The 98055-nt window shown below is 70.3% G+C and carries 92 protein-coding genes, 1 pseudogene and 1 riboswitch; of the genes and pseudogenes, 48 read left to right on the top strand and 45 right to left on the bottom strand.

Translation table 11 applies throughout. From position 1 onward, the window contains the following. Positions 1-122 precede the first annotated feature (122 nt). On the top strand, positions 123-1136 hold the full coding sequence (locus ACFXMF_RS09505; RefSeq protein WP_379992843.1) for a DUF916 domain-containing protein: 1014 nt from the start codon (positions 123-125) through the stop codon (positions 1134-1136). 43 nt (positions 1137-1179) lie between these two features. Continuing rightward, a complete protein-coding gene (locus tag ACFXMF_RS09500; RefSeq protein ID WP_379992844.1) occupies positions 1180-2349 on the top strand; it encodes an LPXTG cell wall anchor domain-containing protein in 1170 nt (389 codons plus the stop codon). A gap of 43 nt (positions 2350-2392) precedes the next feature. On the opposite strand, the gene ACFXMF_RS09495 is transcribed toward ACFXMF_RS09500, so the two are convergent. After that, complete coding sequence (locus ACFXMF_RS09495; RefSeq protein WP_360316403.1) at positions 2393-3859, bottom strand: trehalose-6-phosphate synthase; 1467 nt, start codon at positions 3857-3859, stop codon at positions 2393-2395. A 205-nt stretch (positions 3860-4064) separates the two neighbouring features. Here ACFXMF_RS09495 and ACFXMF_RS09490 point away from each other — a divergent pair, with 205 nt between their 5' ends. Then, positions 4065-4469, top strand: coding sequence for a peptidase inhibitor family I36 protein (locus ACFXMF_RS09490; RefSeq protein ID WP_379992408.1), 405 nt, complete (start codon positions 4065-4067; stop codon positions 4467-4469). Then, on the top strand, positions 4454-5395 hold the full coding sequence (locus tag ACFXMF_RS09485) for a hypothetical protein (RefSeq protein ID WP_360316408.1): 942 nt from the start codon (positions 4454-4456) through the stop codon (positions 5393-5395). Before ACFXMF_RS09490 ends, ACFXMF_RS09485 begins: the two co-directional genes overlap by 16 nt. Before the next feature lie 31 nt (positions 5396-5426). Here ACFXMF_RS09485 and ACFXMF_RS09480 read toward each other — a convergent pair whose 3' ends face one another. Continuing rightward, a complete protein-coding gene (locus ACFXMF_RS09480; RefSeq protein ID WP_360316411.1) occupies positions 5427-6404 on the bottom strand; it encodes a glucosyl-3-phosphoglycerate synthase in 978 nt (325 codons plus the stop codon). A gap of 192 nt (positions 6405-6596) precedes the next feature. Then, a riboswitch (SAM riboswitch) is annotated at positions 6597-6748 on the top strand. A 16-nt stretch (positions 6749-6764) separates the two neighbouring features. On the opposite strand from ACFXMF_RS09480, the gene thrC reads away from it, so the two are divergent. From thrC to ACFXMF_RS09445, 7 genes and pseudogenes are all read left to right on the top strand, one after another. Next, the gene (gene thrC, locus ACFXMF_RS09475) at positions 6765-8039 is read left to right on the top strand and encodes a threonine synthase (RefSeq protein WP_360316414.1); all 1275 of its coding nucleotides are present in this window, start codon (positions 6765-6767) and stop codon (positions 8037-8039) included. Further along, the gene (locus tag ACFXMF_RS09470) at positions 8036-8314 is read left to right on the top strand and encodes a MoaD/ThiS family protein (protein ID WP_360316416.1); all 279 of its coding nucleotides are present in this window, start codon (positions 8036-8038) and stop codon (positions 8312-8314) included. Before thrC ends, ACFXMF_RS09470 begins: the two co-directional genes overlap by 4 nt. Positions 8315-8735: 421 nt before the next feature. After that, positions 8736-8939: a cold-shock protein gene (locus tag ACFXMF_RS09465; RefSeq protein WP_020557826.1), complete on the top strand. Its 204-nt coding sequence runs from the start codon at positions 8736-8738 to the stop codon at positions 8937-8939. A gap of 519 nt (positions 8940-9458) precedes the next feature. Beyond that, on the top strand, positions 9459-11084 hold the full coding sequence (gene groL, locus ACFXMF_RS09460) for a chaperonin GroEL (RefSeq protein ID WP_020557825.1): 1626 nt from the start codon (positions 9459-9461) through the stop codon (positions 11082-11084). A gap of 87 nt (positions 11085-11171) precedes the next feature. Continuing rightward, on the top strand, positions 11172-11594 hold the full coding sequence (locus ACFXMF_RS09455) for a hypothetical protein (RefSeq protein ID WP_379991089.1): 423 nt from the start codon (positions 11172-11174) through the stop codon (positions 11592-11594). 284 nt (positions 11595-11878) lie between these two features. Further along, positions 11879-13384 carry a hypothetical protein gene (locus ACFXMF_RS09450; RefSeq protein WP_379991090.1) on the top strand — a complete coding sequence of 502 codons (1506 nt, stop codon included), beginning with the start codon at positions 11879-11881 and terminating at the stop codon, positions 13382-13384. Continuing rightward, positions 13381-14085: pseudogene (locus ACFXMF_RS09445) on the top strand (ARPP-1 family domain-containing protein); the annotation flags it as partial. The gene ACFXMF_RS09450 and the pseudogene ACFXMF_RS09445, both read left to right, overlap by 4 nt. 266 nt (positions 14086-14351) lie before the next feature. Here the strand turns inward: ACFXMF_RS09445 and ACFXMF_RS09440 are convergent. Beyond that, the gene (locus ACFXMF_RS09440; protein WP_360316424.1) at positions 14352-14735 is read right to left on the bottom strand and encodes a hypothetical protein; all 384 of its coding nucleotides are present in this window, start codon (positions 14733-14735) and stop codon (positions 14352-14354) included. Between the two features lie 45 nt (positions 14736-14780). Between ACFXMF_RS09440 and ACFXMF_RS09435 the strand changes: the two genes are divergently transcribed. Continuing rightward, on the top strand, positions 14781-15050 hold the full coding sequence (locus ACFXMF_RS09435) for a DUF4031 domain-containing protein (protein WP_379991091.1): 270 nt from the start codon (positions 14781-14783) through the stop codon (positions 15048-15050). A gap of 16 nt (positions 15051-15066) precedes the next feature. On the opposite strand, the gene ACFXMF_RS09430 is transcribed toward ACFXMF_RS09435, so the two are convergent. Both ACFXMF_RS09430 and ACFXMF_RS09425 read right to left on the bottom strand, forming a co-directional pair. Continuing rightward, on the bottom strand, positions 15067-15783 hold the full coding sequence (locus tag ACFXMF_RS09430; RefSeq protein WP_360316428.1) for a metal-dependent phosphohydrolase: 717 nt from the start codon (positions 15781-15783) through the stop codon (positions 15067-15069). A gap of 71 nt (positions 15784-15854) precedes the next feature. Next, the gene (locus tag ACFXMF_RS09425; protein WP_379991092.1) at positions 15855-17969 is read right to left on the bottom strand and encodes a HelD family protein; all 2115 of its coding nucleotides are present in this window, start codon (positions 17967-17969) and stop codon (positions 15855-15857) included. A 419-nt stretch (positions 17970-18388) separates the two neighbouring features. On the opposite strand from ACFXMF_RS09425, the gene ACFXMF_RS09420 reads away from it, so the two are divergent. Next, positions 18389-19720, top strand: a complete 1332-nt coding sequence (locus ACFXMF_RS09420; protein ID WP_360316432.1) for a M14 family metallocarboxypeptidase — start codon at positions 18389-18391, stop codon at positions 19718-19720. Here the strand turns inward: ACFXMF_RS09420 and otsB are convergent. From otsB to ACFXMF_RS09405, 3 genes are read right to left on the bottom strand one after another with little or no spacing between them, the layout of a single operon-like run. Continuing rightward, the gene (otsB, locus tag ACFXMF_RS09415) at positions 19717-20574 is read right to left on the bottom strand and encodes a trehalose-phosphatase (protein WP_379991093.1); all 858 of its coding nucleotides are present in this window, start codon (positions 20572-20574) and stop codon (positions 19717-19719) included. The genes ACFXMF_RS09420 and otsB overlap by 4 nt on opposite strands. 10 nt (positions 20575-20584) lie before the next feature. Beyond that, positions 20585-21274, bottom strand: a complete 690-nt coding sequence (locus ACFXMF_RS09410; protein ID WP_360316436.1) for a LytR C-terminal domain-containing protein — start codon at positions 21272-21274, stop codon at positions 20585-20587. Between the two features lie 12 nt (positions 21275-21286). Further along, complete coding sequence (locus ACFXMF_RS09405) at positions 21287-21622, bottom strand: DUF3263 domain-containing protein (protein ID WP_360316438.1); 336 nt, start codon at positions 21620-21622, stop codon at positions 21287-21289. A 158-nt stretch (positions 21623-21780) separates the two neighbouring features. Here ACFXMF_RS09405 and ACFXMF_RS09400 point away from each other — a divergent pair, with 158 nt between their 5' ends. Continuing rightward, the gene (locus ACFXMF_RS09400; protein ID WP_360316440.1) at positions 21781-22125 is read left to right on the top strand and encodes a cupin domain-containing protein; all 345 of its coding nucleotides are present in this window, start codon (positions 21781-21783) and stop codon (positions 22123-22125) included. Positions 22126-22209: 84 nt separating this feature from the next. Here ACFXMF_RS09400 and ACFXMF_RS09395 read toward each other — a convergent pair whose 3' ends face one another. The 4 genes from ACFXMF_RS09395 to ACFXMF_RS09380 all read right to left on the bottom strand — a co-directional run bounded on the left by ACFXMF_RS09395 (position 22210) and on the right by ACFXMF_RS09380 (position 26619). Further along, positions 22210-23142, bottom strand: coding sequence for a carbohydrate ABC transporter permease (locus ACFXMF_RS09395; protein ID WP_379991094.1), 933 nt, complete (start codon positions 23140-23142; stop codon positions 22210-22212). Next, entirely contained in the window at positions 23139-24050 is a 912-nt protein-coding gene (locus tag ACFXMF_RS09390; RefSeq protein WP_360316444.1) for a sugar ABC transporter permease, read from the bottom strand. Before ACFXMF_RS09390 ends, ACFXMF_RS09395 begins: the two co-directional genes overlap by 4 nt. A 44-nt stretch (positions 24051-24094) precedes the next feature. Then, on the bottom strand, positions 24095-25417 hold the full coding sequence (locus ACFXMF_RS09385; protein WP_360316446.1) for an extracellular solute-binding protein: 1323 nt from the start codon (positions 25415-25417) through the stop codon (positions 24095-24097). Positions 25418-25827: 410 nt separating this feature from the next. Then, positions 25828-26619 (bottom strand): DeoR/GlpR family DNA-binding transcription regulator, encoded by a 792-nt coding sequence (locus ACFXMF_RS09380; protein ID WP_360316448.1) that lies wholly within the window; start codon positions 26617-26619, stop codon positions 25828-25830. A gap of 236 nt (positions 26620-26855) precedes the next feature. On the opposite strand from ACFXMF_RS09380, the gene ACFXMF_RS09375 reads away from it, so the two are divergent. Together ACFXMF_RS09375 and nagA are read left to right on the top strand one after the other, a co-directional pair. Next, the gene (locus ACFXMF_RS09375) at positions 26856-27821 is read left to right on the top strand and encodes an ROK family protein (protein ID WP_360316450.1); all 966 of its coding nucleotides are present in this window, start codon (positions 26856-26858) and stop codon (positions 27819-27821) included. Beyond that, positions 27818-28960 carry an N-acetylglucosamine-6-phosphate deacetylase gene (nagA, locus tag ACFXMF_RS09370; protein ID WP_360316452.1) on the top strand — a complete coding sequence of 381 codons (1143 nt, stop codon included), beginning with the start codon at positions 27818-27820 and terminating at the stop codon, positions 28958-28960. Before ACFXMF_RS09375 ends, nagA begins: the two co-directional genes overlap by 4 nt. A gap of 51 nt (positions 28961-29011) precedes the next feature. Here the strand turns inward: nagA and ACFXMF_RS09365 are convergent, their stop codons facing one another. Together ACFXMF_RS09365 and ACFXMF_RS09360 are read right to left on the bottom strand one after the other, a co-directional pair. Beyond that, positions 29012-30115 (bottom strand): ADP-ribosylglycohydrolase family protein, encoded by a 1104-nt coding sequence (locus ACFXMF_RS09365; RefSeq protein WP_360316454.1) that lies wholly within the window; start codon positions 30113-30115, stop codon positions 29012-29014. Positions 30116-30251: 136 nt separating this feature from the next. Next, positions 30252-32849: a bifunctional FO biosynthesis protein CofGH gene (locus ACFXMF_RS09360; RefSeq protein WP_360316456.1), complete on the bottom strand. Its 2598-nt coding sequence runs from the start codon at positions 32847-32849 to the stop codon at positions 30252-30254. Between the two features lie 409 nt (positions 32850-33258). On the opposite strand from ACFXMF_RS09360, the gene ACFXMF_RS09355 reads away from it, so the two are divergent. Next, entirely contained in the window at positions 33259-33852 is a 594-nt protein-coding gene (locus ACFXMF_RS09355) for a Uma2 family endonuclease (RefSeq protein WP_379990317.1), read from the top strand. 82 nt (positions 33853-33934) lie between these two features. Here ACFXMF_RS09355 and ACFXMF_RS09350 read toward each other — a convergent pair whose 3' ends face one another. Beyond that, positions 33935-35659 (bottom strand): D-aminoacylase, encoded by a 1725-nt coding sequence (locus ACFXMF_RS09350; protein ID WP_360316460.1) that lies wholly within the window; start codon positions 35657-35659, stop codon positions 33935-33937. Positions 35660-36171: 512 nt separating this feature from the next. Here ACFXMF_RS09350 and ACFXMF_RS09345 point away from each other — a divergent pair. Then, on the top strand, positions 36172-36411 hold the full coding sequence (locus tag ACFXMF_RS09345) for a hypothetical protein (protein ID WP_379990316.1): 240 nt from the start codon (positions 36172-36174) through the stop codon (positions 36409-36411). A 33-nt stretch (positions 36412-36444) separates the two neighbouring features. Here ACFXMF_RS09345 and ACFXMF_RS09340 read toward each other — a convergent pair whose 3' ends face one another. Together ACFXMF_RS09340 and ACFXMF_RS09335 are read right to left on the bottom strand one after the other, a co-directional pair. After that, on the bottom strand, positions 36445-37233 hold the full coding sequence (locus ACFXMF_RS09340; protein ID WP_360316464.1) for a glucose 1-dehydrogenase: 789 nt from the start codon (positions 37231-37233) through the stop codon (positions 36445-36447). Between the two features lie 183 nt (positions 37234-37416). After that, entirely contained in the window at positions 37417-38364 is a 948-nt protein-coding gene (locus ACFXMF_RS09335) for a TIGR03619 family F420-dependent LLM class oxidoreductase (RefSeq protein ID WP_360316466.1), read from the bottom strand. Between the two features lie 117 nt (positions 38365-38481). On the opposite strand from ACFXMF_RS09335, the gene ACFXMF_RS09330 reads away from it, so the two are divergent. After that, complete coding sequence (locus tag ACFXMF_RS09330; RefSeq protein WP_379990315.1) at positions 38482-39321, top strand: enoyl-CoA hydratase/isomerase family protein; 840 nt, start codon at positions 38482-38484, stop codon at positions 39319-39321. A 216-nt stretch (positions 39322-39537) separates the two neighbouring features. On the opposite strand, the gene ACFXMF_RS09325 is transcribed toward ACFXMF_RS09330, so the two are convergent. Then, complete coding sequence (locus ACFXMF_RS09325) at positions 39538-41169, bottom strand: FadD3 family acyl-CoA ligase (RefSeq protein WP_379990314.1); 1632 nt, start codon at positions 41167-41169, stop codon at positions 39538-39540. 135 nt (positions 41170-41304) lie between these two features. Between ACFXMF_RS09325 and ACFXMF_RS09320 the strand changes: the two genes are divergently transcribed. The 4 genes from ACFXMF_RS09320 (at position 41305) to ACFXMF_RS09305 (ending at position 43518) form a co-directional block, all read left to right on the top strand. Further along, positions 41305-42081, top strand: a complete 777-nt coding sequence (locus tag ACFXMF_RS09320) for an enoyl-CoA hydratase/isomerase family protein (protein ID WP_379990313.1) — start codon at positions 41305-41307, stop codon at positions 42079-42081. Between the two features lie 148 nt (positions 42082-42229). Continuing rightward, the gene (locus tag ACFXMF_RS09315) at positions 42230-43078 is read left to right on the top strand and encodes a hypothetical protein (RefSeq protein ID WP_379990312.1); all 849 of its coding nucleotides are present in this window, start codon (positions 42230-42232) and stop codon (positions 43076-43078) included. A 26-nt stretch (positions 43079-43104) separates the two neighbouring features. Further along, the gene (locus ACFXMF_RS09310; protein WP_379990311.1) at positions 43105-43287 is read left to right on the top strand and encodes a Scr1 family TA system antitoxin-like transcriptional regulator; all 183 of its coding nucleotides are present in this window, start codon (positions 43105-43107) and stop codon (positions 43285-43287) included. A 12-nt stretch (positions 43288-43299) separates the two neighbouring features. Then, positions 43300-43518 carry a DUF397 domain-containing protein gene (locus ACFXMF_RS09305; RefSeq protein WP_379990310.1) on the top strand — a complete coding sequence of 73 codons (219 nt, stop codon included), beginning with the start codon at positions 43300-43302 and terminating at the stop codon, positions 43516-43518. Between the two features lie 154 nt (positions 43519-43672). Here the strand turns inward: ACFXMF_RS09305 and ACFXMF_RS09300 are convergent, their stop codons facing one another. Continuing rightward, positions 43673-44701: an acyl-CoA dehydrogenase family protein gene (locus tag ACFXMF_RS09300; RefSeq protein WP_379990309.1), complete on the bottom strand. Its 1029-nt coding sequence runs from the start codon at positions 44699-44701 to the stop codon at positions 43673-43675. Positions 44702-44714: 13 nt separating this feature from the next. Further along, on the bottom strand, positions 44715-45857 hold the full coding sequence (locus ACFXMF_RS09295) for an acyl-CoA dehydrogenase family protein (RefSeq protein WP_360316477.1): 1143 nt from the start codon (positions 45855-45857) through the stop codon (positions 44715-44717). A 190-nt stretch (positions 45858-46047) separates the two neighbouring features. Here ACFXMF_RS09295 and ACFXMF_RS09290 point away from each other — a divergent pair, with 190 nt between their 5' ends. Beyond that, the gene (locus ACFXMF_RS09290; RefSeq protein ID WP_360316480.1) at positions 46048-47214 is read left to right on the top strand and encodes an acetyl-CoA C-acetyltransferase; all 1167 of its coding nucleotides are present in this window, start codon (positions 46048-46050) and stop codon (positions 47212-47214) included. 76 nt (positions 47215-47290) lie between these two features. Here ACFXMF_RS09290 and ACFXMF_RS09285 read toward each other — a convergent pair whose 3' ends face one another. The 5 genes from ACFXMF_RS09285 to ACFXMF_RS09265 form a co-directional block, all read right to left on the bottom strand. After that, positions 47291-49492 (bottom strand): MMPL family transporter, encoded by a 2202-nt coding sequence (locus tag ACFXMF_RS09285; RefSeq protein WP_379992277.1) that lies wholly within the window; start codon positions 49490-49492, stop codon positions 47291-47293. Positions 49493-49703: 211 nt separating this feature from the next. Next, positions 49704-50798, bottom strand: coding sequence for a nitronate monooxygenase (locus tag ACFXMF_RS09280; protein ID WP_360316484.1), 1095 nt, complete (start codon positions 50796-50798; stop codon positions 49704-49706). After that, a complete protein-coding gene (locus ACFXMF_RS09275; protein WP_379992276.1) occupies positions 50795-51568 on the bottom strand; it encodes a CoA-transferase subunit beta in 774 nt (257 codons plus the stop codon). Before ACFXMF_RS09275 ends, ACFXMF_RS09280 begins: the two co-directional genes overlap by 4 nt. Next, entirely contained in the window at positions 51565-52434 is an 870-nt protein-coding gene (locus ACFXMF_RS09270; RefSeq protein ID WP_360316490.1) for a CoA-transferase, read from the bottom strand. The genes ACFXMF_RS09275 and ACFXMF_RS09270 overlap by 4 nt, the downstream gene beginning before the upstream one ends. A gap of 36 nt (positions 52435-52470) precedes the next feature. Beyond that, entirely contained in the window at positions 52471-53229 is a 759-nt protein-coding gene (locus ACFXMF_RS09265; RefSeq protein ID WP_360316492.1) for an enoyl-CoA hydratase family protein, read from the bottom strand. 215 nt (positions 53230-53444) lie between these two features. Between ACFXMF_RS09265 and ACFXMF_RS09260 the strand changes: the two genes are divergently transcribed. Together ACFXMF_RS09260 and ACFXMF_RS09255 are read left to right on the top strand one after the other, a co-directional pair. Beyond that, entirely contained in the window at positions 53445-54248 is an 804-nt protein-coding gene (locus ACFXMF_RS09260; protein ID WP_379992275.1) for an SDR family oxidoreductase, read from the top strand. A 4-nt stretch (positions 54249-54252) separates the two neighbouring features. Then, positions 54253-54903 (top strand): TetR/AcrR family transcriptional regulator, encoded by a 651-nt coding sequence (locus tag ACFXMF_RS09255; protein WP_360316497.1) that lies wholly within the window; start codon positions 54253-54255, stop codon positions 54901-54903. 70 nt (positions 54904-54973) lie between these two features. Here the strand turns inward: ACFXMF_RS09255 and ACFXMF_RS09250 are convergent, their stop codons facing one another. Beyond that, the gene (locus tag ACFXMF_RS09250; RefSeq protein WP_379992573.1) at positions 54974-56128 is read right to left on the bottom strand and encodes an acyl-CoA dehydrogenase family protein; all 1155 of its coding nucleotides are present in this window, start codon (positions 56126-56128) and stop codon (positions 54974-54976) included. A 215-nt stretch (positions 56129-56343) separates the two neighbouring features. Between ACFXMF_RS09250 and ACFXMF_RS09245 the strand changes: the two genes are divergently transcribed. The 4 genes from ACFXMF_RS09245 (at position 56344) to ACFXMF_RS09230 (ending at position 62037) form a co-directional block, all read left to right on the top strand. After that, positions 56344-57861, top strand: coding sequence for a class I adenylate-forming enzyme family protein (locus ACFXMF_RS09245; protein WP_379992574.1), 1518 nt, complete (start codon positions 56344-56346; stop codon positions 57859-57861). Between the two features lie 210 nt (positions 57862-58071). Beyond that, complete coding sequence (locus tag ACFXMF_RS09240) at positions 58072-60267, top strand: acetate--CoA ligase family protein (protein ID WP_360316513.1); 2196 nt, start codon at positions 58072-58074, stop codon at positions 60265-60267. 160 nt (positions 60268-60427) lie between these two features. After that, complete coding sequence (locus ACFXMF_RS09235; protein WP_360322837.1) at positions 60428-61288, top strand: enoyl-CoA hydratase-related protein; 861 nt, start codon at positions 60428-60430, stop codon at positions 61286-61288. Between the two features lie 194 nt (positions 61289-61482). Further along, positions 61483-62037, top strand: a complete 555-nt coding sequence (locus ACFXMF_RS09230; RefSeq protein ID WP_360322835.1) for a flavin reductase family protein — start codon at positions 61483-61485, stop codon at positions 62035-62037. Positions 62038-62124: 87 nt separating this feature from the next. Here the strand turns inward: ACFXMF_RS09230 and ACFXMF_RS09225 are convergent, their stop codons facing one another. The 3 genes from ACFXMF_RS09225 to ACFXMF_RS09215 all read right to left on the bottom strand — a co-directional run bounded on the left by ACFXMF_RS09225 (position 62125) and on the right by ACFXMF_RS09215 (position 66415). Continuing rightward, positions 62125-63786: a cation acetate symporter gene (locus tag ACFXMF_RS09225; RefSeq protein ID WP_360322843.1), complete on the bottom strand. Its 1662-nt coding sequence runs from the start codon at positions 63784-63786 to the stop codon at positions 62125-62127. A 53-nt stretch (positions 63787-63839) separates the two neighbouring features. Then, positions 63840-64268: a DUF485 domain-containing protein gene (locus tag ACFXMF_RS09220; protein ID WP_360322833.1), complete on the bottom strand. Its 429-nt coding sequence runs from the start codon at positions 64266-64268 to the stop codon at positions 63840-63842. Between the two features lie 1253 nt (positions 64269-65521). Then, positions 65522-66415 (bottom strand): NADP-dependent oxidoreductase, encoded by an 894-nt coding sequence (locus ACFXMF_RS09215; protein WP_379990173.1) that lies wholly within the window; start codon positions 66413-66415, stop codon positions 65522-65524. Positions 66416-66485: 70 nt separating this feature from the next. Between ACFXMF_RS09215 and ACFXMF_RS09210 the strand changes: the two genes are divergently transcribed. Then, the gene (locus ACFXMF_RS09210; protein ID WP_360322830.1) at positions 66486-67118 is read left to right on the top strand and encodes a helix-turn-helix domain-containing protein; all 633 of its coding nucleotides are present in this window, start codon (positions 66486-66488) and stop codon (positions 67116-67118) included. Positions 67119-67154: 36 nt separating this feature from the next. Here ACFXMF_RS09210 and ACFXMF_RS09205 read toward each other — a convergent pair whose 3' ends face one another. Beyond that, the gene (locus tag ACFXMF_RS09205; RefSeq protein ID WP_379990174.1) at positions 67155-67568 is read right to left on the bottom strand and encodes an ATP-binding protein; all 414 of its coding nucleotides are present in this window, start codon (positions 67566-67568) and stop codon (positions 67155-67157) included. Between the two features lie 292 nt (positions 67569-67860). Between ACFXMF_RS09205 and ACFXMF_RS09200 the strand changes: the two genes are divergently transcribed. Together ACFXMF_RS09200 and ACFXMF_RS09195 are read left to right on the top strand one after the other, a co-directional pair. Then, positions 67861-68712, top strand: a complete 852-nt coding sequence (locus ACFXMF_RS09200) for a helix-turn-helix domain-containing protein (protein WP_379990177.1) — start codon at positions 67861-67863, stop codon at positions 68710-68712. Positions 68713-68722: 10 nt separating this feature from the next. Then, positions 68723-68914 carry a hypothetical protein gene (locus ACFXMF_RS09195; protein ID WP_379990175.1) on the top strand — a complete coding sequence of 64 codons (192 nt, stop codon included), beginning with the start codon at positions 68723-68725 and terminating at the stop codon, positions 68912-68914. Between the two features lie 747 nt (positions 68915-69661). Here ACFXMF_RS09195 and ACFXMF_RS09190 read toward each other — a convergent pair. From ACFXMF_RS09190 to ACFXMF_RS09170, 5 genes are all read right to left on the bottom strand, one after another. Further along, positions 69662-70729, bottom strand: a complete 1068-nt coding sequence (locus tag ACFXMF_RS09190) for a Zn-dependent alcohol dehydrogenase (protein WP_360322824.1) — start codon at positions 70727-70729, stop codon at positions 69662-69664. Positions 70730-70970: 241 nt separating this feature from the next. Beyond that, positions 70971-72374, bottom strand: coding sequence for a hypothetical protein (locus ACFXMF_RS09185; RefSeq protein WP_379990176.1), 1404 nt, complete (start codon positions 72372-72374; stop codon positions 70971-70973). Between the two features lie 30 nt (positions 72375-72404). Then, the gene (locus tag ACFXMF_RS09180; RefSeq protein ID WP_360322820.1) at positions 72405-72737 is read right to left on the bottom strand and encodes a helix-turn-helix transcriptional regulator; all 333 of its coding nucleotides are present in this window, start codon (positions 72735-72737) and stop codon (positions 72405-72407) included. Further along, on the bottom strand, positions 72734-73120 hold the full coding sequence (locus ACFXMF_RS09175) for a type II toxin-antitoxin system RelE/ParE family toxin (protein WP_360322818.1): 387 nt from the start codon (positions 73118-73120) through the stop codon (positions 72734-72736). The genes ACFXMF_RS09180 and ACFXMF_RS09175 overlap by 4 nt, the downstream gene beginning before the upstream one ends. Before the next feature lie 332 nt (positions 73121-73452). Continuing rightward, entirely contained in the window at positions 73453-74379 is a 927-nt protein-coding gene (locus ACFXMF_RS09170) for a cyclase family protein (RefSeq protein WP_360322816.1), read from the bottom strand. Positions 74380-74723: 344 nt separating this feature from the next. On the opposite strand from ACFXMF_RS09170, the gene ACFXMF_RS09165 reads away from it, so the two are divergent. From ACFXMF_RS09165 to ACFXMF_RS09155, 3 genes are all read left to right on the top strand, one after another. Then, positions 74724-75650 (top strand): SDR family oxidoreductase, encoded by a 927-nt coding sequence (locus ACFXMF_RS09165; RefSeq protein WP_360322814.1) that lies wholly within the window; start codon positions 74724-74726, stop codon positions 75648-75650. 123 nt (positions 75651-75773) lie between these two features. Beyond that, positions 75774-76958 (top strand): acyl-CoA dehydrogenase family protein, encoded by a 1185-nt coding sequence (locus ACFXMF_RS09160; RefSeq protein WP_360322812.1) that lies wholly within the window; start codon positions 75774-75776, stop codon positions 76956-76958. Beyond that, positions 76955-77740, top strand: a complete 786-nt coding sequence (locus tag ACFXMF_RS09155; protein WP_360322810.1) for an SDR family oxidoreductase — start codon at positions 76955-76957, stop codon at positions 77738-77740. The genes ACFXMF_RS09160 and ACFXMF_RS09155 overlap by 4 nt, the downstream gene beginning before the upstream one ends. Before the next feature lie 16 nt (positions 77741-77756). Here ACFXMF_RS09155 and ACFXMF_RS09150 read toward each other — a convergent pair whose 3' ends face one another. Next, the gene (locus ACFXMF_RS09150) at positions 77757-78059 is read right to left on the bottom strand and encodes a hypothetical protein (RefSeq protein ID WP_360322808.1); all 303 of its coding nucleotides are present in this window, start codon (positions 78057-78059) and stop codon (positions 77757-77759) included. Positions 78060-78335: 276 nt separating this feature from the next. On the opposite strand from ACFXMF_RS09150, the gene ACFXMF_RS09145 reads away from it, so the two are divergent. From ACFXMF_RS09145 to ACFXMF_RS09120, 6 genes are all read left to right on the top strand, one after another. Next, complete coding sequence (locus ACFXMF_RS09145; RefSeq protein ID WP_360322806.1) at positions 78336-79517, top strand: acyl-CoA dehydrogenase family protein; 1182 nt, start codon at positions 78336-78338, stop codon at positions 79515-79517. 13 nt (positions 79518-79530) lie between these two features. After that, on the top strand, positions 79531-80697 hold the full coding sequence (locus tag ACFXMF_RS09140; protein ID WP_360322804.1) for a CaiB/BaiF CoA-transferase family protein: 1167 nt from the start codon (positions 79531-79533) through the stop codon (positions 80695-80697). Next, positions 80694-81221, top strand: a complete 528-nt coding sequence (locus ACFXMF_RS09135) for a MaoC family dehydratase N-terminal domain-containing protein (protein ID WP_360322802.1) — start codon at positions 80694-80696, stop codon at positions 81219-81221. Before ACFXMF_RS09140 ends, ACFXMF_RS09135 begins: the two co-directional genes overlap by 4 nt. Continuing rightward, the gene (locus ACFXMF_RS09130; protein ID WP_020549685.1) at positions 81218-81691 is read left to right on the top strand and encodes a MaoC/PaaZ C-terminal domain-containing protein; all 474 of its coding nucleotides are present in this window, start codon (positions 81218-81220) and stop codon (positions 81689-81691) included. The genes ACFXMF_RS09135 and ACFXMF_RS09130 overlap by 4 nt, the downstream gene beginning before the upstream one ends. Before the next feature lie 12 nt (positions 81692-81703). Further along, on the top strand, positions 81704-82843 hold the full coding sequence (locus ACFXMF_RS09125) for an acyl-CoA dehydrogenase family protein (protein ID WP_360322800.1): 1140 nt from the start codon (positions 81704-81706) through the stop codon (positions 82841-82843). 884 nt (positions 82844-83727) lie between these two features. Continuing rightward, a complete protein-coding gene (locus tag ACFXMF_RS09120; protein ID WP_379989867.1) occupies positions 83728-84822 on the top strand; it encodes a protein kinase family protein in 1095 nt (364 codons plus the stop codon). 178 nt (positions 84823-85000) lie between these two features. Here the strand turns inward: ACFXMF_RS09120 and ACFXMF_RS09115 are convergent, their stop codons facing one another. The 3 genes from ACFXMF_RS09115 to ACFXMF_RS09105 all read right to left on the bottom strand — a co-directional run bounded on the left by ACFXMF_RS09115 (position 85001) and on the right by ACFXMF_RS09105 (position 86465). Next, positions 85001-85174, bottom strand: a complete 174-nt coding sequence (locus ACFXMF_RS09115; protein ID WP_360322798.1) for a DUF397 domain-containing protein — start codon at positions 85172-85174, stop codon at positions 85001-85003. A gap of 254 nt (positions 85175-85428) precedes the next feature. Beyond that, positions 85429-85626, bottom strand: a complete 198-nt coding sequence (locus tag ACFXMF_RS09110; protein ID WP_360322796.1) for a DUF397 domain-containing protein — start codon at positions 85624-85626, stop codon at positions 85429-85431. Then, on the bottom strand, positions 85608-86465 hold the full coding sequence (locus tag ACFXMF_RS09105) for a helix-turn-helix domain-containing protein (RefSeq protein ID WP_379989850.1): 858 nt from the start codon (positions 86463-86465) through the stop codon (positions 85608-85610). Before ACFXMF_RS09105 ends, ACFXMF_RS09110 begins: the two co-directional genes overlap by 19 nt. Positions 86466-86762: 297 nt before the next feature. Here ACFXMF_RS09105 and ACFXMF_RS09100 point away from each other — a divergent pair, with 297 nt between their 5' ends. Then, entirely contained in the window at positions 86763-87218 is a 456-nt protein-coding gene (locus ACFXMF_RS09100; RefSeq protein ID WP_379989851.1) for an ATP-binding protein, read from the top strand. A 791-nt stretch (positions 87219-88009) separates the two neighbouring features. Here ACFXMF_RS09100 and ACFXMF_RS09095 read toward each other — a convergent pair. Continuing rightward, a complete protein-coding gene (locus ACFXMF_RS09095) occupies positions 88010-88393 on the bottom strand; it encodes a hypothetical protein (RefSeq protein WP_360322788.1) in 384 nt (127 codons plus the stop codon). Positions 88394-89141: 748 nt separating this feature from the next. Here ACFXMF_RS09095 and ACFXMF_RS09090 point away from each other — a divergent pair. Together ACFXMF_RS09090 and ACFXMF_RS09085 are read left to right on the top strand one after the other, a co-directional pair. Beyond that, complete coding sequence (locus ACFXMF_RS09090) at positions 89142-89735, top strand: hypothetical protein (RefSeq protein ID WP_379989852.1); 594 nt, start codon at positions 89142-89144, stop codon at positions 89733-89735. After that, on the top strand, positions 89732-90478 hold the full coding sequence (locus ACFXMF_RS09085) for a hypothetical protein (protein WP_379989853.1): 747 nt from the start codon (positions 89732-89734) through the stop codon (positions 90476-90478). Before ACFXMF_RS09090 ends, ACFXMF_RS09085 begins: the two co-directional genes overlap by 4 nt. A 4-nt stretch (positions 90479-90482) precedes the next feature. Here ACFXMF_RS09085 and ACFXMF_RS09080 read toward each other — a convergent pair whose 3' ends face one another. Further along, positions 90483-90839, bottom strand: coding sequence for a winged helix-turn-helix transcriptional regulator (locus tag ACFXMF_RS09080; RefSeq protein WP_379989854.1), 357 nt, complete (start codon positions 90837-90839; stop codon positions 90483-90485). Between the two features lie 155 nt (positions 90840-90994). Here ACFXMF_RS09080 and ACFXMF_RS09075 point away from each other — a divergent pair, with 155 nt between their 5' ends. Continuing rightward, positions 90995-91663 (top strand): NADPH-dependent F420 reductase, encoded by a 669-nt coding sequence (locus ACFXMF_RS09075; protein WP_379989855.1) that lies wholly within the window; start codon positions 90995-90997, stop codon positions 91661-91663. A gap of 68 nt (positions 91664-91731) precedes the next feature. Here ACFXMF_RS09075 and ACFXMF_RS09070 read toward each other — a convergent pair whose 3' ends face one another. Continuing rightward, the gene (locus ACFXMF_RS09070) at positions 91732-92382 is read right to left on the bottom strand and encodes an HD domain-containing protein (protein WP_379989856.1); all 651 of its coding nucleotides are present in this window, start codon (positions 92380-92382) and stop codon (positions 91732-91734) included. A gap of 70 nt (positions 92383-92452) precedes the next feature. Between ACFXMF_RS09070 and ACFXMF_RS09065 the strand changes: the two genes are divergently transcribed. After that, entirely contained in the window at positions 92453-93436 is a 984-nt protein-coding gene (locus ACFXMF_RS09065) for a GlxA family transcriptional regulator (RefSeq protein ID WP_379989857.1), read from the top strand. Positions 93437-93550: 114 nt separating this feature from the next. Here the strand turns inward: ACFXMF_RS09065 and ACFXMF_RS09060 are convergent, their stop codons facing one another. The 3 genes from ACFXMF_RS09060 to ACFXMF_RS09050 all read right to left on the bottom strand — a co-directional run bounded on the left by ACFXMF_RS09060 (position 93551) and on the right by ACFXMF_RS09050 (position 95737). After that, positions 93551-94174: a histidine phosphatase family protein gene (locus ACFXMF_RS09060; RefSeq protein WP_360322772.1), complete on the bottom strand. Its 624-nt coding sequence runs from the start codon at positions 94172-94174 to the stop codon at positions 93551-93553. Between the two features lie 134 nt (positions 94175-94308). Beyond that, positions 94309-94917 (bottom strand): TetR family transcriptional regulator, encoded by a 609-nt coding sequence (locus ACFXMF_RS09055; RefSeq protein WP_360322771.1) that lies wholly within the window; start codon positions 94915-94917, stop codon positions 94309-94311. Between the two features lie 109 nt (positions 94918-95026). Further along, positions 95027-95737: a DUF4232 domain-containing protein gene (locus tag ACFXMF_RS09050; protein WP_379989858.1), complete on the bottom strand. Its 711-nt coding sequence runs from the start codon at positions 95735-95737 to the stop codon at positions 95027-95029. A 799-nt stretch (positions 95738-96536) separates the two neighbouring features. On the opposite strand from ACFXMF_RS09050, the gene ACFXMF_RS09045 reads away from it, so the two are divergent. Then, on the top strand, positions 96537-97451 hold the full coding sequence (locus tag ACFXMF_RS09045) for an MBL fold metallo-hydrolase (protein ID WP_360322768.1): 915 nt from the start codon (positions 96537-96539) through the stop codon (positions 97449-97451). Positions 97452-98055 lie beyond the last annotated feature (604 nt).

Raw genomic sequence — 98055 nt, 5'->3', positions numbered from 1 at the left:
GCCCTGGGCCACCAGGTCGGCGTCCGACTTCGACTTCGTCGCCGGGATGAGCATGTGCACCGTGGTGAGGAAGTTGTCGCGAGCCGGCGCCAAAGGCGCCCAACAAAGGAGCCACCCCCCCCATGCGCCCCGCCGCCCGCCCATTGCCCACCCTCCTGGCCCTCCTGGCCCTCCTGCTCCCCCTCCTGGCCTCCGCCACCCCCGCCCAAGCCGCCGACGAGTTCACCTGGGGCGTGCAACCGGCAGGCGGGCGCGACCACTTCGTCCTGACCGCCGCTCCGGGCCGGACCCTGGTCGACGTGGTCGGCGTGTCCAACTTCGGCGACAAGCCGCTGACGCTGCGCGTGTACGCGACCGACGCCGTGCTCGCCGCCGACGGCGGAATGACCCTGCTGACCGCCGCCGAACGGCCGAAGGACGTCGGCGCGTGGATCGGCTTCGACGCCGAGTCGTACACGGTCGAGCCGGGCAAGCGCGCGGACATCCCGTTCCGGCTGACCGTCCCGGCGGACGCGAGCCCCGGTGACCACACCGGCGCCATCGTCGCCTCGATCAAGGCCGAGGCGACCGGTCCCGGGCAACAGCGGTTCGACGTGGACCGGCGTGTCGGTGCCCGGATCTACCTGCGGGTGGACGGCCCCGCCGTGCCGCGACTGGCGATCGAGGACCTGCGGCTGTCGTACGACAACCCGATCGCGATGTTCGGCGGCGCCGAGGCGGTCGTGCGCTACCGGGTGCGCAACACCGGCAACGTCCGCACCACGGCGGGGGTCGAGACCACCGTCTCCGGGCTCGGTGGTTGGCGACTGGGCGGCCCCGCCCGAGCCGCCCTGCCCGAGTTGTTGCCGGGAGCCACGCACGAGGTGGTCCAGCGCTTCGACGGTGTCTTCCCGGCCGGTCGACTCACCGCGGACGTCAAGGTCACCGGCAACCCGGCGACCGTGACTACGAAGTCGACGAGCGTATGGGCACCGCCGTGGTTGCTGCTGGGCGCGATCACGCTGCTGCTCGGCGCGCTGATCGCCTACGGCGTGACGGTGCTCCGTCGCCGCCGGCGCGTCGCCACCGAAAAGGAGGCCGCCCTCGCGAAGGACGCCGCCTCCCCCACCGAAGTCACCGCCGACCCGACCGGCTGAGCACCCGCCGTCGCGTCGCCGCCCCGATCCACCAGGAGCCGACATGCACACCTCCCACCGCCTTCGTCGCGCCGCAGGCTCGGCCGCCGTGCTCGGCCTGGCCGCCGCCGGCGTGCTCGGCGCCGCCGCCGGCGCCTCGGCCGCACCCGCCGACACCCGCGCCGAGAGCCCGGCCACGCCCACCGCGACCGCCTCGCGCAACACCGCGCTGGCCCCGGCCGGCGACGAGATCACCGTCGTCGGGCGCGGCTTCACCCCCGGCGCCCGGGTCACCGTCGCGCTGTACGCCGGCGACACCGTCGACCGGGCGGGCAGCCGCACGCTCGCCGCCGACGGGCAGGGCGTCGTCGCGACGCCGCTGCGGGTGGGCACCGGATTCGCCCCGGACGCACCCGCGTTCGAGGTCCGGGTCGGCGTCGACGGCGGGCCGACCGCCAAGGTCGCGGTGACCTTCGTCGCACCGGCACCGGGCGGCACTCCCCGATCGTTGCGCGCCGCCGCACCGGCGGCCTCGGCCCAACTCGGGCAGGCCGCCCCGCAGGCGGCGGCCGGCGGCGCCAAGCTGACCGTCACGCCGAGCACCGGCCTCGATCCGGCCGGCGCGTCGATCACGGTCTCCGGCTCCGGCTACGCGGCCGGCAGCGGCAACGGGATCTACGTGGTGTTCGGCCCCAAGGAGGCCGACTGGACCACCAACGCGGGCAACTACGGCGCGTCGAAGTGGCTCAAGGCGTTCGGTCCGGGCGGGATCAACCCGGACGGCACGTTCTCCGCCACCCTCACCGACGTCAAGGCCACGTACAAGAACGGCGCGGGCAAGGACGTCGACTGCCTCAAGACCGAGTGCTACGTGCTGACCATGGCCGCGCACGGCTCGCCCGACCGCAGCCAGGACGCGTTCGTCAAGGTCTCCTTCAAGGGCGGCTCGGGCACGACCGGATCGGGCACGACCGGCGGGTCCGCCGGCACCACCGGCGGCACCTCGGGCGCCGGCACGACCGGCGCGGCGACCACCGGCGGCGGCTCGACCGGCGGCACCGCCGCGGGCACGAGCGGCACGAGCGGCGGCACCGCGGGCAAGTCCGGCGGCGGCAGCCTGCCGCTGACCGGACCGGCCGGCCTGGTCGGCGCGAGTGTCCTCGGCGTCACCCTGGTCGGCGCCGGCACGGCCGCCGTACTGACCACGCGCCGCCGCCGCAACAACACGCCCTAGGCAGTCGCCCGCGCCCGCCGGCTCGACCGACGGGCGCGGGCGACTACTTGCCCAGCGCGTCCAGTTGCTCCAGGAACCACTGTTGCGGGTTCAGCGCGACCGCTGCGGCGGCCAGCCGCCTGGTGCGCCGCAGCCGCTCGGCGGAGTCCATCGTGAGCGCGGTGTGCAGCGCCTCGGTGGTCTGCGACACGTCGAACGGGTTGATCACGATCGAGTCCGCGCCCAGTTCCTCGAACGCGCCGGCCTCGCGCGAGAGCACCAGCGCACAACCCCCGTGCGCCTCGTCCAGCAGCGAGACCACCGGAATCTCCTTGGCGACCAGGTTCATCCCGTCCCGGATCGGGTTCACCAACGCGACGTCGGCCAGCCGGTACGCCGCCAGCGAGCGCGGGAAGTCGTCGTTGACGTGCAGGATCAGCGGCTGCCAGTCGCCGGTCCCGAACTCGTCGTCGATCTCCTTGGCCACCCGCTGCACCGCCGCCGTGTACTCGCGGTACTCCGGCAGGTCGTGCCGGGAGGGATAGGCGAACGCGACGTGCACCACCCGACCGAGCCATTCCGGTCGGGTGCGCAGCAGTTCGCGATAGGCCAGCAGGCCCCGGACGATGTTCTTGGACAGTTCGGTCCGGTCCACCCGGACGATCACCCGCCGATCGCCGACCACCTCGCGCAGTCCGGCGAGCCGGGTGTCCACGTCGGCACGCGACGCCCGCTCGCGCAGGAACTCGCCGTCCGCACCCAGGCCGTGCACGCCGATCTCGGTCACCCGGCCGGCGTGCGTGACGGTCATCGCGTCCCGGTCCACCACCGCGCCGAGCACGTCCGCGCAACAGTCCAGGAACGCGAGCGCCCAGCGCCGGGTCTGGAAGCCCGCGTGGTCGGCGCCGAGCACGCCCTCCAGGACGAACCGCGCGATGTCGTCGGGCAGCAGGCGGAAGTAGTCCGGCGGTGCCCACGGGGTGTGCGCGAAGTGCCCGATCCGCAGATCCGGGCGCAGTCGGCGCAGCAGCACCGGCACCAGGGTCAGGTGGTAGTCCTGCACGACCACCTTGGCGCCCTCGGCGGCCTCGTCGGCCAGCGCCTGCGCGAACGCCTGGTTGTATGCCTCGTAGGAGACCCACTCCTTGCGAAAGCGCGCGTCGAAGACCGGCTTGGACGGGGTGTCGTAGAGCAGGTGGTGGACGAACCACAACGTCGAATTCGCTATGGCGTTGTACGCCCGGGCGAAGGTGCCCGGGTCGATGTCGAGCATCCGCACCGCCAGGCCGCCGGTGTCGTGACCGGCGAGATCCAGCCGGCCCGAGGGCGCCGCCCGGGTCGCGGTCCGGTCCGCCTCGCCGAGCGCCGAACACACCCATACGGCGCCGGTCCCCTGCCCGGCGGTGGACAGCCCGGACACCAGTCCGCCGCCGCCTCTGCTCACCGAGAGCGTGCCGTCGTCCTCCAGTGAGAAGGACACGGGACCACGATTGGACGCGACCAGGACACCGGCGGGAGGGGGAGCACTCATGCCCCGACCCTAGCCACGCATCCCGGTGCGCAAACCCGGCCCGATCGTGCCCCCGACTCGAACGGTGTGGCGAGTATCACGTGTCCATGTCATTACCGGGAGTAGCGAGGGTGTGCTTTCTCTTGACTCGTCGGGCCGATCCCACTCGCATGCGACGGGCCCGGCACCTCGGGCATGCGGGCAACGGGGCAAGGGGGAATCGGATATGCGCAGCAATCGTGGGCTCGGTGCGGGCGCCGTGGCCGCCGCACTGGTCCTCGCGGCCGGCGCCACGCCGGCGGTCGCCGAAGGGGACGGCGCGTGCAACGACGGGGACGCGTGTCTGTACTACAACTCGAACACCAAGGGCGCGCGTTTCGACCATCGGTACAACCTGTCGAACTACGCCGGTTACACGTTCATGCGCTCCCCGGACGGCGGCAGCGGCACGGGGGTGCCGGTGAAGAACCACGCCGCGTCGGTGTGGAACAACGACCCGACGCACGTGCTGCGGATCTACTACGGCAGCAACTATCAAGGTCCGATGCAGGAGATCGGCCCGAAGTCGACGGCCAATCTCGACCCGGCGCTGAAGAACAACAACGCGTCGGGCAGTTGGACCGCGCAGTAGGGCGCCCGCGCCACGCGCCGGCCACGATCGCGCTGCTGTGCCTCGCGCTGGCCGGCTGCACCGGGGCCGGCGACCGCGCCGACCACCCACCCGCGGCCGACCGCGCGTCGGGCGCCCCGCCGCCGGCGGCGACCCCGGTGACCGGCGACGTGAGCGGGCTCGACCTGCCGATCGCGGCCTACCTGCCGACCCCGGAGCAGCGTGCCCGGCGGGCCTCGGCCGAGCTGGTGCTGATCCGGGACTGCCTGGCCCCGCTGGGCCTGACCTACCAGGCGCCGCCGGCCGCGGCCGGTGGGCCGGTGTCGAAGTCGCGCACCGAGCGCCGGTACGGCGTGGGCGACGCGGTCGAGGTGGGCACCTGGGGCTTTCGGCCGCCGGGTGCCGTCGCCGGCGGTACGGACAAGCCGAGCGGGCCGGCGCCGAGCCGGGAGCTGGCGGTGGCGCTGTACGGCGAGGCGGGCGCGGACGGGGTGCCGCCGGATCCGACCGAGGGCCGCGATCGGCCGGGGCCGGGCTGCCTGGGCCGGGCGCGGTTCGCGCTGGGCGTGGATCCGGCGCTGGAGCGCGCGGCGCTGCCGGGTCGACTCGACGTGGAGTCGTTCGAGCGATCGCGGGCCGATCCCCGGGTGCTTCGGGTGTTGGCGCAGTGGTCGACCTGCATGCGCGCGAAGGGGTTCGACTACCCGGACCCGTTGGCGGCGGGCGGTGATCCGGCGTGGGACACGCCCACACCGAGCGCGCGCGAGATCGCCGCGGCGAGGGCGACGGTGGCCTGCAAGACGCAGTACGACGTGGCGGGCACCTGGTACGCGGTCGACGTGGCCTATCAGCGGCAGGCGATCGAGCGTGAGGCGGTGGCGCTGGCCCGGGTGCGGGCGAACGAGGAGGAGTGCGCCCGCCGGGTCGGCGCGGTGCTGGGCGACTAGGGCCTGTCCGGCGGCCGGCCGGAAATCGCCCTCAGCGGTCGACCAGGCGGGTCCGCGCGCGGTACTCGGGCACGGTCGTCATCGGCGGCCGTTCCCGGGCCGCGACGTCGTGGGTACGCAGCCGGAAACCCTCCTCGTCCCGCTCGAACTGGGTCAGCGCGGTGCTCAGCTCGTCCGGGTGCGCGCCCGTGGGGCCGCGGCGCAGTCGACGCTCGACGGCCTGGAGTATCTCCGCCGCCATCCGGCCGAGCCCGGCCTCGTCCTGGTGGCTGTGTCGGCGCACGCCCACATCCACTTGGGCCATCGCGTCCAGGCCGACCAGGCGCAGGGTGTCCACGAGCATCGCGGTCTCGATGCCGTAGCCGCACGGGAAGGGCAACTGTTCCAGGAGCGAGCGCCGGGCCGCGTATTCGCCGCCGAGCGGCTGGACGAAACCGGCGAGTTCCGGCCAATGCAGATTCAGCAGCGGGCGTGCGACCAATTCGGTGACCCGGCCGCCGCCCGCGGGCACGATCGTGTCGCCGATCTCCAGCGGCCGGTCGTACATGGCCTTGACCAGTTGCACCGAGGGGTCGGTCAGCAGCGGGCCCAGGATCCCGGTGACGAAGTCCGCCGAGAAGTCCTTCAGATCGGCGTCCACGAACGCCACGATGTCGCCGTCGGTGACCAGGAGCGAGCGCCACAACACCTCGCCCTTGCCGCGCACGGTCGCCAGCGTGGGCAGGATGTCGTCGCGGTGCACGACCCGGGCGCCCGCGTCGGCGGCGACCCTGCCGGTGTCGTCGGTGGATCCGGAGTCGACCACCACCAGCTCGTCCACCAGCGGCGATCGCTCGATCAGCTCGGTCCGGATCACCTTGACGATGTCCCCGACGGTCGCCGCCTCGTTCAACGCGGGCAGGACGACGCTGACCCGGGTGTCGCGTTTGGCGTCAAGAAGCTTGTCGACGGGCCAGTCGGCGGCGACGGAGGACCGTCGTCGAAGCCAGGCGCTCACCTCGGGCTGCACGTTCGAATTCCCCTGTCGTCGCCGGTGCTCCGGCCTCGGTCGCGGCCACCCTTTATCGTCTCGCGAGGTGGACCGGATGATCGACGCGGCACCGGTTCGGTTACAGTCGTCGTCACCGGATACGACGATCGCACGTCGAGCCGGACAAACGCGGACCGGCCACCTTGCGAAGGGTGTGTCCACCGCCATAGCAGCTCATCCAGAGGGGCAGAGGGAACGGCCCGTTGAAGCCCCGGCAACCATCCGATCGTCATTCCTCGTGACGCGCTTTCGGCGCGAGCGAGCGCCGGCGGTCGGACAGGTGCCAAGTCCGGCCCGTGGGACCCCACGGGTAAAGATGAGGACAGAAAGGCCCTCGCCATGGCGACACCCACCGCCACCCGCTCCACCAGCGCCACCTCCACCCCCTTCGGTCCGGCCGTCGCGCTGTCGTGTCGCGAGTGCGGCGAACGCACCGAACTCGGCCCGAAGTACGCCTGCGAGTCCTGTTTCGGCCCGCTCGAGGTCGCCTACGACTTCGGCACCGTGACGCGCGAGCAGATCGAGGCCGGCCCGCAGAACATCTGGCGTTACGCGCCGCTCCTGCCGGTCTCGGCCGACGTCGCCTCCCGCCCCAATCTGAACCCCGGTTTCACCAAGCTCGTCCGGGCCGAGAACCTGGGCCGCGAGCTGGGCATCGCGAAGCTCCACGTCAAGGACGACTCGGGCAACCCGACGCACTCCTTCAAGGACCGCGTGGTCGCGATCGCCGTCGAGGCCGCCCGCACCTTCGGTTTCACCACCCTCTCCTGCTCCTCCACCGGCAACCTGGCCGGCGCGGTGGGTGCCGCCGCCGCTCGGGCGGGCCTGCGGAGCTGCGTGTTCATCCCGGCCGACCTGGAGGCCGGCAAGGTCGTCACGGCGGCCGTCTACGGCGGCGAGCTGGTCGCCATCGAAGGCACCTACGACGAGGTCAACCGGTTCTGTTCGGAGCTGATCGGCGACCCGGCCGGTGAGGACTGGGGCTTCGTCAACGTGAACCTGCGGCCGTACTACGGCGAGGGTTCCAAGACGCTCGCCTACGAGATCGCCGAACAGCTCGGCTGGCGACTGCCCGAGCAGATCGTGATCCCGATCGCGTCCGGTTCGCAGCTCACCAAGATCGACAAGGGCTTCCGCGAGCTGATCGCGCTCGGCCTGGTCGAGGACGCGCCGTACAAGATCTTCGGCGCGCAGGCGACCGGGTGCTCCCCGGTGGCCGCCGCGTGGAAGTCCGGCCACGACGTGATCCGCCCGGTGCGGCCGGACACGATCGCCAAGTCGCTCGCGATCGGCAACCCGGCCGACGGCCCCTACGTGCTGGACGTGTGCAAGCGCACCGGCGGCGCGGTGGAGGACGTGACCGACGCCGAGGTGGTCGAGGCGATGAAGCTGCTGGCGCGCACCGAGGGCATCTTCGGCGAGACGGCGGGCGGCGTGACCGTCGGTTGCCTGCGCAAGCTGCTCGCGTCCGGCGCGCTGGACCCGGACGCCGAGACGGTCGTGCTCAACACGGGCGACGGCCTCAAGACGTTGGACGCGGTCACGCCGACCACCGGCGCCACCGCGACCATTCGACCCACTCTGGATTCCTTCCGAAAGGCCGGCCTGGCATGAGCGTCTCCGTTCGCATCCCGACGATCCTGCGCACCTACACGGGCGGGGCGGCCGAGGTGTCCGCCGAGGGGACGACCCTCGCCGAGGTTCTGGGTGCCTTGGAAAAGGACCACGCCGGAATTCGCGCGCGCATCCTCGACGACGAGGGCAAGCTGCGTCGCTTTGTGAATCTGTACGTGGACGACGAGGATGTGCGCTTCGCGGACGGGCTTGCCACGGCGATCCCCGACAAGGGCACCGTTTCGATCATCCCGGCGGTCGCCGGCGGTTGCTGACGCGATAGGCCGACGGTCCCGATCTTCATCGAGTCGGGCCCGAAACGGAACCGAGAAATCCGCCGTCCGGGGCTCCGGGCGGCGGATTTCTTGGTCTCCTCGAAGTTGTGCGTTACACGTGTTTAAACAGGTCCATTTCCGCGCTTTGGCGGCGACGCGTCGGTAAACCCGTGGTCGGGATCACATCCGTTTTGTGCAGAAAGTCGCTTTCCTGATGAATTGAAATACGGCCTTCATGACAATTCGCGAGGAATGCGAGTTTTATTCACTCGGGAATTGTCGTCCGATTGACCTGTTGCTCCGGGCATCCGTCCGGATACATTCAGCCGCGGTCGTAGCGGAAGGCCGGGTCCTTCTGGATACGAACCCGGAGCTGCGACGTGCAGTATCCGTGAAAGGGCCAGTAACAGGGGAGTTAGGAATGGCTCAGGGCGCCGTCAAGTGGTTCAACGCGGAGAAGGGGTACGGCTTCATCGCGGTCGACGGTGGTGCGGACGTTTTCGTCCACTACAGCGCGATCCAGATGGACGGGTACCGGACGCTCGAGGAGGGGCAGCGAGTCGAGTTCGAGATCTCGCAGGGGCAGAAGGGGCCGCAGGCCGACATGGTCCGCGTCACCGCCTGAACCAGGGAGCAATCCGCTCCTCTGCTTGAAACGGTCCACACACCACGGACTGCACGACACACCGCAGCACACATCCTGTCCGATCTCCCGTTCTCCCCGCCGATCCCTCGTCGGATCGGCGGATCGGGTTCGATCGGTGACCGGGGCCCGGCCTTCCCGCCACGCGGGGGCCGGGCCCCGGTCGTTGTGCGTCCGGGCCCGGGCCCGCGTCCGGCCCCCGGCGCGCGGGCGCCCCGTCGCGCGGGCGATCACGGTGGGCGCGACCCCGCCGGCCCCGGCCCCACGTGCGACACGCGCGGGGGTACGCGCGGAGGGGTCGGGACCCGCCGTTGCGCTTGCACTCGGCATGGTCGAGTGCTAATCATTGGCGTTAGCACTCTGGATGTGAGAGTGACAGAAACGGACCGGGCCGGTGAGGCTCGGCACCCGTGAGGGAGGGATCCTCGCGGTGGTCGGGTCGTCCGTCGCGGGCGCCAGTGCGGTCCGGCACTCACCCCCGTTCTGGGAGGACTTCACCACATGGCCAAGATCATCGCGTTCAACGAGGAAGCGCGCCGCGGCCTCGAGCGCGGGATGAACCAGCTCGCCGACGCCGTCAAGGTCACGCTGGGCCCCAAGGGCCGCAACGTCGTGCTCGAGAAGAAGTGGGGTGCGCCCACCATCACCAACGATGGTGTGAGCATCGCCAAGGAGATCGAGCTCGAGGACCCGTACGAGAAGATCGGTGCCGAGCTGGTCAAGGAGGTCGCGAAGAAGACGGACGACGTCGCCGGTGACGGTACGACGACCGCGACCGTCCTCGCCCAGGCGCTCGTTCGCGAGGGCCTGCGCAACGTGGCCGCCGGCGCGAACCCGATGGCCCTCAAGCGTGGCATCGAGAAGGCCGTCGAGGCCGTCTCCGAGCAGCTTCTCGCGCTTGCCAAGGACGTCGAGACGAAGGAGCAGATCGCCTCCACCGCCTCGATCTCCGCCGCTGACCCCCTGATCGGCGAGATGATCGCCGAGGCCATGGACAAGGTCGGCAAGGAAGGCGTCATCACCGTCGAGGAGAGCAACACCTTCGGTCTCGAACTCGAGCTCACCGAGGGCATGCGCTTCGACAAGGGCTACATCTCGCCGTACTTCGCGACCGACATGGAGCGCATGGAGGCCGTCCTCGAAGACGCCTACGTGCTCATCGTCAACTCGAAGATCACCTCGGTGAAGGACCTCCTCCCGCTGCTGGAGAAGGTCATGCAGTCGGGCAAGCCGCTCATGATCATCTCCGAGGACGTCGAGGGCGAGGCCCTGGCCACGCTCGTCGTCAACAAGATCCGCGGCACCTTCAAGTCCGTCGCCGTCAAGGCCCCGGGCTTCGGCGACCGTCGCAAGGCCATGCTCGGCGACATCGCCATCCTCACCGGTGGCCAGGTCATCTCCGAGGAGGTCGGCCTCAAGCTCGACACCGCGGGTCTCGAACTCCTCGGCCGCGCCCGCAAGGTCGTCGTCACCAAGGACGAGACCACCATCGTCGACGGCGCCGGTGACTCGGACCAGGTCGCGGGTCGGGTCAACCAGATCCGCGCCGAGATCGAGAACTCCGACTCGGACTACGACCGCGAGAAGCTCCAGGAGCGCCTGGCGAAGCTCGCGGGCGGCGTGGCGGTCATCAAGGCCGGTGCCGCGACCGAGGTCGAGCTCAAGGAGCGCAAGCACCGCATCGAGGACGCGGTGCGCAACGCGAAGGCCGCCGTCGAAGAGGGCATCGTCGCCGGTGGTGGCGTGGCCCTGCTCCAGGCGTCCACCATCGCGTTCGACAAGCTCGAGCTGGACGGCGACGAGGCCACCGGCGCGAACATCGTGCGCCTGGCCGTCGAGGCCCCGCTCAAGCAGATCGCGGTCAACGCCGGCCTCGAGGGCGGCGTGGTTGTGGAGAAGGTGCGCAACCTGACCCCGGGTCACGGCCTCAACGCCGCGACCGGCGAGTACGTGGACCTCATCGCCGAGGGCATCATCGACCCGGCGAAGGTCACCCGTTCCGCGCTGCAGAACGCCGCGTCGATCGCCGCGCTGTTCCTGACCACCGAGGCCGTCATCGCCGACAAGCCGGAGAAGAACCCGGCCCCGGCCGGCGGCGCTCCGGACATGGGCGGCATGGACTTCTGATCCGCTGAGGGTCGCCGGACCCGCACGGCCGGTCGTTCGACGAACGAGGCGGTCCCCTTCGGGGGGCCGCCTCGTTCGCGTTTCCGCGTGTTCGAGCCGTGTTCGCTCGTTCGAGTGGGGGTGGCGACTTACCCTGAAATGGTCTCCGGGCGGCCTTGGCGTCGTTCTCGTACGGCATGGATCGAGGTAGGCGAGGTGGACGAGACGACCGCACCCGGGACCGATGTGGGCGTCGCCTGGCGCGAAATCGTGACCATGTGGCAGGGATTGCACGTGCCCGAAGGCCGGCGCGCCGAGTTCGACGGAGAGAACATCACGATGTCGCCACCACCCCTACACGGGCACGAACCGGTCGTCGACCGCTGGGATCCCACAGGACCGTCCGTAACCCTGTTCTCCGAACCCGATGGTGGACGGTACCGACAGTTCCTTCACGTTGCATACGGCAAAACGATCAGGATCCCCGAACCCTTCGGGATCGACCTGGACACCTCGGACTTCCCCCGCTGAGCCGATATTCGCCGGCATCGGCGGTCGCTCGCTCGTAGGCTCGTGATGCGACCGCGGGAACTACGTGTTCCTTCTGTCTTGGCGTACAAGCGCTTTCGGGGTGCTTGGGGTTCGAATCCCTGTCCGGGACCCGTGACCTGCCCGCGGTCGCACGCCATTGCACCCGGGGAACTGCGTGTTCGTACAGAGCCGTTTCCCATCGGTAGGAAGCGGTCCCACGGTTGATCCGGGGACCACATACCGGACCCGCGATCTACCCCGGGTGCCCACGGGGGAGCCTTCCGATGACCGAGATCCTGCGCGCCCTGAGCGCCGACCATCCGGCCCGTGCCGAGGCCGCCGCCACCGTCGTTCGTTTTCTGGACGTCGCGGTGGCCGCGACCGGGCGGGCCTCCTTCTACAACACCCGCGACGAGCAACTGGCGCTGGAGCAGGACGCGCACCGCGCGATGGTCGCGCTGGACCGCCGCCTGTACGCCGGTCTCGTGTGCTCCCCCGGGGCCACCGACCGCAGCCGGCAGCTCGGCGTGTTGCACCTGCTGGATACGCCGGCCCACGAGGACGACGGCACCGCCGTGTACGACGCGGTCGCCGCGCTGACCGTGCCGCGTCGGCTCAAGCTGTTCGGTCTGCTGGCCGAGCGGCGGGTGAACAACGCCCGGGTGCGCCGGTTGATCCTGCGCACCGTCCTGGGCTCCGCATCGCTGGAGTTGTGGTCGGTGCGCTACCGGGACAAGCTCGCCGACGCGCTGCGGCACGCGTGGGGGCTGCGGATGAGCGGCATCCTGCGCTCGATCCTGACCAGGCTGCTCGCCGGCGCACGGCTCGATGCCAAGGAACAGCGCATCCTGGCTCGGGAGATCGACCGCTGGGCGGCGGATCCGGCGCTCGCGCGCGAGTGCGTCGCGTTCGTACTCGGCGCCGACGGCCCGTACACGCTGCCGCTCCCGGTCGCGTATCGGGCCGCCCGTACCGACCTGGCCGCGGGCGCCGCGCTGCCGTTCGAGACGCTCGAAGGGCTGCGCGGCCGATTTCATCCGAACGAGAAGCCGGCGCGCGTGCTGGAGCTGACCGCCGAGCGACTGACCGCGGGTCAGCGGCTCGCCGGGCAGCGGCAGGCCGAGCGCGCGGGCGTCGAGGTCGGGGTCGACCTGGACCGCTACGACGCGGTCCGGCTCTACCTGTACGCGTTCGCCACCGGGATGACCGACGACCTGGCCGCGGCGCTGGATCGGCGGGCCGCCGCCGGTGCGGCCGGGCTCGACCTGGCCGACCGCCGGATCGCCCTGGTGCTGGACGGATCCGCGTCGATGCGCGGCGGCCTCGACCAGCCGCTGCGGCCGATCGCGACCGTGCTCGCGCTGCGCGACGCGTTGCGGGCGGCGGCGGCCGAGTGCCACGACGTGTGGATCGGCGGCGTCCCGGACGGCCGACTGGTGCGGCCCGCCGGGGCCACCTCGGCGGCCGAGGCCCTGGTCGCCGCGTTGCGCACCGGTGCCGAGCTGATCGTGGTGATCGGCGACGGCTACGAGAACGCGCCCGCCGGGCGGTTCGCGCAGGTGCTCGACGCGGCCCACACCCTGGGCGTCGCGGTGCCCGTGGTCCAGCTCTCGCCCGTGCTCGCGGCCGAGGCGACCGGTCTGCGCGGCTACGCGCCGGACCTGCCGCTCGCCCCCGTCCATCGTCCCGAAGCGCTCGAACTCGCCTGGTGCCGGCTGATGTTGACCATCGATCCGGCCGCCGCCGTACCCGCCCTGTTGCGCCTGGCCCACCTGGAGGTGACCGGATGAACACCATCGCCCACGCCCCGCTGCCGATCGGCGAGCTGCTGGCCGGCTGCACCCTCGGCCCGGTGCAGAGCGTCGGCCGGATGCAGGTGCTGCCGCTGCTCGGCGACACGTGCGACGCGCCCACCGTCGCGCTCCCGACCGATCTGTGGATCGGCACGAGCAACTACGGCACGCTCACCTTCGTCAATCACACGCCGCACGTCGCGCTGGTCCCGTGCCATCTCGCGGTGATCGTCGAGCGCAGCGCGCAGGACCACGCGATGCCCAGGGCGGCGCTGGTCGAGCCCTCGGGTCGGCTCGCGTTCGACGCGGCGATGTGCGTGCAGCAGACCCAGGCCGGGCTGATCCCGGAGGGGCCGCAGCCGCTGGCGGTGTTGCCGCTCGCGCTGCGGGCCGCCGCCTCGGCCGGTGCGGACGCGGACGGGTACAGCCGGTTGTGGTCGGCCGTCCAGCGCTTCAACGCCTCCTCCGGCCTCGCCGAGACCGGGAACCTGGTGCTGTTCCTGAAGCACTTCGCGCTCGAACTCGAATGTTTCGTCGCCGAGTTCGAGTGCGTCGAGGATCAGGTGGGCGCGGTGGTGCTGCTCGACGGCGAGATCGCCGGGATCGAGCGGGCGCCCTCGCGGGCTTACTGGTCGGCGATGTGGGAGCCGCTGATCAGGTCCTGCTACGGCGCGGAGGCGGTCCGCCACGGTCTGCACGATCCGGGCGATCCGCCGCCGAGCCGGACCGTGCTGCACCTGCCCGGGGGCGATGGCGCGGCAGCCGGGGACCCGTACGACGTGCTCGCCGAGGCGCTGCGGGCCGCCGACGCCGAGGAGCAGCGACGCGCCGAGCACACCCTGGGCGACGCCGACGCGCACCCGGTGGCGCTGGTCCCGGAGCACACGCATGCCGGGGTCACCGTGGGTCGGGCCGCGAGCGAGCGGCTGGTCGGCGCGTATGCGCTGGGCGGCGATCGGCCGATCTACGCGTCGTTGACCGCGCGCTCGTTCGGCGGCCGAGTCGCGGTGAGGCCGCCGAGTGGGGCGATCGCCTCGGCGTCTCGTTCGCACACCCAGTGCGGGTCCTCGCCCAGCTCGGGTTCCAGGTAGAGCGGGTGGTCGTCGTGCCGAGGGCACGGCGGCCACACCGTGCCGTTCTCGGCGAGCGCCTCCTGGACGTCCTGCCCGATCAGTCCGGGGACGTACGCGGCGCCGTCGGGCCACTGCTCGACCCACCACTTGCGCTCGACCAGGGCGTGCTCGACCACGGTCACCGTCTCGGGGGTCTCGACGCCGTGCGTGCGCAGATCGGCCAGGACCAGGGCGCGGGCGGTCAACAGGGCGACGTCGGTGGGATCCTTGCTCATGGTCCACAAGTGTGCGTGATCGCGACGTATACGAGAATCGACCGCGTGGCTCTCCTCATCGATCCCCCGGCCTGGCCCGGACGCGGGCGGCTGTGGTCGCACCTCGTCAGCGACGTCTCGCATGCCGAGCTGCACGCGTTCGCACGCGAACTCGGCGCGCCGGAACGCGCGTTCGACCGCGATCACTACGACGTCCCGGCCGACCTGTACGTCCGGGCGCTGGCGAACGGGGCCGAGCCGGTCTCCAGTCGGGAACTGGTGACCCGGCTGACCGCGGCGGGGCTGCGGCAACGCAAGCGTTACCGTCCGCGCTGACCGGGTCGACGGCGGGTCAGGACTGCTGGCGCGGGATGGTGCCCTCCAGGCGCTCCAGCTCGGCGCGCATGTTGTAGCGGGCCGCCTCCTCGTACCGGGCCGCGCCCAGTCGGGTGTGGAACAACCGGGGCAGCGACATCAGGTCGCGCAGCACCGCGGCGCGGGCGGCCCGGAACGCCTCGTCGGGGACGAACGCGTACTCCTCGCGGACCGCCGCCGTGTATGCCTCGTAGCGCTCGCGGTCGGCGGCCAGGATGGCCAGGTCCGCGTCGCACAACACGTGCGCGTTGTGGTCGGATTCGCCGGGCGCGTGCTCGGCGGTCACCCGGACCAGGCGCGCCGTCTCGGCGACCAGGTCCGGCGCCACGCCCGCCTCGCGCAGGCCGCGCTCGGCCAGCCGTGCGCTGCGCTCCTCGTTGTCGGCCCGGGCCGGGTCGTAGACCGCGTCGTGGAACCACGCGGCGAGCATCACCGCGTCGACGTCGTCGGCCTCGTAGGCCAGCTCGCCGATCAGGTCGAGCACGGTGCGCAGATGGTCGGTGTCGTGATAGCGGCGGTGCGGCTCGGCATAGCGTGCCAGCAGGCTCTCGACGACGGCGCCGGCCTCGGCGTGCCCACCGACGAGCCGGGCCCACTGGTCCCGCAGCGTCACGGTCGCGGACTCCTGGATGCGTTCCACCCGGCCAGCATGGCAGAACGAGCGAGCGAAGCCGACCACCAACCGGTTCGACACACGCGGTTCACTCGTATTGGATGCCGATCGCATGTCGATCACCCGCCGTTCGCCGGCCGATCCCGGCCCGATCAGCCGGCGACGGCCGGGGCCGCCAGCGGTTCCGGGAGCGGGCGGGCGTGCAGCACGATCAGGCCGGACACCGCGCGGGTGAGCACCACGTAGAGCCGGCGCAGTCCCTGGGCCTCGGCGTCGACGATCTCGGCCGGTTCGGCGACCGCGACGTGGTCGAACTCCAGGCCCTTGGCCAGCGACGCGGGTACCACGCTGATCCGGGCCTGGTCGGCGTCGTCCGTGCCCAGGACCCGGTGCGCGACGCCGTCCGCACGCAGTGCGGCGGCCACCTCGGGCACCCGTGCGTCGGCGCAGATCAGCCCGATCGAGCCCTCGTGGTCGAGCAGTTCGATCGCCGCCCGGGCGGATCGTAGGGCCAGCTCGTCGGCCGGGACCGGGCGCAGTTCCAGGGCGCCCGCCGCCTGGCGGACCGAGGACGCGGGCGCCAGGCCCGGCGCGATCAGCGGCAACAACCGACTGGCGAACTCCAGGATCTGGAGCGGCACTCGGAAGCCCCGGGTCAGCTCCTCGATCCTGGCTCCCTCGTGTCCCAGGTGCCGCAGCGTCTGGGTCCAGCCGGGGGTGGCCCACGGCGTGGTGCCCTGGGCGATGTCGCCGAGCACGGTGGCCGAGCCGGTGGAGCAGCGCCGACCCACCGCCCGCAACTGCATCGGGGACAGGTCCTGCGCCTCGTCGATGACCACGTGCCCGTAGCCGCCGGTGCGGTAGAGCAGGTCGGCGGTCTCGTCCACGAGCACCGCGTCGGCCATGGTCCAGCGGGCGGATCCCACGCCGCGCGGCGGCGTGGCCCAGCCGATCGCGGCCTGTTCCTCGGCGCTGAGCACGCCGTCCGCGCACGCGGCCCGGAAGTCGGCGTCGCCGAGCAGGCGGAACACCAGCCTGAGCGGGTCCACCGCCGGCCACATCGCGTCCACCGCGGCCTTGACCGGTCGGCTGCGCGCGACCGCGTCCTGGACCCGGTCGTCCGGGGACTCGCCGCGCTCCTCCATCTTGGTCAGCAGCGCGTGTGCGATGCGTTGCCGGAGCATGTCGCGGGCCGCGCCGTAGCGCACGTCGCGGGTGCGCAGCGCGGTGACCAGGTCCTCGACCTCGTGGACCGGGAGCCGCCAGGTGCGCGAGTCGCGGACCACGGCCACCGACTCGGTCGGCGCGCTCAGGCCGGACCACACCGCGCGGCGCAGCACCTCGGCCATCCGCGCGTCGCCCTTGATCGTGCCGGACACGGCCTCGTCCGATGCCCGGACCTTGATCTTGGAGGTGCGGGTGACCAGGTCCTCGACGGTGGTCTGGCCGACCTCGATCTCGCCGAGGGCGGGCAGTACCTGCTGGATGTAGTCGAGGAAGGACCGGTTCGGGCCGACCACCAGGGTGCCGCTGCGGGCGAGGCGGTCCCGGTAGGCGTACAGCAGCCAGGCCACGCGGTGCAGGCCGACGGCGGTCTTGCCGGTGCCGGGCGCGCCCTGTACGCACAGCGTGCGGCCCAGGTCGGAGCGGACGATCTCGTCCTGCTCGGGCTGGATGGTCGCCACGATGTCGCGCATCGGGCCCATGCGCGGGCGCTCGATCTCGGCCGCGAGGATGCCGCTCGCGGTGTCGGCCTCGTCCGGGTCGGTCAGGTGCTCGTCCTCGAACGCGGTCAGTTCGCCGGTCGTCCAGCCGAAGCGGCGGCGCAGTTCGACGCCGAGCGGTTCGGCCCGGTTGGCCCGGTAGAACGCGCGGGACAGCGGGGCGCGCCAGTCCACCACCATCGGGTCGCCGAGTTCGTCGTGGACGTGTCGGCGGCCGATCCAGAAGGACTCGACGGGCTTGCTCGGGTCGGCGCTCACCTCGGCCGGTTCGACGCCCTCGACGCCGTCGGCGAATCGGCCGTCGACCCGGCCGAAGAACAGCGGCGAGCCGGCGTGGTCGGCGAGTGCGGCGATGCGCTTGGCGATCAGGTGTTGGGCGGTCTCGTTGGCGACGGCGGTGGCGCCGACGTCGCGCAGGTCCAGGGCCTCGGTCTCCTCGCGCATCCGGCGCAGGGCGGCGCGGGAGGCGTCCAGGTAGGCGCGTTCGACACCGAGCGGGTCGGGAGTGGGCAGAGCGGGGCCGGTGGTGGCGGGCGCGGACATGACTCTCCGGTTCGAGGCGGCGACAAATCGGAGCCCGGCCGTGTGCGATGCCACGTCCTGGTGCGCCCCTGCGAAGGGCGCGGGCCGGATGCCCGAAGGCGGCGGCCCGCGCGGCCCACCGGTGCCGGGCGCCGAAGACGGTTCCCGATCACTGCACTGGGTGGGACAGCGGAATGAGCGAGCCTAGGCCAGTCCGGCTCTGCCATCAACCGCCTTTGCCGCGCCATGCTCGGTTCCCGACGTGCGAGCCGCGCGAACGCGGCCGGGTCGGTGTGGTGTGGCGCGTGGCGCGGTGAGGTGGGGGACGCGGCGGAGCGCGGCCCGGTGCGTGGCTGCGCGCGGTGCGGTGCGGTGCGGCGTGTGGGTGTGGCGCGGCGAGGCGGTGGCTGTCCTGGTGGGCACGAGGGGATGGGGTCGGGATGCGGGTGTGGGCGACGCGGACGGTGCTCGCGATGGCGCTGGTGGCCGGGGTCGTGCTCGCGCCGACCCCGGTGGGCGGTGGGCGCGCCGGCCGGGTGCCGACCGGGTTCGAGCGGCGCGGTGGCACGCTGTGGACCACCCTCGCCGAGGAGCGGGACTACCTGCGCGACCTGGTCGCGGCGGCGCCGGGCCCGGAGCGGGCCGGCTGGGGCGCCGCCCGGGTCACCGTGACCCGGGTCGGCACGAGCACGCGCGGCCGGCCGCTGGAGTTGATCACCGTGGCCGGCACCCGCTCGGTGGCCGAGCCGGTCCGGGTGTTGTTCGTCTGCGGCCAGCACGGCGACGAGCCGGCCGGTCGGGAGTCCTGCCTGAAGCTGATCCGGGACCTGGCCGCCGACCGCTCGCCGGCGGGACGTCGGCTGCTGGAGCGCGTCACCGTGTTGGTGCTGGCCACGCCCAATCCGGACGGATCGGCGGCGGGCACCCGGGCGACCGCCGAGGGGGTGGATCTCAACCGGGACCACGTGGCGGTGAGCACGCCCGAGGCGCGGGCGATCCGCCGGGTGCTCCGCGAGGCGCGCCCGCACATCGTGCACGACCTGCACGAGTTCACCGTGCCGGCGGATACGGCGAACTCCACGCCGGCCCTGTACCTGTGGCCGCGCAATCTCAACGTGGCCCCCGAACTGCGTTCCTTGGCCGTCGAGTTGGCGCGCGATCGGATCGGCACGGCACTGCCCGCGGCGGGTTGGGCGGCAGGTGTCTACGGGGAGGAGGACACCGGTCGGCCGCTCGGCGGCGACGGGGACGAGCGGTTGTTGCGCAACGCGGCCGCGCTGGACCACGCGGTGGCGGTGCTGGTCGAGGTCGCCACCCGGCCCGTCTCGGCGCTGGAGCGCGCGGATCCGGGCCTGCTGGGTCGGCGGCGGGTGGCCGCGCACCTGGTGGCCGCGCAGGCCACGCTGCGGATGGCCGCCGAACGCGGCGAGGCGATCACGGCGGCGGTGCGCACGTCCCGGGAGCGGGCGGCGCGCGGTGGCGGAGCGGTGTACTTCGCCGGGGCCGACAACGTCCCGGCGGGCCTGGGCGCGGTCGGGCCGATGCCGTGCGCGTATCGGCTGACGCCGGACCGATATGCGAGCGCGCGCGCCGCGCTGGCCGAGCACGGCGTCCGGGTGGAGCCCGACCTGCGGGTGGAGACGGCGCAACCGGCGGGCGCGATGGTCGCGTTGCTCCTGGATCCGCGGGCCCGCTTCGCGGTCGCGACGGCAACCCCCGAACCGTGCCCGGCCGATCCCGACCGGGCACCCACACCCGCCGAGCCGGTCTAGGCCCTGTCCGGCGCGATGTGGTCGGCCAGGCCGGTGAGCAGGTCGGCGACGCCCTCCGGGCCGGGGACGATCAGGTCGGCGCGTTCGGCGAGGGCGTGCACCTCGGCCGAGCCGCTGCATACGGTGAGGCCGGCGGTGCCCTGGTGGCGTACTTCCTCGACGGCTTCGAACGCGGCGAGGTCGCCGAGGTCGTCACCGGCGAACAACACCGAGCCGGCCTGCTTCTCCTTGAGGAAGCCGGTCAGCGCGCGGCCCTTGTCCATCCCCCGGGGGCGCAGTTCGAGCACGTAGCGCCCGGGCTCGACGGCCAGGTCGTGCCGCGCCGCCAAATCGTCGAGCGGATCGCGCAGCAGCGCGAGCGCGGCGTCCGGGTCCGGTGCGCGGCGGGTGTGCACGGCGAGCGCGCTGCCCTTGTCCTCGACCCAGGTGGTCTCCCACAGGTCGAGTGCCTGGAGCAGACCGGGCAGCGCGAGGCGCACCTCGTGCACCCCGACCGGCGGCTCCGGCGCGCTGATCCGGCCGGTCGCCGCGTCCCAGCGTTCCAGTCCGTAGTGTCCGAGCACGACGAGCTGTTCGAGTCCGGGCACGCCGCGGAAGCGGCCGTACTCGACGGCGACCGCGGCCGGGCGGCCGGTCACGATCACCACCGCGGCCAGGTGCGGGGTCAGTCGGGACAGCGCGGTCACCGCGCGCAGATCCGCGCGGGCCTGGTCCGGGCGGTCGACGATCGGGGCGAGGGTGCCGTCGAAGTCGAGGGCGACGACCGCTCGGGCCGGCTCACCGAGCAACGCGGCAAGGCCCGTTCGGCCGGCCGTCGTGGTGGGTTCGGGCAGCATGGACCGGTTCGTGGTCATGCCGTCCAACCTACCCAGTGGTCAGCGAACCGAGCAGTCGATCGGCCAGCGGGACCACCTGGTCGTCGACCACGATCACGGTGAGTCGATGCCGCGGGATGCCACCGAAGGCCGGCTTGATCCGGTCGATCCCGGGCAGCGCGGCGGCGAGCGCGCGGGCCTGCTTCTCCTGCCCGACGGGGTGGTAGACGGTGGTGGCCGGGACCGAGCCGCGGAACACGTCGGTGCCGGCGACCTCCCAGCCCGCCGCCTCCAGCCGCCGGCCCATGCGCTTGGCGAGTGCCGGCACCTTGCTCTGATCGAGCAGCACCACCTTGCCGTGCGCACCACGCGGGGCCGCGGGCGCCCGGACCGGCGGCACCGGGCGGGCGGATCCGGCCGGGCCCGCGACCGGCGCCGGCCCGAAGCTGTGGCGGACCCGGTCCGCGGCCACCCGGGAGGCGGGCTCGTCCCGGCCGATCGCGAGCACACCGGCCACGACGCAGATCGCCGTCAGCGCGGCCACCGGGAGCAGCCCGCGCCGCGAGCGCACCCACGCGAGCAGGGCTTGGGGCCGCAGGCCGCCGAACGCATCGTGCTCGGGGGCGAGCTCCGGATCCGCCTCGACCTCCTCGGCCCCCAGGTCCTCGTTGGTCCAGATCAGGCCGTACCGACCGAAGCCGGCGAAGACGTCGTACTCGTCCCGGTGGCGCCCGAACACCCGTCCCGCCCCTCAGTGCCCGGGACGGCGCACGGTGGACCGGGCCTGCTGCCGGGCCTCGCGCAACCGCCGCAGCCGCTGGACCAGCATCGGGTCGTGCTCCAGGGCCTCCGGCCGGTCGAGCAGGGTGTTCAGCACCTGGAAGTAGCGGGTCGCGGAGAAACCGAAACGATCGCGCACGGCGCGTTCCTTCGCGCCGGCGTGCTTCCACCACTGGCGCTCGAATTCGAGGATGTCCCGGTCCCGGTCGGACAGCCCGCCCGCGGGCACCGACTCGGGCGGGTGCGCCGGCGCGCCCTGCCCGGGAATCACGGGCACCTCGGGCCGCGCGTCGTGTTCCTCGCCCATCGGTCACCCCTTCGGTACCTCGCCCGGGCCCGTCGACCCGCTTTCGGCATTGTGCCCGCCCGCGCCGACGGACCACCGCACCGGCGCGATGATTCGCCGGAAAAGCCGTGAATCACCCGAGGGAAGGGATCGACACAAAGACCTATATGCTCCGCCGCATGTCTACTTTTGCCGTCCATATCCCCGCCGCCGAGCTCGAAGCCGACCCGCTCGACCCGGCCCAGATCGTCTCCGGCACGCCCGAGGTCTCGGGCCGGGTCCTGTGGGAATCCGAGGACGGCAAGCAGATTCGCGGCATCTGGCAGATCACCCCGGGCGTGGTGACCGACACCGAGGCGAACGAGCTGTTCGTGGTCGTCTCCGGTCGGGCCACCATCGAGATCCGCGGCGGCGCGACGATCGAGGTCGGGCCGGGCGACGCGTGCGTGCTCCAGGAGGGCGACGAGACGGTGTGGACGGTGCACGAGACGCTGCGCAAGGCGTACCACATCACCCTGCCGTAGGCCCTCTTTCACCGGCTCCCGGACGCGACGAAGCCCACAGGCCCCGAGACCTGTGGGCTTCGTGCTTTCGGGAGTCGGCCGAACCTACTTGACCGACCCGGCGGTCAGACCCGACACCACGTGCTTCTCGATGTAGGCGAACAGAATCACCACGGGCACGATCGCCACCACCGAACCGGCGAACAGGTACTGCCATTCGACCCGGTAGGCACCGAGGAAGCTGTTGATGCCGACCGTGAGCGGTTGCTTCTCCGGTGTGGTCACCAGCACCAGGGCGACGGTGAACTCGTTCCACGCCGCGATGAAGGTGAAGATGACCGCCGTGACGATGCCCGGCATCGCCAGTGGCAGCGTGACCCGACGCAGTGCCCCGAGACGGGAGGCACCGTCGATCATCGCGGCCTCCTCCAGCTCGACCGGAATCGCGCTGAAGTAGGCGGTCAGGATCCACACCGAGAAGGCCAGGTTGAACGCGCCGTTGACGAGCACGAGCGCCCAGTACGAGTCGAGCAGATCCAGGATGTAGAACTCCCGGTACAGCCCGACCAGCAACGACGTCGGCTGGAACATCTGGGTGACCAGCACGAGCCCCAGGAAGACGCCTCGGCCGCGGAATCGCTTGCGCGCGGTGTAGTAGGCCGCGGGCAGCGAGACCACCAGCACGAGCAGCGTGGACATGCCGGCGACCAGCAGCGAGATCTTGAGGTTGTCGCCGAGTGTGGACTTGTCCCACACGTCGACGAAGTTGGCCCATTCGAACTTCGTCGGCAGGTAGCCGTCGCTGGTCAGTTCGTCCTTGGGCCGCAGCGCGGTGATGGCCATCTCGATGTAGGGCGCGACGAAGACGATCGCGATCACCCACGCGAGCGCACCGAACCAGAGCTGCTTCTGGCTGTACTTCGAGCCCCCGAGCACGGACTTCTTGCGCCCGGACCCATTCCCGCCGCCCGAGGCGCCCGAAGGCTGCTTCGCGGCGCCGGCGCCCGGCTTACGGCCGGCGGCGGTGGTCGTGCTCATCGGTCGGTCTCCTTGTTACGGCTGACAACGAGGAAGAACGCGACCAGGATGATGATCATCGCGAAGTTGGCCACCGACATCGCGGCGCTTTCCCCGATGTCGGACGCCTTGAGCTGGTACATGAACACCGTGGTCGTCGCGGTCTCGTAGCCCGGACCACCGTTGGTCATCGCCCAGATGATCGGGAACGAGTTGAAGACGTTGATCAGGTTGATCACCACCGCGACCAGGATCGCGGGCTTGAGCAGCGGCAGCGTGATCGACAGGTAGGTGCGCCAGGTGGACGCGCCGTCGATCTTCGCCGCCTCGTACACCTCGCCGGGAACCGTCTGGAGTCCGGCGAGCAGGGTGTACGTGGTGAACGGCAGCGAGACGAAGACCGCGACCGCCATCATCCACGGCATCGCCGTGGACGGCCTGCCGAGCCAGTCCTTGCCCGCGTCCATCAGGTGCAGGTCGACCATGAGCGTGTTGATCGCGCCGTGGGTCTCGTGCAGCATCCACTTGAAGACGACGGCGGTCATGAAGACCGAGGCCGCCCACGGCACGATCATCGCCCAGCGGGCGTACCGCCGGCCGGGGAAGTGCTGGTTGAACAGTTGCGCCAGGAACAGCGACAACACGAGCGTGATGGCGACGACCACCAGCACCCAGACCACGGTGTTCCACAGCACGGCCACGAAGTCCGGCTCGTCGAACAGCTTCTTGTAGTTGTCGGTGCCGTTGGATCCCACCACGACGCCGGTGCGGCGGATGCGCTGGAAGGAGCTCCAGACCATCACCACGACGGGCCACAGGACCACGACGCCGATGAGGAGGACGGCCGGGCCGATCCACGGCAGCGGGGCCAGCGTCTTCTTGACTCTGGTGATGACGGTGGGCGCTCTGCGTACGGCGGTTTCGGCCACGGGGCCGTCCTCCTCCTTCGGTGCTGGGACGTTCCGGTACCGCGTCAGCTCTTCTGCTGCGCGACCGCCGCTTCGGCTTCCTTCTGGAGCTGGTCCAGCACGTCCTTGGGCGACTTGCCGCCCGAGACCGCGCTACCGAGCTGTTCCTTGATCTTCGGCGAGAGCACGTCCCACGCGACGTCGTTCAGCGGGTAGAACTTCGCCTTCGGGAGCAGGTCGATGTACGGCTTGAGGCCCGCGTTGGCGGGGTTGGCCGTCATCTTGGCCATCACCGACTTGGTCACCGGCGGGAAGCTGTACTGCTCCTGGAACTTGATCTGCTGGTCGGTGCTGAACGCGTGGTCCAGGAACGCCTTGATCTGGTCCTTCTTGCCGTTCTTCTTGAACGCCATCATCCAGTCGCAGACCCCGAGGGTCTCGTTCAGCGGGCCCGTCTTGCCGGCGATCGGCGCGGTCGCGTACTTGAGGTTCGGGTAGTCCTTCTTCAGCGTGGCGATCATGGTGGGGTTGCTGTTCACCATGCCGACGCTGCCGCCGTAGAAGTCCGTGTAGACGTCCTTGCGGTTCTTGGTGCCGGGGTTGGACTCGGTCAGTCCGGCCTTGACCAGGTTGTCGTTGACCCAGTTCAGCGCCTCGACGTTCTGCGGGCTGTTGACCGTGTACTTGCCGTTGGTCTGGTAGCCGCCGCCGTTGCCCAGCGCCCAGTTCATGAACTCGCCCTGGGCCTCCTCCTTGCCCAGCGGCAGGCCGAAGGGGGTCGCCACGCCGGCGGACTTGAGCTTGGTCGCGGCGGCCTTGACCTCGTCCCAGGTCTTGGGCGGGTCGGTGATTCCGGCCTTGGCGAACAACTCGGTGTTGTAGATCAATTGCCGAGTGCTGGAGGTGAAGGGAATGCCGTACTGCTTCCCCTTGACCGTCGCGGCGGGCGTGAAGGACTCCACGAAATCGGCCTTGGTGGCGGGCGACATCACGTCGTCGACCGGGTACAGCAGGTCGTCGACGACCTTGTCGGCATAACCGCCGGTCTGCAGCAGGTCGGGCATGTCGTTGTTCTGGATCATGGTCGCGACCTGCTTGTCGATGTCATCCCAGTTGATGACCTGCAGGTTCACCTTGATCCCGGGGTTCTTCTCGTTGAAGCTCGAGATCACCCCGTTCCAGTACTTCTGCATGCTGCCGTCGCCGCTGCCGTAGTCGGCCACGACCAGCTTGATCGAGCCGTCCTTGGGAGCGCCCGCCGCGCCGGAGGCGCCGGGGGTCGCCCCCTTGTCGCCGTCGTCCTTCTTGTCGTCCGAACCACCACACGCTGACAGAAGCAGTGCGGCCGACAGTCCTGTCGCCGCCAATGCCATCTGGTGCCGCTTCATCGCAGAACCGCCTTCATGCCTTCGGGAAAACAGGACCGTTGGTGAGGGTTTGGTCGCACTAAACCCATGCACTCGCTTGCGCAAAACTGTTCGCAACGCGGGTTTGTAGAAAACTCTTGAGCAGCATCGAGCATTTTGCGGACTCGCCGTGTCGGCAGTCAACACCTCGCCGGAACAAAGGTCTACACCAATCTTGGGATTCGCAGGAGGGGTGCAGGAAGTTTGCAGAGCAATTCGTTACCCGCCCGGGCGCGCATGCAGAAGAACCGGCACAGAGGGTGCCGGTTCGATCCCGTGAATGGTCCATCGAGTTGGTTGATCGGTGCGTGCGCAAATGCCCCGGACGTGCGAACGCGCCCGCCGGAAGGCGGGCGCGTGGACTCGGGGCGGAGCGCGCCGAGTGGCCGGGTTCAGACCCGGATGACCCGAACGCCCGCGTCGACGAAGGCCGCCGTGGCCTCCTCCGTCGCCGAGGTGTCGGTGACCAGCACGCCGATCCGATCCAGTGGGCAGATCCGGGCGAACGCCCGGCGGCCGAGCTTGGAGGAGTCCGCGGCCACCACCACCCGGCCCGCGCCGGCGGCCATCAACTGGTTGATGCTCGCCTCGCCCTCGTGGTGGGCGCTCGCGCCGTGCTCGACGTCGATCGCGTCCACCCCCAGGATCGCCACGTCCAGGGCCACCTCGCGCAGGATGCCGGTGGCCAACGGGCCGATCAGTTCGTAGGACTGGGTGCGGGCCACACCACCGGTGACCACGATCTTCACATGCCGACGCACGGCCAACTCGCCCGCGATGTTGAGCGCGTTGGTGACGATCGTGAACGCCTGCGCGTTCGAGTCGCCCTCGGTGTGCAGGTCGGCCCGGGCGACCAGGGCGCGGGCCACCTCGGTCATCGTGGTGCCGCCGTTGAGCCCGATCGTCTCGCCCGGCTTGACCAGCGCCGCGGCGGCCTGCGCGATGCGCTGCTTCTCGGACGCGTGCCGGGCGGTCTTGTAGCGCAGCGGGAGGTCGTAGGAGACCGCGTGCGCGACCGCGCCGCCCCGGGTACGGGTCAACATCTGCTGTTGGGCGAGCTGATCCAGGTCGCGGCGGATCGTCGCGGGCGAGACGTCCAGCTCCGAGGCGACGTCCTCGACCTCCAGCCGACCGTGCTTGGCCAGCAGTTCGAGGAGCGCACCCCACCGCTCGTAACGGCTCACCCGTGACCTCCCGCCGTGTCCGACAGCCCTGGCCGACTCGTGTCGGATCGTTCGGGACATCCTTGCGGGCGCCCCACACGGGTCGAGCATCGGGGCTTCCGTGAACCTTCGCTCACTCAACGATGCTGTTGCATGTTCATGTTTTCAACTGCTATCCAGTGAGCACAAACGCGCATTCTCGGATCCACCCGCCCTCGGGCTCACAATCTGCCCCATCTACCAGACTTGAGACGCCGATGCCGCTCGTGAACACCCCGCCGTCCGACCTGTCCGGCGCGGACTGCGTCGTCGCGCTCGATGTCGGCGGCACCGACATCAAGGGCGGCGTGGTCGACGCGGGCGGCAACCTGGTCTACTCCGAGCGGCGGCCCACCGGCCGGACCGCGGGCCCCAACGCGGTGGTCGGGGGCATCGTCGACTTCGCCGCCGCGCTGCGCGAGCGGGCGGTCGAGCTGGGTGGCGTGCCGCGGGCGGCGGGCGTCGTGGTGCCGGGGATCGTGGACGATCCGGCGGGGGTCGCGGTGTGGTCGGCCAGCATCCAGTGGCGCGAGGTGCCGCTGCGCTCGTTGATCGCGGACCGGCTCGGCCTACCGGCGGCTTTGAGCCACGACGTGCGCACCGGCGCGCTGGCCGAGGGTCGACTCGGCGCGGGACGCGACTGCGACAACTTCCTGTTCGTGGCGATCGGCACCGGGCTCGCCTCGGTGCTGGTGCTCAACGGCCGCCCCTACCCGGGCGCGCACGGACAGGCGGGCGAGATCGGCCACATCACCGTGCGTCCGGGCGGCGGCCGGTGCACCTGCGGGGCGGTGGGCTGTCTGGAGGCGCACTTCTCCGGGCCCGCCATCGCGCACGCGTTCGCCGAGGCCGCGCCGGGCGACGACCCGCCGCTGAGCGCGGCCCAGGTGGTCGCCCGGGTGGCGGCCGGGGACACCGTCGCGGCGGCTGTGTGGGGCCAGGGCCTGTCCGCGTTCGCGGACGGTCTGCTCACCGGACTCGCCCTGTACGACCCGAAGTTGCTGGTGATCGGCGGCGGGCTCTCGCTCGCCGGGGAACAACTGTTCAACCCCTTGCGGACGTTGCTCGCCGAGCGCGCCGTGGTCCAACACGTGCCGCCGCTGGTGACCGCGGCGCTCGGGGACGAGGCCGGTTGCCGCGGCGCCGGCCTGATCGCGTGGGACACCTTGGAGGTGCGCGGGTGACGGTGCTCGGCAATGCGCGAGTGGTGCTGCCCTCCGGGGTGGTCGAAGGCGCTTCGGTGGGCGTGGTGGGTGATCGGATCGCCTTTGCGGGTCCGGGACTTCCGGATGGCCCCGAGGCGGTGGTCGACGTCGGGGGCGGTTGGATCGTGCCCGGCTTCGTGGACATGCACGTGCACGGCGGCGGTGGTGGTTCGTACACCTCCGGCGATCCCGACGAGGCGCTGCGAGTGGCCGAATTCCATCGCTCGCACGGCACCACGACCACGGTCGCGAGTCTGGTCACCGCCTCCCCGGCGGAGTTGCTGGCCATCGTCTCCGCGCTCTCCCCGCTCGTGCACGACGGCCGGCTGGCCGGGCTGCACCTGGAGGGCCCGTACCTGAGCGCGGCCCGCTGCGGCGCGCACGATCCGACCCAGTTGCGGTCGCCGGACCGGGACGAGGTCACCGCGCTGCTGAAGGCGGGCAGCGGCGCGATCCGGATGGTCACCCTGGCTCCCGAACTGCCCGGCGGCGTCGAGTTGGTGCGTCGACTGGCCGACGAGGGGGTGATCGCGGCGGTGGGGCACACCGACGGCACCCACCGCGAGACGCGCGCGGCGCTGGCCGCGGGCGCGAGCGTGGCCACCCACCTGTTCAACGCGATGCGCAGCGTGCACCACCGCGAGCCGGGACCGGTCACCGCGCTGCTCCAGGACAGCGACGCGGTGGTCGAGTTGATCAACGACGGCGTGCACCTGCACTCCAGCGTGGTCAACCTGGCGTACGCGAGCGCGGGCCCGGACCGGGTCGCCTTCATCACCGACGCGATGGGCGCCGCCGGCATGCCGGACGGCGTGTATCCGCTGGGCGTGATGACCGTGGACGTGGTCGACGGCGTGGCCCGGCTGGCCGACGGCGACTCGATCGCGGGCAGCACGCTCACCCTGGACGGGGCGCTGCGCAACAGCGTCGCGGGCGGCCTGCCGATCGTCGACGTGGTGCGTTCGTTGTCCGCGACGCCCGCCCGGGCGCTGGGCATCGCCGATCGGGTCGGCACCCTGGAGCCGGGCAAGCGGGCCGACCTGGTGGTGCTCGACGACGCGCTGCGGGTGCGCGCGGTGATGGCCGGCGGCACGTGGGTGGACCACCGCCGGCCCTGATCGCCCGGCCGTCGCCCGGACCCGCCGCCTCGAAGTCGGGGCGGCGGGGCCTCAGTTGGGCGGGTAGCGCTTGGCCCAGAAGGTCTCGCCGGCGTCCGGCCCGTGCAGCGTGGTGCCCTGCGTCATCTCCATCGCGAAGTCGTCGGCCAACTCCAGGATGGCGCCGCGGCCCTCCAACTCGGCGACCAGGTCGGCGGGCAGCACGGTGTCGCCGTGCATCGCGCCCAGCAGGTTGCCGCAGATCGACCCGGTCGAGTCGCTGTCGCCGCCGTGGTTGACCGCGAGCAGCAGTCCGGTGCGCATGTCCGGCGCCACCAGCGCGCAGTACAGCCCGATCGACAGCGCCTCCTCGGCCGTCCAGCCCTGGCCCAGCGCCTCGACCCGCTCCGCCGACGGCACACCGGCGCGCACCGCGGCCAGCGCCGCCTCGATCGCGCTCGCCGTCTCGGCGTGCTCGGGACGGGCCTTGACCAGATCCAGCGCCACCCGCACGCCCTCCTCCAGCGGCGCGCCCTGCATCACCGCGTGCACGATCACCGCGAACGCGCCCGCCGAGAGGTAGCCGGTGGGGTGACCGTGCGTCAGGACCGCGCATTCCACCGCGAGTTGGAAGACCAGCTCGGGTCGCCAGCCGACCAGCAGGCCGAACGGCGCCGAGCGCATCACCGCCCCGCAGCCCTTGGATTCGGGGTTCTTGGGCCGCTCCAGCGTGCCCATCACGCTCTCGTCCTCCAGGCCGCGCAGACAGGCGGACCCGGGCGCGCGCGAGCTGTACAGCCACTCCTCGCGGACCAGCCAGCCCTCGTCCTTGCGCTCGTCCGGACCCCACTCGCTCTGGGTCGCCTTCCAGCGCAGATACGCGCCGTGCAGGTCGGTCGGCGGATGCCAGGCCCCGGTGTCGCGCCGCACGTGCGCGCGGATCAGGCCCTCCACCGTGAACAACGTCATCTGCGTGTCGTCGGTGATCGCGCCGTGCCGGTGATACGCCGTCACGTAACCCGCGACGCCGTCGGCTCCGTGTTGTGCGCGGATCTCCGCGAGACTGAGGAACTCGATGCCCGCGCCGAGCGCGTCACCGATCGCCCCCGCGACCAGGCACCCCCGTACCCGGGCCCGAAAGTCCTGCAACCGGTCTCTGGACCAGAGTGCGGCCATGTGTGTGCTCCCCTCCCCCGACACCCCACCGCAGCGTACCGGCGGCCGGTCGTCCAGGGGTCGTACACGCGTCCGACGGCGTGCGGCATCGTACGGACCCCGGGGGCGACGGGTCGCCCCCGGGGTGTGCGTGTGCTCAGTTGCTCAGGATCGGCAGCATGATCTTCTCCACCTCGGCGTCGTGTCGACGGGCCACCTCCTGGCGCTCGGCGCTCACCTCGCCGTAGGTGGTGGTGCGCTGCCGGGCGCGCCGGCCGAGCGAGGCGGCCATCGCCTCCAGTTCGGCGATCGACTTCTTGGAGCCGTTGTCGGCGCCCGCCATCCGGGAGATGGTCTCCTCCATGAGCGTGCCGCCCATGTCGTTCGCGCCGCCTTCGAGCATCAGGTTGGTGCCCTCGACGCCGAGCTTGACCCAGCTCGTCTGGATGTTGTCGATCTTGCCGTGCAGCAGGATCCGGGCCATCGCGTGCACGGCCCGGTTGTCCCGCAGGGTCGGCCCCGGGCGCGCGATGCCGGCCAGGTAGACCGGCGCGTTGGTGTGCACGAACGGCAGCGTGACGAACTCGGTGAAGCCGCCCGTCTCGTCCTGGATCCGGCCGAGCAGGCGCAGGTGGCCCAGCCAGTGCGAAGGCGTGTCCACGTGGCCGTACATCATTGTCGAGGAGCTGCGGATGCCCAGCTCGTGTGCGGTACTGACCACCTCGACCCAGGTCGCGGCGGGCAGTTTGCCCTTGGTCAGGATCCAGCGCACGTCGTCGTCGAGGATCTCGGCGGCGGTGCCGGGGATGGTGTCCAGGCCCGCCTCCTTGGCGGCGGTCAGCCAGTCGCGGATGGACATCCCGGTCCGGGTCGCGCCGTTGACCACCTCCATCGGCGAGAACGCGTGCACGTGCATGTCCGGGACGCGCTTCTTGACCTCGCGCGCGATATCGAAGTACGCGGTGCCGGGCAGGTCCGGGTGGATGCCGCCCTGCATGCACACCTCGGTCGCGCCGACCGCCCACGCCTGCTCGGCCCGCTCGCCCACCTGGTCCAGGGAGAGGGTGTACGCGTCCGCGTCGGTGCGCCGCTGGGCGAACGCGCAGAAGCGGCAGCCGGTGTAGCAGACGTTGGTGAAGTTGATGTTCCGGTTGACGATGTAGGTGATCTCGTCGCCGTTCACCGAGCGGCGCAAGTCGTCTGCGATCCGGGCCAGTTCGTCCATCGCGACGCCGTCGCAGTGAAACAGGGCGAGGGCCTGGTCGTCGGTCAGCCGGGTCGGGTCGGCGGCGGCCCGGGCCAGGGCCGCCTTGACCTCCGAGTCGAGCCGGACCACCGATCCCGTGGCGCTGTCGGCGACCTGTTCGCGCAGCGACTCCCAGTCCCCGTACACGTTGTCGAAGTCGTCCCGGCGGTCGCCGGTGCGGCCGACGGTGTCGATCGTCACGTGCAGGTCGGTGCGCCCGCTCGCGGCGGCGAAGATGTCCTCGGGCTCCTGCCAGGGCAGCCCCTCGGGGCACTTGCCCTCGATCGCCAGCCCGGTCTCCGGCTCGGCCAACGCCCGCACGTGCGGCAACACCCGCGGGTCCAGCCACGGTTCGCCGCGCTGGATCACCTCGGGGTAGACGTTGAGCCGCTCGCGCAGCGTGAAGCCCGCCTCGGCGGTCCGGGCCGCCAGGAACTCGACCTGCGGCCAGGCGAGTTCGGGGTTGACGTGGTCGGGGGTCAGCGGTGACACGCCGCCCCAGTCGTCGATGCCGGCCGCGATCATCAGCGCGTACTCCTCGCCGATCAGGTTCGGCGGCGCCTGCACTCGCATCTGCGGCCCGAGCACGATCCGGGTCACGGCGATCGCGGCGGCCAACTCGATCAGGTCGGCGTCCGGCGTCGAGCGCATCGCGGTGTCCGGCTTGGCCCGGAAGTTCTGCACGATGACTTCCTGGATCGAGCCGTACTGCCGGGCGACCTTGCGCATCGCGAAGATCGACTCGGCCCGCTCGGTCATGTTCTCGCCGATGCCGATCAGCAGGCCGGTGGTGAACGGGACGTTCGAGCGCCCGGCGTCCTCCAGCACCCGCAGCCGCACGGCCGGTTCCTTGTCCGGCGAGCCGTGGTGCGGGCCGCCGGGCTCGGACCACAGCCGGGTCGCGGTGGTCTCCAGCATCATCCCCATCGACGCGCTGACCGGCTTGAGCCGCTGGAAGTCGGTCCAGGACAGCACCCCGGGGTTGAGGTGCGGCAGCAGACCGGTCTCCTCCAGGACCCGGATGGACATCGCCCGCACGTACGCGAGCGTGTCGTCGTACCCGTGCGCGTCCAGCCACTCGCGGGCCTCGGGCCAGCGGTCCTCGGGCCGGTCGCCGAGCGTGAACAGGGCTTCCTTGCAACCGAGCGCGGCGCCGTCGCGGGCGATCTCGAGCACCTCGTCCGGGCTGAGGAACATCCCGTGGCCCTCGCGCCGAAGCTTGCCGGGCACGGTGACGAAGGTGCAGTAGTTGCAGCGGTCGCGACACAGCCGGGTCAGCGGGATGAACACTTTTCGGCTGTAGGTGATCACCCCGGCACGCCCGACGGCCGCCAACCCGGCGTCGCGCACGCGTGCGGCGGATCGGCTCAGGTCCTCCAGGTCCGCGTCCCGCGCGTGCAGGAGCACGGCTGCTTCCGAGACGTCGAGCATGACCCCGTCTCGGGCTCGCCGCAGCGCACGCCGCATCGAACTCTCGGTGGGACGTCCCTCGTTGGGGGTCGGGGTCATGCGACACCTCGCTGTCGTCGCTGTTGCTCGGGCCGGATCGGCGGGCCGACCGCACCTCGTACGCGCCGACCCAACCGACAAACGGGAGCCGACGCGACGTCGCCCCCCGAACGGACCAAGCGTAGGCGCGCACGATCGAGGCCATTGCGACTCGTGTCGCACGTCACGTAGGTGCGACAGCCCCGACAAACTCCGGTTGCCGCTACGGCGATGAGCCGGTCACCCGGGCCGGTGCCCACCCGACGACCTCGGCGTTCATGCCCTGTACCGACAGGTCGGCACTGTGCCGTTCGGGTGATCTTGTCGCGACTCGATCGTTGGAGGGTTCGGACCGGAAAGGGCCGTGCCGGTGGTCGTGGAGAGTGTCACAATCGGGGCAGGTCGGGGCGACACGAAGGCGGTGCTACGAATGGCGGCTCTCCCCGCGCAGTCGCACGTCCAGCCCTGGACTGTGGACGAATGGATCGCACTCAACGAGGCATCACCGGACGGCAGCCGATACGAGCTTGTCGACGGGAGCGTGCTGATGAGCCCGCCGCCATCCATGCAGCACCAGTTCGCGGGTGACCAACTCAGGATGTTCCTGCACGCCGCGGCACCGCCCGACCTCGTCGCGGTCACCGCGTCCGGCATCCCGATGGGGAATCAAACCGGCCTGATCCCGGACGTGCTCGTCGTCGATCGTTGCACTCTCGCGGACGGGGTCAAGATGCCCGATCCGTCGCAGGTCCACCTGGTCGTCGAAATCGTCTCGCCGTCGACGACCACGACCGACCGCACGCTGAAGCCCGCCAAGTACGCCGCTGCCGGCATCCTGCACTTTTGGCGCCTGGAGACGGCACGGTTTCGCGGACTCGGTCTCGATCGACTCCCGGTGCTGTTCGTCTACACGCTCGACGCCGAAGGCGAGTACCAACTGACCCGTCGCCTCGCGGCGGGCATCACCACTCGAATCCAGGAACCCTTCCCGCTCGAACTGGACCCCGCCGACCTCGTCGCGTAGACCGCCCTCGCGCGCTTCGCCGCCGGACATGGGGCGGCGGCGTACGGGAGGACCCCCGTACGCCGCCGAGTCTCGTGGTGGGTCAGACCGAGACGGTGACCGTGTCCTTGCCGGAGCGCAGCAGCGTGCCGTTGGCGGCGCCCGTGGTCTGTCCGTCGCGGATGGTCTCCACGCCGTTGACCCGGACGCTGACCACGCCGGTGGACTCGCTCGTCAGGCGGGCGCTGTCACCGGGCATGTCGTGCATCAGCCGGGCCGGGCCGGAGCCGACGGTGGCCGGGTCGAACAGGACCAGGTCGGCGTGGAAGCCCTCGGCGATCCGGCCGCGGTCGACCAGGCCGAACAGCTCGGCGGGCTCGGTGGTGAGCATCTGCACGGCGCGTTCCAGGGAGACCAGCTTGCGGCCGCGGAGCATGTCGCCGAGGAAGCGGGTGGTGTAGGTGGCGCCGCACATCCGGTCCAGGTGTGCGCCGGCGTCGGAGCCGCCCAGGATCACGTGCTCGTTGTCCCAGACCTGCTGGCGCAGGTCCCACGAAGCCTGGTCGTTGTCGGTCGGCATCGGCCACAGGATCGTGCGCAGGTCGTCGTTGATGCAGATCTCCAGGAGCGTCCAGAAGTCGTCCTGGCCGCGCTCCTTGGCGATGTCCGCGACGATGCGGCCGGACAGGCCCTCGTTCGCCTCGGAGTAGGTGTCGCCGATGACGTAGCGGCCGAAGTCCGCGAGCCGACGGAACACGCCCGCCTCGGGGCTGTCCGCGTTGCGCAGCATCTCCGCGCGCACCTCGGGGTCGCGCAGCTTCGCGATCCGCTCGGGGACCGGCAGCGACAGGATCGGGCCCCAGCCCGGCATCAGGTTGAGCGCGCAGTAGTTCAGGAACGACATGTTCATCGGGACCAGGACCGGCATGGTCAGGATCACGATCCGACCGCCCGCCTCCTTGGCCTTCTCCGACGCGTAGATCTGCCGCGGCGCACGATCGGGCGCCGCGGCGTCGACCGTGAGCACGTTCCAGTTCATCGGCCGGCCGGCCGTGGTGGTCATCTTGACCAGCAGGTCGATCTCCTCGTCGGAGAACTGGTCCAGACAGCCGGCGACGATGACCTCCAACTGGGTGCCCTCGTGCTTGCCGACCTCCTCGCACAGCGCGAGGATCTCGGCCGGCGTCGCGGCCCGCGACGGCACCGGGTTCCCGTCGCCGTCGGTGTGGTTGGACTGGCCGGTGGAGAAGCCGAGCGCGCCGGCGTCCATCGCCTTGCCCAGTTCGGTCACCATCGCCGCGACCTGCTCGGGCGTGGCCTCCTTGCCGACCGAGTCGGCGCCCATCACGTAGCGGCGGATCGCGCAGTGCCCGGCCATGAAGCCGGCGTTCACCGCGATCCGGCCCTCCAGCTTGTCCAGGTACTGGGCGAACGTCTCCCAGCTCCAGTCCACGCCGTTCTCCAGCGCGGGCAGCGCCATGCCCTCGACCTTGGCCATCATCCGCCGGGTGTAGTCGGCGTCCTCGGCCTTGAGCGGCGCGAGCGTGAAGCCGCAGTTGCCGCCGATGATCGTGGTCACGCCGTGGTTGACCGAGGGCGTGGCGTACGGGTCCCAGTGCAGTTGGGCGTCGTAGTGGGTGTGCGGGTCGACGAACCCGGGAGCCAGGATCAGCCCCTCGGCGTTCTCGGTGCTCGCGGCCTCTTCGGTTATGCCGCCGGCGGGGGTGACCGCGACGATCCGTCCGTCCCTGATGCCCACGTCACCCAGGAAGGACGGCGCGCCCGTCCCGTCGACGACGGTGGCTCCGGTGATGACGTGATCCAGCATGGCGAAGCTCCTTCTGCCCTCGGTGTTGCCCGCGAACGCAGCCGTCGCATGCCTGCGCATACCCGACCCCGCCCACCCACGAAACTGATGGTACGTCAGATGTACCAGGTCGCCAGGGGTCGACACGGGATGAGACGGGGCTCACCCGAGTCATGCCGTACGGGCATATCGAGGGGTGGCGTCGAGGCGGCAAACGACCCCGCCGCCTCACGACCGACCACCCCGACTCGAAGCACCGGCTGGATCTCGGCGCTACCCGCCCTTGCGGCCGGCGCCGGCCTTCCCGCAGCTCTTCGCGACGACGCGCTCTTGTTGCTGTCGGCTCAGTCGGACGCGATGGATGCCGCACTTGCCGCAGCCGCACGAGCGGGCGATGCGGACGCCGACGCCATACGGCGGACCCTGATCCGGGGTAGGGCTCGCGTCCCGGTCGACGCTCCCCCGACCGAGCTTCCGGCGCGGCTCCATCTGGATAGTGTCGGGCGAGAACTCACGGTCCCGTCACCGGCCGCGTGTACGACGACGACGAAAACCCCGGCATCGTCGACACCGACCTCGCCGCCTTCGCCGAATTCCTCCTGCGCGTCGTGGAAACCGACGATCGACGCTCCACCGAGGAACCCGGCCGGACCGAAGCCGGCAAGGAATTACGGGCCTGGCTTGCCGCGCTCGACCCGGCCCCGTTTGCCGACGACGCATCCTCGTTCCGGGATGACCTGCTCCACGACTTCACCGAAGGCGTCCGGCCCTGACCCGAACCGGCGCCGAGCGCTTGGCGGCCGCTTTCAGAAGAGCTTCACGCCGGCCATCCAGCCGCCGTCGACGACGATGTGGGTGCCGGTCATGTACGAGCTGTCGGCGCTCGTCAGGAACAGGGCGGCGGTGGCGATCTCGTCCGGCTCGCCGATTCGGGCCAGAGGTATGCCGCCGAAGACCTCGCTCACCGGGTCCGGCTCGCCCGGCGCCGGGGTCGGTGCGGTCAGGCCGTCGATGTCGGCCGGGTTGGTCATCGGCGTCCGGACGCCGCCCGGGCAGATCGCGTTCACCCGGATCCCCGGTCCGGCCTCCAGGGCGGCCACGCGGGTCATCGCGAGCACCGCGCCCTTGGTGGAGGCGTACGCGACCAGGCCCTCCATGCCGGCCAGGCCCGCGTAGGACGCGATGTTCACGATGGTTCCCGGTCCACCCGCCGCGCGGAGCGCGGGCAGTGCGGTCTTCATGCCCAGGAACGTGCCGAGCTGGTTCACCTCGACGATCCGCAGGTATGCCGCCCGGGACATCTCCTCGATCGGGTCGAAGGCCAGGATCCCGGCGTTGTTGACCAGACCGTCGAGGCTGCCGAAGGCGTCGACGGCGGTGTGTACCGCGCGCTGCCAGTCGTCCTCGTTCGACACGTCCAAGTGCACGTAGCGGGCCGCGTCGCCGATCTCCTTCGCCGCCGCCTCGCCCGCCTCGTCCAGGATGTCGGCGAGGACGACCCGCGCCCCCTCGGCCGCGAACAGGCGGGCCTCCACGACTCCCTGGCCACGTGCCGCGCCGGTGATCAGGACCACCCTGCCGTCCAGCTTGCCCATGCGAACTTCCCTTCTCGGAACGGAGACTGATGAAGCGTCAGAGCGTCGTGCGGTCGGGCGCGTGGTGCGCGGGGGGCGGTGCGTGTCGGCGCGTGGCGCGTCGTGTGCGGATCCGGGTGCGCGAGCCCCGCAGGCCCGGGGTGCGGGCGGTCCGGGGTGCGCAGGCCGGGGTGAGCGTTGCGGTCAGGACAGGTTCGGGGCCACCTCGGCGGCGAACAGGGCGATCTGGTCCAGCAGTTCGGCCAGGTCGCGGCTGCGGAAGCGGACCTGGATCTGGTTCGCGCCCTGCTCGCCGTACCAGCGCAGCGACTCGGCCAGCTTGTCCGGGCTGCCGGTGAGGGTGTTGGCGCCGACGTCCCAGCCGGCCTCGCCGACGTAGAGCAGCTCGGTGATCGCGCCGATGTCCAGCCGCTCGTCGGCGCGGCCGACCTCCTCCTGGTAGCGGCGCAGCTCGGCGAGCTGGTCGGGGTAGGTCGCGCGCGGGCTGCCCTGCGGCAGCCAGCCGTCGCCGTACCTGGCCACCCGCTTGAGCGCCGCGCCCGCCGAGCCGCCGATCCAGATCGGCGGACGGGGGGTCTGCACCGGACGCGGCAGCGCGCCCATGTCCTGCACCTGCCAGCGCTCGCCCGCGAAGGTCACGTATTCGTCCCGCAGTGCGAGGTCGAGCAGTTCCAACGCCTCGTTGAGCGCCTTGCCCCGGGTCTTGAAGTCCACCCCGAGCATCTCGAACTCGGCCTCGACGTGTCCCGCGCCCGCGCCGACGATCGCCCGGCCCTTGGAGATCCGGTCCAGCGTCGCGAACGCCTTGGCCGACATCATCGGGTGCCGGTAGGCGAGAACCGACACGTGACTGATCAGTCGGATCCGCTCGGTGATGCCCGCGAGCCAGCCGAGGGTGGTCATCGTGTCCCACCACTCGGTGCCCATCGCGCCGGCGTGGCTGCGCGGGATCGCGGTGTGGTCGCAGACCGCGATGTAGGCGAAGCCGGCCCGGTCGCAGGCTTGCGCGATCGCGGCCAGTTCGTCCGGTCCCGAGGTCTCCTCCCATGCCTCCGCGTACAGCTTGCTCTGCGACTGGATGGGCAGCTGCATGCCGACGTGCAGGGTGCCCGGGGGCAGGATCGCGGCCATGGAAGTGCCTCCGAGGGATCGAGGGGGATCGTTGGACTGTGGCGAACGCGTGTCACATACTCCGATCTAACGGGTCGTCAGACAAGGCCGAAGTACCGCTCCTGGAGGAACCGGACCGTGATCAACACCACCGACCCAAGCATCGACGAGGCCGAGGTGCGGATGCGACTGGAGGTCGAGGAGGCCACCGGAATCGCGGTGCTGACGCTGTGTCGACCGGACAAGTTGAACGCGTGGAGCTGGGAGGCCACCCGGCAATTGGGCATCATGGCCGACCGGATCCGCTTCGACGAGCGGGTCCGGGTGGTGCTGTTGCGGGCCGAGGGACGGGCGTTCTGCGCGGGCATCGACGTGACCGCGCCCGGCGGCGCGATCACCGGGCGCTCGGGCGCCGAGCGCACCCGCAACTACTACGAGGGGCTGCGCTGGGTACACGAGCGCTTTCGCACCTTCGCCCGGCTGCCGCAGCCGGTGATCGCCGCCGTGCAGGGCTACTGCCTGGGCTTCGGCTTCGAGCTCGCGCTGATGGCGGACATCCGGATCGCGGCCGACGACGCAAGGTTCGCGCTGCCCGAGGCGCAGATCGGCGTCGCGGTGGACGCGGGCGGCGACATCCGGATCGCCCGGGAGGCGGGCGCGGGCTGGGCCAAGCTGCTGTCGCTGACCGGCCGCCGGATCGACGCGGCCCTCGCCGCGCGCCTGAACCTGGTCCAGGAGGTGGTCCCGGTCGCCGACCTCGACCACACCGCCCGCACCCTCGCCGAGGAAATCGCCGCCAACGCCCCCCTGGCCGTCCAGGGCATCAAACGCAGCATCGACACCTTCGCCGACGCCAACCTCGACGCGGCCCTGGGCCTGACCGCAATGTCCGCAGCCCTGACCCTGGTCTCCGAAGACTCGACAGCCGGCTACGCAGCCAAAGCGGCCCGCAAACCGGCCCACTTCGAGGGCAAGTAACACCCGCCCCACCTTCGAGTCCACCCCAGCCGACCCAACCCCCAAACGCCGGCCGAACCAATCCAGCCCGGCCGGCGTTTGAGGCCAAACAGCCCCGCCGGCGTTTGAGGCGAACCAGCCCGGCCGGCGCATGAGGCCACCCCAGCCAACCCAACACGCAACGCCGGCCGAACCAATCCAGCCCGGCCCGCGCATGAGGCCAACCCCGGCCCCGCGTCAGCGACGCGCCGCCTCCTCCGCAGCCCTCGCCCGAAGCTCGAACTTCAGCACCTTCCCGCCCGGATTCCGCGGCAACTCGCTGACGAACTCCACCGCCCGAGGCACCTTGTAGTTCGCCATCTCCTGCCGGCAGAACGCGATGACCTCCTCGGCCGTGACCTCCGCCCCCGGCCGCAACAGCAGGTACGCCTTGCCCACCTCGCCCATCCGCGCGTCCGGCACACCGACCACCGCGGCCTCCGAGATCGCCGGGTGCCCCGCAAGTACCGACTCGATCTCCGCCGGGTAGGCGTTGAAGCCGCCGACGATGAACATGTCCTTGATCCGGTCGGTGATCCGCAGGTTGCCCTGCTCGTCCAACACGCCCACGTCGCCCGTGTGCAGCCAGCCCTCGGCGTCGATCGCCTTGGCGGTCTCCTCCGGGTCCTCGAAGTAGCCCTTCATCACGTTGTAACCACGCACCCACACCTCGCCGGACTCGCCGACCGGCGTCGGCTTGCCGTCCGCGTCCGTGGTGATCACCTCGACGCCGGGAATGGCCCGCCCCGAGGTGGACGAGATCACCTCGGCCGAGTCGCCCTGCCGGCACATGGTGGCCGTGCCACACGACTCGGTCAGCCCGTACGCGGTGAGCACCGAGTCGAAGCCCAGTTCCTGCGCCATCCGGGTGACCAGGGACAACGGCACCGCCGCCGCGCCGGTGACCGCGAGCCGCAGCGAGGACAGGTCGTACTTGCCGGCCCCCTCGCGCGCCACCGCGTCCAGGAGCGAGGTGTAGATCGTCGGCGCGCCCGGCAGCACGGTGACCCTCTCCTGCTGGATCACCGCCAACGTGGCGTCGGTGTCGAAGACCGCCTGCGGAATCATCGTGGCGCCCTTGATCAGGCTCGCGATGATCCCCGCCTTGTACCCGAAGGTATGGAAGAACGGGCTGACGATCAGGTACCTGTCGCCCTCGACGACCCCGACCACCGACGCCCACGTGTCGAACACGCGCAACGTCTGCGCCTGGGTGGTCATCACGCCCTTGGGCTGCCCGGTGGTTCCGGAGGTGAAGATGATGTCGCCGATGTCGTCGGGGGTGACGCTCGCCTTGCGGGCGTCCACCTCGGCGGCGGTGATCCGGTCGCCGCCGGTCAGGAAGTCCGTCCACGCGATGCAGTCGTCCGGCGCGGTGTCGGCCAGCACGACCACCCGTTCCAGCTCGGGCAGGTCCGCGAACGCCCGGCCCTCCGCCGCCCCGCCGGCCGCCTGGCGCAGCATGCCGACGTAGGACGAGCCGAGGAACGTGCCCGAGACGAACAACAGCTTGGCGTGCGTCCTGGCCAGCACGTACTTGGCCTCGGCGCCCTTGTACCGGGTGTTCATCGGCACCACGACCGCGCCCGCGGTCAGCGCGCCGAGCGCGGACACGATCCAGTCCAGCGCGTTCGGCGCCCAGATGCCCACCCGGTCGCCCTTGTGCACGCCCGCCGCGATGACCGCGGCGGCGGCACGCCGTACGCGGTCCCGCAGTTCCGCGTAATCGACCCGTACATTGCCGTCCACCACGGCCTCACGGTCACCGAAGCGGTCCGCCGCGCTGTCGACGAGGGCAGGGATGCTCCCCCACTCAAGGTCCCCTTGCATGATCGCTCCCGGAGAGGCCAGAGGTTGATTGAACCTGACGGTACGTCAGATCATGGCGGCGTGGGAAGCGGCAGCACGGGGATCGAGACGCAGACCACCGCGACACGGTGGTCACCGATGATTGAGGGTTGAGGCATGCGCAAGTTCGAGACGCTGGGCTACGAGCAGGAGAACGGCGTCGCGTGGGTGACGTTGAACCGCCCGAACCGGCACAACGCGTTCGACATCACCATGATCGACGAACTGCACTCGCTCTGGCGTGAGCTGCGGCACGACGACGATGTGCGGTGTGTGGTGCTCACCGGCGCTGGCGACAAGGCGTTCTGTACCGGCATCGATCGGGGCGTGGACATCCCGCAACCGTCGTCGCCGTACATGATGGACGACCCGATGCTCAAGATCGGACCGAAGTTCTCCGACCTGTGGAAGCCGGTCATCGTCGCGGTGAACGGGATGGCCTGCGGCGGCGCGTTCTACCTGCTGGGCGAGTGCGAATTCGTGATCGCGGCGGAGGAGGCGACCTTCTTCGACCCGCACACCACGTACGGCATGGTGTCCGGCTTCGAGTCGATGCACCTCGCGCAGCGCATGCCGCTCGGCGAGGTCATGCGGCTCACCCTGCTGGGCAACGCCGAGCGGATGAGCGCCAAGCGCGCCTACGAAACCGGATTGGTGTCCCAGGTGGTACCGGCCGCCGAATTGCTCGACACCGCCCGGTGGGCCGCCGAAACCATCGCCTCCTACCCGCCGCACGGCGTCCAGGGCTCGGTGCGCTCCATCTGGGCGGCCCGCGACCTCACCCGCGCCCAGGCCCTGAGCATGGCCCCCCACATGATCGAACTGGGCAACCTCGACTGGTCCGAACAAGCCGGCCTGTTCCAAAACCGCGGCAAGGACTTCCGGGTGCGCTGACCGCGCCGAGAGCCCGGCCCCGCCCCGCATACTCGGGTCGGGGCCACGCCCGCCCCCAACGCACCGGATCGTCATCGAACGGAGTGAAACTGCCGTGCCGGATCGCCCTGACCCCTCGGCGCCCGCCGCAGGCGGATTTCACCCGCTCGTGCGCGCACGCGCTCGGGAAGAAAGCGCCTGGACCAACGAGTTCGGTATTCGCTATTCACTCGACGAGGACCCCACCGAGGTCGGTCCCTTGCAGGCGGCCGAGTACGCCAACGGGACCGGAGCGATCTATGCCAAATACTCCGATTTCCATCGGGACTACTACAAGGACAAGCTGCGCGTGCAGGCCGTGCTCGGTGTCCGGGACGCGGTGATCCTGTTGCTTCGGCGGCTTTCCGGGCGGTTGAGCGACGACGCCGAGGCGACCCTGTGGGTCGAGTCGGCCGACTCGGGGCCCTCCGTCGCCGGGCCGCACCTGCTCGACCGCGTCGCCGCCGAGCAGGTGCGCCTGACCCCCGCCGAACGGCGGCTTGTCGACGACATCGGCGCCGACCCGGCCGGCTTCGGCTCCGCCGCCGAGTTCACCATCGCCCAGGACGACGTGGAGATCCTCTACTACTTCGATCCCACCTCCGTCGAACCCCGGAACGAGATGTCCATCGTCCTGGACGGCCTCGACGACGCCGTCGTCGACACGGCCGCCGAACTGTCGGGTGTGCAACTCGTCGGCCGGGCCTGGCGCGCGCACGCCCAGCACCACTCGCCGCTGCCCCCCACGTGGGTGTACGTGGTGGTGATCGACCTCGACACCGACGCGGTCGCGATCAGACGCCGCCTCGCCGTCATCCGCGACACCGGTCAGCCGTTTCCCTGCCCCGTCGAGGTCGTCGAGGAGGGCAGGGACCTGCCCTACTACCAGGTGGCCGCCCGAGCCCGGGCCAAACGCGTCTGGCCCGAGCACCCGTGGGACCGGGGCATCACGACCCGGCACTGGCTCAACCTCGGATAGGGCCTGTCCCGAATTCGGATCATGTAGTGGGCAAACGCCCGATCTTGAGCTTCGGCCTGTCCGAAGTCACCATCTATGTGGAAAGCCCGAGCGGCAGCGCCTTGCTGGACCGCGAAAAGCAAGTCGCGAAGTTCACCGACACGTTCAATCGTTTGACGGCGCTCGCGCTCGATCCCAAGGAAACAGTGGCCCGTCTGCGGGCCTGCTAAGGAGAGAACCAGATGAACGACACTTCCCCGGCCGCCGACTACATCGCGTCCCTTGCTTGGCGCACTGCCTCCGGTAGCAGCGATCAAGGCGCCTGCGTGGAAGTGGCTCCCCTCACGAACGGGGTGGCGGTACGGGACAGCAAGGATCGGGCCCTCGGCATCCACCGATACCCGCGGGGCGGTTGGGCCGCCTTGCTCGATGCCGTTCGGTGTGGACACCCGTCGATCTGACTGCATCTTGGCTGCTCCGGGGCCGGCCCCGGAGCGGTGCCGGGCCCGCGCCGGCGCGGACGGCCAAAACCCCCGACCCGCGCAAAGACGTGGGTCGGGGGCCTGGCGGACGACGGCCGCCCTGTTGCGTCGTCCGGGTCTCGGAGGCCGGGGGTCAGTACGAAGGAGTCGTGGGGGCCGGCGCCTCGCCCAGCAGGTCGGCTGCGACTCGGTCGCGGTGTTCGCCCGCGTCGCCCCACGCTGTGCCCAGTGCCCAGGCGCGCTTCATGAACAGCTGGAGGTCGTGCTCCTCGGTGTAGCCGATCGCGCCGTGTACCTGGAGGCAGTTGCGGGCCGCCAGGTCGGCCGCCTCGCCCGCGTAGATCTTCGCCATTGACACGTCGCGGTCCGCCGAGGGCAGGTCGCGGGCCAGCGAGTAGGCCGCGCGCAGCACCACCGGGCGGGCGAACTCCAGCTTGATCAGCACGTTGGCCAGGTGGTGCTGGACCGACTGGTGGGTGCCGATCTGCACGCCGCGCTGGACCCGCTGCTTGGCGTAGTCGACCGTCATGTCGAGCATCCGCCGGGTCAGGCCCAGCAGTTGCGCCGCCGCGCCGAGCGCGCCGCGGTTGGCCGCGCGGGCCAGCGCCCGCCGGGCGTCGGAGGCCACCAGGGTCTTGGGCGTCGGCTGGAAACCGACGGTGTAGAGCTTGCGACTGCGGTCGACGGAACGTTGGGCGGTCAGCTCGCAGGCGCTCGGCTCGGTCACGTGCAGTTCGCCGTTGTCCAGCCCGATCACCAGCACGTCGGCGGCGGCGGCCTCGACGGCGAGCCGCCGGCCGGGCAGCAGCACGGACGCGGTGGCCCGGCCGGCCGCGATCTCGGCCAACCACCCGGCGTCGGCCGCGAACTCGGCGAGCAGGCCGACCGCGACCGCCGATTCGAGCAGCGGTTCGGGCAACGCGGCGTAGCCGGTCTCGACCAGCACGGCGGCCAATTCCTCGTCGCCCATGCCCAGGCCGTCGTGCTCCTCGGGGACCACGATGCCGGTCACGCCGACCTTGGCGAGATCGGCCCAGCGCGCGGAGATCGCGCTGTCGGCGGCCCACGCGGCGCGTACGTCGGTGCCGGTGCACCGGTCGGCGAGGAAGTCGCGGACCGTGTCGCGGAACAGTTCCTGGTCTTCGGTGTATGCGAGGCGCATCGTCGGAATCCTTCTACTTCGCTCGGGGCAGGCCGAGGATGCGTTCGGCGATCGTGTTGCGCTGGATTTCGTTGGTACCGGCGTAGATCGGCCCGCCGAGCGCGAACAGGAAGCCGTCCAGCCAGCCGCCGTCGCCGTCGTCCAGCTCGCCCGCCTCGCCGAGCAGGCGCAGCGCGGTCGCGTGCAGCTCGACGTCCATCTCGGACCAGAAGACCTTGTTGATCGAGGAGTCCGCGCCGATCGCGCCGCCCGCCTGGAGCTTGGTGACGGTGCCGAAGGTGAACAGCCGGTACGCCTCGGCGTCCATCCAGGCGCGCACCACCGCGTCCCGCTCGGCCGGGCGCGGGTCCTGCTTGTACAGGTCGATCAGCTTGTTCGCGGGCGCCACGAAGCGGCCGGGGCTGCGCAGGTTGAGCCCGCGCTCGCTGCCGGTGGTGGCGATCATGATCTTCCAGCCCTCGTTCACCCCGCCGAGCACGTCGGCGTCCGGTACGAAGACGTCGTCCAGGAAGACCTCGGCGAAGCCCGGCTCCCCGTCGAGCTGCGGGATCGGCCGCACGGTCACGCCGGCGGCGGCCAGGTCGACCATGAAGTAGGTCAGGCCGCGGTGTCGCTGCGCCTCGGGGTCGGTGCGGAACAGGCCGAACAGGCGATGGCCGTAGGTGCCGCGCGAGCTCCAGATCTTCTGCCCGTTCAGCAGCCACCCGCCGCGCTCGTCGTCGCGGTCGGCGCGCGAGCGCACGTTGGCCAGGTCGGAACCGGCCTCCGGCTCGGACCAGCCCTGGACCCAGATCTCCTCGCCGGAGGCCATCTTCGGCAGGTAGCGGTCCTGCTGCTCCTTGCTGCCGAATTCGAAGACGGTCGGCGCGAACAGGAAGATGCCGTTCTGGCTGACCCGGCCCGGGGCGCCCGCGCGGTAGTACTCCTCCTCGAAGATCAGCCATTCGGTCAGGCCGGCCTCACGGCCGCCGTATTCCCTGGGCCAGGAGACGACCGCCCAGCGCGCGTCGAAGAGCTTGCGCTCCCACGCCTGGTGGGCGGTGAAGCCCTCCCGCGTGTCCATCGACGGCAGTGGCTCGGCGGGCACGTTGGCAGCCAGCCACGCGCGCACCTCCCGGCGGAACTCCTGCTCCTGCTCGGTGAATTCGAGATCCACTGGGCGACTCCCTCGACGGGTGTGAGACCGAGGACACACAGGTCGAAACCCGGTCGGACACGGGTAGCATAACTGACGGGTCGTCAGGTTAGCTGTTGCACGCGGTGTGGCGACACCGTAAACGGCGTGCGATCGGACACGCGGGCGGCGAAATCGTCGGTCGAACAATCGAGGACCAAAGGGGGCCCCAGTGGCCGAGGCATACATCGTCGACGCGGTACGCACGCCGGTCGGCCGCAAGAAGGGCAGCCTGGCCGGGGTACACCCGGCCGACCTGGGGGCCCATGTGATCAAGGCCCTGGTCGAACGCAGCGGGATCGACCCTGACGTGGTCGAGGACGTGGTCTTCGGCGCCGTGGACACCATCGGCCCGCTGGCCGGCGACATCGCCCGCACCGCGTGGCTGGCCGCCGGCTACAGCGAGGCGGTGCCCGGGGTCACCATCGACCGCCAGTGCGGCTCCTCGCAGCAGGCGATCCACTTCGCGGCGCAGGGCGTGATGTCCGGCACGCAGGACGTGGTCGTGGCCGGCGGCGTGCAGAACATGAACCAGATCCCGATCGGATCGGCGATGACCTCCGCCGTGCCGCTCGGCTTCAGCGACCCGTTCTCCGGCTCCAAGGGCTGGGTGGCGCGCTACGGCGACGAGCCGGTCGACCAGTTCTACGGCGCCGAGCTGATCGCGAAGCGCTGGGACATCTCCCGCGAGGAGATGGAGCGCTTCGCGCTCGCGTCGCACGAGCGCGCCCTGCACGCGATCGACAACGGGTGGTTCGAGAAGGAGATCGCGCCGATCGACGTGGACGGCACCGTTGTCTCGGTCGACGAGCCGCCGCGCCGGGGCACCACGCCGGAGAAGATGGCCGAGCTGAAGGTGCTGATGGAGGGCGGCCGGATGACCGCCGCCGTCGCCTCGCAGATCTCCGACGGGGCGGCGGCGCTGCTGATCGTCTCGGAGCGCGCGCTGAAGCAGTACGGTCTGACCCCGCGCGCCCGGATCCACCACATGAGCGTGCGCGGCGCGTCCCCGATCGAGATGCTCTCCGCGCCGATCCCGGCCACCGAGTACGCGTTCGCCAAGTCCGGCCTGGGCATCGACGACATCGACGCGGTCGAGATCAACGAGGCCTTCGCGCCGGTCGTACTGTCCTGGATGAAGGACCTCAAGGCCCCGCACGAGAAGGTCAACCCCAACGGCGGCGCGATCGCCCTGGGCCACCCGCTCGGCGCCACCGGCGCCCGGCTGATGACCACCCTGCTCCACCACCTGGAGCGCACCGGCGGCCGCTACGGCCTCCAGACCATGTGCGAGGGCGGCGGCCAGGCCAACGTCACCATCATCGAACGCCTGGGCTGACCCGGCGGCAGGCGAACGCCCGCAGGGCGCGACCACCGATGGTGGTCGCGCCCTGCGGGTTTCGGGGGGGCTTCGGTCAGAGTTGGCGCTGGTAGACGTGCGGCTCGTAGTCGGTGGGGTGCTGCCGCGCCGCGTGTTGCGGGGCGTGGATGCGGGGGATGCGGCTGGGCCACCAGTTGGCGTTGCCCAGGAGGGTCATCAGCGAGGGCAGGATCACGATCCGGACCACGATCGCGTCGATCAGGACCGCGGCGGCCAGGCCGATGCCCATCTGCTTCATGTCCAGCATGCTCAGCGTGCCGAAGACCACGAAGACCGAGACCATCACGAGCGCCGCGCTGGTGATCACGCCGGCCGAGCCGGTGATGCCCTTCTCGACCGCGGCCTTGGTGGACATGCCCTGCATGGCGGCCTCGCGGATCCGGCTGACCACGAAGACGTGGTAGTCCATCGAGAGGCCGAACAGCACCACGAACAGGAACAGCGGCAGCCAGGAGATGATCGCGCCGCTGGAGTGGAAGTCCAGGATGCCCTCGGCCCAGGTGTGCTGGAAGACCACGACCAGGAAGCCGAAGGCGGCCAGCGCGGAGAGCAGGTTGATCCCGATCGCGGTGAGCGCGACGACCACCGAGCGGAACGTCACCGACATCATCACGAAGGTCAGCAGCAGCACGAAGGCGATCACCAGCGGCAGCTTGTCCTGCACGTGGGCGGCGAAGTCCTTGTTCTCGGCCGTCTCACCGGAGACCGCGAACTCCGCGCCCGCCACCTTGCCGACGGTGTTCGGCAGCACGCTCTCGCGCAGTTGCTTCAGCGCCGCCTTGGCCTGCGTCGAGCTGGAGATGTGCGGCGTGGTCACGTCGACCTTGAACGCGCGCCCGTCCTCGGAGACCAACACCTCGACCGGGTCCTGGGTGAACAGCGGGTTGTTCCGGGTCTGGGCGACCGCCCGGTCCAGCGCGGCGCGGGTCTCCTTCTCCTTGCCGACCGGAGCCAGCGCGACCAGGTTGTACGGGCTGTGCTTGCTCGGGTAGGCGTCCGTCATCCGGTCGTAGGTCTGCATCGTGGACATCGAGCGCGGGAAGTCGTCACCGGAGGTGTTCTGCAGCTTCATGTCGAAGGCCGGCAGGGCCAGCGCGCCCAGCGCGACCACCGACACCGCCAGGGTGATGCCCGGGTGGTTCAGCGCGGGACGCAGCAGCGCCTTCCACACGCGCGGCTCGCGGTCCTCGCGGGCGGTCAGGCGCCACAGCAGCGGGATGCGCGGCCGGTCGATCCGCTTGCCCAACTTGGCCAGCAGCGCGGGCAGCACGGTGAGCGAGCCGATCATGGCGACCGCGACCACGATGATGCCGCCGGTGGCCAGGCTGGAGAAGATCGCGTCGTCGGCGATGTACATGCCGGCCATCGAGACGGCCACCGCGATCGCGGAGACCACCACGGCGTGCCCGGAAGTGGCGGCGGCGATCTCGATCGCGTCGATCCGGTCGCGGCCCTTGGCCCGCTCCTCGCGCTCACGCTTGACGTAGAAGAGCGAGTAGTCGACGCCGACCGCCATGCCCATCATGGTGATCACGCTGGAGACGGTGCCCGAGTCCGGGAAGACCGCGGAGGCCAGGCCGTACAGACCGATCGAGGCACCGACCGCCGAGATGGCCAGCAGCACCGGCACCGCGGCGGCGATCATCGCGCCGAACGCCACCATCAGGATGATCAAGGTGACCGGCAGGCTGAACAGTTCGGCCTGCCCGAGGTCCTTGCCGATCTGGTCCTGGATGCCCTTGCCGATCGACGCGTCGCCGATCTCCTCGACCCGTAGCTCGGGGTGCGCCTTCTGCACGCTCGCCGTCGCCTTGAGCAACGGGTCGATGTGGTCCTGGGCCTTGTCGGCGGATCCCTTCATGGTGAACGGGACCAGCAGCGCCCGGCCGTTCGTGGCCGGGATCGGCGCGGCGACCTCGGCGACCTCGGGCAGCGCCCGCAGCTTGGCGGTGACCTCGCCGGCGACCCGGTCGGCCGCGGCCCGGTCGAGCGTGCCGCTCTTCGCGGTGATCAGCACGTTCTCGCTCGCCGCGCCGTCGAGGCCGTACTGCCGGGAGATCTCGTCGGCCCGACCGGACTGGCCGGTGCCCATGTCCGCGTTCGTGGTCTTCTCGGTGCCCACCATGCCCCCGACGACCAGGCAGATGGCGACGAAGGCGATCCACATGGTGATCGCCCGCCACGGGTGGGTGGCGCTCCATCGTGCGACGCGAACGGTCGCCGGCTGCTTGGTCATTGTCAGGTCCCCTCGTGTTCCACTGCGTGTCCCGCTGACAGTTCGAGTCTGTCGGCGGGGCACGCGCGGAACACTGCGTCGAACCCCCGACCCGGGGTGGGTCCAGACCCACCCCGCGGGTGCGTTCGCACCCCGGGCACGCACGACGCCGGCACCGCCCGGAGGGGGCGATGCCGACGTTCGCACGCGCGGCGGCGGGGGTCGGCGCGGGTCAGACCCGGGCGGACTCCAGGTCGTGCAGGATGCCACTGGCCTGCTCGGTGATCCGGGTGATCAGTTCGGCGCACGAGGGCAGGTCCTCGATCACGCCGACCACCTGGCCCGAGGCCATCACGCCCAGGTCCGGACGGCCGTCCACCATCGCGGCCTTGAGCAACATCGGGGTGTTGGCCGCCATCAGCACCTGCGGCCAGCTCAGCCCCTGCGACTTCTTCATCGCCAGGCCCTCGCGGGCCATGTCGGTGAGCTTGCTGCCGCTGAGCTTTCGGAACCTCATCGCGTTGGCGATCGAGCGCGGATAGCGGGCGATCGCCGAGCGCTGTTCGAGCCGCTTGACGAAGTCGGTGGCCAGCACCCGGTGCGGGACGCCGTCGACCTCCTTGGACACGATCGTGCCGTTGACGTCGGTGGCCAGGTAGACGTCCTTGACCGCCTGGCCCACCGGGCTGTCCGAGGTGAGCAGGAAGCGGGTGCCCATCGCGATCGCGTCCGCGCCGTACGCCAGCGCGGCGACCAGGCCGCGCCCGTCGAAGAAGCCGCCGGCCGCGATCACCGTGACGTCGCTGCCCCGCAGTACGTCGGTCACCTGCGGCAGCAGCAGCGTGGTCGGGATCGAGCCGGTGTGCCCGCCGCCCTCGCCGCCCTGCACGATCACGCCGTCGACGCCCCACTCGGCGACCTTCTGCGCGTGCCGCTTGGCGCCGATCGAGGGCACCACCAGCATGCCCAGGTCGTGCGCGCGCTTGATCAGGTCCTTCTTCGGCGCCTGCGCGAACGAGGCGACCCCGATGCCCTCGCGGCCCATCAGGTCGATCCGCTCGGCCGCGTCCGGCGCGTCCGCGCGCAGGTTGACCGCGAACGCCTTGGTGGTGCTCTTCTTGACCGCCGCGATCGCCGCGACCAGTTCGTCGTAGGTCATCGTGGCCGAGGCCAGGATGCCCAGCCCGCCGGCCTCCGCGGTGGCCGCGACCAGTCGGGGGTAGGACACGTAGCCCATGCCGGTCTGCACGATCGGATACCGGACGCCGAACTTCTCGGTGAACCCGTTGCTCAGCGCGGGGTGCAGCCCGCCCGCACCCGCGCTCACGCCGGCACCTCGCGCAGCCGCATGCCGCGCGGGTCGAGCACGTCCCGCACGATCCGCAGTTCCTCGTCCGTGGGCACCCGCGAGGTGGGCACCTCGGCCGGGATCACCAGCTCGAAGCCGGTCGCCTCGACGACCTCCTCGACGGTGACGCCCGGGTGCAGCGAACGCAGCCGCATCACCTTGGCCTCGGTCTCGAAGTCGAGCACGCACAGGTTGGTGACGACCCGGCGCACCTCGTGGAAGCGCCCGGCCGAGCCCACCGCGGCGGCCCGGTCGTAGCCGACGCAGGAGACCATGTCCACCTTCGGCGTGAGCACGCGCGCCGAGTGCTTGGGGATCCAGTAGCTGGTGGTGTGGTTGATCGTGTTGCCCGGACCGCCGCGCGAGCCGAGCACCTGGCGCTTGGGCTTGGCCCAGTCACCGATCGCGGAGATGTTGGCGTTGCCGTGCGCGTCGATCTGCACCGGGCCCATCATCACGTGCCGCCGCCCGGAGGCGAGCACGTCCAACACCTGGCGGTAGGGGATCCAGCCGACCACGGCGAACTCGTCCGGCTTGGCGCCCAGTCGGGCGTCGCCCTCGAAGAAGTACGACTCGCCGTTGGAGAGCATCAGGTCGGGCTCGAACGTCGCGCGGGCCAGCCGGGCGCCGATCGTGGGCACGGCACCCATCGGGCTGCCGATGATCTCGCCGTCGCCGCGGAAACAGTCCGCGACGGCGGCGACGCACACGTCGGCCCGGGTGGCCTCGGTCAGGGTCTCGCTGCTCACTTGGCGGTCTCCTTCTTGAACTCCTCGACGGCGGCCTGGTACGCCGCTTCGCTCTCGACCTTGAGGAATCGCTGCTCGAACGCGGCCCACGCCTCGGGGTCGGCGGCGGCGGTGACGTACGCCTTCTGGAACGCCTCGTCGCGGCCGTACTCCGGCGGACACTCGGTGAAGTGCGCGCCGTTGGGCGCCTCGACCACGCCGTGCGTCATGTAGCGGTGCACGGTCAGCGTGTGCACGCAGCCCGCCGCCTTGAGCAGTTCCTCGCTCGGCACGATCCGCTCGGCCGAGACGTACGCCTTCTCGGCCGCGAGGCAGAACAGGTCGTCCATGAACTGGTCCGGGCCGGTCAGCGCGGCGTTGCCCCGCTCGTCGGCGACGTTGGCGTGGATCAGCGCGGCGTCCAGGTTCAGCGCCGGCATCGCCACCAACGTCTCGTCGCCGTACGGCGATTCGATCGTCTTCAGGTGCGGCGAGACCTTGAGGATGTCCGAGCCCAGGCCCGCGCGGGTGGGCAGGAACGGCAACCGCTGGGCGGCGGCGCGCAGACCGGTGAGGAACATGCCCTCGTCGTACTCGACCGCCTCGACCAGGCCGTTCTCGCGCACGTGGCGGAAGTTGGGCTCCAGCGGGATCGAGTCGAGCGAGACGAACGCGTAGACGAGCTTGCTCGCCTTGCCGGCCCGGGCCAGCAGCCCGACGTCGGGGCCGCCGTAGGAGACGACGGTCAGGTTCTTGAGGTCGGATCGCAGGATGGCCCGGACCAGGGCCATCGGCTTGCGCCGCGAACCCCAGCCGCCGATGCCGATGGTCATCCCGTCGGAGAGTTGTGCGACGACCTGATCGGGCGTCATGCGCTTGTCAGCCATGGATGGTTGCTCCGTCTCTACGTCGAGGGGTCGGCGTCACTTCGAGGTGTCCGCGTCGCGACCCTCGGTGAAGGCGTCGCGCAGTTCGTCCGACACGCCGGTCAGGTTCAGTTCGAACGTGAAGCCCTGCTCGTAGCGGTACGAACGCTTGACGTCGACCGGGTCGATGCCGTTCAGCGACGCCTTCGCGGCGCGGATGACGGTCGGGCTCTTCGCCGCGATGGCCCGAGCCACCTCGAACGCCGTCTCGACCAGCTTGTCCCGGTCCACCAGCTTGTAGATCGAGCCGTACGCGTGGAGTTCGGCCGCAGGGGCGTTCTCCGACGTGTAGACCATCTGTCGCATCCGGTGTTGCGGGACCAGCCGGGCCAGGTGGGTGGCCGCGCCGAGCGCGCCGCGGTCCACCTCGGGCAGGCCGAAGAACGCGTCGTGCGACGCGACGATGATGTCCGCGTTGCCGACCAGACCGATGCCGCCGCCCACGCAGAACCCGTGCACCGCCGCGATGACCGGCACCTCGCAGTCGTACACCGCGGCGAACGCGTCGAAGCAGCCCTTGTTGGCCGCGACCAGCGCGTCGAAGCCCTCGGTGTTCGACATTTCCTTGATGTCCACGCCGGCGTTGAAGCCGCGGCCCTCGGCCCGGAGCACCACGGCCCGGACCTGCGGGTCGCGGCTCGCCTCGCGGAGTCGGTCCGCGAGCTCGAACCAGCCGGCGACGGTGAGCGCGTTGACGGGGGGTGCGTCCAGCACCACCTCGGCGATGCCCTCACGCACCTCGTAACGGATAGCCATGGCAACCAGATCCATTCGGCCGCGTGCGTCGGATCGGCCGGTGACGTCCCAGGTACCGGCGGCTGCGGCCGACGCGGCCGTCCGGTCGTGAGAGGCACATCACCACCCGATCTGACTGATCGTCAGATTTCTGCCACCATAGTTGACCCCGAGCGACCCACGCCAGACGAAGCGAGCGTGGCGCCCACGACACCGCAGCCCGTCAGGAGCAGGCCATGACGTCCTCCCCCAACCCGCTCGACATGAGTGGACGCGTCGTTCTCGTCACCGGTGGCGGCAAGGGGATCGGACGGGGCATCAGCGAGCGCTTCCTGACCGCCGGCGCCGACGTGGTGGTGTGTTCGCGCCGCGAGCCCGAGACGCTGCCCGCCGCCGGCGGACGCACCGCCGTGTACACCCCCGCGGACGTGCGCGACCCCGACACGGCTTTCGCCGCCGTGGAGTTCGTCGAGGAACGCTTCGGTCGGCTGGACGTGCTGGTGAACAACGCGGGCGGCGCGCCGCAGACCGACGCGGCCACCGCGTCGCCGCGGTTCTCCAAGGCGATCATCGAGCTGAATCTGCTCGGTCCGCTGTATTTCGCGCAGGCCGCCCACCGCTTGATGCACCGTCAAGAAACCGGCGGGGTGATCGTGAACATCTCCAGCGTGAGCGGTGTGCGCCCCTCGCCGGGCACCGCGGCCTACGGCGCGGCCAAGGCCGGGATGAACTCGCTGACCCGCTCGCTGGCCGTCGAGTGGGCGCCCAAAATCCGACTCAACTCCGTGATCGTGGGCCTGGTCCGGACCGAACAGGCGCACCTGCACTACGGGGACGAGGCCGGCGTGCAGCGGGTGGCGGACACGATTCCGCTCGGTCGGATGGCCGACCCCTCCGACGTCGCGGACGTATGCCTGTTCCTCGCGTCGCCGATGTCACGGTACGTCAGCGGAGCGGAACTGCTCATGCACGGTGGCGGGGAAATGCCCGCTTTCCTCCGTGCGGCGGACAGCGAGACCGATCATGCGCCCGTAAACTGACGGCATGACAGGACAAGTTCGCACCGTCGACGGCCGCGTCGCCGGGCGACGCGGACAGGCGACGCGGCAAAAGCTGCTCGACTGCCTCCGCGAGATGCTCGACACGTCTCCGTACCGGGACGTCAAGGTCATCGACGTCGCCCGTATGGCAGGCACCTCTCCCGCCACCTTCTACCAGTACTTTCAGGACGTCGAGAGTGCGATCCTGGAGATCGCGAACGACATGGCCAAGGACGGCCAGCGGCTGAAGACTCTCGCCGAGGACCAGAACTGGTCCGGCAAGGGCGGCTTCGCCGCCGCCGAGGCCCTGGCCGACGGATTCCTCGAGTTCTGGCGGGACTACGAGCCGATCCTGCGCGTCGTCGACCTGGCCTCGGCCGAGGGCGACAAGCGCTTCTACAAGGTGCGCCAGAAGATTCTGACGGCGGTCACCGGTTCGCTCACCGAGGCCATCGAGAACATGCAGGCCAAGGGCAAGGTCGGCGACGACGTGCAGCCCAACGCCATGGCGGGCACCCTCGTCGCGATGCTGGCGGCGGTGGCCGGGCACCAGAAGGGCTTCGAATCCTGGAACATCAAGATGAAGGACGTCCGCCCGGCGCTGTCCACGCTGGTGTTCATGGGCGTCACGGGGAAGAAGCCCCCGACCCGGTAGCAACGCGTGTGCGCAGACGCCGGACGGGCCGATACCGGCCCGTCCGGCGTTCGAGGACACGACTGGATCCCTAGATGCCCGCCAACTCCGCGATCCGCTCGCGCTGTGCGCCCCGATCACCGAGCAGGTGCGCGGACGTGATGGCCCGCTTCAGGTAGAGGTGGCAGTCGTACTCCCAGGTGAAGCCGACCCCGCCGTGCAGTTGGATCATCTCCTCGGCGACATGCCGGTACGCGGCGGTCGCCGTCGTCATCGCCAGCGGTGCCATCACCGCCAGTTCGCCGGGCGCCGCGAGTCCGGCCGCCTCCGCCTCGGTGGCCGCCCAGGCCGCGTAGTACAGCGCGGAGCGCGCCGTCTCGACCTCGACGTACAGGTCCGCGCAGCGGTGCTTGATCGCCTGGAACGAACCGATCGGCCGACCGAACTGCACCCGCCCCTTGGTGTACTCCACGGTCGACTCCAGACAGCGCGCCGCACCGCCGACCGCCTCCGCGGCCACCGCGATCTCGGCGAGCGCCAGGACCCGCTCCACGGCCGCGTCCGCGCCGGGCGTACCCAGCAGCCTGGCGGGGGTGTTCGCGAAGGTCAGCCGGGCCTGCTTGCGGGTCTGGTCCAACGTCGGCAGCGCCGTCCGGGTCAGCCCGGCGGCGTCCTTGTCCACGGCGAGCAGCGCGAGGTCGCCATTGACCCGTGCCACCACCACGATCAGATCCGCGATCAAGCCGTCGATCACGTGCGTCTTGACGCCGTCCACGCGCCACCCGTCGCCGTCGGCCCGCGCGGTCGCCTCGACCGCGCGCACGTCCCGGCGACCCGGCTCGGCCAGCGCGAGCGCGCCGAGCCTCTCACCCGCCGCGATGCCCGGCAGGTACTCGGCCCGCGCGCCCTCGTCGCCCGCGTGCACGAGCGCATACGCCGTCAGCACCGACGACGCCAGGAACGGTGAGGGGAAAAGCGAGCGGCCCATCTCCTCCAGGGCCACGACCAACTCGGTGAAGCCGAAACCGACCCCGCCGTACTCCTCCGGAATCGCGAGACCGGCCAGCCCGGTCTGTTCGCACACGCGCCGCCACACCTTGGCGTCGTAGCCCGTCTCGGTGGCCATCACGGCCCGGACGGCGGGCGAGTCGCTGTGCTTGTCGAACACGTCCCGGAGTGCTCTGCGGATCTCCTGCTGCTCATCGCTGAACTCGACGTCCACGTACCGCAACTCCTTGGCACTCATGTCGTGCGGGTCGGGACGGTTGCCCGGCCCGAGTTCCGGTCGGCCCCATTGACGATCCGGCAGCCCGCGAGCACCAGTATCTGACACACCGTCATACCCTTGGAACATTGCTTTCGTCACACCTCCGAAACGTCGCCTTACCCCGGGCGTGTCGTGTTGTGTGGCATACACCACCCCCACGCCGATACTTCGCGCGCAGGCCGAAGGGACCCGTTGTGACCGTGCTCGCCCAGGTGCTTCGTGAGGCCGCCCGACGCTTTCCCGAGCGGCGGGCCCTCGTGCACGGCGGAAGCGGGTTCACCTACGGCGGGCTGGACGCGCTGACCGACCAGGTCGCCGCCGGGCTGGCCCGGCGCGGTGTCCGGCCCGGCGACCTGGTCGCCCTCGTGCTCCCGTCCGGGCTCGAGTACGTGGTCGCCTACACCGCCCTGGCCCGGCTCGGCGCGATCACCACCGGCGTGGGACCGCGCTACACCCCCACCGAGCGCGCCGCGATCCTGGACCGGGCCGCACCGGATCTGGTGCTGGCCACCGAGGAACTGGCCGAGGGCGTCCCGGCCGGACCCGAACTCCTGCGCTGTGTGCCGGCCGCCGGCGCGCAGGACGTGTGGGCCGAACTCCGCCGCGAGGAGATTCCGCCCGCACCACCGGTGACCGGGGATCAGGACCCGGACCTGCCCGAGACGGTCGTGTTCACCTCGGGCACCACCGGCACCCCGAAGGGCGCCCTGTTCACGTCCCGGCAGATCGCCGCCATCACCGCGATGGACACCGGCGACCGCTGGGGCGAGGGCGGCCCGCAACTGGTCGCCACCGGCCTGCCGCACGTCGGCTTCATGACCAAACTGGCCGGCTACCTCAAGATGGGCGCGACCCTGCACCTGCTCGGCCGCTGGCGGGCCCAGGACGCACTGCGCCTGGTCGCCCGCGAGCAGATCCCCTACCTCGGCGGCGTGGCCGCGCAGGTCTCCCTCCTGCTCGGCCGACCGGAGTTCGACCGCTACGACCTCACCCACGTACGCGGTCTCATCGTCGGCGGCGGGCCGTCCCCCGCCCCCCTCGTGCACGAGGCCCGGACCCGTTTCGGGGCGGGCTACTCGATTCGCTACTCGTCCACCGAGTCCGGGGGGCTGGGTACGCTCACCGCGTTCGACGCCCCCGACTCGGAGGCGCTGCACACGGTCGGCCGCCCCCGGCCGGGCACCGAACTGGAGATCCGCGACCCGCGGACCGGCACCGTCCTGCCGGTCGGCGCGGAGGGGCAGATCTGCCTGCGCTCGCCCGCCGTGATGGCGGGCTACTGGCGCGACCCCGAAGCCGACGCCGCCGCCCTCGACGGCGACGGTCGGCTGCACACCGGCGACCTCGGCCGGATCGACGAGGCCGGCTGCCTGCGGATCACCGGGCGGATGACGGAGATGTACATCCGCGGCGGATACAACGTGTATCCGCAGGAGGTGGAGGCGGTGTTGCTCGACCATCCCGACGTGGCCTCGGTCGCGGTCGTCCCCCGACCCAGTCGGGTGATGGGCGAGATCGGCGTCGCGGTCGTGGTGTCACGTGCCGCATCCGAGCCATCACTGGCCGCATTGCGTGAGTTCGCGGCCTCGCGGTTGTCCGCGCACAAACTTCCCGAGGCGATCCGGATCGTGCCTGAGCTACCGCTCACCGGGATGGACAAAGTGGACCGCAGATCCTTGACCGAACGTGAGAAGTCCTTCGGGGACATTTAGTAACCGCGCGATGACCAGCAGATATCAGCAACATGTTTGACCAAGTCAGCAAATGTCCAGGTGATCGGACAGATGCGTCGGGACCGGGCCGGTGAGACAGTGGACAGCCCTGACGTCCCATCAGCAAGCTAACTGACTAACCGTCAGCTCGATTCCAGTGTCGATCGGATCTGGCGGCGACGAAAGATCGAAAAAGGGACGGGCGCGATGATGCTTCACGACAGCAGAGGACACCACTTCCCGGGGCACACTCGAACCAGCGTCACCGTGAACGCGGATCCGTCGGCCGAACTCGACGTGACCGGCCGACCACTCGCGCTCCGCCCCGCCGACCTGGACCGCTTCTTCCGACCTCGCACGGTGGCCGTGATCGGCGCCTCGGACACCGAGGGCCGACCCGGCGCACGGATCACCGCGCAACTGATCGCGTGGGCCGATCGAGTGGGCGCGCGGTTGTTCCCGGTCAACCCCAAACACGAGCGAATCGCCGGCCGACCGTGCCACGCGGACATCTCGGCGGTCCCCGAGCCGGTCGACCTGGCCGTTGTCCTGGTCGGCGACCCGGCCGAGGTACTGGAGCAACTCGCGGGCGCCGGCGTCGGTTTCGCGGTCGTGTTCGCGGCCGGCTTCGCCGAGGCGGGGGCCGCCGGAGCCGAGGCCCAGGCCCGGCTCGCCCAGCTCACCTCGGGCGGCTCGTTGCGCCTGCTCGGGCCGAACACCAACCTCAACGCGTTCGAGGAGTTCCGCACCGACCTCGAAGGCCCCGCGATCGCGCTGATCACCCAGAGCGGGCACCAGGGCCGTCCGGTCTTCGCCGCCCAGGAGATCGGCATCCGGGTGTCCCATTGGGCCCCGGTCGGCAACGAGGCGGACCTGGAAATCGCGGACTTCGTCCGACACTTCTCCGATCAGGAGGAGGTCGGCGTGATCGCCGCCTACGTCGAGGGGTTCAAGGACGGCCGGACCTTCGCGCTGGCGGCCGACCACGCGGCCCGGCAGGGCGTACCGGTGGTCGTGGTCAAGGTGGGACGGACCGAGACCGGGGCCCGGATGGCCCAGTCGCACACCGGCAAGCTGACCGGCGGCGACCGCACCGCGTCGGCGGTGTTCCGCCAGTACGGGGTCACCCGGGTCGACGGCCTCGACGAACTGATCGACACGTCCCAGTTGTTCGCGCGCACCGGGACCCCGCTCGCGCAGGGGGTCTGCGTCTACTCGATCTCCGGCGGCACCGGCGCGCACATGGCCGACCTCGCCGCCGCCGAGGGCCTGACGGTGCCGCCGCTCGACCGGTCCACCCAGGAGAAGCTGCACACCTGGATACCGCCCTACCTGACCGTGTCCAACCCCGTGGACAACGGCGGCCACCCGGCCGGGGACGAGCGGGGCCGCAAGATCATCGACGCGATCCTGGCCGATCCCGCGATCGGGGTGCTGGTGTGTCCGATCACCGGCGCGTTCCCGCCGATGAGCGACCGGCTCGCGCAGGACCTGGTGGACGCGGCGGAGGCGACCGACAAGGTGGTCTGCGTGGTCTGGGGCTCGCCGGTGGGCGACGAGAGCGCCTATCGCGAGATCCTGCTCAAGTCGAACAAGGTGGTGGTCTTCCGCACGTTCGGCAACTGTGTGCGGGCGCTGCGGGCGTACTTCGACTACCACCGCTTCCGCACCCAGTACTCGTCGCCGTTCGAGGACGTCCCGCGGCTCGCGTCGCCGGCCGCGGCCAAGGCCAAGCGGCTGCTGTCCTCGGGCAAGCCGCTGTCCGAGCACTCGGCGAAGCAGTTGTTGCGCACGTACGGGATCCGGGTGCCGCGCGAGCAACTGGTCACCTCGGCCGCCGCCGCGGTGCGGGCGGCCGGGCTGATCGGCTACCCCGTGGTGATGAAGGCGTGCGGCCCGCAACTGCCGCACAAGAGCGACCTGGGTCTGGTCAAGCTGGGCCTGCGCTCGGCGAGCCAGGTGCGGGACGCGTACCGCGAGATCACCGACGCGGCCAAGGAGGCGGGCGCGGGTCGGCTCGAAGGCGTCCTGGTGTGCCAGCAGGTCGATCGCGGCGTCGAGATGGTGGTCGGCATCTCGCACGACGACCTGTTCGGGCCGACCGTCTCGGTCGGTCTGGGCGGGATCTTCGTCGAGGTCTTCGACGACATCGCGATCGGGGTGCCGCCGTTCGGCGCCTACGAGGTCAAGCGCATGCTCGGCGAACTCCGCGGCCTCAAGTGCCTCCAGGGCATGCGCGGCCAGCCCCCCGCCGACCTGGACGCGCTCGTCGACGTGGTCATGCGGGTACAGCGCATGGCGCTCGAACTGGGCGACGAACTCGCCGAGTTGGACATCAACCCGCTGATGGTGATGCCCCGCGGCGGCGGCACGGTGGCCTTGGACGCGCTCGCCGTGGCCCGGTAGGGCCGAGGGCCCGTGGGGTGGCCTCAAACGCCGGCCGGACCGAAACCGGGCCCAGCCGGCGTTTGAGGCCACCCCGACTCGAACAACGCTCAACGCCGGACGAAAACCACCCCGTCCGGCGCTTGAGGCCAACCAACCCCGGCAAGGAGCCATCGCACACATGACCACCGACACCGACCAGGAGCTGCTGCACCGCGTGAGCGGGGGTGTGCTCTGGATCACCCTCAACCGCCCCGCCGCCAGCAACTCCCTCACCTGGGCCCAACGCGAGTTGCTGATCGACCTTCTCGGCGAGGCGTCCGCAACCGAGTCGGTCCGCGCCGTCGTCCTCACCGCCGCGGGCCGGAAGCATTTCTGTACCGGCATGGACCTGCGCAGTTCCCCCGGCACCAAGTCGCTCCTGGCCGCAGCCGCCGAGACCCCGGACGACGACGCCGCGCCCAAGCCCCCGGCCCGCCCGACCGGCTACGCGACCCGGATGATGAAGACCGGCGTACAGCGCCTGACCAACGCCGTCCTGGACTGCGAGAAGCCGGTGATCGCGGCGATCAACGGCACCACCGCCGGCTACGGGATGAGCCTCGCGCTCGCGTGCGACCTGGTGATCGCCGCCGACACCGCCCGCTTCATCCAGATCTTCACCCGACGCGGCCTGGTGCCGGACGGCGGCAGCGCGTACCTGCTGCCGCGCCTGGTCGGCCCGCAGAAGGCCAAGGAGCTGATGTTCTTCGGCGACGACCTGCCCGCCGCCGAGGCCCTGCGGATCGGCGTGGTGAACAAGGTGGTCGCCGCGGACGAACTGGAGGCGGTGACCAGGGAGTGGGCCGAGCGGCTGGCCGACGGGCCGACCCGGGCCTACGCGTTCACCAAGCGCCTGGTCAACCGTTCGCTGGAGAGCGACCGGGTGACCGCCTTCGACGAGGAGGCGCAGACCGTCGAGCTGAACATGACCTCGCGGGACGCGAACGAGGGGGTCGCCTCGCTGATGGAGCGCCGCAAGCCGGAGTACTACGGCTGGTAGCCGCAGGTGGCCGGACGGCGGGTCCCCGCGGCTCGCCGTTCGGCCCCCGTTCGAGCGTTGTGCCTTGCGCCACAAGACAACTGACGAGTAGTCAGATGTGACGAAGGACCCCCTCTCGTTTGATTGACGCAAGGAAAACGGGTGACGTAGCGTCACAGACCCGACGCCCCAAGACACCTGCGAGGAAGTCCACCATGGGCCAGATCGACGCAGCGAGCACGAAGCCTGCGGACCCCGCGGCCATCGCCCTGCCCGAGGGTGAAGGCATCGTCGAGGCAGCCACGTTCCGGCACGTCCTCGGTCACTTCGCCAGCGGCGTCACGGTGATCACCGCGCTCGACGGCGACACTCCGGTGGGCTTCGCCTGCCAGTCGTTCGCGTCGCTGTCGCTGGACCCGCCGCTGGTGACCTTCTTCGTGGCGAAGACGTCCACCACGTGGCCGCGGATCCGGCCGGGCGGCCGGTTCTGCGTGAACGTGCTCGCCGAGGACCAGGAGACGCTGTGCCGCGGCTTCGCGGTCAGCGGCGCGGACAAGTTCGCCGGCGTCTCGCACAGCGCGACGCCGACCGGTTCGCCGAAGCTGGACAACGTACTCGCCTGGATCGACTGCACGTTGGAGAGCGTGATCGACGGCGGCGACCACGAGATCGTGATCGGCCGCGTCCAGGCCCTGGACGCGCCGCGGGTGGAGTGCGCCCCGCTGCTGTTCTACAAGGGCCGGTTCGGCCACCCCAGCGCCAACGCGTGACACCGACCCGGACCCGGGCCGAGGCCGCGGGTCCGGATCGGTGCCTGCCGCGCCCGCTCGCCGCGGGCCGGCTCGGTAACCGCTCGCTCAGTGCGCGCCGGCTCCGGTCAGCGCCCTGACCTCCAGCTCGGCGAACTTGCGGTCGTCGTCGTCGGTGCGGCGCCGCCGCGCGGACACCGCGCCGATCGCGGCGCACGCGAAGCCGACCGGGATCGAGATGATCCCCGGGTTCTCCAGCGGGATGGGCGCCGCGGTCGTACAACTGAACAGCGCCGTCGCGTTGCCCACGTCCTTGCGGTCCTTGGAGACCCCGCAGTCGTCCGCCTGCTTGGCGGTGAGCTGCTTGATCGCCGGCTTGGTCTCGCTGGCCCCGCCCCAGCAGATCGGCGACAGCGCGACCACCAGGACCGAGGTGACCAGGCCGCCGTAGATGCCGAACACCGCGCCGCGCGTGTTGAAGTTCTTCCAGAACAGCGAGAACACGATGGCCGGCAGGTTGGCCGAGGCGGCGATGGCGAACGCCAGCGCGACCAGGAACGCCACGTTCAACTCGCGGGCGAACACCGACAGGACGATCGCCGCCGTGCCGATCACCAGCGCCGCGATCCGCGCGACCTTGACCTCCTCGGCGTCGGTGGTGCGGCCCTTGCGGAAGACGTTCGCGTACAGGTCGTGCGCGAACGACGAGGACGAGGCCAGGGTGAGGCCGGCCACCACCGCCAGGATCGTGGCGAAGGCCACGGCGGCGATGAAGGCGAGCATCAGCGCGCCGCCGGTGGTGCCCGCGCCGCCGCCCAGATGCTCGGCGAGCCGGGTCGCGGCGGTATTGCCGGTCGGGTCGGCCTTCTTGATCTCCTTGCTGCCGATCAGCGCCGCCGCGCCGAAGCCCAGGACCAGCGTCATCAGGTAGAACACACCGATGATGCCGATCGCCCAGGTCACCGACCTGCGCGCGACGCGGGCGTTGGGCACGGTGTAGAAGCGCACCAGGATGTGCGGGAGGCCCGCCGTACCCAGCACCAGCGCGAGCCCGAGCGAGATCAGGTCGATCTTCGACCAGCCGTCCGTGGCCCCGTACTTGAGCCCCGGCTGGAGGAACGACTCGCCCGAACCGGACTTGCTCGCCGCGGTGCCGAGCAGGTCGGCGATGTTGAAGTGGAACTTGGCCAACACCCACACGCACATCACGAACGCGCCGACCATCAACAGCCCGGCCTTGACGATCTGCACCCAGGAGGTGCCCTTCATCCCGCCCACGGTGACGTAGACGATCATCAGCGCGCCGACCGCGGCGATGACCGAGATCTGCGCGGTGTCGCTCTTGACGTCGAGCAGCAGCGAGACGACCGAGGCCGCGCCGACCATCTGGGCCAGCAGGTAGAAGATCGACACCACGATCGTGGACACGCTCGCGGCCATCCGGACCGGGCGCTCGCGCATCCGGTTCGCCAGTACGTCGGCCATCGTGTAGCGGCCGGAGTTGCGCATCGGTTCGGCGACCAGCAGCAGGGCCACCAGCCAGGCGACCAGGAAGCCGATGGAGTACAGGAATCCGTCGTAGCCGGACAGCGCCAGGATGCCCGCGATGCCGAGGAAGGACGCGGCCGACATGTAGTCGCCGCCGATCGCCATGCCGTTCTGGAGGGCGGAGAACGATCGGCCACCGGCGTAGAAGTCGGACGCCGTGCGGTTCTTGCGACCGGCCCAGAAGGTGATGCCGAGGGTCACCACGACCAGCACGGCGAACATCGCGAAGGTCCAGCCTCGGTTGCTGGACTCCGCGGCGAGTTCGAGAGAAGGATTCACGCTTCGAGTTCCTCTCGCAGTTCGGTGGCCACGGGGTCGAGTCGGGTACGCGCGAATCGTGAATACGCCCAGGCGATCACGAACGTCGAGACGAACTGGAGAAGCCCGAACACGAGTGCGACGTTGATGTGGTTCATCAGTTCCTTGGCCATGAAGTCGCGCGCGTAGGCGGACATCACCACGTAGAGCAGGAACCACGTGAGGAATGCGGCGGTGACCGGGAAGATGAAGGACCGCTGGCGCTTCTTGAGCGCCCCGAATCTCGGGTCCTGCTCCATTTCCAGATATCCGGTGCGGTCGTCGACGTACGGGGCGCGCGGGGCCGGGACGGAAGCCTCCGCGCCCTCCGGCTCGGGACCCGACTCGGGCTCGGGCTTGGGCTCGGGGGGACGAGCAGCGGGCGGTTCGTCGTGCGGAGTCGGCATGGGGCGGTAGGGCTCCTCTCCAGCGGACACCCCGCGCGTGGCCCGAGGCGCCGATCGGGTACCTGACCGCGGTCCGTGGGACCTGGGGCCGCAGCGGAGCGAGTTTAGAGGTGCCGCCAGGACGCGCGGAACCTATCCGATCAACCGAATGGGAGAGGCACTGGTTACGCGGATAAACCACGAATTCCTGCCGCCTGCAAGATTGATCGAAATTGTTATCGTAATTTCCACGGCCGACCGAACCACCGTCGAATTCGCCCACCGAAGCCCACGTCGATCGATTCGAGTCACACCCGAACCACATCGATCATCCCCATCCCGAAGCTCCCGCCCGGCCCCAGACATCGGCAACCCCAGTCTCTCCGAGGGGACTTGGCGAATCGGGCAACCCTGCTCGACCTCGCACCCGACCGCCGGCGAAACGTCCGAATGAAACCGCTATGTGACCACCTCTCCGACCCGGCGCGAAAACCATGCCCTAGCGGCGGATCTTCCCCGTACCGCCGCAATCCCGGCATTTATGCCAGGTCGACGGACGCCCCATGATCTGGGACCCCGGCTCGTTGAACCCACCCCGCCCCCGACACGTTCGGCACTCGTTGGGTCCGAGTTTCCGAAAGCGCTCGATCAGTCCCAGCACAACGGCGATGACGATGATTGTCGGCCACCAGTCCGGCGGCCCGGTGCCTGCCATACCACCATGCTCACCCACACAGCGGACCTGTGATATGAAAACCCCCGAAACCCCCGAATAAGACCGCCCATCCCCAACGCCGAAGCTCCGGGCTCTGCTTGCCGCATGGCCGCCGGGCGCGACGGAGTGGGTGCGGCCTCGAACAGGGCTCGGAGGTGTTCCGGGGGTCGGCCGCCCGGGGTCGGGGCCGCCGTCGATCACCGGGGGCGGAGCGCTCGTGATGGCCGATGCGGCGAAGCGTGCCTCGGCCGCTCGTACTTCGCTCGTACTTCGCTCGCGTACTCGGCGCCGTGCAACAGGGCGCGCACCTCGGCCCGTTGCAGTCCGGCGCCGGCACCCACCGACTCCGGGGCCGTGGGTCCCGGCGATGTTCCGCCCCTTCGCGTGATACGCCCGGAGCAGGTCCTCCGGGACGACATCCGCCAGTTCGCGCCTCGCCGCCGAGGGCACCGGTTCGGTGTGCGTCGAACGTGCTCACCGGCCGCGCCGGGTGCAGGTTCAACTCCGGCCCCTCGCAGGCCCCTTCGGCCCGGAGCCGTTCGGGCGCCCGGGCGACGGCTCAGATGAGGATGACCCGGCGTCCGCGCGTGTGACCGGCCTGGCTGTCGATGTGTGCCACTGCGGCATCGGCGAGCGGGTACGACTTCTCGACCGGGATGTGCAGCCTTCCCCGCGCGATGAGCTCGACCGCCTCGGCAAGCGCGTCCGGCACGCTCCCGGCCACGCCGGAGAAGCGCACGCCGGCCTCGGGCGCGTCGAGGTCGGCGATGGAGATCACCTTCTGCGGATCCCCGGTCAGCTCGACCAGTTCGCGGATCACGCCCGTGCCGGCCAGATCGAGCGCCGCGTCGACCCGGCCGAGCCGACGGACCCGCTCGACCCAGCCCTCGCCGTACGTCGTGGCGAGGGCGCCCAGGCCACGCAGATAATCCTGGTTCGCCGCCCCGCCCGTGCCGATCACCGTGATGCCTCGGTCGCGGGCGATCTGCAACACCGCCGAGCCGACTCCCCCGGACGCACCGCTGACCAACAGCGTCTCCCCCGGTTCCACACCGACCTCGCGGATGATGCGCAACGCGGTCTCCACCACCGACGGGTACCCGGCCGCCTCTTCGAACGTCAGCCCCTCCGGCATCCGGGCCCAGGCCGACAACACGGCGAACTCGGCGTAGGTGCTCGCCCCTTCGCCGAACACGCGGTCCCCGACCTCGACCCCTTCGACGCCCGCGCCGACCTCGTCCACCACCCCGGCGGCGTCCAGCCCGACCCCGGAGGGCAACTCGGTCGGATGGGCGCCCAGCACCTGACCTTCCCGGACCCGCCAGTCGACGGGATTCACTCCCGCCGCCCGCACGGCGATGCGCACCCGGCCGGGGCCCGCGTGCGGCTCCTCGGCGTCTATCAGTTGCAGGACATCAGGACCGCCGAACTCGGCGAAGCTCACTTTCTTCATGCGGCCGACCGTAACACTAACGGTTAGCTTTTCGAAACTGCTACGGCTTCATATCTGCTAGTGTCAACCCATGACCGTGCCCGCGCCGCCCGGCCGCCGTGAGCGAAAGAAGGCCGCGACCCGCCAGAAGATCGCCGACACCGCCCTGCGGCTTTTCCTGGAACGCGGGTACGACGCGGTGGGCATCCGCGAGGTGGCCGCCGAGGCCGACGTGGCCGTCACCACGCTCTTCGCCCACTTCGCCTCGAAAGAGGCCCTGGTGTTCGAGCAGGACGAGGACTTCGAACAACGCCTCGTAAAGGCGGTCACCGACCGGAAGCCGCACGAGCCGCTCATTCCGGCCTTGCGCCGCGAGATCCTGGCCCTGGTGCGACATTGCACGGCGGAGGGCACCGCCCCGATCTGGCACATGATCGTCACCTCCCCCGCGCTGCGGGAGTACGAGGAGTCGATGCGGCTGCGCCACGCGGAGTCGCTGGCAACCGCCATCGCCACCGATCCGGACCTGTCCCGGTCCGCAACGGCCTGCCGCACGATCGCCAGATTCGTGATCGACGCCTATTCACTGTCCCGCGAGGCGGCCACCCCGGAGGCAGCGGTGGACGAGACCTTCCGAATGGTCGAAGCAGCCTGGGAGGTCACCGGCCCGTCCCCGCGCACACCGGATGCGGATGCCCGCGGAGGCCGGGTCCAGACAGGCTGACAGCGGCGACAAGCGGAAATCGAGCCGCGCGACCGCTCAACGCACGAGCCCGAGCCCCACGACCACCGCCTTGCCGGACCCGGGACGCGGGATCACCGCCCACACTGCGGCCACTTCGTTCACCAACAACAATCCGCGACCACCACAGGTCCACGGATCGGGATCCGCGATCGTGGGCCACCCCGCTCCGGGGTCGGAGACGGCAAGCCAGTGGTGCCCGTCGCCGGTCCAGAAGGCGACTTCGATCGAGGGATCGCCGCCGGCCTGCCCATCCACCGCATGTCGCACGGCGTTGGTGACGAGCTCCGACGTCAACAACACCAGTTCGTCCCGAAGTTGCGGCCGGCAATCGAACGGCAGCGCCTCGGCCACGGCATACCGCGCCCGCCGGACGGATCGGGGATGCGCGGGGAAGATCCAGTGCGAAGGAATAGCGGGGATGGAAGGCATCGGTCGGTCGACAGAGCAGAGGGATCCGGACATGGGCAACTCCTCGGCAACGCTGGTCGGTAGGCACGAACGCGCCGCCGGTGGCTTGCCTCCCCGGGCGCGGACACACCTGCCCTGCGGCAGGCATGCTCACGCGGTGCACTTCCGGCGTCGCTTTGCGTAGGTTGCGCAGTACCGAGCGTAGAGCACGGCGGGGTAAATTTGCCACGTGATCACGGCTATTGCGCCAATGCTTGGCGCCCGCACGCCTTTCACCGGCAAACTGCCTCCGACAACGGGCGGAAGGAACCTTGTGGCCCCCAGGACGGTGCTCACCGAACGGCAAAAGCGCTTGGGGAGCGAACTGCGACGCATCCGAACGTCGGCAGACATGTCCGCCGAGTACGCGGCAGGACTGTTGGGCGTGGACCGGGGCAAGATCTCCAACATGGAGTCGGGCTCACGTTCGATCAGCGCCGACCGGTTGCGCACCCTGGCGTGCAACTGTGATTGCACCGACGATCGATACGTCGAAGCCCTCGTGCGTATGGCACAGCCCGACGTCAAGGGTTGGTGGGAGCGCTACCGAGGAACGCTGCCCCAAGGGCTCTTGGACATCGCCGAGTTGGAAGCCTCCGCCGTCGGAATGCGCGTGGCGAACACGGTGCACATTCCCGGGCTGCTCCAGACACCCGACCACGCGCTGGCGGTCTTCCGAGTTGCCGTTCCGCCGCTCCCGGAACACGAAGTCGCGCTCCGCCTCGCTCACCGTGCGGAGCGGCAGCAAGTCCTCGACCGAGACGACCCGCCCACCTATCGAGCCCTCGTACACGAAGCGGCACTTCGCATGCGGTTCGGCGGTGAGGCCATCGCCCGCGCCCAGTTGAACCACCTGATCGCCATGTCCGAGCAACCGAACATCACCCTGCTGGTCATCCCGTTCGAGGCCGGAGCGTTCCCCGGCGCGGGTCAGAGCGTCCTCTACGCCGAGGCTTCGGTGCCGCAGCTCGACACGGTGCAGGTCGACAGCTCACACGGCCCCGCATTCATGTGGGCCGAGAACCAACTGGCGAAGTACCGAGCACAACTGGACTGGCTCGAAAATCTTGCCCTCCCCACCGACCGGTCCCGGGATTTCATCCACAAGATCGCACAGCACGCATAGGAGACCACCGATGTCCACCATCACCTGGGAAGAGCCCTTCTGCGCCGAAGGCAACTCGTGCTTCCGCCTCGGCACCGATGCGGACGGCAACGGCTACATCGCGGTCGCCGGCCACGAGGACGAATACGTCACCGACACCCTGGACGCCCTCCGCACCCTCATCCGCGACATCAAAGCCGGCAAGGCCGACCACCTGCTGTAGCCACCACGCGATCGATGCCTCGTGGCCGGCCGGAGAAGAGCCCTTCTGCGCCGAAGGCAACTCCCGGCGGGTGAATTCCTTCGCTCTCTGCACGACCTCGGCCCGGTTCATGACGGGCGACGCGGCAGCGTGGAATATCGCGTCTGCGAAGGGCGTCGAAGCCGGACACTCACGCGGTCTTCCTGGCCCACAGGTGGCAGGTGAGCCTCAGTTGAATGCGTCGACATACACGGAAGGTTCCGGAAGCGAGGGTCTGCACCATGGCCGTCGTGTTCCATACCTGCGTATCGGTAGCGGCGGTCGTAGGTCCCGACTCCGGGCGCCAGCCGTGACGTTCCGCAAATCGACGAACCTTGTTGTCGGTCCCGTCCACGGCCACCGGGACCGTGAGGAAGGCGACCGGGGCGGCGTCCCGTGGTTGTCCGGCAGGGTGGCTACACCGACGCCGGCGCGGCGGGCAACGGCGCTCGTGGGGGCGTCGACGCACAGGACCGCGAACGTCTCGAGCGCGGCGCCGACGATGCGTCCTCGATTGCGCCGAGCATCGCACGCAGGTCCGCCGGATCCGTGCCGCCGAGGGCGTCGGCGACGTCCCCGGAAGGATTGCCAGACGGGTGATCAGGCTGAAACAACCACCGCAATCCGACCTCTCCGCCGGCCACACGCGCGACGCGGCAAAGGCCGCGTCGCACGTGTCGACACGGCGCGCCTCTGGAAGCGCGAGGCGGGCCGTGGCCGGACTCGGGCTCAGAAGACGAAGACGCCTCGGGCGATCTTGCCCGCCTCGGCGTCCTCGACCGCGTGCTGGAAGTCGTCCAAGGCGTAGGTCTGGGTGACCAGTTCGTCGAGCTTGAGAGCGCCCGTTTGGTACAGGTCGGCGTAGCGCGCGATGTCGTACTGCGGGCGCGACGAGCCGTATCGGCAGCCCATGATCGACTTGTCCAGGAACAGCGAGGACACGTGGAAGGCCGCCTCGGCGTCCGACGGCGCGACGCCCAGGATGATCGCCTGGCCGGCCCGCCCGAGCATGTCGATCGCGTTGCGGATCACCTTGACGTGCCCGACGCACTCGAACGCGTGGTCCACGCCGCCCGGCACCAGGGCCTGGACCGCCTTGACCGAGTCCTCGACCGCGCGCGCGTCGACGAAGTCGGTCGCGCCGAACTCGCGCGCCACCGCCTCCTTGGCCGGGTTCGCGTCCACGGCCACGATCCGCACCGCGCCCGCGAGCTTCGCGCCCTGGATCACGTTGAGGCCGATGCCGCCGGTGCCGATCACCGCGACGGTGTCGCCGGGCTGTACCTTCGCCCGGTTCAGCACCGCACCCACGCCGGTCAGCACACCGCAGCCGATCAGCGCGGCGGACGCGAGCGGGATGTCCTTGGGGATCTTGACCGCCTGGACACCCTTGACCACGATCTTCTCCGCGAAGACCGACAGGCCCGCGAAGTTGTAGACCGGCTTGCCGCCGCGGGTGAACGGCTGGTTGAGCTGGCCGAAGCTCTTGGCGCACATGGTCGGCCGGCCGCGGTCACACTCGCGGCACGCGCCACACGAGGCCAGCGTGGACAGCGCCACGTGGTCGCCGGGCTTGACGTGCGTCACCAGCTCGCCGACGGCCTCCACGACGCCCGCGCCCTCGTGCCCGAGCACGACCGGAGGCGGGAAGGGGATGGTGCCGTTGATCACCGAGATGTCGCTGTGGCACAGGCCGGCCGCGCCGATCTTCACCAGGACCTCGTTGGCCCCGGGTGCACGCACCTCGAGGTCGTCTACGACCGAGGCTTCCTTGCCATCGAAAAGAACGCCCTTCACCGGTTCCTCCTCCATCGGAAATGGGCTGACGAGCCGGGGCGCTCGACGGCTTACCGGCCGGACCGGCTCCGGAGCTCAAGCGCGCACGCGTACCCGCGCGGCACTCTAGCCCGGAACTGATGAGCAGTCAGCCGGTTGTGACAGTCCTCTCGTCACACCACGAAACGACCTCTGAGCAGCCCGTCGATCACACACGTGTCGCATCCACGTACGGTTCACCGGCCGTGCCACAGCGCCCACTTCACCCCCCGCGCGGCACCCCGGCGACGTCCAGAATCCGGTGCATCACCTCGACCGGCAGCGCCGGATTGCGCGCCGCGTACGGCCCGAGTTCGGCGTCGTCCAAGAGCGCGACCAGCCGATCCACCGGCACCGCCGGATGCCGCGCGAGCGTGGTCCGCACACACCGCTCCGGATCGGCGAGCAGCCCGACCACCACCGCGGCCGGCGCCTGCGGGTCGAGCACGACCAACTCGCGCATGGCCGGATCCGGGTCATCCGCGAACCGGGCGAGCCCATGCGTGGGAAACCCGGGCCGATAGGTCAGCCGCCACCGATTGCGACCCCGGAACTCCCGGTACGCGCGCAACAGATCCCCGCTCGGCACACCGGCCTGATGACGGCACGTCAGAACCCGTACGCCCAGGTCCGAATCGCCCAGCAGCACATCCCGCAGCCGATCCGCCAACCCGGGAGCACACGCCGCGTACCGCCGCAGAACCGGGTGCGCGGACCGCGCGTGGCCGGCGACCGGGAGGGACTCGGCCCGGTACGGATGCCAGGCGACCTCATCGAGATCGGTCAACTCCGGCACCCGATAGTCGATCGCGGCCCGCTCCTCCTCCGTCAGCTCCGGCCGGAGCGAGACCGCGTCCCGGACGTCCGGGTCCTCGTCCCGAGCCAGCACGGCCACCAGGTCCGGCGGCAGGTGCGGGTTCCCGGCCAGTGCGCTGCGGTAGTGATCGGGGCAATTCTCCCCACGAACCACCCGCTCCATCGTCCCCCGTTCCACGAGCCGACCGGAGAAGACCCAACTGTGGCCCCAGTTCTCGGGATTCCAATCGATCTCGGTGTGGACATACACGTCGTCCTCGGCAGCCTTCCGCGCCTCCGCACGCACGTCCGGATCCGGGTCGGCCAGGAGCGCGGCCCGATCCTCGGCCGACAGCCCACCCACGAACCGCGCCGCGAACCGGCGCAGCCCCGGCTGGGGATGCCGGGCGAGGCCCAGCCGCAACCGATGCGGCATGCTCCGGCAACGACCCATCTCGTCCAACAGCGTCATTTCGTCGTACGGTTGATCCTGGCGCGCCGCATTCGCCCATTGCCGCGCGGCGAAGAACGCCTCATAGGCGGCGTCCGGCAGCGGCTTCGGCTCGCCGTCGGGATGTGCCCGGAATCCGAAGAGATTGGCGAGCACGACCCTGCGCCGATCGTGCACCAGCCGCCCTCGCTGCTCGGCATCGACATACGGATTCGCGGCAACGGCGGCCCGCATCACCTGATCCGGGTGCGCGAGCAGCACCTCCACCACATCCCGAGACAGCCCCGGCGCGTCCCGAAAGCCCCGCCGCAGCTCCTCGTGCCCGGCAGCCGAAAGAACCCGAAGCAGCACCGCACCCGGCACCGCCGGATTCGCGACCACACCTTCCGCCAGAGATCGCGTCCCAGCCACTCAGGCTGCTCGCGGCGTGAAAACGACCGCCGAAGTCTCCCCGTCCAAGGCGATGTTCAGCGACGCGTCGAGTGCCTTCGCGAGGCGGGCCAGCAGCGGAAGGGTGGGTACGGTGCCGCCCAGTTCGAGCTTGGAGATCTGCGGTTGGGTCATGCTCGCTCGCTTGGCCAACTCGGTCTGCGAGATACCCAATGCCGTGCGCCGGTCGTACACCGCCTGCCCAAGCTCGAATGCCATGCGAATCTCCATACGCATGGCCGCGACCTCGGGCGACTCGGCCTCGCCGGCCACGAGCTTGCGATCACGAGCGAGCTTCCATCGGGCGTGACTCATGAGAATTCTCCTTTCGTGATGTCCCGAGTGAACTCCTGGTGTGCACGCTCGTGCTCGGCCTCGCAGGTCTTCCGCGCGGACCTTGCTCGATCGACCTCACCGTCTTCACGCATTCGCGTCTTGCGGAATACGGTCAACAGGACGATGCGTCGGCCGGGCGCAAGCCAATACGTCAGACGTATGGCGTTGCCGTCGTGGCCCAGGATGAAACGCAACTCGCGGAGTCCGTCGCCAAGGTGGCGGGCGAAGGGCTCCCCGAGGGTCGTGGGGGCCGCCGACAAGCGTTCGGCGGCGTGCTCGGCTTGGAGGTAGTCGCGGTCGGACAGGGTGCACAGCCAACGCCGCACCTCCGGCTCGATCTCGATCACCCAGGGCTCGTCCATATACTCAAGTGTATATCGAGGGCATCACCCAGGCGCCGAGGCTGCCAGGGAGACGAATCGTGATCAGGACGGCCAAATCATTGGGCCCAAGGTGTTGACGCCTCGTCCGACACTGATCACCCTGAGTGTGGCGGTCGTTCGCGAGGGGACGACGAGGCACGCGGGCAGTGGCCCGGGGTTCCTCGACGAAGTGGGACCGCCGTCGTTCCGGGCCTCGTCGCGGTGCCCGGAGCGCACGCGGGCCCCGGGACAGGGCGATCCTGTCCGGGGCCCGCGTGTCGTGCGGTCTACGCGTGTTCCCGGGCCGCGCCCGACCCGCGTGCCGACGCGAACTACTTGATCGCCACCGGGTTCACCGGCGTGCCGACGCCGCCCACGAAGGGCTCCGGCGAGGCTTCCAGGAAGAACTCGTACACGCCGTCCGCCGCGCAGTCCTCGGACAGCTCCTCCAGGTTCCAGTTCTGCCCCTGGAGCATGCCCATCTCCACCAGGTGCAGCGCGTGCACCGCCATGAAGCAGTCCTCGATCTCCGGCGGGAAGACCTCGAACGTCACGGTGTCGTTGGCCACCGCCGCGACATCGCGTGCGTGGAACCACTCGGGCGTGCGCACCGACAGGCCCGGGCCGTAGAAGTACATGTCCTTCTCGCCCGCGAAGTACTGCCGGATCTGCCCGGTTCGCACCAACACGATGTCGCCCGCGCGGACCTTCACGTTGCCGAACTCCTCGGCCGCCTCCAGGTCGGCGGGCGTGACCGCGTACTCCGGCGGCAGGATGTCCACGCCCTTGGCCCGCGCCACGTCCAGCAGCACCCCGCGCGAGACCAGCGTCTTCACGTTGTGGATGCCCAGCTTGCGCGCGCCGTCCTCGGCGGTCACCGTCTCCTTGGCCGAGTGGCCGTTGTACAGCCGGTCGTCGTAGGTCGCGTGGGTCAGCCCGTCCCAGTGCGTGCCCGCCTGGATGCCCATCACCACCGAGTCGTCGCTGGTGGCCACCGTGCCGGGGCCGAAGACCTCGTGGTTGACCAGGAACGTGGTGCGCTTGGGGTTGTCCCGGCCCGGGATCATCCCGTTCTGGATGCCGTCCTCGCGCAGTTCCACGGCCAGCGAGAAGCGCTTGCCGGTGCGTACGCAGCCCGCCGCGGCCTTGACCACGTCGGCCGTGATCAGGTTGACCGTCCCGATCTCGTCCTCCTGGCCCCACCGGCCCCAGTTGTTCACGCGTGCGGCCAGTTCATGGAACTCGGGGGGCAGCGACATAGGGGGGCCTCCTCCAGGCGGTGGTGACACGTGCCGATGAGCACGAATACCGACAGGCGCACTCTCGGAAGCCGAGGACCACGCTGTCAAGTGGGTGTGCGTGCTGTGTGCTGCGGCACTCTACCCAGGAAAACTAACGGATCGTCAGATAATGTCGAGAGGGCGTTCTCACAGACCGCGCACCTTGCGTCCGCAGGGCTGTGAAGCCTGCGTACGCCCGCACGAAGCGCGACACACCACGTCGAGCGCGGAGCGCGGAGTGCGCCACGACCGACCCGACCTGGGCCTCGGCCCTCGATTTCCGGGGCCTACCGACGAGGCCACCGACAAGGAGCGGACAACACATGGGTGACTTCCTCACGGGCAAGGTAATCGCGGTCACCGGCGCGGGCCGGGGTATCGGCCGCGCCGTCGCCCTCGCCGCCGCCGCGCACGGCGCCAAGGTGGTCGTCAACGACTACGGCGTCGCGATGGACGGCAGCGAGCCGACCAGCGAGGTCGCCGACGCCGTGGTGAAGGAGATCGAGGCGCTCGGCGGCGAGGCCGTCGCGGTCGCCGACTCCGTGGCCACGATGGAGGGCGGCGCCCGCATCGTGAACGCCGGCGTCGAGAAGTGGGGCCGGATCGACGGTGTCGTCACCGTCGCGGGCAACCTGCGCGAGCGCATGTTGTTCAACATGACCGAGGACGAGTGGGACAGCGTCATCGCGACCCACCTCAAGGGCACCTTCACCGTCGTGCAGGCCGCGTCCAAGGTGATGAAGACCCAGGGCTTCGGCTCGATCGTCGGCTTCACCTCCGGCGTGTACGCGCTCGGCTCGGTCGCCCAGGCGAACTACGCCGCGGCCAAGGGCGGCATCGTCTCGTTCGTGCGCTCCGCCGCGCTGGGCCTGAACAAGTACGGCGTCAACGCCAACTGCGTCGCGCCGGTGGCCCGGACCCGGATGTCCGAAGGCGTCCCGCAGACGCTCAAGGAGATCGGCGACCCCGAGGACGTCGCCGAGCTGGTGGTCTTCCTGCTCTCCGACCACGCCAAGAACATCACCGGGCAGGTCTACACGACGGCCGGCCCCAAGATCGCACTGTGGGACCAGCCGCACGAGATCAAGACGATGTACGCGGCCGACCGCTGGACGGCCGAGGAGATCGCCGAGAAGCTGCCGACCCAGATCGGCCAGGACCCGATGCCGGTGCTCGCCCAGCTCAAGGAGTACGCGGCCGCCGCGGCGAAGAAGAAGGCCGCCGAGGCCGCTGCCGCCGCCGGCAACTGACGTAGCCCTCGGTGCACGCACCACGCGCGCGGGACGGGCGGTCGCCGATCCCGCGCGCGTGGCCGCCGACCCTCGCAAGGACGCGCTCGCGGGACGAGCTCGGAAGACGAGATTGGACACGCTGTGGATTTCCGGTACAGCGCCGAGGACGAGGAGTTCCGGGCCGAGGTCCGCGAATGGCTCCGGGAGAACCTCTCCGGTGAGTTCGCCGCGGCCGTCGGTACCGGCGGTCCCGGCAGCGAGCACGAGCACTTCGAGATCCGTCGGGCCTGGGAACTGCGGCTGGGCGAGGGCGGCTGGATCGGCCTGGACTGGCCCAAGCGGTACGGGGGCCGCGAGGCGTCCCTGATGCAGCAGGTGATCTTCGGCGAGGAGTACGCCCGCGCCCAGGCCCCCGGCCGGGTCAACCACATGGGCGAGAACCTGCTCGGCCCGACCGTGCTCGCGTTCGGCACCGACGAGCAGAAGGCCCGCTTCCTGCCCGCCATCGCGCGCGGCGAGGAACTGTGGTGCCAGGGCTACTCCGAGCCGGGCGCCGGTTCCGACCTGGCCAACCTGCGCACCACCGCGACGGTGGACCCGCAGACCGGCGACTGGCTGATCAGCGGCCAGAAGGTGTGGACCTCGCTCGCACACGAGGCGAACTGGTGCTTCGTGCTGGCCCGCACCGACCCCGCGTCGCAGCGACACAAGGGCATCACCTTCCTGCTCGCGCCGATGGACCAGCCCGGCATCGAGGTCCGTCCGATCGTCCAGCTCACCGGCACCAGCGAGTTCAACGAGGTGTTCTTCGACAACGCCCGGGCCGGCGCCGAGCACGTGGTCGGCGAGATCGGCGCGGGCTGGGGTGTGGCGATGGGCCTGCTCGCGTTCGAGCGCGGGGTGTCCACGCTGGCCCAGCAGATCGGCTTCGAGATCGAGTTGGACCGGGTGGTCGCCGAGGCCAAGGCCAACGGCGCGATCGAGGACCCGGCCCTGCGCGATCGACTGCTGCAGAGCTGGATCGACCTGAAGGTGCTGCGCTGCAACGCGCTGCGCACGCTCGGCTCGCCCGACCCCGGCGCCGCGTCGGTGGCCAAGCTGGTGTGGGCGGGTTGGCATCAGCGCCTGGGCACGCTCGCGATGGACGTGGCCGGCGCCGAGGCCACGCTGGCCGCCGAGGCCCCGTACGAACTGTCCGCCGCACAGCGCCTGTTCCTGTTCACCAAGTCGGACACCATCTACGGCGGGTCGAACGAGGTACAGCGCAACATCATCGCCGAGCGTGTTCTCGGCATGCCCCGTGAACCGCGAGGAGACGCCAAGTGAGCCCCACCCCCGCCCCCACCTACGTCGAGGGCCACGGCCTGCTGGCCGGCAAGACCGTGCTGATCACCGCCGCGGCGGGCACCGGGATCGGCTTCGCGGCGGCCAAGCGCGCCGCCGAGGAGGGCGCCGTGATCGCGATCAGCGACAAGCACGAGCGCCGACTGGGCGAGGCCGCCGACGAACTCGCCAAGCTGATCGGGTCGCGGCCACTGGCCGTCCCGTGCGACGTCACCGTCGAGGAGGACGTGCAGAACCTGATCGACACGGCCGCGCGCGAACTCGGCGGCATCGACGTGCTGATCAACAACGCCGGGCTCGGCGGCGAGGCCGACCTGGTCGACATGACCGACGCGCAGTGGGACCTGGTCATGAACGTGACCCTGAACGGCACCTTCCGCTGCACCCGGGCGGCGCTGCGGCACATGCAGCCGCGCGGCAAGGGCGTGATCGTCAACAACGCCTCGGTGCTGGGCTGGCGGGCGCAGAAGGGCCAGGCGCACTACGCGGCGGCCAAGGCCGGCGTGATGGCGCTGACCCGCTGCTCCGCCGTGGAGGCGGCCGAGTTCGGCGTGCGGGTCAACGCGGTCGCGCCGAGCATCGCGATGCACGCGTTCCTGGCCAAGGCGTCCTCCGAGGAACTGCTCGACGAGCTGTCCTCGCGCGAGGCGTTCGGGCGCGCGGCCGAGCCGTGGGAGGTCGCCAACGTGATGGTCTTCCTCGCGTCGGACTACTCCTCGTACATGACCGGCGAGGTCGTTTCGGTCAGTTCGCAACGCGCCTGACCGCGACACCGCCTCGTCAAAAGCGGCGCCTGGGCCCGGGTATCAGTCCTCGCAGGGACCGACCCGGGCTTTCGCGCGCGCCGGCCCGATCCGGCCCACGACTGCCGCTCGCGAGGAAATCGAGGATGTCCGGCAGCAGTTCGCCGACCCGGTACGGCGGGCCCTCGGTGTCCTCACCGACCGGATCCGGCGGGTGGGGAGGGTCCGGATCGTTGTGCGCGAACGCCGACCACTCGACGTCGTGCAGTTCGGACGCCGACCATTCGGCGTCGCACCACGGGTGTTCCCGGCCACATTGCGGACAAGCATTTCCGCTCATGTCCACCCACGATAGGTGGTCGATCGCGGACGCGCCGTAACTTTTCCGGACTTGTCCCAAACCGATCCGTCGGCCGCGCCCAGGCCACGCCCGGCGCACACGCCGGGGCGAGCGTGGGCGAGACGGGGCCCACACCATCTATTGCCGACCGCCACTCGAAATGAACCCAGGCCGGTGTTACTTTGATCTGACTATCCGTCAGGTTCTGTGCCGGCTGCCTCACCTGCACGTACACAGGTGAGGCTGCCGGCATGGGCGCGCCCCGAAAGGCGACCCGTGGACTTCGACTTCTCCCCCGACCAGACCGCGTTCAGCGAGACGGTCGAGCGGTTTCTCGACGCCAATCCCGACTCCGAAGTGTTCGATGTCACCCGGGAGAACATGGCCCAGGTCGTCGACACCCCCGCACGCCGCGCATACATGCGCAAGATGGCCGACCAAGGCTGGCTCGGCATCACCTGGCCCGAGGAATGGGGCGGCCAGGACGGCGACGGGGTCTACGAATACCTGCTCAACGAAGCCCTGGCCGGCCGCGGTGGACCGCAGATCGGCAAGGGCGTCGGCATCATCGGCAAGACCCTGCTCGCGCACGGCAGCGACAAGCTCAAGGCCGAGTTCCTGCCCAAGATCCTGAACAACGAGGTCGAGTTCGCGGTCGGCTACAGCGAGCCGGAAGCCGGCTCCGACGCCGCCTCGATGAAGCTGCGCGCGGTCCGCGACGGCGAGGGCTGGCGACTCAACGGCCAGAAGACCTGGACCACGTCGGCGCACTTCGCCGAGTGGTACTGGGTCGGCGCGCGCACCGACCCCGACGCGCCCAAGCACCACGGCATCACGCTGTTCCTGGTGCCGATGGACCACCCGGGCATCACCGTCCGGGGCATCTGGACGATGGGCGACGAGCGCACCAACGACGTCTTCTTCGACGACGTGTGGGTCTCCGACGAATACGTGGTCGGCGAGCTGAACAAGGGCTTCCAGTACATCTCCCAGGCACTGGACCTGGAACGCTTCACGATGTTCTCGTTCGCCCCGATCCAGCAGCGCCTGAACGTGCTCACCGAGTACGTCAAGGAGGCCACCCGCGACGACGAGCCGCTGCGCGAGGACCCGATCGTGCGCAAGCAGCTTGCCACGCTGGTCACCGAGGCCGCCGTCGCCCGCCTGCTCGGACTGCGCGTGGTGGCCGCCGCCGCAGGTGGCGGGAAACCGCCCACGGTCGAGGCGTCCGGCTACAAGCTGTACGCCACCGAGCTGTCCAAGCGGCTCGCGAACGCGTCGATGGACATCGCCTCGCCGGGCACCCAGTTGCGGGTGGGCACCGAGGACGCACCGATGACCGGTCGCGCCGACTCGACCTACCGCTACACCGTGCTCGACACCATCGGCGGCGGCACCTCCGAGGTGCAGAAGAACATCATCGCCCGCCGCGGTCTCGGCCTTCCCAAGAACTTCTGACGGGGCCGCGGTCATGTCCGGAGAGTTCCTGGAAGGCGTCACGGTGTTGGACCTCGCGAGCGTGGGCCCCGCCGCCCGCGCCTCGCGCTGGTTGGCGGACTACGGGGCCGAGGTGATCAAGGTCGGCCCGGTCCCGGCCAAGAGCGGCGTGCAGATCGCGCCGCCCTACTACTCGTACAGCGCGCATCGGCGGATGAAGCGCGTGCTGGTCGACATGAAGGCGCCCGAGGGCCGCGAGGCGTTCCTGACCCTGGTCGAGGGCGCCGACGTGGTGATCGAGAGCTTCCGTCCGGGTGTGGTGGACCGGCTGGGCATCGGTCCGGAGGCGGTCGCGGCGCGCAATCCACGCATCGTCTACTGCTCGACGTCCGGCTTCGGCCAGGACGGCCCGCACGCCCAGCAGGCCGGACACGACCTGAACTACCTGGGCGTGGGCGGCTTCCTGCACATGTCGGGCCCCGGCACCGACGGCGGCCCGCCGATCCCGGGCGCGACCGTGGCGGACAGCGCGGGCGGCGGCATGCACGCGGTGATCGCGATCATGGGCGCGCTCTTCCGTCGGCAGCGCACCGGCGAGGGCGCCCGGCTGGACGTCTCGGTGGCCGACGGCATGCTCGCGCTGATGGCGCTGGGCGTGGACGAATACCTGGCCACCGGTGTCGAACCGGAGCCCCGGCACGGCATCCTGACCGGCCGTTACGCGTGCTACGACACCTATCGCGCCCGCGATGGCAAGTGGCTGGCGGTGGCCGCGATCGAGGGCCGCTTCTGGGCGAACCTGTGCCGGCTGACCGGGCTGGACAAGTGGGCCCCGCGTCAGCTCGACGACGACGCCCAGGACGCGATCCGGGCCGATCTGGCGGCGGCCTTCGCCACCCGGGACCGGGACGACTGGGTGGCCGAGCTGGCCCCCGCCGACACCTGCGTGTCGGCGGTGTTGTCCGTACCGGAGCTGCTGGAGGACCCGCAGTTCCTGGCCCGCGGCGCGTTCACCACCGCCGAGCACCCGGTCCAGGGCGAGTTCCGCCAGGTGGGCCCGGTCCTGGCCGGCCAGCAGGCGCCCGCGGACCCGTACCCGGTCCGGGAATCCGGGATCACCGACACCGACGAGCTGCTCGCCGCGGCCGGGCTGGGCCCGCACCGCATCGCCGAGCTTCGCGCTTCAGGAGTGGTCGCATGACGGCACAAGACACCACGCTGCCCGAGGACGTGGCGGCGCTGATCGGCAAGGTCCAGTACGAGAAGCGGGGTGACTTCCCCGCCGAACGCGGCTACATCTGGACCTCGTGCGCGTCGGTGCAGAACGGCAACCCGCTGTTCTGGGACGCGGCCGTCGCCGAGGAACTCACCGGCGGTGCGATCGCCCCGCTGAGCCTGCTGTCCGCCTGGGCCCGCCCGCACTACTGGGCGCCCGGCGCGGAGGGCGAGCAACTCTCCCTCCAGGTGCACTTCGACCTCAAGATCCGCTTCGAACTGCCCGAGGCGATCATGACCGACAACACCAACGTGTTCTACGAACCGGTGCGCCTGGGCGACATCGTGACGTCGCGTCAGGTGCTGAAGTCGGTGAGCCCGGAAAAGCGCACCAAGCTCGGGATCGGCCGCTTCTGGGTGATCGACGTCGAGTACCACAACCAGGACGGCGCCCTGTTGGGCACCGAGTCCTACACGGGCTACGGCTACCGGCGGGAGGCCACCGGATGAGCGACCTGACCCTCGATCAGTTGGCCAAGGGCGACGCGCTGCCCACGTTCGGCGTGGACGTGACCGCGACCACGGTCATCCTGGGTGCGCTGGCCAGCCGCGACTGGCGGCCGATGCACCACGACTACAAGTTCGCGGTCGAGCGCCAGGGCGTGCAGGACATCTTCCTGAACACCCCGAACCAGGCCGCCTGGTTCGAGCGCTACCTCAACGACTGGACCGGCCCCAAGGGTCGGATCGGCCGGATGGTGTTCCGGATGACCAAGCCGGTCTTCCCGGGCGACCACATGCTGCTCACCGGCACGGTGGACGACGTCTCGGTGGACGAGGCCGGTTGCGGCTGGGTCCGCGCCGAGATCTCGCTGACCGTGGACGGCGCGGCCCGCACCACGGCCACCGCGCGAATCGCGTTGCCCACCACCCCCGACGACAACCCGTGGGACCGGCGCGGCGAGCGCTGGAAGCCCTAGAGGAGACGCGCGATGGACCTCGATTTCACCCAGGAACAGGACATCCTCCGGGAGACCGTGCGCGGCCTGACGGCCCGGCACGCCGACCTCTCCGTCGTTCGCGAGCTGGAGAACGACCCGGTCGGGTACCCCAAGGACTTCTGGAAGAAGCTCGGCGAGTCCGGTCTGACCGGCCTGACGCTGCCCGAGAAGTGGGGCGGGTCGGAGATGACCACGCTCGACGCGGCCGTGGTCTACGAGGAGTTCGGCCGTTCGCTCGCGCCGACTCCGCACTTCGTCAGCTCGGTGCTGGTCGGCGGCGTACTCGCCGCGGCCGCATCCGACGACCAGCGGCAGCAGTACCTGCCCGGCATCGCCGCCGGCACCACCATCGCGAGCGTGGCGTGGCTGGAGCCGGACCGAGGCTACAGCGGCAAGGGCGTCGCGCTGGCGGCCCGCGCGGACGGTGACGGATACCTGCTGTCCGGCACCAAGCGGCACGTCGCGTACGCGGCGGCGGCCGACGTGCTGCTCGTGCTCGCCCGGACCGGCACCGCGGGCACCCCGGGCGATCCGGCCCAGGGCGTCTCGCTGTTCCTGGTCGACCCGAAGGCGGCCGGGGTCACCCTGACCCAGCAGACCACGATCGCCTCGGACACCCAGTACCGGGTCGACCTGGCGGACGTGCGCGGCGAATTGGTCGGCACGGCCGGTGCCGGCTGGCCGGTCTGGTCGGACGTGCTGCACGACGGCCTGATCCTGCTCGCGGCCCAGGCCGTGGGCGGCGCCAAGCGCGCCCTAGAGATCACCGTCGAATACGCCAAGCACCGCAAGCAGTTCGACAAGCCGCTCGGCGCGTTCCAGGCGATCGCACACAACCTGGCCGACGCCTCGACCGCCGTGGACGGCGCCGAGACGCTGGTCTGGGAGGCCGCCTGGTCCCGGGACAAGGGCCGCGACACCGCGCGCCTGGCCCCGATGGCCAAGCTCTTCGCGGCGCGCACCTACCGCGAGGTCACCGACCTGGCGGTGCACGTGCACGGCGGCATGGGCTTCACCCTGGAGTGCGACGTACAGCTCTACTTCCGCCGGGCCAAGTCGCTCCAGCTCAACTGGTGGGACGACCGCTACCTGGAGGACCTGATCGCCGCGGACGTGCTCGACAAGGGCTGACGCCCCCGATCCCCGGACGAGGGCGACTCCCGCACTGCGGGGGTCGCCCTCGTCCGTGCGGCGGGACACTGGCGGCGGTCCACGGGCAGCCCGCTCGGGAGCGGGCGCGGGCGGAACCCCGGCGCGGCACGCCGGCCGGGTACATGTGGTGTACCAGCCGGGAGTGGTCACCTCCGTCCGGCTCGGCGACCATGCATCGGTGACCGTGCCTCCCGGATTCGGGTGCCCGACCGCACCACGGCCCACCGCCGCCCGACCGCCGGCGCCGAGGGGCCGACGATCTCCGCGACCCCGCCGGGCCCGCCGCCGTCGTCCATCGCCGACCCGCCGGTTTCCACCGTCAGGCCCGGCACTCGCGCCTGCTCGGCCGCCCTGTCCACCGCCGCGCGAATGGCGTCGGCGACGTCGGCGGTCTCCAGGCTCCACCTCGTAGGTGACGGTCGCGTATGCGGCCGAACCTTCCTTGCTGATCGCCTTCGACTCGAACGGGTCTGCGACAGCGGCCACTTGCGGTCCGTCACGCAGCGACCCACCGCGTTGTCGACGGCCTTGCGCAGGTCGCCGGTGGCCACCTTTTGCCCGCCTGGGGCGACGAATACGACCCGGGGGGGGTGGCGCCGTCCGCGGCCGTTCCGGGAAATCGCTCCTCCATGAGATCGAACGCCTTCTGCGACTCGGTCCCCGGGCATCGAGAACCCCTCGTCCGAGCCCCGACGCCTGCGCGGCACCCACCGCGAGCGCGGCCGGCACCCCCGGCCAGACCAGCAGGACCCGGCCGCGCCGACCGCCTTCGCCCGAGACACCGAGCTGGACGGACCACCTTCCGTGAGACAGCGTGGTGGCTTCGTTGGTCCCGGACGGAGGCAGCGGTGAAATCCCTCGAAATGTCGCGCGATGTACGTCTGACCGCCCACAACGCCGTCTCCACGGCCCTGGCCCGGTGCGCTGACCACACCCTGGGCAGCCTTGTGGAGTCGGCCCAGCCGCTCGGTTGCGGTATCGGCGGCAAGTCGGCGCTGCTGGAGATCGACGGAACCCCGGTCTTCGTGAAGCGGGTGCCCCTCACCGATCCGGAGCGGGAACCGGACGGCGTGCGGTCCACGGCGAACGTGTTCGGATTGCCGGTCTTTTGTCAGTACGGCATCGGCGGCCCGGGCTTCGGCGTCTGGCGGGAACTCGCCACGCACACCATGACGACAAACTGGGCGCTCGCGGGCGAATACGAGGGCTTTCCGCTGCTGTACCACTGGCGGGTACTGCCGGACTCGACCCCGCTGCCCGAGGAACTGGCGGACGTCGAAGGGGCGGTCGCCTATTGGGGCGGTGGGTCGCAGGTGCGCCACCGCATCGAGGCCCTCCGAGACTCGTCGGCGAGCGTCGCACTGTTCCTGGAGTACATCCCCCGGAACCTGCACCAGTGGCTGGGCCGGCAACTGGACATCGGCGGCGGGACCGCCGACCGGGCCTGCACGATGGTGGAGCGGGAACTGAAGGCCGGAACCTCGTTCATGAACAGCCGCGGCCTCCTGCACTTCGACGCCCACTTCGAGAACATCCTGACCGACGGCCGGCGCCTGTTCTTCACGGACTACGGCCTTGCGCTCTCCTCTCGGTTCGAACTGTCGGGCGACGAGGTCGACTTCTTCGACCGGCATCAGACCTACGACCGCTGTTACACCACCTCATACCTGGTGAACTGGCTGGTCACCGCCCTGTACGGACACGACCGAGACAAGCGCGAGGCCCAGGTGCGCGCATACGCCGAAGGCGAACGCCCCACGGGGGCCCCGAAGGTGGCCACGGCAATCCTCACCCGCGATGCGCCGCTCACCGTTCTGATGGCGGACTTCTTCCGCAAACTCGGAAACGAGAGCAGGGAAACCCCGTACCCGGCCGAGGAGATCGACCACATCGGCCACCCCGAGAACGAGATCGCTCCCGCAACCATCAGACGACGGGCGAACGAGCCGGCCGAGTAAGCGCCTCGCCGAGAACCGGATAGCCCGCACGGACCTGCTCTCTCGCTGCGTTCGCCGCGTGCACGGCGCCGACGCACCCGACCTCCCACAGCCGCCAAGACCGAAGCGCCCCCACGGCAACCCACACCCGTGCCTCCGGAGCCCAGAGGACTTTCGGCCCACTCCGGAGAGAACTGCGTCACGCCACTCGCGTCACCGAGCGCACGAAGTCGGTCCACTGTCGTCGGCCGAAGGAAATCACCGGGCTTTCGGCCAACTTGGAGTCCCTGGCCGCGACATCAGCCGCCAGCGGGCAAACTTCAAGACACGAACCGTCGCTCTGGCTGTACGAGGACTTGCGCCACTCAGACAACCGGTGTTCTCGATCATGTTCCCTCCGGTGTATTCATCGATGCCTTCAGATGAATCCTCGACGTTCGGAGGTGCATGACTCAAGCGCTGGACGAGGCGACGCATACACCGAATCCACTCGTTCAAAGGTCACGCGCGTTGATCCGAAACGTCACCTTCGGCAACTGCCTTGGGCTGCACCGACTCAACCGAGGTCGTGCAATTGCGTGAAGCGGGAAGCCCCTCCCGAAGGAGGGACCTCGCCGCACTCCGGAACTACTTCATCGCGCTGAGGAAGAACTCCCAGGAGCTGTGCTCGAAGGCCAACTCGGGACTTTCAGCAAGCTTCGAGTCACGCGCGAAGGCCGCGGCTGCATCGGCGGCAGCCTCGACGCAAGCATGATCCTGAGTGCTTCGCGATGACTTTCGCCAAGACAAGGTCTGCGACCGTATTTTCAACGTTTTGACCACCATGATTTATAATCCTCGATCATTTCGATTGAGTTTTGCTCGTCAAGGCCCGCATGCAGCAATCGTCGGATGAGGCCACGTGCTCGGTTCACATACGCTGCCTCTTCGGTAGCGACCGCCGAGGCTACGGAGCTGCTGTCGCAGACGACGCTTCGATCACGTGCACCCGAGTAGTCGAACAGCGCGAATCCACTTTGGATTGCCGCCCGTACAGCCGTAGTGAAGGGGACCACGCAAGCGGTGATGTTGGGTCGCTCCGCGAGATCAACGAGATTTCGAAGCTGTCCTTGCATGACGTACGGGCCTCCGACGTCGATGCGCAAGCATGCTTCAGTGATGATCCACAGCACCGTCGGCGACGGCTCCTCAGCGAGTCGCTGCTGGCGACGCATGCGGATCTCGACAAGCATCTCAACCAGTTCGTCTCCGAACCCGGACGTGCTTTCGGTTACGGCGCGGGCGTACTTTTCGGTCTGCGCCAGACCCGGAATCACCATCGGACTGTATTCGGTGATACCGGTCGCAAGCGACTCGAGACGAGCGTATTCGGCGTACTCCTCAGTCATTCTCCCCGCGTATGGCTCCAGCCACGCCAAGACGTCCCGCTCCGAGGACGCGAGCAGCGCGAGCGCCGTCTCCCTGTCCTCAGGACTTGCTCCATAGAGAGCGAGGAGGGCTTCCACCTCGTCAAGCTCCAGCGTGCGCTTCGCCGTTTCGGCGCGGCTCATCGTGGACTCGGACATGCCGATCCGGGCTCCGGCCGAGCGCATCGTCATCTGCGTCGCTTCACGCAAGCACCTCAGCAGTCTCGCGAGTTCACGCTGCGACTCCTCAGCGATCATCACACCTCCTTCGCACACAGTCTGCTCCCTGACACCGACCGCAGGGTGATCACTTGCAGAAATCCCATACAACTTGACGACTTGCATGGGAGCGAGGAAGGTAGCACTCAAGACACGAACAGCAATCGCTTGATTGCTGCAAGTGGTCGTGATGCGTGCGGCTACACGCCCAGGCGCCGCCTCCCCACCTACGGGAGGCCGCGTACGGCCTCTTGCCGCCACTGTCGTCCAGCAGTACGCGTCTCTACACGGAGCGAAGCAAGTCGCTATATCCCGCGGCAACATTCGGGAGCTGCCATGCCTTCAAGCACCCTCAAACAGGATTTCCCCATCTCGGCCACGTCAGTGAAGCATGTGCGCGACTGCGTACGGAGCTTCTGTGTCGACCTCGGGTTCCCCTCGCCGATCGTCGACTCGGCACGGCTCATAGCCAGCGAGTTGGCCACCAACGCGGTGCGGCACGCCAAAGGGCATGCCGTCCGGGCGGAGTTCACGCTTGTCCTGACCCTGAGCGGCGGGCGGCTCGACATCGCCGTCTGGGACTACCACCCCTCACCCTGCCCACCCCTGTCCAACCTGGCGGACATCCCCCCGGACGCACAACACGGCCGCGGACTGGCCATGGTCTGCCTCGACGCAGCCGGATTCACCTGGACCCGCACGTCCACCGGCAAGCTCGTGTCCGCCTGGATCCAGGTCGGCGAAGCACCCGCCCGCCGCCGCCCACAACCAACACAGGCCGGACTCTTCTGACAACGGGCGTCCACCCCGACCCACAACGCCGTCTTGCATCACCCATGCGCGGCACACGCACGTCCCGGGGCCGGGCTCACTCCCGTCACAGCGGGAGAAGGGCAGCCCTCAAGAACAGCAACTCAGCAATAAACAAAGGCAGTTCGTGATGAGCCCACTACTGAAACCCGTCCGGGTGGAGCCCCACGCATTCCCGAACCGCAACCCCCACGCCCCCTACCTGGTCGCCGCCGGCGAGACGTTCGACGTCATCGAGGTGGGCGAATCCCTCGGCCGGGCCACCCTCGACGTCCTGCGCACCCGACAGGTCACCCCGGGCCCGATCATCCTGGACCGCCGCTACCGCCGTATCGGCTTCCTGATCCCGCCCGAACCCACCCACACGCTGCCGCCCCGCGAACAAAGATCCGGCCCACGCCACCACGGCCGAGGCTGCTGGATCACCATCCCGCACCCGAACACCCGAACACCCGAAGCACCGACGCCCTCATCTGGCTCGTCGCGCCCGTGGATCACGAACAGCCCTCCTGCACGCTGCGCGACGTCCGCAGCGCGATCAGAGCGGCAGCCCAAACCCTCGGGTCCTGAACCGAACCAGCAGACCGCCCCGCTCGGAGCCATCCCCCTTGATCATCACCGCCGCACGGCAGTCACCCACGCACCACATCACGCACATCGCACTCGAACTCACCAACCCGTGCCGGCCCCCGTGCCCGGCCGGCCACTCGCCCACCACGCCCCCGGATTCCTGGTGCCGACTCCTCACCGAAGCGACCGAACTCGGGGCCGAATCAGTGCGCTTCGCCGGTGGCGAGCCCACCACCCATCCCGCCTTCGGCGAAATCCTGTGCCACGCGATCCGCGCCCGCCTGGACATCGAGGTCGTCACCGACCTCGTCCACATCAACCGCTGCCAATGGACCCTGTTCACCCACGAACGCGTCCGCCTCTCCACCCGGTGGTACTCCGACGACCCCGTTCAACACGAGGCCATCACCCATCACCCCGGCAGCCACCTCCGCACCCGAACCAACATCGCCACCGCACTCGGACTGCACATCCCCCTGCGGGTCGACATCGTGGAAACAATCCCCGACCAACGCATCGGCGCCGCCCGAGCCGAACTCCTCCTCCTCGGCATCCGCCCGGACCGCATCGACATCGACCGACTCCAAGCCCCGCCCGAGACAACCAACTCCCTTACGCAGTCGCCGACTTCCCCCACCATCCTGGCCAATGGCGACGTCGCAACCGGCCCGAGCCACCGCCGACTCGTCGTCGGCAACGTCCTACGCCGACCCCTCACCGAAATCCTCGCCACCCCCACGTGGGCGCCGGCCCCTCCCACGAAACCCGCCCCACCGACCATCCCCACCCCGAACGAGGCCACCGTCCCGAAACCCACCACACCTGCGCGCCCACACCCTTCCCCCCCGCCCGACCGACCCGCCATCCACCACCCTCTGCCTCCTCGGCCGGAGCAACTGCGGCCAACCCCCGTTTCCGGCCCCCCGACCACCACTCACCCCTGACCAAAAGCACACAGCACACGACCCGCCCACACCCCCGTCACCGTCACCGTGACCAATCCCGCCGCACGCACAGCAGCGAAGACGAACGCAGGTCCGCCCGCACCCACCGGGCACCATCGGTCGGCTCCGCCGGTGCCGGCCGGGCGTGCTGCACGGGCCGACGCCCCGCGCGACGACACCCGAAGGCGGCTCCCGGCTCAGGCCGGGGCTGCCTTTTCGGTGCCCGGCCCGATCCGACCACCCTGCGGCCGATCACTCGAAAGGGGGGTTTCGAGGCATTCGTCCGAGCGAATGGGCCCGTCGTCGTCACCCTGATGTCATGGGCAACCCTCGGCGTGCAGCGCGGAATGCGGCTCGATGCACGGCTCGACACGCGTCTCGGTGTCTGTTGGTGGCGGCGCTGGGCCTGCCGGTCCTGGGCGCGTGCGGCGAAGCCTTCGCCGACGAACGCATCACGGTGACGGTGGAGACCGGACCGGCCGGGCCGGTCGGCCCACGCACGGAGGTGGACACCGGCCGGGTGCATGTGGTGCACCACCCCGGGGTGCTCACCTCGGTCCGGATCGGCGACCACGTCGCGGTGACCGTGCGGCCCGGCTGCGGCTGCTCGCCCGGGGCGCCGCCGACGCCACCCGCCGCCCGGCCGCCGCGACCCCGGCCGCCGGCTCCCACACCGCCGGTGACCAAGACGACGGAGCCGGCCGCCGTCGCCCCACCCGCGCCCCGGCCGCCTCGGGCCGAGGCCGCCCGGCCGTACACCTTCGCGGTCCTGGACGCGCTGCCCGCACCGCCGAGGGCCCCCGCGTCGGCAGCCGAACGGCCGCCCGCCCCACGGCCGTTGCGTATCGCCGGCGCCCCACCCGAGGACGACGCGGCGCACCCGGGCTTCGCCGACGGGATCGGGCCGGCCCTGATCGTGTCGATCCTGCCCGCCGCGCTCGCGGCACTGCTGCCCCATCCCGCCCGGCGAGGAGTGCGCCCGTGATCATCTGGATTCTCGGCGCCCTGCTCGGCGCCGGCATCGCGGCCGGCGCCCTCGTCCTGCTCAGTCGCGGCGAGAACACCAAGACCGGCGGCTTCGACGGTCAACTGTTGTCCTTCTGCGGCGGCGCGGTGTTGTCCTCCTTCGTGTTGCTGACCAGCTTCCAGATCGTCGGCGCGTGGGAACTCCAGTCCACGGTCCGCCAACACGCGAGCGACGAGGCCCGGGTGCTGACCAGGACCTACGCGGCGGCCGGAGGGCTGGCGGCGCCCGACCGGGAGGCGGTGCGCGCCGGGCTGCGCGACTACACCCGCACGGTGATCGACAAGGAATGGTCGGCGATGGCCGACAAGCGCGACTCCCCGCTCGCGTGGCGCCAACTCGACCTGATCACGGCCCGCGTCGCCGCCGCCTCGGTCACGGAGCGCGACCAGGCCGCCGACACCCGGGCGGCGATGGCCGACCTCTACGTCAAACGCCATGTACGCCTCGCCGACTCGGCCTCCATGACCCCGATCGTGCTCCCGGTGGCGATGATCGTCGCCGGCATCTTCGCCATCGTCTTCCCGGCCCTGGTCGGCCCCACCACGGACGTCCGCCACATCGTCGCCCTGGCCTTCGTCGGCGCGATCGTCGCCTTCGGCATCCTCTTCGTCATCCAACTACGCAACCCCTACACCGACCCCTTGGCCGTCCACCCCACCGCCTTCCACACCTCCCTCACCCGCTACACCCAACTGGGCTGAGCCACTACGCCCCGCCCGGGTCGACCGCCCGCGCGGCCCGTACCTCGGTGAGGTTGGTCTCGGCCCATCGGCACAGCTCGGTCAGCAGGGGGGACAAGGACTGGCCGAGGGTGGTGAGCGAGTACTCGACGTGTGGCGGTACGACGGGGAGCGCGACGCGCCGGACGAGGCCGTCGGCCTCCAGGGAGCGCAGGGTCTGGGTGAGCATCTTCTGGCTGATCCCGCCGATGGCGCGGTGCAGTTCGGCGTGTCGGAGGGTGCCGCCGCGCAGTGCGTACAGGATCAGCGCGCTCCACTTGTCGGCGATCAGGCCGAGCACCTCCCGTGAGCCGCAGTTCGGGTCGAACACGTCCGGTTCCATCGGGCCCCCCGGGTACAGGTACCAAATAGTGCGTACTTCCGCCCGGGACCGTACCGACCTACGGTCACGTACATCAATCGGTCGAACGAAACCGGCCGACCACCACACCGGCTGCGGTGGTCGTTCGGTGTTTTTGGTACGAGGGGGAACAGCACATGAGGATCGGCGTACTGGGCACGGGTGAGGTCGGGCGACGGCTCGCCGGCAAGCTCGCCGCACTGGGTCATCAGGTCACGCTCGGCTCCAGGACGGCGGACAACGCCGAGGCCAAGCAGTGGGCCGCGGACAACGGCGGCGCCCACGGCACCTTCGCCGACGCGGCCGGCGCCGCCGAACTCGTGGTGAACGCGACCGGCGGCCTGGTCTCACTGGCCGTGTTGGAGGCGGCGGGTGCCGACAACCTGCGCGGCAAGGTGCTCGTCGACGTGTCCAACGCGCTGGACTTCTCCCAGGGGTTCCCGCCCAAGGTCCTCACTCCGGACGGCGGCAGCCTCGCCGAACAACTGCAAAAGGCGTTCCCCGAGACCCGGGTCGTCAAGACCCTCAACACGATGAACAACACGGTCATGGTCGAACCCGGCCTGGTCCCCGGCCATCACAACGTCTTCCTCAGCGGCAACGACGACGCCGCCAAGGCCGAGGTGGCGACCCTGCTGGGCTCCTTCGGCTGGACGTCCGACCGGATCATCGACCTCGGCGACCTGTCCAGCGCCCGCGCGACGGAACAGCTGATGCCGCTGTGGCTGCGCCTGTACGGGGTCCTGGGCCCGGTGGACTTCAACATCTCGATCGCCATCGCCCCCGCCGGCCAGGCCCACTCGTAGCCCGGATCGGGCGAAACGACCGACCGGCCACCCGCCGTCACCCGGGCGGCGGGCCCGGCCAGGACCGGTCACTCGCCCCACCGGGCCGCCGCCGCCTGCCGCTCCATGTCGGTCAGCCCCGTCTCCCGGCGTTCGCGGACCAGTTCCCCGGCAAGGGTGTAGCGCGGGGCGTTCCCGGCTCCGCGCTCGGCATGGCGGACGATCTCGTCGGTCAACGTGGCGGCCATCCGCAGCCGCGGGTATCGCGCGTGGATGGCCTGCCCCTGCGCATCGGTGACGAACTCGGCGTCGCGTCCGAAGTCCAGGCCGATACCCCGCCTGGTCAGGTGGGTGAGGACGCCCCGGCGTTCGGCGATGCCGGCCGAGGTGTGCAGCGCGATCGCCTCCCACACCGAGTCCACGTGCGCGGCGGCGACCCCGTGTCCGCTCAGGAACTCGGCCGCCAGGTCGGCCCCTTCGACCTCGAACCGCTGCTTCCCGGGCGCGCCGGGCGAGGTGCCGAGATCGTGCAGGACGCACGCGAGGAACAGCAGTTCCGGATCGAAGTCCACCTGCGGACGCAGCCCCTCGTGCTCGGCGAACAAAGCCGCGAAGAGATAGCTGCGGACACTGTGGTTGGCCACCGACTCGCTCTCGCAGGCATGCACGTACTCGATGGCGCGAACGGCCGTCGACGTGGTCGGAAGGACGGGATACGGGTGCGGAATCGCTGTCGTCATGGCGCCACCGTAGAAAGCCCGCCGACCTTTCGACAGTGGCACGAACGCCATCACTCGATAGGTTTGTGCCATGTCTGCTTCGCCCCGCCCGCACCACGTCGCCGTGCTCGCACTGCCGGACGTGCTCGCACTGGACTTCGGCATTCCGCTCCAGGTCTTCGGTAGCTGGCAGGACGGCCCGTACGCCACGACGGTGTGCACCGAGACGCCCGGCCCCGTGCCGGTGCACGGCGGCGCCGCACTGCTCGTCGAGCACGGCCTGGAAGCACTCGCCCATGCCGACACCATCGTCGTGCCCGGCCAGGCCGGGGCCGGACCGCCCTCGCGGCGGGTGTGCGACGCCGTGGCCGCGGCCTCGCGCCGCGGCAGCCGGATGGTGTCCATCTGCACCGGGGCCTTCGTACTCGCGGCCGCCGGTCTGCTCGACGGTCTGCGCGCGACCACCCATTGGGAGTTCGCCGCCGCGCTGGCCCGGGGCTACCCGGCGGTGACCGTGGAACCGCACATGCTCTACGTCGACGAGGGCGACATCCTCACCTCGGCCGGCGTGGCCGCGGGCATCGACCTGTGCCTGCACATCGTCCGCCGCGACTTCGGCGCCGCCGCCGCGAACCGGCGGGCCCGAGAGCTGGTCGCGGCACCGCATCGCAGCGGCGGCCAGGCCCAGTTCATCCAGCGCCCCGCCCTGCCCCGGCCGAGTGGGCCACTCGACGACCTACGTGCCTGGGCCCTGGGCCGGCTCGACGAACCGCTGACCGTCGACGCCCTGGCCCGCCGGGCGGGCCTGTCCCGCCGCACGCTCATTCGACGGTTCCACGAGGAGACCGGGCAACCTCCCATGCAGTGGTTGCTCACGGCCCGCCTCGACCGGGCCCGGGAAATCCTCGAATCCACCGACGAGTCGGTCGAGTTCGTGGCCCGCCGCTCCGGCCTGGGCACAGCGGTGAACCTGCGCACCCTGTTCAAACGCCACCTCGGCGTCCCACCCACCACCTACCGCGCCACCTTCCGCACCCACGAGTCCGGAAGCCGGGTCACCACCGACCGACGGTGAATGTTGCCGATCTCGATCCAGCCGCCGGACGGCACGCGGTACTTCACCCGGGTGCCGTCCTCCGCCCACGACCGGGCATCGGCCCGGGTGCGGCACTTTCGGATGTAGACGCTTTCAGATGTGCAGCTCGGGAGCGAAGCCCGTCCAGCGCAGTTCGGGCGGCAGGTGACGCATGTCGTTGGCCATGAGGACGGAAGCGGGCCGACCGGGCGCGTAGCGGATGACCGTGAGTGCGGCGTTGCCGTGGTCGAGGCCGATCCAACGCCACTTCGGCGCGTGCATGGCATCCCGGACCAGCCAGGCGATCAGGAAGTTGTGCGTGACGACCAGTTCGTGCCGATCCACCGCGCCGGCCACCGGCCCGGTGAACAGGTCCAACGCCCGACGGCCCAGCGCGAACCCGTGCTCCCGTTCCTCGTCGGTGGTATCGGCGAGAAAGCGGAGGCAGGAGTCGGCGGCCTTCGCCGGAAGCTCTTCCCGTCCCGGCACGTACGGCACGAAGTCACCGGCAACTTCCGAGGCATGCAGCGGCACGTTCGGGAGGTGCCCACCGATCAGGCGGGCAGTCTGCTCGGCCCGTGCCAACGGACCGTGGTGAACGACAGCCAAGGGAATGCGCCGAAGGCGCTCCCCCAAGAGCACGGCCTGCCGACGCCCACCCTCGGTCAACCCACTCTCGTCCGGCAACGCCTCGCCGTGCCGAACCAGGTAGAGGTATCGGGTCGCCACACCGGTCATCACACGCTCCTCCGTGTCCATGGGGACCCGGCCGCATCGACGAGTGCTGTCGCCGCGCGACGACTCGCCGGCCGGGCGCTTGCGACGACGGTGCGCAGTGGTGGCTGTAGCGCGGTGGCTGTGGCGCGTTCCCCTCAGGAGGCCCGGTCCGGCCGGTCCTGGTGGGGGTGCTCGATCACGATGCGCTCGACCGCTGCGGTGACCAGTTCTTCCCGCTCGGCCTCGGTGAAGACGTCCGGGAGGGTGAGCTGCTCGACGATCAGCCAGTTGAGGGTCAGCATCAGCAGCTTGACGGCCATGGTGTCGCCGGGGAGGCCGGAGGCTTCGTGGTACTCGATGTTGGCGTCGACGTCGGCCCGGACCCGCTCGGTGAGCACCCTGCGCAGTTCGGGGCGACGGGTGGCCTCCAGGCGCAGTTCGAGAAGCGCGAGGTAGCCGGTGCGGAAGGCGGCGACACGGCCGACGAGTTCACGCATCAGCACCGCGTAGGTTTCCCGGTCGCGGCCGGCCGCCCGTTGGCGGGCGATCAGGGCTTCGTCGGGCTGGAGGCGCTCATAGACGCGGGCGCCGGCCTGGGTGAGCAGATCGTCGCGGCTCACGAAGTAGTTGGACACGGTCCCGACGGGCACGGCGGCCTCGTTGTCCACCGCCCGGAAGGTCAGTCCCCGTGCACCTTCCCTGGCCAGCACCTCGATCGCCGCATCGACGAGCGCGGCACGCCGCTGGTCGTTTCGCCTCACCATTGTCACCGCTCCATGTGCAGTACTCCCTCCAGACTACTTCAGGCAGAGTACTTCATGAAGCTCCGGCGCCGGCCGCGTGATGACGCCCGGGCTGCCGTCGTACCGAGGGTCAGCCGCCCTGGCCGGCGCTGCCGATCGGGCCGACCTTCACCGGGGAGCCGGCGCCGTCCGTGACGGGCAGCGTGGCGGCGCCCGGCCACTGGAGGGTGACCGTCTTCGTCTCACCGGGCGGGGTCACCTGGAGACCGGTGATGCCGACGCCGGAGCCACCCGACTCATTGGCCGGGTAGTTGATGCCGAAGGACACCGACGTCCCGCTCTTGAGGACGATCGAGGGGGCCTCCTCGCCGGTGCGCTTCGCGGACAGCGGCCCCGCGCTGGTCTTCAGGTCGACGCCCGCGTACCCGGTCATCGCGCAGTCCCGGCCGTTGTTCTTGAACGTCACCGCGACGGTCTTGTCACGGTCGCCACCGATGGTGCCGTCGATCGCGGTGATCTTCAGGTCGTCGGTGCGGCACTTGGCGGTCTTGCCGCCGTCGGCGGAGCCGCCCCCGCCGGTCGTACCGGTCGCGGCCTGCCCGCCGGAGCCGGAGGTCTGTCCGGCGGAGGACTTCCCGCCGCCCTGGTTGCCCCCCGTGGTCGGCGAGCCGGGCGGGGTGGCCGCGTTGCCGGCCGAGGTGACGGGCGAGGAACCCTGCACCGCCGGAGCTCCCTTCGCGGCGTCCGAGTCCGAGTCCGAGCCCTGACACGCCGTCATCAACGAGGCGCCGACAACGAGGGCTGCGGAAACGAGAACGGCCTTGCGACGGTTGCCGAACATGAAATGCCCCTTGGTCTCCGACAGTTGAAGCCGAATCGGTTCCGGCTCCTCGGTGCTTGCGTGATCACTATGGCGAGGCCGTGAAGCGAGCGGCCAGGGGCGTCGTCGTTCCACGACATCGCTGTCGCAGACCGGTTACATGGTCACGTAAGGAAACGAGACCTGCTCGACACGCCCTCTTCGGCCCCTTATGACCGGCGCAACTCGGCGCACTGGACCGACGTTTGTCCGGCCGTATCAACAGGGCAACGGTCGCTGTGCCCGCTCACCGACGCGGTGGATCACCATGAGCCGGCCCTTACGCGACCGGGGCCGGACCCATGGCCACCGGGCTCGGAACGGCCGCTGCCCGGCGCCCCTTTCGGTTCTGCCCGTCACACCGGACCCCTGGCGACATGCCGGCGCGCACAGCGGATCGGTACCGCCCCGCACGCGCCGTTACATTGCCGGCACTTCCCGGACCGTCCCTCACGGCCCGCACTCCGCCGGAAATCCCCTCCCTTGCCCGCCGGTTCCCGCCCACCAACGGATGCCACCGCCCGACTCCCACCGACACGACGACAGTCGGCCCGCCACCATGCCAGGTAACAGCGGCCCCGAAGCGGCTTCCACCCGGCCGTCCCGAAGATCCCCTCGCTCCACACCGGAATCTTCGGCACCGAGCCGGTCGGGTCGCGGGGTCTCGCAACGGCAGTGCTGTCACAGACCGGGCTACTGCCCGGTCATAGGGGGTGACCGAACGGTGTGACCCGTCGCGCCGTCGAGGTCTTCGGTTGACGCTCTTCCAGAGGAGAACAACATGAGCCAGGTCGACATCGCACGCCCCGACGCACCGGGGTTGGACGAATTGGTTCCGTCGCGCTACGCGCTGAAGGTCGGCGACATCGACGTGACGGTGATCAGCGACGGGGTGCTGCCGATCGCCCCCGTGACGTTGGCCACCAACGCCGCCACGGCCGACCTGGAGGGCTGGCTCGGTGACATGTTCCTGCCGCCGCAGGTGATCAACTGGCCGCTGAATGTGGCCGTGGTGCGCAGCGGCGGCCGGACCGTCCTGATCGATTCCGGGCTGGGGACGGAGTTCCCGGGCTTCCCGCGAGCCGGGCAGTTGGCCATGCGACTGGACGCCGCCGGGATCGATCCCGCCTCCGTGACCGATGTGGTGCTCACCCACTTGCACATGGACCACATCGGCGGGCTGCTCGTCGACGGGCTGAGGGGCCGGCTGCGCCCGGACCTGAAGATCCACCTGGCAGCGGCCGAGGCCGAGTTCTGGGCAACACCCGACTTCTCCCGAACCGTCATGCCCGCACCGGTGCCGGACGTGCTTCGAACGACCGCCTCGCGGTTCCTGGACGTGTTCCGCGGCCGGTTGCAGCCGTTCGAAAAGGAGTACGAGGTGGCGCCGGGTGTCATCGTCCGCCGCACCGGCGGTCACACCCCCGGCCACAGCATCGTCCGACTGGAGTCCGGCGGCGACCGGCTGACGTTCGCCGGCGATGCCGTGTTCCAGTGCGGGTCCGACCACCCCGACTGGCAGAACGGCTTCGACCACGACCCCGAGGAATCGACCCGCGTCCGGATCCGTCTCCTGACGGAGCTGGCCGCGAACGGCGAGCTGCTGGTGGCCAGTCACCTGCCGTTCCCGTCCGTCTGCAACGTGGCGGTCGACGGCAACGCCTTCCGTTTCGTACCGGCCGTCTGGGACTACTGACCGCACTTCGGCCACACTTCGATCGACGCCGACGCGTGAGCAGCGCGCGAGCGGCCGGCCCCGACAGGTAGCCACGGTTGTCGGGTGAACGGGGTTGAGCGATGCCCACTCGCCATCGTGGTGGGCATCGCTCCGGGACCGGATGTGTCTGCTTCGGGCCGCCCGAGGATAGGTCCACGCCCCCCGCGCGGGCCCGGTGGGCGTAGGCGGCGGCGAGCTGCGACTTGCCCATCCCGCCCCCCGGACAGCACCACCGTCGCGTGATCGGCCCGGGCCCGATCGATCCGCTCCCGCAACCCGGTACGGTCCTGGAACGCCGAGGCCAACGCTGGCACGGGATTGGGCAGGAGCGGCCACTCCACCGGCCCCGGGACGGGCGCGGCTCGGACATTCAGGTTGGTGACGTCGCCGGTGATCGCAACGGCGTGGGGTGCCAACGCGATGGCGGGCCCGGATCCATCGATGTGCACCGAACCCACGCCCGCGTCGGCGCCATCGCACGGTGGCCACCTCGCCTTCCCCGATGCCCCGGCGCCCGATCGTGGCGTACCCGGTCAGGGACGGCGGTCGATCCCGGTGTCGGCACTGCTGCCGGGACCATCGG

This window comes from Embleya sp. NPDC059213 (assembly GCF_042754445.1).
Classification (GTDB): Bacteria; Actinomycetota; Actinomycetes; order Streptomycetales; family Streptomycetaceae; genus Embleya.
Note: the sequence above shows the minus strand (reverse complement) of the source record. Positions and strands in the feature narration are given on the sequence as shown.

Coding starts and splice junctions, on each gene's coding strand:
- ACFXMF_RS09170 (WP_360322816.1), bottom strand. CDS start 74,379: ATGTCGCTGCCCCCCGAGTTCCATGAACTGGCCGCACGCGTGAACAAC.
- ACFXMF_RS09215 (WP_379990173.1), bottom strand. CDS start 66,415: ATGAAGAAAGTGAGCTTCGCCGAGTTCGGCGGTCCTGATGTCCTGCAA.
- ACFXMF_RS09230 (WP_360322835.1), top strand. CDS start 61,483: ATGGGCCAGATCGACGCAGCGAGCACGAAGCCTGCGGACCCCGCGGCC.
- ACFXMF_RS09060 (WP_360322772.1), bottom strand. CDS start 94,174: ATGACCGGTGTGGCGACCCGATACCTCTACCTGGTTCGGCACGGCGAG.
- ACFXMF_RS09125 (WP_360322800.1), top strand. CDS start 81,704: ATGGACCTCGATTTCACCCAGGAACAGGACATCCTCCGGGAGACCGTG.
- ACFXMF_RS09210 (WP_360322830.1), top strand. CDS start 66,486: ATGACCGTGCCCGCGCCGCCCGGCCGCCGTGAGCGAAAGAAGGCCGCG.
- ACFXMF_RS09150 (WP_360322808.1), bottom strand. CDS start 78,059: ATGAGCGGAAATGCTTGTCCGCAATGTGGCCGGGAACACCCGTGGTGC.
- ACFXMF_RS09050 (WP_379989858.1), bottom strand. CDS start 95,737: ATGTTCGGCAACCGTCGCAAGGCCGTTCTCGTTTCCGCAGCCCTCGTT.
- ACFXMF_RS09400 (WP_360316440.1), top strand. CDS start 21,781: ATGTCTACTTTTGCCGTCCATATCCCCGCCGCCGAGCTCGAAGCCGAC.
- ACFXMF_RS09270 (WP_360316490.1), bottom strand. CDS start 52,434: ATGGCTGACAAGCGCATGACGCCCGATCAGGTCGTCGCACAACTCTCC.
- ACFXMF_RS09120 (WP_379989867.1), top strand. CDS start 83,728: ATGTCGCGCGATGTACGTCTGACCGCCCACAACGCCGTCTCCACGGCC.
- ACFXMF_RS09135 (WP_360322802.1), top strand. CDS start 80,694: ATGACGGCACAAGACACCACGCTGCCCGAGGACGTGGCGGCGCTGATC.
- ACFXMF_RS09355 (WP_379990317.1), top strand. CDS start 33,259: ATGGCGGCTCTCCCCGCGCAGTCGCACGTCCAGCCCTGGACTGTGGAC.
- ACFXMF_RS09255 (WP_360316497.1), top strand. CDS start 54,253: ATGACAGGACAAGTTCGCACCGTCGACGGCCGCGTCGCCGGGCGACGC.
- ACFXMF_RS09395 (WP_379991094.1), bottom strand. CDS start 23,142: ATGAGCACGACCACCGCCGCCGGCCGTAAGCCGGGCGCCGGCGCCGCG.
- ACFXMF_RS09205 (WP_379990174.1), bottom strand. CDS start 67,568: ATGCCTTCCATCCCCGCTATTCCTTCGCACTGGATCTTCCCCGCGCAT.
- ACFXMF_RS09405 (WP_360316438.1), bottom strand. CDS start 21,622: ATGGGCGAGGAACACGACGCGCGGCCCGAGGTGCCCGTGATTCCCGGG.
- ACFXMF_RS09285 (WP_379992277.1), bottom strand. CDS start 49,492: ATGACCAAGCAGCCGGCGACCGTTCGCGTCGCACGATGGAGCGCCACC.
- ACFXMF_RS09140 (WP_360322804.1), top strand. CDS start 79,531: ATGTCCGGAGAGTTCCTGGAAGGCGTCACGGTGTTGGACCTCGCGAGC.
- ACFXMF_RS09130 (WP_020549685.1), top strand. CDS start 81,218: ATGAGCGACCTGACCCTCGATCAGTTGGCCAAGGGCGACGCGCTGCCC.
- ACFXMF_RS09440 (WP_360316424.1), bottom strand. CDS start 14,735: ATGAGCAAGGATCCCACCGACGTCGCCCTGTTGACCGCCCGCGCCCTG.
- otsB (WP_379991093.1), bottom strand. CDS start 20,574: ATGACCACGAACCGGTCCATGCTGCCCGAACCCACCACGACGGCCGGC.
- ACFXMF_RS09240 (WP_360316513.1), top strand. CDS start 58,072: ATGCTTCACGACAGCAGAGGACACCACTTCCCGGGGCACACTCGAACC.
- ACFXMF_RS09320 (WP_379990313.1), top strand. CDS start 41,305: ATGCGCAAGTTCGAGACGCTGGGCTACGAGCAGGAGAACGGCGTCGCG.
- groL (WP_020557825.1), top strand. CDS start 9,459: ATGGCCAAGATCATCGCGTTCAACGAGGAAGCGCGCCGCGGCCTCGAG.
- ACFXMF_RS09335 (WP_360316466.1), bottom strand. CDS start 38,364: ATGGCCGCGATCCTGCCCCCGGGCACCCTGCACGTCGGCATGCAGCTG.
- ACFXMF_RS09505 (WP_379992843.1), top strand. CDS start 123: ATGCGCCCCGCCGCCCGCCCATTGCCCACCCTCCTGGCCCTCCTGGCC.
- ACFXMF_RS09465 (WP_020557826.1), top strand. CDS start 8,736: ATGGCTCAGGGCGCCGTCAAGTGGTTCAACGCGGAGAAGGGGTACGGC.
- ACFXMF_RS09385 (WP_360316446.1), bottom strand. CDS start 25,417: ATGAAGCGGCACCAGATGGCATTGGCGGCGACAGGACTGTCGGCCGCA.
- ACFXMF_RS09175 (WP_360322818.1), bottom strand. CDS start 73,120: ATGGACGAGCCCTGGGTGATCGAGATCGAGCCGGAGGTGCGGCGTTGG.
- ACFXMF_RS09450 (WP_379991090.1), top strand. CDS start 11,879: ATGACCGAGATCCTGCGCGCCCTGAGCGCCGACCATCCGGCCCGTGCC.
- ACFXMF_RS09180 (WP_360322820.1), bottom strand. CDS start 72,737: ATGAGTCACGCCCGATGGAAGCTCGCTCGTGATCGCAAGCTCGTGGCC.
- ACFXMF_RS09360 (WP_360316456.1), bottom strand. CDS start 32,849: ATGACCCCGACCCCCAACGAGGGACGTCCCACCGAGAGTTCGATGCGG.
- ACFXMF_RS09500 (WP_379992844.1), top strand. CDS start 1,180: ATGCACACCTCCCACCGCCTTCGTCGCGCCGCAGGCTCGGCCGCCGTG.
- ACFXMF_RS09055 (WP_360322771.1), bottom strand. CDS start 94,917: ATGGTGAGGCGAAACGACCAGCGGCGTGCCGCGCTCGTCGATGCGGCG.
- ACFXMF_RS09075 (WP_379989855.1), top strand. CDS start 90,995: ATGAGGATCGGCGTACTGGGCACGGGTGAGGTCGGGCGACGGCTCGCC.
- ACFXMF_RS09490 (WP_379992408.1), top strand. CDS start 4,065: ATGCGCAGCAATCGTGGGCTCGGTGCGGGCGCCGTGGCCGCCGCACTG.
- thrC (WP_360316414.1), top strand. CDS start 6,765: ATGGCGACACCCACCGCCACCCGCTCCACCAGCGCCACCTCCACCCCC.
- ACFXMF_RS09350 (WP_360316460.1), bottom strand. CDS start 35,659: ATGCTGGATCACGTCATCACCGGAGCCACCGTCGTCGACGGGACGGGC.
- ACFXMF_RS09340 (WP_360316464.1), bottom strand. CDS start 37,233: ATGGGCAAGCTGGACGGCAGGGTGGTCCTGATCACCGGCGCGGCACGT.
- ACFXMF_RS09420 (WP_360316432.1), top strand. CDS start 18,389: ATGCGGGTGTGGGCGACGCGGACGGTGCTCGCGATGGCGCTGGTGGCC.
- ACFXMF_RS09375 (WP_360316450.1), top strand. CDS start 26,856: ATGCCGCTCGTGAACACCCCGCCGTCCGACCTGTCCGGCGCGGACTGC.
- ACFXMF_RS09260 (WP_379992275.1), top strand. CDS start 53,445: ATGACGTCCTCCCCCAACCCGCTCGACATGAGTGGACGCGTCGTTCTC.
- ACFXMF_RS09495 (WP_360316403.1), bottom strand. CDS start 3,859: ATGAGTGCTCCCCCTCCCGCCGGTGTCCTGGTCGCGTCCAATCGTGGT.
- ACFXMF_RS09065 (WP_379989857.1), top strand. CDS start 92,453: ATGTCTGCTTCGCCCCGCCCGCACCACGTCGCCGTGCTCGCACTGCCG.
- ACFXMF_RS09225 (WP_360322843.1), bottom strand. CDS start 63,786: ATGTTCGCCGTGCTGGTCGTGGTGACCCTCGGCATCACCTTCTGGGCC.
- ACFXMF_RS09365 (WP_360316454.1), bottom strand. CDS start 30,115: ATGGCCGCACTCTGGTCCAGAGACCGGTTGCAGGACTTTCGGGCCCGG.
- ACFXMF_RS09070 (WP_379989856.1), bottom strand. CDS start 92,382: ATGACGACAGCGATTCCGCACCCGTATCCCGTCCTTCCGACCACGTCG.
- ACFXMF_RS09105 (WP_379989850.1), bottom strand. CDS start 86,465: ATGATCGCTGAGGAGTCGCAGCGTGAACTCGCGAGACTGCTGAGGTGC.
- ACFXMF_RS09305 (WP_379990310.1), top strand. CDS start 43,300: ATGAACGACACTTCCCCGGCCGCCGACTACATCGCGTCCCTTGCTTGG.
- ACFXMF_RS09250 (WP_379992573.1), bottom strand. CDS start 56,128: ATGAGTGCCAAGGAGTTGCGGTACGTGGACGTCGAGTTCAGCGATGAG.
- ACFXMF_RS09165 (WP_360322814.1), top strand. CDS start 74,724: ATGGGTGACTTCCTCACGGGCAAGGTAATCGCGGTCACCGGCGCGGGC.
- ACFXMF_RS09325 (WP_379990314.1), bottom strand. CDS start 41,169: ATGCAAGGGGACCTTGAGTGGGGGAGCATCCCTGCCCTCGTCGACAGC.
- ACFXMF_RS09110 (WP_360322796.1), bottom strand. CDS start 85,626: ATGGTGGTCAAAACGTTGAAAATACGGTCGCAGACCTTGTCTTGGCGA.
- ACFXMF_RS09100 (WP_379989851.1), top strand. CDS start 86,763: ATGCCTTCAAGCACCCTCAAACAGGATTTCCCCATCTCGGCCACGTCA.
- ACFXMF_RS09300 (WP_379990309.1), bottom strand. CDS start 44,701: ATGCGCCTCGCATACACCGAAGACCAGGAACTGTTCCGCGACACGGTC.
- ACFXMF_RS09080 (WP_379989854.1), bottom strand. CDS start 90,839: ATGGAACCGGACGTGTTCGACCCGAACTGCGGCTCACGGGAGGTGCTC.
- ACFXMF_RS09235 (WP_360322837.1), top strand. CDS start 60,428: ATGACCACCGACACCGACCAGGAGCTGCTGCACCGCGTGAGCGGGGGT.
- ACFXMF_RS09265 (WP_360316492.1), bottom strand. CDS start 53,229: ATGGCTATCCGTTACGAGGTGCGTGAGGGCATCGCCGAGGTGGTGCTG.
- ACFXMF_RS09195 (WP_379990175.1), top strand. CDS start 68,723: ATGTCCACCATCACCTGGGAAGAGCCCTTCTGCGCCGAAGGCAACTCG.
- ACFXMF_RS09220 (WP_360322833.1), bottom strand. CDS start 64,268: ATGCCGACTCCGCACGACGAACCGCCCGCTGCTCGTCCCCCCGAGCCC.
- ACFXMF_RS09425 (WP_379991092.1), bottom strand. CDS start 17,969: ATGTCCGCGCCCGCCACCACCGGCCCCGCTCTGCCCACTCCCGACCCG.
- ACFXMF_RS09045 (WP_360322768.1), top strand. CDS start 96,537: ATGAGCCAGGTCGACATCGCACGCCCCGACGCACCGGGGTTGGACGAA.
- ACFXMF_RS09470 (WP_360316416.1), top strand. CDS start 8,036: ATGAGCGTCTCCGTTCGCATCCCGACGATCCTGCGCACCTACACGGGC.